Raw genomic sequence first — 107,590 nt, 5'->3', positions numbered from 1 at the left:
TCGTGCACCCGGAGATCCGCGACCTCGAACCGGCGGCCGGGCCCGTCGTCGACGCGCGGATCGGCGAGGAGCATCGGGCCAAGGCCCTGCTGACGAACCTGCAGAAGCTGGGCCCGGAGGCCGAGGGGTTCGACACGCTGCTTGTGCAGCTGCGCGACGATGTGCTCGCGCACGCCGAACACGAGGAGCGGGAGGAGTTCCCGCTGCTGCGGGCACACCGCCCGCCCGAGCGGCTGCGGGCGATGGCCGCGACCGCCAAGCTGGCCGAGGCGGTGGGGCCGACCCGCCCGCACCCCGGCGTCGAAAGCGCGAAGGCCAACCTGCTGCTGGGTCCGCCCGCGGCGATCGTGGACCGGGCGCGCGACCTCATCCGCGGCGCGCTGGGCGGCTGAGGCGTGACCGAGCCGGACGAAGCCACCGACCCCGAGGAGTTCGCCGAGGAGGCGGGCACCGACCCGACCCCGCAGCAGGTCGCCGAATACGAGGAGCTGGCGCGGCGCAACCCGCCCTGGTCGGCGCCGGACTGACTGGGTACCCCGCCGGCATGGCAGGAGCCCCGGCCCGCAAACTGCGGCGCTACCAGGAGATGCGCGACTTCGGCCGCACCGCGGAACCGGCCGGCGGGGCCGCGGCCGGCCCGGACCGCCACCGGTTCGTGGTGCAGCGGCACCGGGCGCGCCGGCTGCACTACGACTTCCGCCTCGAACTCGGTGGCGTGCTGGTCAGCTGGGCGGTGCCGAAGGGACCCACGCTGGACCCGAAGGCCCGCCGGCTGGCCGTGCACGTCGAAGATCACCCGATCGAGTACGCCGGCTTCGAGGGCGTCATCCCGCGCGGCGAGTACGGCGGCGGGGACGTCATCGTCTGGGACCGCGGCGTGTGGCGGCCGGTCGAGGCGGACCCGGCCCGGGCGATCGAGGCCGGGACGCTGCACTTCGACCTCGACGGCGAGAAGCTGGCCGGGCGGTTCGTCCTCGTCCGCACCAGCCGCGGCGAGAAGGACCAGTGGTTCCTGCTGCACAAGCAGGACGAGCACGCCCGGGCCGGCTGGGACGCCGAGGACCACCCGCGGTCGGTGAAGAGCGGCCGCACCAACGACGAGGTCGCGGCCGCCCCGGACGCGCTCTGGCACGGCGACCGGCCCGCCGCCGAAGCGGAGGAAGCCGTCGGCGGGTGGCAGGCGCCGACCGAGGACGAACTCGCCGCGCTCGACGCCTTGGGCGCCAAGGGCCGCTGGTCGGTCGGGGGCCGCGAGCTGGCCCTGACCAACCTGGACAAGGTGCTGTTCCCGGCCGACGGCGAACCCGTCACCAAGCGGGACCTCATCCGCTACTACGTCACCGCCGGGCCGGCGATGCTGCCGTACCTGGCGGGCCGTCCGCTCACCACGCACCGGTTCCCGCAGGGCGTCACCGAGCCGGGCTTCTGGCAGAAGGAGGTCCCGCGGCACGCCCCGGACTGGCTCACCACCTGGCGCAACGAGCGCGCCCGCCCGGGGGAGAGCCGGCGGTACGTTGTCGCCGACAGCGTGGCGACGCTCGCGTGGCTGGCGAACTACGGCGCACTGGAGCTGCACGCCTGGACGTCCCGCGCCGCCGACGTCGACCACCCGACGTGGGTGCTGTTCGACATCGACCCGGGCCCGGAGACGACGTTCGAGCAGGTCCTGGAGCTCGCGCGGCTGCACCGCACCGCCCTGGAGCACTTCGGCCTGACCGGCCGGCCCAAGGTGACCGGGCAGCGCGGGATCCAGGTGTGGGTGCCGATCGCGCCGCACTGCACGTTCGAGCAGACCCGCGCCTGGGCGGAGACGGTGTCCCGGACCATCGGGCGGGTGCTGCCCGACCTGGTCAGCTGGGCCTGGACGAAGGACAAGCGCCGCGGCCGCGCCCGGCTCGACTACACGCAGAACGTGCTCAACAAGACCCTGGTCGCGCCCTACAGCGTCCGTCCCCGGCCCGGCGCCCCGGTTTCGGTGCCGCTGGAATGGGACGAGCTCGACGACCCGGGCCTCACGCCGGACCGCTGGACCGTCCGGGACGTCCCGGACCGCTTGGCCGGCCGCGGCGACCCGTTCGCGGTCTTGCTGGGCCTGGAGCAGAAGCTGCCGGGCCTGTAGCACTCAGGCGCGGACGGATTCGAACTGCCGGGGCTGCAGCCGGTCGAGTTCCGCGGGGGTCAGGTGCGGACGCCCGCCCGCGTGCTCGGTCGTCGCCGCGGCCGCCGCCACCGCCAGGCTCGCCGCCGTCTCCAGCGGGCGCCGCCGGGTCAGCGCCGCGGTGAGGGTCGCGACGAGCGCGTCCCCGGCGCCGGTGGGGTCGACCACCTCGGTCCGGACGTGCGGCACGAACCAGCTGCCCTCCGGCCCGGCGAACAGGGTGCCCTGCCCGCCCACCTCCAGCACGACCAGCGAAGGCCCGCGTCGCCGGAGGTCCGCGGCGGCGCGGACGGCCGAAGCGACGTCCTCGACCGGCTGCCCGGTGAGGAGCTCGGCTTCCCGGCCGTCGGCGCGCACGACGTCGGCCAGGGCGAGCAGGTCCGCGGCCGGCGTGCCGGACGGCGGTGCCCCGTCCAGCACGACCCGGGTGCCCGCGGTGTGCGCCAGCCGGGCGGCCAGCAGAGCGACCGGCGCGGGCTGCTGCAGCTGCACGATCAGCGAGGCGGCGGCCGAAATCGGGGCGGCCGCGGCGAAGACGTCGCCTTCGGTGAGCAGCGTTTCCTCCGGGACGTGCTCGAGGTACCGGCGGCGGCCGTGGTCGTCGACCACGTCGACGAGCAGCGCCGTCTCGGTGCCCGGCCGGCGGACCACGTGCGAGGTGCCGATCCGGTCGGCCCTGGCCTGGGCGAGCAGCGCGTCGCCGGTGCGGTCGCGGCCGACGACGCCGACCAGCGACACCGACACCCCGAGCTGGCCCAGCGCCACGGCCTGGTTGGCGCCCTTCCCGCCGAGCAGCTCCTGCCGGTGCCGGACCGGAGCCGACGAGTCCGCATCGGGTGCGTCGGGGACTTCGATCACCAGGTCGCGGGCGATCTGCCCGGCGACGACGACTTCGCTGAAGGTCATCGGGTCCACCGGCGGGTCATGGCGCCTCCTCGGGTCACCGTTCGGCTACCCGGCCCGCGGCGGCGGGTAAACCGCTCGTTCGGGTCGAGTGGTCGCCGGGCGCCGTCGTGGGGCGGGCGGCCGAACTCGTCCGCTCGCGGGTGCAGATGATCCGCGCCTACGCGGAAACCACCGGCTGCCGCCGCCGGTACCTGCTCGGGTACTTCGGCGAGGAACTCGTGCGGCCACTGCGACACCTGCGATGCCGGTCGTACGGGAGCAGGACCGGCTCGGCCGCTGCCGACCCCGGCCGGGTGAGCCGGTTGCGCCGGACGGCGGACCCGCCGTGGCCGGTGCGTGGCCGGACCCACAAAGCGGCCCGCCGAGGGAGGCGAAGCACCGCGTCTTGCGGTAAATCAAGAGGACCAAGCAAGACCGGTGGAGGAGCGGTGACCGAATCACTGATGAACGCGGCGGATCGTTGGAGACCGCTGACCGAACTGCTGCAGGCCCTGCTCGAGCGGGTCGCCGGCGAGCTGCCCGGATGCCTCGGCGCGGGCCTGACCGTGAGCCACGGCGGCCCGCCGCTGCAGGTGCTGGCCACCGCCGGCGTCGGCGAGCACCTGGTGCCCGCCCAGCTGCGCGACGGCGGCCCGGTCGCCGTCGCGGACGCCACCGGTGAACCGGTGACGACGGACGAGCTCTTCGGCGACGAGCGCTGGCCGCGGTTGTCCCGCGACGACGTCCCCGGCGGCGAAGCGATCCGCGGGGCCGTCGCACTGCCCGGGTTCTGGGACGAGCACGGCACTTTCGTTCTCTCGGCGACGCTGGACCGGCCGCCCGGCTCCACCACCCTGCCCGTCCTGCAGCGGTACGCGAAGCTCACCGAAACGACCCTGGTGGTCGCCGAGACCGCCACCGCGGGCGACCCCGACCAGATGCTCGACCTGCTGGCCTCCCGCGCCGCCATCGAGCAGGCGAAGGGCGTGATCATGGCCCTCCGGCGGTGCCCGCCGGAGGAGGCGTGGCAGACGCTGCGCCGCACCAGCCAGGAGTTCAACGTCAAGGTCCGCGAGCTGGCCATCGCCCTCGTCGAGCACCTCGGGGGCCACACGGCGACCCAGCCGGCCGGCACGCGGGCCATCCACCCCGGTGACCAGGCCCGCCACGCCGCCGAGCGCCTCTGGTCGGCTTTCACGGCGGTCCCGTCCTGAAGGAGGGCGTTTCCGGTCCGGGCGTTTGGGTACCAAGATCCCGTCCGTGATCACGTCACTGCGTCGCCGGCCCCCGGCCGGCGCGGAAGGCCAACCGAACCCGTGTCCCCCACGTTCCCGGTCCCCACCCGGTCCGCGCCGCTCACGGCGCGCCGGACGGAGTACCGCCCCGGTCTCTTCGTGCTGACCTTCGCCGGCGAGATCGACGCCTTGACCCTGCCGATCCTCGAGCGTGAGCTGCGGGTGGCCCCACCGGGGACGACGGTGGTGGTGAACCTGACCCCGGTGGCGTTCGTCGGCCTGGCCGGCGCCCGCGCCCTGGCGGCCGCCGCCGAGCGGGCCGCCGCCGACGGCGGGTGCTTCGGGGTCGTGGCGAACAGCCGGACTCTGGCACGGCTGTTCCGCATCACCGGGCTGGCCGCGGTGGTCCCGATGTTCGCGTCGCTGTCGGACGCGCTGCGGGAGCTGCTGGCGGCCGGAATGCACGACCGCGCCGGCTGAGGCCGCTCAGCGCGGGACCCAGCGGGCGATCAGCACGCCCGCGTCGTGCCGGGACCCGCCCTCGCCGTGGTCCAGCACGGCGCGGGTGAGCCGGCGGGCGATCTCCGGCGGCAGCTCACCGGCGTCGTGGCCGAGGTGGCGGGCGATCCGGGCGCGGCCGAACGGCTCCCCGGCCCGGTTCGCCGTCTCCGCGACGCCGCGGGAGTACAGCGTCAGCAGGTCGCCGGGTTCGAGCTGCACCTCCGTGGCCGGGCAAAGCCCGCCGCCGGCGGCGAACCGCGTCGCGGCGGGGGCCGCGGTGAGGCACGCCTCGCCGTCGCGGACGACCAGGGGCGCGGGACACCCGGCGCCGAGCAGCCGCAGGACGCCGGTGTGCAGGTCCAGCTCGGCCACCACCCCGTGCACGGCCGGCGCGCCGGGCAGGGCTTCGAGCTCGGCGGCGACCGCTGCGAACTGCTCGCCGAGGGCCGCGCCGCCGTGGCGGGCGGCGCGGTAGGCGGACAGCGCGGTCACGACCGCGATGTCCGCGCCGCCGCCGCGCACGCCGGCGTCGAACAGCGCCAGCTGCGCGCGCCCCTCCGAGAGGGCGTAGTCGAACACGGTCGCGCAGAGGTCGTACACCGGTTGGACGCTCGCGCCGACGATGACGCTTTCCGTGGCCGCGGTGAGCGGCGGCAGGCTCTGCCACAGCAGTTCGGCGGGGGAGCCGCGGGGCCGGTGGCGGCGCCGGCGGTCCAGGCCGTCGCCGTACTGGGTCGTGGCGGTCACGAGGTGCCCGAGCAGCGTCGCCAGCCAGCGGCACTGCTCCCGCAGCGCCGGGTCGTCCGGGTCGGCGTCGTCCGGGACGATCTCCAGCACGCCGAGCCGCTCGACGCCGTCGAGCAGGATGGTCCACAGCGTGCCGTCCCGGGCGACGGTGGTGCCGGCCCGGCGGAACACGGCTCCGCCGACGGTGGTTTCGATGTCGAGCTCCGCGCCGCCGGGACGCAGCGGCACGAGCGTGCGCTGGTCGTGATCGGCCAGGTAGACGCCGATGGTCAGGTCGAGCGCGCGGCCCGCCTCGGCGACGACGGCCGGCAGCCGTTCGGGCGGCGCGCGGTGGGCCCCTTCGAGCAGGTCGACCAGGGCCTTCAGCGGGCCGTGCAACGGTTTCGCGTCGCGGACCGAGTGGCTGTAGGGCGCACGGGCGGGCCCGGTTTCGTCGAGCCGTTCGTTGACGGCGTGGGCGAGCATGTCGCGGTCGACGCGGGGCAGCGTGGTCAGCCCGTTGAGGTAGGCGTCCAGTTCGAGCAGGTTCAGGCTGCCGCCGAGCGCGAAGTACCGCATCCACAGCTGTTCCGGCGTGAGGTCGCTCCGGGCGAAGCAGGCGGCGATCCGGCGCTGCTGTTCGTCCTCGGGCAGGAAACGCATCCGCTCACCCTTCCCGCACCGGGGTGACGAGCCGCGCGGCGGCCTCGGCCGGGCTGCCCCCGCAGGCGCGGGCCAGCGCAAGCAGGCGGTCGAAGGCGGCGTCCTCGTCGAGGCCGTCGCGGCCCATGAGGAAGCCCTTCGCCAGCGTGATCAGGTCGCGGTCGCGCAGGGTGTCCTTGAACCGCGCGCTGAACCGGCCGGCGCGCTCGCCGGCCCGTGCGTTGGCGACCAGCACGGCGGCGCGGTCGGCGAACCGCACGAGCGTCCGCTCGTCGGCGGCTCCGAAGGCACGGGGAATGGTCGCGTAGAGCTTGATGGCGCCGTGACAGCCGTCCCCGGTGACCATCGGCGCGGTGACGACCGACCGCAACCCCGACCGGGCCACGGCGGAACACCACCGCACCCACCGCCGTTCGGCGGCGACATCGTCGACCCGCTGCGGCGAACGCTCCCGCAGGGCGGCCAGGCAGGGGCCTTCCCCGAGCTCGTACTGCAGGGTGTCGGCTTCGCGCACGAGCGGACCCGACGCACTGGTGGTGACGAAGGCCCCTTCGCCGTCGACCAGGGTCACCCCGACCCCGTCCGCGGCGGCAATGGTCGTCCCGGCGAGCGTCACGATCAGCTCCAGCACCGAATCGACGCTTTCCCGCGACAGCAGCAACCCCGACATCCGAGCGGCAACGGCGGCCAGCTCCCCCTCGAGCGGCAACCCACCCGGCGCAGCCTCATCCGACGACATGCGTGCTGATTACCTACCCGGCGCGCCCGGCAAACCTGCCGGCGATCGCGGCGAGAACCGGGACGCGCGGGGGACCGCGGACATGGATCCACCCCGGACTGGGTACCCGGAATCACTGTGTGCCGAGCGGGAGGAGCAGACATGGAACGGCCCGACCCCACCGCGACGGCTCCGCCGTTGTTCGACGAGGTGACCGGGGCCCTGGAAGCCCTCTCCGTCGTCCTGCGGGAGGAGGAGGACTTCCGGATCCTGCTCCAGCACGTCTGCCTGCAGGTGCGCCACGCCGTGCCCGGGGTCGGCGAGGCCTCCGTCACCCTGGTCACCGGGGACGCGCCGCACACCGCGACCGCCACCAGCAGCATCGTCGGCGAGCTCGACGGTGACCAGTACCGGATCGGGGACGGGCCCTGCCTCGAGGCGATGCGGGACGGCAAGATCGTCCGCACCACGGTGGCCGACGCGCTCGAGCGGTGGCCCGAGTTCTCGCGCGGGGCGCGGGAGGCCGGCTTCGGGAGCTTCCTCGCCGCGCCGCTGGTCGCCGACGCGGAGTTCTCCGGGGCCGTCAACTGCTACGGGCGACAGGACGACGGCTTCGAGGAGGTCGAGGGGCAGCTGCTCGAGCTCTACACCGCCGCCGTCGAGGCGATCCTCCGCGTCTACCACCGGTACCTGCGGGCGCGGGACACCGCCGACCACCTGCGGACGGCGCTGACTTCGCGCGCGGTCATCGACCAGGCCAAGGGGATGCTGATGGCCATCCGCCAGGTCGACGCCGAGGACGCCTTCGCGCTGCTCGTCGAGCAGTCGCAGCGGGAGAACACGAAGCTGCGGGAGGTCGCCGAGCGGTTCGTCGAAGGAGTGGTCTCGGGGCTCCTCCCGCCGCGGTAGCGTGGGGACCGTGGCGGGAAGCCGGATCACGGTGCGGGTCGGCGAGCGGCAGCTGACGCTCTCGAACCTCGAAAAGGTGCTCTACCCGCGCCACGGCTTCACCAAGGGCGAGGTCCTCGACTACTACACGCGGATCGCGCCAGTGCTGCTGCCGCACCTGCGCGACCGGGCGGTGACGTTCGTGCGCTTCCCGGACGGCGTCGGCGGTGGCTCGTTCTTCGAGAAGGACGTCTCGCGCCACGCCCCGGACTGGGTGCGCACCGCGCGGCTGGCCGTCGGCGGCCGGGGCCAGGAGCCCGAACTCGTCGCCTACCCGTTGCTCGACGACCTGCCCGGGCTCGTGTGGGCGGCCAACCTCGCCGCGCTCGAGCTGCACGTCCACCAGTGGACCGTCGGCCCCGGCGACGAGCGCCGCACCCCGGACCGGCTGGTGTTCGACCTCGATCCGGGGCCCGGCGCGACGGTGGTCGACTGCTGCCGGGTCGCCGAGCGGCTCCACGACGTCCTCGTCCAGGACGGCTTCACGCCGATCGCGAAGACGAGCGGCTCCAAGGGCATGCAGCTGTACGTGGGCGTGGTGACCGCGGACGGCGGTGAGCCGTCGCGGTACGCGAAGGCCCTGGCCGAGCGGCTCGCCGCGCAGACGCCGGAGCTCGTCGTGGCGCGGATGACGAAGAACCTGCGCCCGGGCAAGGTCTTCATCGACTGGAGCCAGAACAACCCGCACAAGACCACGGTGGCGCCGTACTCGCTGCGCGGCCGTGACGAGCCGACCGTGTCGGCTCCCGTCACGTGGGACGAGGTCCGCGCGTGCCGGCACGTGACGCACCTGCGGTTCACCGCCGGCGAGGTTTTGCGGCGCGTCGAGGACCACGGAGATCTGTTCGCCGATCTCGAACACACCCGGGTGCCGATTCCGGCGATCGGCTGAACTTCGGAAACTGCCATTCCGCCCGGCGCGCGCACGGTTTCGGCGGAAATGCCCGGAAAACGGCGTCACCTGCGGATTTGATCGTCCACATCGGACTGTTGCACGTGCAGACGGCCGTGTCACTGCACGAAGGCGCCGAGTGGGTCATCCGGCGGTGGGCCGGCGTCGGCGAAGTCGGTACGGTCTACGGACGAACCGCGGCGTCCGCCGTGGTGGCGAAAGACAATGGCGCGGCGGCCGTCGCCGTTCTTGTCGAATGTGGCGAAAGGAAACAGGTGTCCGCCCTGATCGACACCGATCTCGAATTCTGGTTCCAGCGTGGCCTGCGCGCGTATCTGGGCGAAGTGGCGCGTGCGCTCGGCTTCGGCTTCGAGTCGTGCACCGTGGACGTCGACGTCCCGGTGTCGGCCTACGTGGCGGTGGACTGGCGGTTGCGGCGGTTCCCCGAGCGTGACGTGGCCCTGCTCTGGGACGAGGTGCACGGCTGGGCGGTCGCGGTCGAGGCGGCGTGCGGCGAGGAGATGATCGTGCTCGCCTACCTCGGCGGCGCGGACATCCTGCCGCCGGCCCAGGAGGTCGTGCGGTTCCTGACCGCGTTGCGGGCCGGTGCCGTGGATCCGCGCGAGCCGGGTTCGCCGGTGCTGCGCCGTCCCGGCCGCCACCAGGAACTCCTGCCGCTGCTGCCGGCCCGCTGATCCACAGTGGACGAAGCGGTGCCGCGCCGGGCCGGCGCGGCACCGCGGTCACCCGGCGAAGGTCACCAGCGTGATCGACGGACGCAGGTCGCGCAGGCCGGGCAGGTCCGCGATCCGGCGCAGCACACCCGGCCCCCAGGCCCCGCGCCCGGCCGGCGGCTGCCGGTCTTCGACGGCGGCGACCCCGGGAACGCGCCCGAGCAGCCGCGCGGCCTCGGAAGCGCTCAGGCCGAACGGCATCGGCGGAACGGTGTAGCGCGCGGACAGCCGCAGCCCGGAACTGTCGGTGCCTTCCGGTAGCGTGGAAAACGGGGGGCGCCCCCGCGGCCCGCTCCGCAGCGTCCGCCGGCTGAGCCACGGCGGGATCGAGTCGAAGAACAGCTGCCCGCCGGGGAACCGCGCCGCGCAGTCGGCGATCAGCGCGAGCACGGCGGCGCGTTCGAGGTACATGAACAGTCCCTCGGCCGAGACGAACACGCCCCGAGCCGGATCGGGCACGTCCAGCCAGGCGCGGTCCAGCGCCGACGCCGGCATCGACGTCATCCGCGGCTCCGGCGGCAGCAGCCGCCGGCGCAGGTCGATCACCGGCGGCAGGTCGACCGAAAGCCAGTCGACCGCGGGCCGGCCCAGCCGCCAGTAGGTGGTCTGCAGGCCCTCGCCGAGGGCGACGACGGTCGCGGCCGGGTGCCGCTCCAGGTAGGCGCGCAGGGCGAGGTCCAGGGCGGCGGCGCGCAGCGGGTGGATCTGGTCCGGCTTGCCGAACCGCGCGTAGTCGTACGAAATCCGGCGCTGCAGCTGCTCGGCGAGCGGGTCCGCGAACGCCGAGCCGGGGTGCCGCGACTCCTCGGCGCGGTTGCGCAGCGTCCAGAGGCAGGTGGCCGCCACGCCGTCCAGGGCGGCGCCGTCGATGATCGGCCCGGTCATGCGGCGAAGGCGGTCCGCAGGAACGCGAGGATGTCCGCCCGCGCGGTTTCGGCCTGCGGCACCAGGCCCGGCAGGCTGAGGAACGCGTGCCCCGCGCCCGGGTACTCGGCGAGCCGGGCCGGGGTGCCCGCCGCGTCGAGCCGCTCGGCGTAGCGGCGGCCGTGGTCGGCCAGCGGATCGTGGGTCGGCACCACCACCAGGGCCGGCGCCAGTCCGCTCAGGTCGCCGGCGTGCAGCGGCGAAAGCGCGCGGGCGTCGCCCGCCGGTGCGGCCAGGCGCCGGATCAAGCGCAGCACCGGCAGGCTCAGCGTGGGCGTCCCGGCGTACTCGGCGACCGAGTCGTGGTCGAACATCGACCCGGTCACGTCGGTCGCCGGGTTGACCAGCACCTGCGCCCGCAGCGGCACCCCGGCGGCCCGGGCCCGGATCGCGGCGAGCGCGCCGATCAGCCCGCCGCAGCTTTCGCCGAAGACCGCGGCCCGCGCCGGGTCGATGCCCCACGCCCCGGCGTGGCGCAGGAGGTGCCGCAGCGCGTCCCAGCCGTCGTCGACGGCGTCCGCGAGCGGCTGGTCCGGCGCGACGAGCCGGTGCTCCACCGAAACGACGACCGCGGGCAGCCGCGCGGCGAGGTGGCTGGTGACCCAGTCGCTCTGCACCGCCGTGCCGACGAACCCGCCGCCGTGCACGTGGACCACGAGTGGCAGCGTGCCGTCCCGGTCCGCCGGCCGGTGCGCCCGGACCGGCAGGTCGCGGCCGGGCAGCGCCAGGTCCCGCCACTCGATTCGTGCGTCCGGATCCGGTTGCCCGGTCAGCGCCCGGGCGGCGGCGGAGGCCCGGAAGCGGTTTTCCGCCTCCCGGTAGGCGAACAGCTCTTCGGTCGTCATCGCGAGCCAGTCCGGCTCCGGCGGACGCGTTTCCTGGATCATGGTCGGCTCCCTGGTTTCGAAACCTGAGGTATCGAAACCTACGGTAGCGAAAACCGGTAGGGTGGCGCCATGCCTTCCGCGTCCGCCCGGCCACCGGGCCGTCCCCGCGCCGGCGTCGACGCCGCGGTGTTCGCCGCGACGCTGCGGACGGTCCACGAGCTCGGCTACGCGCGGGCCACCGTCGAGCGCATCGCCGCGGCGGCCGGCATCGCCAAGACGACGATCTACCGGCGCTGGCCGTCCAAGGGCGAGCTGATCGTGGACGTCCTGCTGGACGCGTTCGGCCCGGCGCCGCTCGCGGGCGGGACCCGGGCCGACGTCCTGACGTCGGTCATCCGCTGGGGCGCGGCGAAGATCGCCGAACCCGGCGTGGGCGACGCGTTCGCCGGCGTCTTCAGCGACGCCGTCAGCGATCCGGCCCTGCGCGTGGTGCTGTCCTCGCGGCTGCAGGACCCGTACCGGCTCGCGCTCCAGGACGCGCTCGGCGAGCCGGAGCACCGGGTCCTGTTCTTCGTCGACGTCGTCGTCGGCACCCTGCTGCACCGGATGGGCATGACCGGCGAGCCGATGGCCGACGCCGACGTCGACGCCCTGGTCGAGATGGTCGTGGCGCACTTCGCGGCCGGGTGACGGCCGTCATGGGCCGGGCTGTCACATCGCCGACGGCCGCGGAGTCGTGGGGGTGACGGACCCCGACGGGGTTCGCGAAGCCCCGAGGAGTCCCGATGTCCACCGCTCACCTGATCGTCACCATCGCCGCCGCGGCCTGGGTCGGCTTCTCGGCCGTCTCGATGCTGACCCGCGCGAAGTGGGTCGTCGAGCCGATCAGCGAGTACGGCGTGCCCGAGCGGTGGTGGGCGTGGCTCGGCACGGCGAAGGCGGCCGGCGCGCTGGGCCTGCTGGCCGGGCTGGCCTGGCCGCCGATCGGCATCGCGGCGGCGATCGGCCTGGTGCTGTACTTCACCGGCGCGCTCGTCACCGTGGCCCGGGCGCGGTCGTACGGGCACCTGGTGTTCCCGGCGCTCTACCTGGCGCCGGTGGTCGCCTCGCTGCTCCTGCTGCCCTGATCGGCGAGCCAGGTGAGCGCGTCGGCGGTGTGGCGCAGCACGGACAGGTGCCCGTCGCCGGGCGAGGGCCGGTACTCGGCGTGCGGGCACCGCCCGGCGAGCCACGCGCTGTGCGAGGCGGGGATCATCCGGTCCTCCTCGCCGTGCACCAGCAGCACGGGCGCGCTGATCGACGCGGGGTCGCCGCCCCACGGCGTGACGTAGGCGAGGTCGTCGTCGATCAGCCCGCCGGGCCCGTCCGCGAGCGCGGCGCGGACGACCTCGTCCAGCCACGACCACGACCCGTTCAGCGCGGCGAAATCGGCGGCGGTGAAGACGGCGGGATCGAATTCCGCGCCGGCCTCGTACTTTTCCTTGGCGGTCCGCCCTTCCGTGGCGGCGCGCAGCGAGGCGACACTCGCCGCGGCCATGCCGCCGAACCAGTCGAGGCCGGCCGCGTCGAACGGCGCCACCGCGGCCAGGCCCGCGGCGGCGAACACCCGATCCGGCAGCAGCGCGGCACAGGCCAGGGCGTGCGAACTCCCACCGGAGTGCCCGAGCACGGCGAACCGCCCGACCCCGAGCGCGTCGGCCACGGCGGCCACCCACCCGGCGACGTCCCCGACCCGCCGCCCCGGCACCGGCGTGGAGGAGCGGTAGCCGGGCCGGTCGAAGGACACGAACCGCACGCCGAGCTCCCGGGCGAGGGGCAGCAGCGGCCCGGGCGGCGCGCCGGTGTTGGGCGTGCCGTGGTGCCAGAAGACGGTGAGCCGGGCGGGGCCGCCGGTGTCGTGCACGTGCAGGACGCGGCCGCCGGGCAGGGTCAGATCGGTCTCGGTGACCATCAGCGGGCCAGCCGCTCCGCCAGCCACGCCAGCGAAAGCGGGTAGCGGTAGTCGATCCCGCCGTGGCCGGCGTCGAACAGCTCGTAGTGGACGCGGTCGGCCGGCAGGCCCGCCGCCACCACCTCGGCCCGGAACGCCTCCGCGCCGAGGTCGAGGAACCACTCGTCGCTCGTGCCCGCGTCGATCCACACCGCCCGCAGCGAGCGGACCGCCTCCGCGTGGCGCGCCACCATCCGGACCGGGTCCCAGTCCAGCCAGCGCTGCCACTGCTCCGGCCGCAACGCGCCGGTCAGCGGGTCGAACGGCAGCTCCGGCGTCCCGTCCTCGCGGGCCGAGAAGCACGCCGCGACGCCGAACAGCATCAACAACGTCGAGTCTTCCGGCTTGGTGAACGCCGGGCGGCTCCGGAAGTCCGCCCACCACGCCTGGATGTCCTGGTCGTAGTCGCGCAGCGCGCGGACCGCCTTGCCGAAGTCGGGGACGTAGCACAGCTCGTAGAGCGAGTCGCCCGCGTGCGTCGCCAGCGCGCCGAACAGGTCCGGGCGCAGCATCGGCGTGATCATCGCGCCGAACCCGCCCGAGGACTTGCCGGCGATCGCCCGGGACGCCGGGGCGGGCAGCGTCCGGTAGCGCTCGTCGACCCACGGCACGATCTCGTCGCACAGGTACGAGTGGTAGCGGCCGGTGCCCGGCGAATCGACGAACTGCGAGCCGCCGTACGCGGTCCACGCGTCGACGTACACCACGACACAACCCGGTGCGCCACCGGCGAAGACGGCGTCGGCCGTCTCCACGAACGGTTGCCGGAACGGCATCCGGTTGGCCCACATGGTCAGGTGCCCGGTGTAGCCCTGGATGACGTACACCGCCGGGTACCGCTCGTCGCCGTCGTCGTAGCCCGGCGGCACGTACACCCAGAGCGGCCGCTCGTGCGGATCGCCGAGCGGGTTGCCGCGCAGCAGCGTGGAGGACACCGTGTGCCGGTCGAGCCGGCCGGCGAGTTCGCCGTCCCAGGGCAGCATGCGGCCAGTCAACCACGATCCAACCGGTTGTGGTGGCTAAGCATTACCTCCTTTCCGCGCGTAGCGTTGAGCCGTTTCGGGAGATGCGGGGACGACCATGAAACATCCGGGGCCGTTGTTCACCTTGCTCGCCGGTGTGGTGCTCGCCGGCGGGATCGGGATCGCCGACGTGGCGTCGGGAACCGGCGCGCCGGTCGCCGGGTCCGCGAGCGCGGTGGGGACCGCGAGCACCACGGCGTCCGCGCCGCCCGGGACGACGGCGGAACCGCCGAAGCCCGCGGCGCCCGCACGGGCCGACTACGCCGGGCGGGTGACCGGCGGCGGCGCGTCGATCGCGGTGTCGGCGCGCGACGGCCACGCCATCGCGTACCTCTGCGACGGCAAGAGGATCGAAGCCTGGCTCCAAGGCGTGACCGTCGACGGGAACCTGAACCTCAGGGGCGCCCCGAACGCGAGCCTGACGGGCCGCTTCGACGCGGATTCGGCCACCGGGACCGTCACCGCGGCCGGCAGGACGTACCAGTTCGCCGTGCCGGTGGCCAAGAAACCCGCGGGCCTCTACCGGGCGACGCCGAAGGTGAAGGGCAAGCCGGCGAAGGCCGGCTGGATCGTGCAGTCCGACGGCAGCCAGGTCGGCCTGCTCACGACGGAAGACGGCTCGGCGGCCGCCCCGGCGCTCGACCCGGCCGCCGGCACCGCGACCGTCGACGGCGTCCCGGTGACCGCCGAGCCGATCAGCGGCGTGGCCGGGACGGGGGAGTTCTGATGACCGCCCCGGCCGCAGGGCGCCGCACCGCGGTCGCGCTCGTGGTGCCGCTGGTGGCCGGCGCCGTCGTTTCGGTGGCGCTCGGCGTCTACGGCGGCCTGCACACGCCGACCGGGGTCGCGGTGAACATCGCGGGGTTCTCCGGGCCGCAGGCCGTGAAGGCGTGGCTCGCGACGGTCGTCGTCGTGCTCGCCCTCGTCCAGCTCCTTTCGGCGCTGGCGATGTACGGCAAGCTCGGCCGCGGCGCGCCCGCGTGGGCCGGTCCGGTGCACCGCTGGTCGGGCCGGCTGGCGTTCCTCGCGTCGATCCCGGTCGCGATGCACTGCCTCTACGCGCTCGGGTTCCAGGCGTTCGACCCGCGCGTCCTCGTGCACTCCCTGCTCGGCTGCTTCTTCTACGGCGTGTTCGTGGCGAAGATGCTCCTGCTGCGCAAGGACGGCGCGCCCGGGTGGTCGCTCCCGCTGCTCGGCGGCCTGGTGTTCACCGCGCTGGTCGGGCTGTGGCTGAGCGCGTCGCTGTGGTTCTTCACCCAGTCAGGTCTGACCTTCTAACCGCGGAGGACGAAAGTGCGGAACGACGACGTGGACCCGGCGTTGACGCGCCGGACGGCGCTCGCGGTCCTCGGCGCCGGGCTGGCGGCCGGCTGCAGCACCTACGGCGGCGGCCCGGGCGGGACGCCGGCGGCCGCGGCGCCCGGCGGCACCGAGCTCGGCGCGTCCGGGGACGTGCCGGTGGGCGGCGGAAAGGTGTTCGCGGACAAGCAGGTGGTGGTGACGCAGCCGGTGGCGGGGACCTTCGCGGCCTTCTCGGCGATCTGCACCCACCAGGGCTGCACGGTCGACACCGTGGCCGGCGGCACGATCGACTGCCCGTGCCACGGCAGCAAGTTCAAGATCGCCGACGGCTCGGTGGCGAACGGCCCGGCGTCGAAACCCCTGGAGAAGAAGGCGATCACGGTCACCGGCGGCAAGATCACCCTGGCCTAGCCGTAGGCCTTCGCGATCGTCCGGGCCTCGATCGTCCACAACGGACTCGACGTGTCCGGCTCGCCGTGCAGCACGGTCCGGCCGTCCGCGCACGCGTACCGGAGGTCCGGCGCCGCGACGGCGGTGCACTGCACGCCGTTCTCCAGCACGAGCAGGAAGGGATCGGCCGTCCCGCCGGGCCGCGGTGGCGACGGCAGCGCGCCGGCGTAGGTCAGCACGACGGCCTTGGTCGCCGAGGCCGGGCAGGAGACCTGCGGGCGCGGTCCCGGGGCGGCGAAACACGGGTCGTACGTCGTGCCGCCGGCCGTGCAGCGGTAGGCGTCGTGGCGGCCGGACACCGCGGACACCGTCGCGCAGGCCGCCCGGGCCGTCGCGGTGCCGGCCCGCGGCCGGTACGCGACGACCTGCGTGAACCGCTGTGCCCGGCCCGTGGTCACCGGGACCTCGAAGGCGGGGCTCGCACCGGCGACGCTGCTCGTCACGGGCCCGATCCCGGCGGCGACGAGCCGGCGCACGACCTCGCCGCCGTCCGGGTGGCACGGTCCGAGCGCGGCCCACACGGCCGCCGCGACCTCGGCGAGAGGCCGGTCCGGGGTGTACCGGGCCGCGCCGATGTCCGCGGCGCAGGCGAGCACGCCGGGCGCCGGGTCGCCGCCGGTCAGGCCGAACAGCTCGGCGGCGCGGTGGGCCGCGGTGGCGAGCGACGTCCCGAGGGCGGGCCCCGGATCGGCCTGGCCGTGGATGCTCGCGGGCAGCAGGCCGAACGGGACGGTGTAGGTCACGCCGGCGCCGGGCCAGAGCAGGTCGCGCCGGCGCGGGTGGCCGAGCAGCTGCACGGCGGACGTGCTCGCCGCCGCGGTCCGGGTGACCGGCCCGGGCCAGCTCGGCGGCAGGACGATCCGGTAGGGCACCGCCGAGTTCGAGGTGAGCGTGACGTCCGCGCGGCCGTTCCCGGCCGTCACGCAGGCCCACACCGGCCCCGGCTCGCCTACTTCGACGGTCACCCCGGCGGAACTCGCCGCGCGCCCGGCGCAGTCCGGCCGGGGGGCCGGCTCGGCTTCGCGGCCCAGCGCGGCGAGGTCGAGCAGCCCGCCCCAGAACCCGCCCGGGTGCGTGACCTCGGCGACGAAGCTGCGGGTGGCGCCGTCGTAGGCGGCGGGCACGAGCCGGGCGCCGTCGTCGGCGATGACGACGGGCGCGAACCCGGCGGGCGGCGCGCCGGGCACCGGGATGCGCACCGCCCGAGGCGGGCCGTCCAGGGTGGCGCCGCCGCCGAACCGGCGGGTCATCGGCGGCACGACGCCGGGTTCCGCCGCCACGTCCCTGCCCGGCGGTGGGGTGGTCGCGGCACCCTGGTGCCGGACGAGAACTCCGGTGGCGCCGAGCAGGAGCACGACCACGGCGGCCGTCAGGGCGAGCCGGGCCGGTCGTTCGTTCGTGGCCATCGGCACCTCCTCCGAACACCTGCATCCCGCGAGTCACCGGACCGGCCGTGGTCGTTAGCCGCCGTGGCCCAACCGTGACCGCGTGCCGCCAAACCGGTCGCCCGCGGCCGGGCCGTCTGGCACGATCGGGCGGGTGCGCCCGGTCGAGATCGCCTGCGACGAGTCGGGCTCGGAGGGCGAGAACCTGCTCGGCGGCGAAACGGACGTCTTCGCCCACGCGGGCGTCCGGATGCCGCCCCTCGAGGCGGCCGCCTGCGTGGGGGAGATCCGCGCCCGGATCGGCTCGCCGGCGGAGGAGTACAAGGCCAACCACCTGCTGCGCGCCAAGCACCGCGCGGTGCTCGAGTGGCTGCTCGCCCCGGATGGCCCCCTGTCCGGCCGCGGCCACGTGCACCTGACCGGCAAGACGTTTTTCGCGGTCCGGGCCATGGTGGCGCTCCTGGTGGGGGACGGCACGGAGGAGATGGCCCGAACCCTCCACCGCACGGGCCCGGCCGCGTTCGGCCCGGCCCGCTGGGCGTACTTCCTGACGGCGTTCACCAGCATCCTGCGGCTGAGGCCCCGCCGCGGCGTGACGACGTCACCGGAGGAGTTCTTCATGCTGGCCGACGAGCTGGCGCGGGTCCCGGGCGAAGCCGGCGAGCTCATCGGCCGGCTCCACGGCGGAGCCGGCCGCGTGGCGGCCTACCGCAGCCGCCTGGCGAGCGACCCGGGCCTGGTCCCGGCGCTGGACCCGCTGGTGCCCGCGGTGATCCACACGGTCCGCCACTGGAGCGCGGACGGCACCCCGGTCGAGCTGGTCCACGACGAGCAGCTGGCCCTGACGGCGGAGCGGGTCCTGCAGCTCAAGAGCACTTTGGGACACCGGCTGGCGGGCGTCCGGTTCGTGGATTCCCGCACCGACGCGCGGGTTCAGATGGCGGACTTCCTGGCGGGGGTGGCCCGTCGTATCGCTTCGGACGAGCTGAACGGCCGCGGGGATCCGGGGTTGACCGCGTTGTTGAGGTCCTTCGTGGACGCCGGATCGGTTTGGGACGGGCCGGCGGGGGCACCCGTCGAAACGTGATGCCGCCCGCCGGCCCTGCCGAAACCCGCCGGTGACCCGCGCATCGACCGAGAATCGCCGAAACGGGTGGCGGGACGACGCACCCTCCTTTGGCGCAGTCCCCACCCGGCTCGACGGGCCGATTCGCGCTACCGCGCTTCTGCCCTAGGCGGCGGTTTCCTCGGGATTCCAATAATCGCGGCCGCATTCGGTCGGGGCGGCGAGGTGCGTCGCCTGCGGGGTGTCGGGCCGTTCTTCCACGGAGTTCTTGTGGCCGAGTGCGAGAACTGCGGCTCCGACGGAGAGTGCCAGTCCGAGACCGGCGACCAACAGGGGTTTGGGCATGGGGGAGGGCTTTCCTTTGCTGTAGTGCTGGGTCGGGTGCAGCTTCGGGAGGAAGCGGCACCCTGAGTGATAAGGCGAGAGCCTAAACCTCTTGTGGGTGACGCGCGATAGTGGGGTCGGCAACCCGAAATGGGTACGGCAGTCTCACTTACTGGAGTCTCGCCTCATTCGTCGACATGGCTACATACCGGCGGTGGTTAATTCAGAGTAACTTTCAGGTTTATCGGGCTGGAGGCGGCTCTGTCAGACTCGCGAGATCGTCAACGAGGTGGCGCTCGCGTTCCTGATTGCCCAGGTCGCCGTAGATGGCCGCCGCCGTCAGCCACCCTTCTTCGGCGGCCGCGAGCCGTCCGGTGTTGTGCAGCGCATGGCCGAGAATGTGCAGTGCGTCGGCCTCGACCGGCGCGGTGTGCGTGCGTCTGGCCAGGCGAATGGCTTGACGCGCGTAGCCGATCGCGGCCGCATGGTCGGCCTCGCGGTAATGGATCAAGGCCAGCACACAGCACGCCCGGGGGCCGACTTCAAGATCGTGGATCCGCTCGACGATCGCCAGCGAACGCAGGCCGTGGTGTCGTGCGTCGGCGTATTCCTGCAGGTCGGCCAGGGTTGCCGCCAGCTCTGCCAGTGTCTCTGCCTGACCGTGCTCGTTGCCGATACCCTCCCGCAGGCTCAGTGCCCGGCGGAACAAGGCGAGGACCTCGTCATGACACCCTTCGGCGCTGCGCAGGGTCACCGCCAAGCGGTGGAGGATCGCCGATTCCGCGCCCGGATTGCCGGTTTCGGCCAGCTGGTCCAGTGCGCGCCGGTACAGGTCGGCCGCTGCTTCGAGATTGCCGACCTCGGCTTCGTAGTTGCCCAGGTTCGACAACGAGATCGCAATCCCCATCGCGCTTTGCGTCCGCTGTGCGAGTGCGGCCGCGAGGTGGAACTGCTGCAATGCCGAATCCCGGTCGCCTAATGCGAAAGTGACCTTTCCATAATCACTTCTCGTTGCTCCCTCGGATTCCAGATCCACCACCGACTGAACCGAAGAAACGGCGACGCGATAAGTGTCACAAAGGTCGCTGTAAAAACCGTAACGACGATAGAGGCCGTACAAATTGTGCGGGATTCGCCACGCGTATTCGTGATAACCCCGCTCTGCTGCCCAGGGAACCAGCTGCGAAAAATTAGTACGCTCGTTCAGGAGGAAACTCGCCGCCGCGCTCTCGGATGCGTGCTCCGCCACCGGTGTGCCGCTCTCCGAGGGCAGCATCGGGACCGGCGGACGGAACGGGAACAGCAACCGGTCGGCGTTGTAGCTGGCGTGTAAGAAATAACTCAACAGCCGCCGCTCGGCGTGCTCCCGGTCGCCCCCCTGTTCGGCGAGTTCGCGGGCGAACGCGCGGAGCAGGTCGTGGATGCGGTAGCGGCCGCGGAATCCCGTGTGGTCGAGGAAGTGGGTGCCGGCGAGGACGTCGAGGGCGTGCTGGACCTCCTTGACCGGTGCGCCGGCCAGGGCGGCCGCCGCGGGCAGGGTCAGTTCCCGGGTCGGGGACAGGCCGATCAGCCGGAACAGTTCGCGGGCCTCGGGCGGGAGGGCGTGGTACGTGACCGAAAACGCCGCCCGGACGTTCGCGGGGGGATCGTCGCCGTCGTCGCCGATGTCGAGCAGGCGGCTCTCGTCCTGCAGTTCGTCGGCGAACTCGGTCAGCGCCGCGCCGCGGCGGCTTTCGATGTGGTGCGCGACCAGTTGCAGCGCAAGGGGAAGCCCGCCGCACAGGGCCGTGATCCGGGTGAGGGCCGCCTGTTCCGCAACGCCCCGGCGGCCGATGCGCCCGGCCAGCAGCTGAGCGGCGTGCTCGTCGTCGAGCGGGGTGACCGAACAGTGCCGTGCCCCGTGCCGGCTCGCCAGCGCGGTCAGCGCCTGGCGGCTGGTGACGAGCACCAGTGACGGCGACAGCGTGAACAGCAGCGGCAGCACGTGGGCTGAGTTCGCGGCGTTGTCGAGCACGACCAAAGTCCGCGTCTCCGCGAGGATTTCGCGCAACTTTCCTTCGCGCCGCGCCCGCGTGGCCAGCCGGGCGATCGGCACGTCGACGGAATCGAGCAGCGCGTCGACCACGTCCGCGGCCTCCAGCGGACGGCTGCCGTCGAAGCCGTGCAGGTCGAGGTACAACGCCGTGTCGACCAGGCCGCCGTACTGCCGGTGCGCCCAATGCACGGCCAGCGCTGTCTTGCCGATACCGGCCAACCCGTCCAGGACGACCACGCCGGGCCGGAACCGGCCCTCGGCGGTGCACGCCAGGCGATCGAGGTGCTCCAGCAGGTCCTGGTGCCCGACGAAATCGGGGGGTGCCGGGGGAAGCAGCGACCGGCCCCGCGGCCGGAACGCCGGGAGCAGGGTGCCCGGCGGGCCGGGGACGGGCCGGTCGGCCGGCGGGCGCGGCGGCGGCAGGGCCTCGAGCCGCTCGGCCGCGCTGCGGGCCCCCGGGCCGGTCCGCCGGCCCGGTTCGGGTGACGCGGTCAGGCTGTTGTAGTACCGGAGCAGGTCCTCGGCCGCGGCCGGGTCGCCTTCGGCCTGGAGGAGCCGGCGGGCGGTGAGGTGGTAGGCGCCCATGTCGTCGGTCAGGCCGAGTTCGCGCAGCACCTGCAGGCGGCGGCGAACCAGCCCGATGTCGGTCCGGTGTTCGCGCTGGAGTTCGTCGAGTTTCCCCAGGGCCGCCTCGAACCGGCCGAGGGCGATCAGTTCGCCCAGCAGCAGTCGGTTCGCCGGCAGCCAGGTGGTGTGCACCGCCGCGTAGCGCCAGTCCCGCGCGCGCTGGGACGTCAGGTCCGCGAGCGGCTGGCCCTGCCACAGGCCGAGTGCGGCGGTGACCATTTCGCAGGCGGCTTCGTGGTCCTGCGCCTTGCTGTACCGCCGAGCCGTTTCGATCATTTCTCCGGCGGCGAAATAGTCGATCGCCGTCCGTTCGACGTCGATCAGCAGTGCGCCGTCGACGGTGCGCAGTGTCGCGGGAACCCCGGCTTCGCGCAGGGCTTTGCCGATCCGCCCGGCGTAGGTGCGGAACGTGGCCACCGGGTCCAGCGGCTCGCGCTCGTCGGCCGACCAGACCCATTCGGCCAGGGGGGTCACCCCCATGCGCACCCTGGGTTGCGTCAGCAACGCCGCCAGCACTTTCTGCAGCTTGGGTGACCCCCATCCGGTGGTCAACTGCCCGTGCATGCGCATGGTTGTCTGCCCGAGAATTCCGAACGCGATCTCCATCCGCCAGCTTTCCCCCCTCCTGGGATTGCTGTGTAGCACCTGCTCGCGCAATTCATTCTGGCATTTCCCGTCGGTGCCGCGCAGCGCTCTGACCAGTGCTGACCTCGTTTTGTCACGTTTGACAGCCGGTTGTTGCGCGGTTGACGCCGGCGTCGGCACGTCGTTGTCAGGGCCGGGTTCCACGCTTGCGGTGTCCGATCGGAAATCCGGCCGAGGGAGACCTGAACCCATGATCGAATTCATTGAAGTGGCACGGGAAACGACCTTCAGCAGCCCCACGCAGCAGAGTTAGGGAGGAGTGGCGATGCGGCGTCCCAGGATCAAACCCGAGCACCTCCCGGTCCGCCACGGCGACGACCGCGTCCGGATCGGCGGCGTCGTGCGCGGCATCGCCGCCGACATCACGGACCCGGACGGCTGGGTGTGGGCGCTGCTGGCCGCCCTCGACGGTTCGAGGACCACGGACCAGGTCGTCGCCGGCCTGGTCCGCCGCCACCCTGCGTTGTCCGCGGGCGATGTCAGGACGGCGGTGGACGACCTCGTCCGGGCCGGGTACGTCGAGGACGCCGCGGAACCGCGCGTCGCCGGGCTGACCGCCGGGGAGCGGGAGCGCTACCGCCGGAGCCGGGCCCTCTTCCGGTGGATGGACCGGACGCCGCGCCGCACGAGCTGGGACACACAGCTGCTGCTGCGCGGTGCGCGGGTCGTGGTGGTCGGGATCGGCGGGGTCGGCTGCACCGCGGCCCAGACACTGGTGGTGTCCGGCGTCGGGCACGTCCACTGCGTCGAGCCCGACGTCGTCGAGCTCTCCAACCTCAACCGCCAGATCCTGTTCACCGAGCACGACCTCGGCCGGCCCAAGGTCGACGCGGCCGTCGAGCGGCTCGGCGCCTTCAACTCGGGAGTCCGGGTGACCGGCGAGCGGTTCACCGTCGACGGCCCCGGGGCGCTGCGGAGGCTCGCGACCGGCTTCGACGTGCTGCTGCTGGCCGCGGACCAGCCCGAGCGGATCCGGTCCTGGGCCAACGAAGCGTGTGTGGCGACCGGGACGGCCTGGGTGCACGGCGGCTACCACGGACCGCAGGTCAGCTGCGGGGTGTACCGGCCGGGGAGCGGCCCGTGCCACGAGTGCGCGCACGTCGCCGAGCGCGAGCGGTGTGCCGGGGAGCCGCCGCTGACCGCTTCGCCGTCGGCCGCCGGGCTCGGCCGGGCACACGCCGCGAACGCCGTGACGGCCGGCGTCGCCGGGCAGCTGGCCGCGCACCTGACGCTCAGCCTGGTCACCGGGGTACCCGCCGTGCGCACCAACTGCGAGTTCGGCTACAACCTCGTCACCCTGCAGGACAGTTTCGCGCTCGGCCCGGAAGAACCGCGGCCCGACTGCCCGGTGTGCGGATGACGGTCACCCGGACCCGAGTTCGCGCGCCCGGCGGTGGAGCGTCCCGGCCCGGTCGGCGTCCCGGTTTTCGAGCAGGGCGGCGGCCTCCGTCAGGGCGTGCGCCGCACGCGTCCGGTCCCCGGTGTGCTCGAGTGAGGTCGCCGCCGTCTCGAGGGCCTGCGCGAGGAGGCTCTCGGTGCCGGCGAGCGTCCGGTACCGCGTGACCGCCTGATCGGCGTACTCGATCGCGGTGCCGTGGTCGCCCAGGCCCTGCAGCGCCACGGCGACGTCGCACAGGGCGTACGCCTCGCCGACGTCGTCGGCGGCCTCGCGGCGCAGGGCGAGTTCGCGTTCGGCGTGGTCGCGCGCCTGCTCGAACTCGCCCAGCCGGACGCTGATCCGGCTGAGATTGCACTCGATGACTGCTTCGGGACGGCCGCCGCCCGCCCGTGGCAGCGCCCGCCGGTAGAACTCCCGCGCCTCGGCGTAGCGCTGCTGCAGGAAGCGGAGCTGGCCCAGGCCGGAGAACGCCACCTGCTGCCGGACCGGGTCGCCGAGCCCGGCCGCCAGCTCCAGCTGACGGCGGAAGTCGGCCTCGGCCGCGTCCCAGCGCCCCAGGTCGGCGAGCGTGTCGCCCCGGAACCCGAGCAGCAGTGCCTCGGCGGCCCGGTTCCCGGCCGCTCTCGCGGCGGCGAGCCCCAGCGATTCGGCCTCGAACCGCACGGACCACGAAGCCTGCTCGCGGAGACTCAGGAACCGGGCGGTGCCGGCCAGGACCAGCGCGGCCTCGGGGTGCTCGGTGGCCGCGCGCAGCACCGCGGTCAGGTTCGCCTGCTCGGTGGTCAGCCACGCGAGGGCCGCGGAACGGTCGGCCAGCGGGAGCTCCGGGCCGGACGGCGGCAGCTCGACGGCGGGGGCCTCCAGCCCGGGGAAGACGAGCCGGTCCGCCGCCCGCGCGGTCCGGGCGTACCACGAGAACAGGCGATCCCGGGCGTGGTGGCGCTCATCCGGGTCGTCGTCCAGCTCGGCGCGGTGGGCGGCGTAGGCGTGCAGCAGGTCGTGGAGCCGGTAGCGCCGGCCGCCGGCGGCCTCGACGAGGTGCACCTCGGCCAGGGCGTCGAGCTGCCGGTACGCCGTGCCGACGTCGACCCCGGCGACCGCCGCGGCGGCGGGCACCCCGAACTCGGCCCCGGGGTGCAGGCCCAGCCGGCGGAACAGGCGGGCGTGCTCGCCCGCCAGCCCGGTGTACGACCAGTCGAACACGGTCCGCACGGCACTGCCTCCGTCCCCGCTGCTGCTCAGCACGTCCAGTCCGGTCCGGTCGGCCACGATGTCCGCGACGACCTCGGCGACGCTGGTGTGGCGCCGGGTGGCGATCCGGGTGGCGGCGATCCGCAGCGCCAGCGGCAGCCGCACGCACACCTCGACCAGATCGGCCACGGCTTCGGGCTCTTCCTCGACCCGCGCGCTCCCGAGGATCCGGCGGAGCAGGACGTCGGCTTCCGCCCGGCTGAACAGGTCCACGGTGAGCTGGCTGGCGGCCTCGGCGACGAGCAGCCCGGTCAGGCTGGCCCGGCTGGTGACCAGCACCAGGCAGCCGGGGGCGCCCGGCAACAGCGGGCGGACCTGCTCGGCGGAGCCGGCGTTGTCCAGCAGGACGAGCACGCGGCGGCCGGCGAGCAGTGAGCGGTAGAGGCTCACCTGGGCGTCCAGCCCGGCCGGGACCCGGTCCTCCTCGATGCCCAGGACGCGCAGGAACGACGTGAGCACCGAACCCGGGTGCACCGGCGCGCTCGGGCCGTAGCCCCGCAGGTCGGCGAAGAGCGTGCCGTCGGGGAAGCGGTGTTCCACCCGGTGCGCCCACCGGACGGCCAGGGTCGTCTTGCCGACGCCGGCGGTGCCGTCGACGGCCGCGATCACCGTCGCGGCCGGCCGGTCTTCGCCGGGCAGGAGTTCGTCGAGGCGGCCGAGCTGGTCGTCGCGGCCGGCGAAGTCCCGGACCGCCGGGGGCAGCAGCCGCGGCACCGGCAGCTTCTCCCGGGGCGCGGAAAGCACCAGCTGCCCGATCGAGCCCGCCTGCACCACGGACCCCGCCACGGTGCCGGGCACCTCGTTGCGCACCGATCCCGTGCCGTGCTCGTGCTCCGGTTCGTCGGCCATCGCATCCCAGCCCGCAGCTCGACAGCAGAACTTCCGGTGTACCGCAAAACCGGCGGCCCCGGGAGCTGGATGTGACACGCCCAACACGCAGTGTCACCTAGTTGATCAGGGCTGTCCGTCGCCCAGAACGCCAATCGCTGACTATAGTCAGAGGAATGGACCAGAGCCTGGTGGACGGCGTCCGGCGGTTCAACCGCACCGTCACGCAGCGGATCGGCGCGCTCGACGACGCCTTCCTCGCCCGCGACCGGCCGCTCGGGCCGGCGCGGGTGCTGTGGGAGATCGGCGTGGCCGGCCGGGACGTCCGCGAGCTGCGCGCGCGGCTCGGCCTCGATTCCGGGTACCTCAGCCGGCTGCTGCGCGGCCTCGAAGCGGACGGCCTGGTGCGCGTCGAGGCCGGCCACGACGACGGCCGCGTCCGCACCGCCCGGCTCACCGAGGCGGGGCTGGCCGAACGCGCCACCCTCGACCGCCGGTCCGACGACGCGGCCGCCGCGCTGCTGGCCCCGCTGTCCGACAGCCGGCGCGCCCGGCTCGTCGCCGCCATGGCCGAGGTGGAACGGCTGCTGACCGCTTCGGCGGTCGACGTCGCGCCCTGCCCGCCCGGGCACGCCGACGCCCGGTTCTGCCTGCGTGCCTACTTCGCCGAGCTGGCCGGGCGGTTCGACGACGGCTTCGACCCGGAGCTCAGCATCTCCGCGGCCGACGCCGAAATGACGCCGCCGGCCGGGGTCCTGCTCGTCGCCCGGCTGCACGGGGAGCCGGTGGGGTGCGGCGCGCTGAAGCTCGCCGGTGCCGCGGGCGCCGAGGTCAAGCGGATGTGGGTGGCGTCGTCCGCGCGCGGCCTCGGGCTGGGCCGGCGGCTGCTGGCCGAGCTGGAGGCGTACGCCTTCGACGCCGGCGTCCGCACGCTCCGGCTCGAGACGAACCGCGCGCTCGCGGAAGCGATCGCCCTGTACCGCGCCGCGGGGTACCGGGAGGTCACGCCGTTCAACGACGAGCACTACGCCGATCACTGGTTCGAGAAGGACCTCGCCGGTCCACGTACCCTGACCTAGTGCGAACCCGGCCCACGCTGTCCTGGACGTCGCCGGACGCGCCGCTGCCGCGGACGTCCGGCCTTGACGAGCTGACCGGCGTCGTCGCGCGCGGCGGGGTGGCCGTGCTCAGCGGGGCCGGCCTGTCCACCGAGTCCGGGATCCCCGACTACCGCGGCGAAAGCGGCAGCCTGCGCCGGCACACGCCGATGACCTACGACGAGTTCGTCGGCAGCGCCGAAGGACGGCAGCGGTACTGGGCGCGCAGCCACCTCGGCTGGCGCACGATCGCCCGCGCCGACCCCAACGACGGTCACCGCGCGGTGACCGCCCTGCGCGAGGCCGGGTACGTCGAGGGCGTCATCACGCAGAACGTCGACGGCCTGCACCAGGCGGCGGGCACCGCGGACGCCGTCGAGCTGCACGGCAGCCTGGACCGGGTGATCTGCCTGGACTGCCGCCGCACGAGCCCGCGCGCGGAGCTCGACCGGCGGCTGCGGGCGGCGAACCCCGGCTTCGCGGGCGAGGCCACCCGGATCAACCCGGACGGCGACGTCGAACTGCCCGCCGACGTCGTGCGCCGCTTCGTGCCGGTGCCGTGCGAGGCGTGCGAGGGCGTCCTCAAACCGGACGTGGTGTTCTTCGGCGAGAACGTGCCGAGGCCGCGGGTCGAGCAGTGCTACCGGCTGGTCGACGCCGCCGCGGCGCTGCTCGTGCTGGGCTCGTCCCTGACGGTGATGTCCGGGCTCCGGTTCGTCCGGCACGCGGCGGGCGCGGGCAAGCCGGTGGTGATCGTCAACCGCGGCGAAACCCGCGGGGACCGCTACGCGTCCGTGCGGGTCGACCGGCCGCTGGGGGACGCGCTCACCGAGCTGGTGGGCCGGCTCGGCGGGGGTCGCGGCCGAACCGCGTGAGCAGCCGGTCCTGGCGGGACGCGCCGGGCGGCGCGGCCGGCGGCTCGGCGAAGATCCCCGGGCCCAGGCCCGCGAAAATCGCGTCGTAATCCTCGTCGATCCACGCGACCAGGCCCGGGTCGAGGGTTTCGCCGGCGCCGAGCGCGCGGGCGAGGTCCCAGGTGTGCACGGTGCTGTCCGTCGTGCGCACGGCCAGGGCGCGCCGGCCGGTGAGCTTGCCGAGCGGGTAGTCGACCACGCGGTCCAGCGCCCCTTCCTCGGCGAAGGCGGCCGCACACGCCCGGACCGAGGCGGTGTAGGCGGAAACGGGATCGTCCCCGAGCGCGTCCTCCTCCCGCAGCGCCAGGAACTCCTCCCGGGTGGCCCCGTGCAGCAGGCCGGCGTAGTTGAGGTTGCCGCGGGTCATGTGGTTGACCAGGGCCCGGACATCCCAGTCCGCGCACGGCGTCGGCGCGCCCCAGCCGCCGGGCCGGACCGCGCGCAGGTGGTGCCCGAAACCCCGGGCGGCGAGGAGGTAGCGGTCGAGGAGCACGGCGGCCAGTCTGGCCCGGCCCGCGCCCGCACGCTCGCGGCTTTCGGACCTCGTGGGCGAACCGGTCCGGGCGGGTGGGGGGAACCCGTCCGGACCGGCTCTGGCGACGGACCTCCACAGCCGGTCGTCGCCTGCAAGACGCGGGGACCGCCTTGGTCGTTACAGCGGCTGCAACCCGTTCCACGACCAGCGCGGCACGGCCAGCCCGGCGGGCACCTCGGCGGGCGGGCCCGGGTAGGTCAGGACCTCCGCCACCGCCCACTCCATGTAGGCGCGCAGGGCCGCGCGGAACTCCGGGTCGGCCGGCAGGCCGGCGTCGTCGGCGGCCTGGACGAAGCAGGCGACGAACCGGCGGCCGAGGTCGCTCATGTCGCCGTTGCCGGCGTGCATCCGCAGCATCGCCGAGTGGTCGCTGCACTCGTCGGAGAACCGCGTCGGGCCGCCCAGCACCTCGGCCCAGTACCAGGCGAGCCGCTCGACGTGCTGCGGGTGCTGATCCTGTTTCGAGAACGGGTGGTTCAGCTCCGGATCGGCCAGGCAGCGCGTGTGGTGGGCGGCGGCCAGCGCGCGGATCGCGGGGTCGCCGCCGGCGAATTCGTAGAGCGTCGGGCGCATCCGCCGAGCCTGGCACGCGGGAGCGCCGGGCGCCAGGACGTCAGCGCACCCCGGCGGCCGCGCGTTCCGCGGCGGGGGAGAAGCCGCCGAGCGCGTCGACCGCCCGCTGCGTGTCCTCGGCGACGAGGTCGTGGTTCAGCGCCGCGGCGGCGGCCGCGCCCTGGGCCGCGGCGATGATCACGGTCGCCCGCGCGTCGGCGACGTTCCCGGCGGTCCACACGCCCGGCACGCTCGTCTTCCCGGACGGGTCGGCCTCGCCTTCGACGTAGCCGAGGCCGCGCAGCAGATCGTCGTGCGGGACGGTCCGGGTGCGCAGGAACAGCGCCGTCCGCGGCACGAACCGGGCCCCGAGCTCGATGCCGGTGAGGCGGCCGTCCTCGCGCCGGACCGCGGTCACGATCCCGTCGACGACCCGGATCCCGCGCGCGTCGAGCCGCTCACGGTCCTCTTCGGACACTTGCGTCGTGTGCGCGAAGTACACGGTGTCCGGCGACCACTGGCGGACGAGCAGGGCGTGCTCGACGCTCGCGGGTTCGGTGCCGAGCACGCCGAGCGGCCGGTCGCGCACCTCGTAGCCGTGGCAGTAGGGGCAGGTGACGGCGTCGGTGCCCCAGCTTTCCCGCAGGCCCGGGAGGTCCGGCAGGTCGTCGTGGACGCCGGTGGCGACCAGGACGCGCCGGGCGGTCAGTGCGCGGCCGCTCGCCAGCTCGGCCGTGAAACCCGGCACGAGCCGGGTCACCCGGTCTTCGAGCAGTTCCACGCCGTAGCCGCGGAGTTCGCCGCGGCCGAGCTCCAGGAGTTCGGCCGGCGGCAGGCCGTCGCGGGAGAGGAAGCCGTGCATGTGGGACGCCGGGGCGTTGCGCGGGGCCCGGGCGTCGACGACGGCGACGCGCCGCCGCGCCCGGCCGAGCATCAGGGCGGCGCTGAGTCCCGCGGCGCCGCCACCCACCACCAGTACGTCGAAGCTGTTGTTTTCGGTCATGCCGCCACCCTGACCCCGCCATCGCGAATCCGACAACTAATGTTGCCGTTTCCGGGACGAGCGGGTTTGCTGGGAGCATGACCGACGCGATCACCCAGGCGCTGGCCGAGGTCGGCCCCCGGCTCAAGCGGGTCCGCACCCAGCGGCGGGTCACGCTGGCCGACCTGTCGGCGGCGACGGGCATTTCGAAGAGCACGCTGTCCCGGCTGGAGTCCGGCCAGCGCAAGCCGAGCCTGGAGCTGCTCCTGCCGATCGCCCAGGCCCACCAGGTGCCGCTGGACGAGCTGGTCGGCGCGCCGGAGGTGGGCGACCCGCGGGTCCGGCTGACCGCGCGCCGCATCCCGCGCCACAACGGCGCGGCGATGACCGTGCTGCCACTGACCCGCCAGCCGGGCGCGCCGCAGGCGTTCAAGATGATCCTCGAGCCGGAGACGGGCGAGCCCGACCCGCAGGTGCACGAGGGCTACGAGTGGCTGTACGTCCTGTCGGGCCGCCTGCGGCTGGTCCTCGCCGACCGCGACATGACGCTGGGCCCCGGCGAGGCGGCGGAATTCGACACGCGGCTCCCGCACTGGTTCGGCGCGGTCGGCCGTCCGGCCGAGATCCTCAGCCTGTTCGGCAAGCAGGGCGAACGGCTGCACCTGCGGGCGAAGTCCCGCTAGCCCAGTTCGCGCTGCAGCAGCAGGGTGTCGAGCCAGCGGCCGTGCTTGAACCCGACGCGGCGCAGCACGCCCGCGTCGGCGAACCCGGCCGCGCGGTGGAGGTTTCGCGACGCCGGGTTGCCGGAGTCGACGACGACCGCGATCGCCTGCCGCGCCCCGGCTTCTTCGCACCGCTTCAGCAGTTCGTCGAGCAGCCGGCGTCCGTGCCCGCGGCCGGCGGCCTCGGCGGCGAGGTAGATCGTCGTCTCCACCGAGTACCGGTACGCCGGTTTCGGCCGCCACGGGGTCGCCAGGGCGTAGCCGAGGACCTCGCCTTCTCCGGCGAGGACGAGGAACGGCCACGCGCGGTCGCGGATCTTCGCGCGCCACTGCTCCGCCGTCGGCGGCGTGGTTTCGAACGTGACGACGGATCCGGTCACGTACGGCGCGAAGACGGCAGCGATGCCTTCGGCGTCGGCTTCCGTGGCTTCCGCTATAGTGGACATAGCCGCTATCATAGAGGAATGATCGATCCGGCGTTGCTCGGCCGCCGCCTGCACGAGCTGCGCGCCGACCGCGGCCTCGCGCTGGCCGCCCTGGCCCGCCAGGCGGGTGTCAGCGTGAGCATGCTGTCGGCCATCGAGCGCGGCGAGAAGACGCCGACGATCGTGGTGCTGTCCCGGATCGCCGACGGGCTCGGGCTGTCGGTCTCCCGGCTGCTGGCCGACCTGGAGACCGACCGCGTGATCGTCCGCCGCGCGGCGGAGCAGGACCACGTCGCCGAACCCGGCGGCTGGCACCGGACGGTCCTGACCCCGGTCGTCCCCGGCGTCAACTTCGAGTGGATCCGCACGACCCTGCCACCGGGCTGCGACGCGGGCGGCTTCCCGGCGTACGCGCCGGGGTCGCACGAGTTCGTCGCCGTCGAGGCGGGGGAGCTGTGCCTCGGCGTCGGCGATGCGGAGTACGTCCTGGCGGCCGGCGATTCGGTGTACTTTCCCGCCGACGTCGGGCATTCCTACGCCAACCGCGGCGAGCACCCGTGCGTGTACTTCGTCGCCGCACTGATCATGCGCCCGCGGGTGGCTTGACTCATCCGATCATTTGCCCTTAGCTGAAGACGCATTCCCGATCCGCCGTCGGAGGCACCTTGACGGGCCTTCGCCGTTGCGAAGTAGGGAGCTGGAGTGGGAAGAGCGTTGAGCCGCCGCCGTGTCGTCGCCTGGGGAGCCGCGGGCGCTGCCGGTGCCGCCCTGCCAGTGGTCGGACCTCCGGCCGCCGGTGCCGACGAACTGTCCGGCGCGCCGGGCCGGTTCTTCGACGTCACGAAGTTCGGCGCGAAGGGCGACGGGCGCACCATCGACACCGCCGCGATCAACCGCGCGATCGACGCGGCCGCCGTCCACGGCGGGACCGTGTACTTCCCCGCCGGGACGTACGCGAGCTATTCGATCCACCTCAGGAGCAACATCGCGCTGTACCTCGGCGCGAACGCGACGATCCTGGCCGCCGCCCCGGCCGGCGGGCGCGGCTACGACCCCGCCGAACCCGGCGCGGGCAACCCGTACCAGGACTTCGGGCACAGCCACTGGCACAACAGCCTGATCTGGGGCGAGAACCTGGAGAACGTCACCATCGAGGGTCCCGGCAAAATCGACGGCCAGGGTCTGGTGGCCGGCGGCAGCGCGGAATCCGCGCCGCTCAACGGGAACAAGGCGATCGCGCTCAAGCTGTGCCGCAACGTCGCGATCCGCGACATCACGATCGTCAACGGCGGGCACTTCGGCATCCTGCCCACCGGCGTCGACAACTTCCGCATCGACGGGCTGGTGATCGACACCAACCGCGACGGCATCAACATCGACTGCTGCAAGAACGTCCGGATCGCCAACACGACCGTGAACTCGCCCAACGACGACGCCATCGTGCTGAAGAGCACCTACGCGCTGAACCAGGTGCGCGACACCGAAAACGTCACCATCGACAACTGCTTCGTCAGCGGCTACGACCTCGGCACCCTCGTCGGCGGCACGTATAAGACGTCGGCGTACGGCCGCACCGGCCGCGTCAAGTTCGGCACCGAGTCCAACGGCGGGTTCCGCAACATCGCGATCTCGAACGTGGTCTTCGAACACTGCCGCGGCCTGGCCTTGGAGACGGTCGACGGCGGGTGGCTGGAGGACGTCACGATCAGCAACCTGACCATGCGCAACGTCCAGATGCCGCTGTTCCTCCGGCTGGGCGCGCGGATGCGCGGCCCGGCGGGCATCCCGGTCGGGTTCCTGCGGCGGGTGAGCATCAGCGACGTCACCACGATCGACGCCGACCCGCGGTACCCCTCGTGCCTGGCCGGGATCCCGGGCCACCCCATCGAAGACGTCAAGCTGAGCAACATCCGACACCACCTCGCCGGCGGCCTGACCCCGGGCGACGCGGTGGCGGACCCGCCGGAGCTGGAAACCGCTTACCCGGAGCCGTCGATGTTCGGGACGCTGCCCGCGTACGGCTTCTTCGTCCGCCACGCCCGCGGGATCAGCTGGGACAACGTGGACGTGCGGTTCGGCAAGCCCGACACCCGCCCCGCGTTCGTGCTGCGGGACGTGACCGACGCCGACGTCCACCACAGCCGTGCGGACCAGGTGGCGGGCACGCCGACGTTCGTGCTCGACGGCGTCGACGACTTCCGGGTGAGTGACGGCCGCCCGGTGCCGGAGGCGCGGGTCGACCACGCGGATCACCGGGAACTGTAGGAACTTCCGGCCGGGTCCCGCCGCCGCCGCGGGACCCGGCCGGGGCCGGCTCAGCGGCCGCGCAGCTTCGGCCGGGCCAGGCCGACCACGGAAAGCGCCACCAGCGCCACCGCGGCCACGGCGGCGATCACGGTGAGCACGGGGGCGCGGCCGTCCGTGCCGGTCAGGGTGAGGATGCTGGATACGAGCAGGACCGCGCCCACGCCCAGGTACAACCAGCACAGCGAAGCCGTGTTCGGGATGACGTGCCAACGCCGTTCGGCCATCGGAACCTCCTCGATCGGGTGCTTTTCCCGAACTGCCCCGAACCGGAGTCGATCAAACCGGCGGGAATCCGACGGGACCCCGAGCTGTCGCGAATCCGCCAGCGCCCGCGGTCCGCCACCGGGTTCAGTGGGCACCATGAGCGCACCCCCACCCCGGTGGCCCGCCGTTTTCGCGGTCACCACCGGCATTTTCGTTGTTGTCACCACCGAAATCCTGCCGATCGGGCTGCTGACGCCGATCGCGGCCGGGTTCGGTGTCCCGGCCGGCACCGCCGGCTGGACGATGACCGTGCCCGGCTTCGCCGCCGCGGTGGCCGCGCCGGTGGTCACCGCGGCGACCGGCCGGCTCGACCGGCGCCCGATGCTGGCCGGCCTGCTGGTCCTGCTCGCGGTGGCCGGCGTGCTGGCCGCCGCCGCGCCCGCGTTCTGGGTACTCCTGACCGCCCGTCTCCTCGTCGGCGTCGTCATCGGCGGGTTCTGGTCGATCGGCGCCGGCCTGGCGCCCCGGCTCGTCGGGACGGCGGCCGCCGCGCGGGCGACGGCGGTGATCTTCTCGGCGGTGCCCCTCGGTTCGGTGCTCGGCGTGCCGCTCGGCACCCTCGTCGGGCAGCTCGCGGGCTGGCGGACGGCGTTCCTGCTGCTCGGCCTGCTGAGCCTCGCCACCGCCGTCGCGCTGCTGCTCGTCACGCCGTCCCTGCCGGCCGAGCGGATCACCCGGCTGAGCGTCCTCAGTGGACTGTTGCGGCGGCGCGGTGTCCGAAGTGGACTGGTGGTGACCTTCCTCGTCGTCTTGGCCCACTTCGGCACCTACACCTACGTCACCCCGCTGCTGCGGGACGTCGTCCGGCCGGAGGTGCTCAGCGCCTACCTGCTCGCCTACGGCGTCGCCGGGGTCGCGGGGACCTTCCTGGCCGGGCGGCACCGGGCCGGCTTCGCCGTCGCGGCGGCGCTGATCGCGGTGTCGGTCTTCGCCCTGCCGCACACCGGCCCGGCCGGGGCACTGGTGACCCTCGTGGTCTGGGGCGCGGCCTACGGCGCGGTGCCGGTCGGCGCCCAGGCCTGGTTCGCGCGCGCGGCCCCCGACGCCCCCGAGGCGGCGACCGTCCTGTTCACCGCGTCCTTCCAGGCCACGCTCTCGGCCGGGGCGCTGGCCGGCGGGTTCGTGGTGGACGCCGTGTCGGTGCCGGCCGTCATGACGTGCGGGGGAGTGGCCGCGCTGGGTGCCGCGGCGGTGATTCAGGGCGCGCGCCGCACCGGCGGCCCGGCCCGCAGCGCCCGCGGGATCTCGGCGACGGCGTCGACGACTTCGAGCAGCCGCTCGAGGTCCCCGGCAGCGGCCGCCGAATCGAGCTCGACCGAGTAGGTGATGCCGGTCGACACCCAGGTCGCCGTGTCGAAGCCGCCGGTGGCGCGCACCCGCACCCCGGCGAGCTCGATGCCGAGCCGCCCGGCCTCGCGGTACAGGTCGTTGAGGACGCACCCGGCCGCGGCCAGGTGCAGCAGGTGGCCGCCGGTGAACTCGGTGTCCACGCTGACCCCGGCGGCGGTCCAGCGGTGCGGGAACCGCACGCCGGTGCCGCTGAGCAGCGACCCGGCGCCGGCCACGACGTCGAATGCCATGGGGACAGTGTCGGCGTTCCGTTGGCCGGAACACAAGGCTGTCCCGACCGGACGGCCCGGTGCGACGGTCGGGACATGGCTCCCGTGATGGCGGCGATCGTCGGCCCCGGCAACATCGGCACCGATCTGCTGGCGAAGCTGCGGCGCAGTGACGTGCTCGAAGTCGGTTACGTGGCCGGGGTGGTCGAGTCGGACGGCCTCGACCGCGCCCGGGCGCAGGGGATCGCGGCGTCCGCCGAGGGCGTCGACTGGCTGCTGCGCCAGGATCCCCGGCCGGAGCTGGTCTTCGAGGCCACGTCGGCGAAGGCGCACGCCGCGAACGCCCCGCGGTACGCGGAAGCCGGCATCCAGGCGATCGACCTGACCCCGGCGCACCTCGGCCCGATGGTGTGCCCGCCGGTGAACCTCGGCGCGCACCTCGACGCGCCGAACGTCTCGATGATCACCTGCGGGGGTCAGGCCACGATCCCCATGGTGCACGCGGTTTCCCGGGTGACGCCGGTGCCGTACGCGGAGATCGTCGCGTCGGTGGCGTCACGCGGAGCCGGTCCGGGGACGCGGGCGAACATCGACGAGTTCACGCGCACGACGTCGCAGGCGGTGGCCGAAATCGGCGGCGCCGGGCGCGGCAAGGCGATCATCATCCTCAACCCGGTCGAGCCGCCGATGATCATGCGCGACACGGTGTTCTGCGCGATCGGCCTCGACGCCGACCGCGACGCCGTCACCGCGTCCATCCACGAGATGGTCGAAGAAGTGCAGAAGTACGTGCCCGGCTACCGGCTGCGGGCGGATCCGCAGTTCGACGACGCCCGCGAGGACTGGGACGGCAACGCGCGGGTCGGCATCTTCCTCGAGGTCCGCGGCAACGGCGACTACCTGCCCGAGTACGCCGGCAACCTGGACATCATGACCGCCGCGGCGGCCCGCGTCGGCGAGCTGATGGCGCGCGCGAAGCAGGAGGTTTCAGCATGACCAGGCCGGAGTTGCGCCACGACGTCCGGATCGTCGACACGACACTGCGCGACGGCAGTCACGCGATGGCCCACCGCTTCACCGGGCAGCAGGTGCGGGACACCGTCCGCGCGCTCGACCGCGCGGGGGTCGAGGTGATCGAGGTGACCCACGGCGACGGCCTCGGCGGATCGTCGTTCACCTACGGCTTTTCCGCCGTCGACGAGCTGGAACTGATCGCCGCGGCGCGCGAAGAGGCGAAGCAGGCGAAGATCGCGGTGCTGCTAGTCCCGGGCATCGGCACCGCGGAGGACCTGCAGCGCGCGTTCGACGCGGGTGCGGAGATGGTCCGCGTGGCCACGCACTGCACCGAAGCCGACGTCTCGCCGCAGCACTTCGGCCTGGCGCGCGAACTCGGGATGGAGACGGCCGGGTTCCTGATGATGGCGCACCGGACGCCGCCGGAGGACCTGGCGAAGCAGGCGCGGATCATGGTGGACGCGGGCTGCCAGGCGGCGTACGTGACGGACTCGGCGGGGGCGCTGTTGATGCACGAGGCCCGCGCCCGGTTCGAAGCGCTGGTCGCGGAGGTCGGCGACACGGCGTGGGTCGGCTACCACGGGCACCAGAACCTGTCGCTCGGCGTCGCGAACTCGGTGCTGGCGTACGAGGCCGGCGTCCGGTACGTCGACGGGTCGCTGTGCGCGCTCGGCGCGGGCGCGGGCAATTCCCCGACGGAGGTCCTGGCGGCGGTGTTCGACCGCCTGGGGATCGACACGGGCCTCGACGTCGGCGCGTTGCTGGACGCGGCCGAGGAGGTCGTCCGCCCGTACCTGCAGCGGTGGCCGAAGCTGGACCGCAACGCGATCGTCCAGGGCTGGGCCGGGGTGTATTCGAGCTTCCTGCTGCACGCGGAGCGCGCGGCGGAGCGCTACGGCGTCCCGGCGCAGGCGATCCTGCGCCGCTGCGGCGAACTCGCGCTGGTCGGCGGCCAGGAGGACATGATCATCGATGTCGCGGTACAGCTGGCGGCCGGGGAAAAGGGCTAGATCGGGCGGATGGTGGTCACCGGCAATCGCAGCCAGGGCCGGAACCGGCTCGCGATCGCCTACGTGATCGAACACCGCAGCGGGGTCTGCACCCGGCTCGCGACGAAACTCGCCGCCCGGCTGTAGGGCGCGCCGGGAGCCCGGCGCGCCCGCCGCGTCAGACGGGCTCGCCGAACCACCGGCGCAGCGCGGCGTCCAGGCCGTCCGCCGAACCGTCGTCGCGGGCCCAGGCGATGTGACCGTCCGGGCGCACCAGCACGCCGGTCGGGGCCGCGTCGCCCACGCACTTCGCCGTCAGCACCTTCACCCGGCCGGCCCACCCCGCCGCCGTGTCGGGCAGCTCGGTGTTCTCGGCCAGGTCCAGCAGGAGCGCCTGGCCGTCGTGGAGGTGCTCGCCGAGCCGGGTGCCGTCGGCGAAGGCGAAGTCCGGCGCCGCGCGGCCGGTGAGGTCGTGCTCCCCCTCGATCGGGTACCGGTGCAGCACACCGGAAAGCTTCTTCGCCAGGTACGTGGCGCCGTCGCCGGTGTGCAGCAGGTCGTCGACGACCCGGCGTAGCGCCTTCGTCCGCACGTCGCTGCGCATCAGCGCGACCTGCGCCCGGGTCCACTCGAGCACCCACTCGCCGATCGGGTGACGCTCGGTCGTGTAGCTGTCGAGCAGGCCCGAGGGCGCCCAGCCGTGGATCGTCGCGGCGAGCTTCCAGCCCAGGTTGACCGCGTCGCCGATGCCGAGGTTGAGGCCCTGCCCGCCGAAGGGCGAGTGGACGTGCGCCGCGTCGCCGGCCAGGAGCACGCGGCCCTGGCGGTAGGTGCTCGCCTGCCGCGCGTTGTCGGTGAAGCGCGTCGCGCTGTGGACCTTCGTGACCCGGACGTCCGCACCGGAGACGCGCCGGAAGCTGTCTTCGAGCTCCTGGGCGGTGATCGGCGCGTCGCGGTCCGCGGGCGGCCCGTCGAACTCGACGGTGAGGAACCGGCCGGGCATGGGCCCGTGGACGTAGAGGCCGCCGGAGCCGTGCTGCCAGCCGCCGGGCAGCGCGTCCGCGCCGGTGAGCTCGGCCATCGCCTGGCGCCCGGTGACGGCGGGATCGGTCCCGGGGAAGTCGAAGCCCGCCAGCTTCCGGACCCGGCTCCGCCCGCCGTCGGCCCCGACGAGCCAGCCGGCCCGCACGGACCCGCCGTCCCCGAGGTGCACGGTGACGCCGTCGTCGCCGGCGTCGAACCCGGTCAGCTCGACGCCCCGCCGGATCTCGACCCCCAGGTCGGTGGCGCGCCGGGCCAGGATCGCCTCGACGGCCTGCTGCTGGATCACGACCACCCGGGCGGCGGGCCCGACGTCCCGGAAGTCGGCGTCGCCGAAGTCGACACCGTCGGAGGTGACCATGATCCCGGCGAAGTGCCCCACCGGGATCATCCCCTTCGGTCCGCCCCCGCCCCGGGATTCGAGGAACTTCTTGATCTGCGCGTGGTTCTGCTGCACGACCTCGTCGATGGCGGGCAGCAGCCCCCGCCGGTAGAAGGCTTCGGCCGTGGTCAGGTTCACCGACCCGGCCTTGATCGTCTGGTCCGGCTCGGGCAGCCGTTCGACGACGAGCACGTCCACGCCCGCCAGCCGCAGTTCGCAGGCCAGCATCAAGCCGACCGGTCCGCCCCCGGAGATCACCACATCCCTGTTCATGGCTCCGATGATGCCGCGAAACTTTTACCGAGTCAAACTTTGAGCTCGGTCTATACTCTCGGCTCATGGCGGATCACGGACTGCGCGAGCGGAAGAAGCAGGCCACCCGCCTGCTGATCTCGAACGTCGCCACGGGCCTGTTCATCCAGCGCGGCTTCGAGGAGGTGACGGTGGCGGAGATCGCGGAGGCGGCGGGCGTCTCGAAGATGACGGTGTTCAACTACTTCCCGCGCAAGGAGGACCTGTTCCTGGACCGCCACGCGGACCGCCTGGCCGAGCTGACCGCGGTGATCCGCGACCGCCCGGCGGGGGTTTCGGCGTGCGAGGCGTTGCGCCGCCACCAGCATTCGCTGCTGTCCTCGGGCCACCCCCTGTCCGGAGCCATCGCCGGCGGCCCGGGGTTCTGGTGGGTCCTGACCTCGAGCCCGGCGTTGACGGCACGGTGGTACGAGCAGGAGCGAGAAATCGCGACGGCGTTCGCGGAGGTCCTGGCGGAGGAGTCGGGGGAGGCGTTCCGGTCCCGGATGGTGGCCGGACTGCTGACGACAGCGATCACGACGATCTTCGCGCACGCGATGGGCCGGATCGTGGCGGGAGACGACGCGGAGTTCGTGCGGGAGGAGCAGGGGGAGGTCATCGACCAGGCGTTTGACCTGGTGGAGCACGGGGTGGGCGATTTTCCCGGCTGAGCGGCTGGAACCGGCGTTGGTGCGCCGCTAGGTTTGACCGCATGCCTGCTCCGATCCCCGCGCCCGCCTTCTGAGCGGCCGATGACCGAGTACCGCAACGAAATCAAGGACGGGACGTTCTCCGCGCCGGTGGTGCAGGCGGGAAGCATCGGGCGGCTGAACATCCACGTCGGCGCCGAAACCCCGCTCCCGCCGCCGCTGACGTCGTGGGACGACCGGCCGGAGCTCACTCCGCAGCTCCGGGATGTGCTGGCCGCGCAGCAAAGCGCCACCGAGTCCCTGCCCTACAAGCTCCTCGGCGTCCGGCAACCGGAGCTCACGAAGGTCTACGTGCAGCAGACGATGCGGGCCCAGGCCACCGACCGGCTGGGCGAATCCGAGCGGTGGCCCGGGGATCCCGACCGCCGGACCGGGGACGTGCCGGGCGAGCGCACCCTGACCATGACCGAGGCGCTCAACCGGGGCGGGCACCTCATGATCACCGGCGAGCCCGGGGCGGGGAAGTCGACCGTCGGTTACATGTACGTCCAGCAGATCTCGGAGTACTGGCTCGGGGGTGACGAAGGTCAGCCGCCGGTGGCCGAGCCGGTGCTGCCGTTGCGCGTTCCGGCGCGGGCGCTGGCCGAAAACGCGGCCTGGGGAGAGCTGCTGGCGTCCGGGCTCGAGGCGGTGCTGGGCCGGATGCTCGACGAAAAGCCCCGGCCCGAGCTGCTGGCCCGCCGCGCGCTGGGGGCCCGCTGGCTCGTGTTCGTCGACGGCCTGGACGAGATCGTCGAACCGCAGGCCCGCGCCCACGTCATCGCCGCGCTCGCCCACCGCATCCGGCGGAGCACGGACCACCGGCTCGTGATCACGACCCGCCCGCTGCCGCACAACGAGCTGGTCCCGCTCGAGCGCGCCGGCATCGACACCGTGGAGATCCAGCCGTTCAGCCCCGGCGAGCTGGAGGACTTCGCCCGCGCCTGGTTCCGGGCCCAGAACCCGCTCACCGCGGCCAAGGGCGCCGCGGAGTTCGTGCGTCAGGTGCGGGACAGCAGGCTGCGCGAGCTCGTCCGCAACCCGCTGCAGGCCACCATCGCCGCCATCACGCACACCCTCGAACCCGGCCGGCCGCTGCCCAACAGCCGGATCGATCTCTACGACCGCTTCATGGCCTACCTCCTCGACGAGAAGGCCAGCCGCCGCGACACCTTCGCCGAGCTGCGCCGCGGCGCGCACGACGACCCGCAGCGCCTGGCTCTGCTGGACTGGTTGCGGCAGCACCGCGCCGAGATCGTCGAACACCTCGCCGTGCACCGCCTGGAGAGCGAATCGTCCCTGATCGACGCGGCACGGGACTGGATCACCGGCCGGCACGCCGAGGTCGCGCACGGGTGGCCGGAGGATCTCCGCGCCATCCTGGCCGGCACGGGTGTCTTCGTGTCGTCGGAGGACGACCTGCGGTTCCGGCACCATTCCTTCGCGGAGTTCCTCGCCGCCCGGTCCCGCGCGGGCGAGATCCCGGCCGAGTTCCCGGACCTGGAGGAGTGGATCGAACGCGGGCTCAGCGGCGCGAAGCGCGTCTTCGCGCTGTTCACGTTCGTGCTGTGGGGCCGCGAGAACAACGACGTCGGCCGCATCCTGCGGAAGCTCCTGGAGGGAACGGGCGACCGGGTGCTGCTCGCGGGGCGGCTGATCAGCGAAGGCATCGACGTCGACGAGGACCTCACCGCGGCCGTGGTGAACCGGCTCTTCGACCTGCTGGTCTGCCAGGGAGCGCGAAAGGATCCGTGGGACGACCTGGAGTCGGTCGGCGAGGTGCTGAGGTTGTTCATGCCTCAGACGCTCGGGCCGGTCGCGCTCGATCGCTTGCGTGCGCTGCGCGACCACCCCGACCTGGCGGAGGCCACCCGGATCGAAGCGGCCGCCGTGCTCGGCCGGCTCACCGATGCGGAAGGCGTGGCCTCGTGGCTCGAAGAGTTCCTCCAGCTCGCCACCCTGTCCGGTGTGAAGCGCGGCGCCGAAGTGCTGCAGGACCTCGTCGCCGATGGTGCCGAACGCGTCGAAAACCTGATGATCCTGCTGGCGGCGACGACCGAGCACGATCTTGTGCGCACCATGGCGCTGATTTCCGTCCTGCTCGACGCCGACCGGACCGCGTCGGCGGCCAAGATGGTCCGCGGCCTGGTGGGCAAGCTCCGTCTTGGTCCGGCGGTCCAGGGTGACCCCTTCGGGTACGGCGACGGGGACAGCCGGCTGGCGGATTCGTGGGAAGACGGTGCCGCGAACTGGGGTGTGCTCGCGGAACTCGCCGGGCGAGCGGGGTGCCGTGCGGAGGCGTTGTGGGCCGCTCGCCGGGCGTTCGCCTCGACCTATCTGAGCTCCCGGGAATTCCGGGATGCGGTGGACGCAGTTCTCGAGGTGGGCGGGCCCGACGCCGTCACCGAGGTCGTCGCCGCGACCGCCGGCCGGCCGACGAGCCATCTGGTGCAGGCGGCTTTTGCCTTGCAGGCCAAACTGCACTCGGCTGACGCCTTGGAGCTCGCGCGCCAGGTTCTCGCCAACCCGAACGCGGGAGAACTCGTGGTGAGCCGGGCCGCCCGGATCTTCACCGCCTGCGACGCCACGGACGTCCTGCTGGAGCAGGTGGAGAGTCTGCCGCACTTCGGCGCCCTACGCCTGGTGAAGATCGCTTCGTCGCTTCCCGAGGAGAAACAGTTTCCGACGGTCCGGGAATCGGCGCGTCTTGCCCTTGTCGACGGCGCGGTGGACCAGTGGATCTTTTCGAGCGCTTGCCGAATACTGCTCAGCGGCGGCGCTCAGGATCAGACAGCGGCGCGGGCGGTCTACGAGGCCAGCCTCGACCGCGGTCCCGATTTCTGGGCGGAAGCCGCCGTGGCGCTGTGCGCATCCGGCCACGACGAACTGGGCGAAGACCTGATCACCAAGGTGCGTTCCGAAGGGGAAGTGGACGCTTGGGTGGACGTCGCCGCTGACCTCGTCGAGAAAGAACAGCCGGATCAGGCGATGGACCTGCTCACGGCCGCCGCGGCGGCGATCTCGGACTGTTCGGAGTACCGGCAGTGGCGGCTCATCAAGGCGATGTCCGAATGCGGCCGCAAGGACGAATCGATCGATGCAGCCAAAAGGGCCGTGGTCGAGGGCCTCGACGGCTTCTGGCTGGGGGAATGTGTCGAGGTGTGGATTCAGGCGGGCGGCGCAGCCGCCGCGGAAGGAATCTTGGCGGAGTTGTCGGCCCGCGACGTCCGCGCTGACCAGCGAATGAAGGTCGCGGACCAGTTCGCCGAGGCCGGGCTGCCGGCACCGGCGGTCGAAGCGTGGCTGAACGTGCTCAGGTACCACGGAGATGCCGTGGATCAGGGTGTGCTGGCCGCATCTTGCCTGGTGAAGTGCGGGTACCGCGCCGAGGCCGCCGCGCTGTTGACCGAGTCGCTCGGCGACAGGCGGCTCCCGGCCGCAACCCGCGAACGGCTCCGATCGTTGCACGCGTGGGTCACAACAGGTCCAGAAACGGATAAGAGCCGGTAGGGCTCAGCGCAGGGACTGCTTCGCGCCCTCGGCAACAGCCTCCGCCACCGTGGCCAATGCCGGGCTGTCCAGTTTCCACTGCTGCCAGTACAGCGGTACGTCCATCGGCTTCTCCGGAACCAGGTCCACCAGCGCATCCCCACGCGAAACCGCCTGCAGCTCCGGGATCATCCCCCACCCCAAGCCACCCGCCACCGCGTCCACGAAGGACTCCGATGCCGGTACGTGGTGGCGGATCGACGTGAACGTCCGGCGCCGGGTCAACGCCCTCAGGAACCGGTCCTGGAGGTCGTCCTTCCGGTCGAACACGATCAGGGGTGCCGTGGGAAGAGCGGAAGGCAACGGGGCGTCGGACAGCCAGCGGGTGACGAACGCCGGGGAGGCCATCGCCCGGTAGCGCATGCGTCCCAACCGGACCGATGTGCACCCCTGGACCGGCTGGGGGGCGGCCGTCACCGCGGCCATCACCAGGCCCTCGCGCAGGAGGGCCGCCGTGTGGTCCTGGTCGTCGCGGTGGAGGTCGAAGCAGAGGCCCGGGGTGTCGGGGAGGGCGGGGAGGAACCACGTCGCCAAGGAATCCGCGTTCACCGCTATCGACAGCGTGCGGATCGGTGAGCCCAGGCCCAGCTCGGCCAGCGCGTCCTGCTCCAGCTGCGCCAGCGAACGCGCGAACCGCACCAGGACCTGGCCCGAGGCGGTCAGGCGGATCGGCTTCGTGCGCAGCAGGAGGACCCGGCCGGTGCGTTGCTCCAGGGCCTTGATGCGCTGGCTGACCGCCGACGGCGTCACGTGCAGGACCGCCGCCGCCGCGTCGAAACTTTGCTCGTCCACTACGGCCAGCAGGGTCCTGACCTGGTCGAGGGGGAGATCGGACATCACGAGCGCTAATGGTACGTAAGAATCTTTAGCTGGAGTAATCCACCAGGACGCTCATACCGTGGGGAGCGTGGTCACGCTCCTCCTCGCCGGCTTCGGGACCGGCCTTTCGCTCATCGTCGCCATCGGGTCGCAGAACGCCTTCCTGTTGCAGCAGGGCCTGCGCGGGGGCTCTGTCGCGCCGCTCGTCGTCATCTGCGCCGTCTCCGATCTCGTGCTCATCGGGCTGGGGGTCAGCGGGATCGGGGCCGTGCTGCGGCAGTGGCCCACGGCCATCGGCGTGATCGCCGTCGGGGGTGGGCTGTTCCTGGTCGGGTACGGCGTGCTCGCCGCGCGGCGGGCCTTCCGGCCCTCCGTCATGACCGTCGGCACCGGACGGACGCCGCTGCGGAAGGCCGTTCTCGCCTGTGTCGCCTTCACCTGGCTCAACCCGCACGTCTACCTCGACACCGTCCTGCTGCTCGGCTCGGTCGCCGTCGCCCACGGGGACGGGCGGTGGCTGTTCGGCGTCGGGGCCGGGGTGGCCAGCGCCGTCTGGTTCAGTGCGCTCGGGTTCGGGGCGAAACGGTTGGCCGGGGTGTTCGCCAAGCCGCTCGCCTGGCGGGTGCTGGACGTCGTGATCGCCGTGACCATGACCGCGCTGGGCGCGGGACTGCTGCTCAGCCACGCATGAAGCTCACCAGAGCGTCGACGCCGGCGGGCGTTCCAGGTCCAGCAGGAACTCCTTGCGCTTCAGCCCGCCCGCGTAGCCGGTCAGCTTGCCGTTCTTGCCGACCACGCGGTGGCACGCCACCAGGATGCTCAGCGGGTTGCGGCCCACCGCCGCCCCGACTTCGTGCGGCAGGCCGCCGACAGCGCGCGCCAGATCGCCATAAGTTGCCGTCTCTCCGTACGGGATCCGCTCGATCTCGGCCCACACCGCCCGGTCGAACTCCGGGCCGGTCGCCTGCATCGGGACGTCGAACGTCGTGCGCTCGCCGGCGAAGTACTCCTTCAGCTGCCGGACGGCTTCCGGGAACGCCGTGTCGTCGCGCTCGCCGAACGCGGTGCGGTCCGGGCGGGTCCAGAGGTTCGGGAAGTACACGCCGGTCACGGTGTCCCCGGTGCCGACCAGGGTGAGCGGGCCGATCGGGGAATCGGTGACGAGGTGGTTCATCGGGTCTCCCAGGTGGTGCCGTCCGCGCGGGTGCCGCGCAGGCCGGGGACGGGGAAGTTCGCCAGGGCCGCGGTGAGCAGCGTCCGATCGGGGCGCCACGACGTCGAAAGCTGCAGCCGCCGCGCCATGCCGGTCCAGCCCGCCGGGGTCGCGCAGACGACCCAGACGTCCGGCTCCGGCGCCGCGAACCGCCGCGCCGGGCGCAGCCACGACGCCGCCGTCTCCGGCCACGTCACCGTGGCCAGGACCAGGCCGCCCCACGCCGCGGCGACGCGCTCGCCGTCCGCCCGCGAAGCCGGGGATGCCGCCGTGCCGAGCACGATGTGCCGGGCGCGGCCGATCAGCCGCACCAGCGCTTCCAGTTCGGCGGAGGTCATGCCGCGTCGTGGAAAACGAGGCCGAGGGTGTGCCGCCGGCCCGAGCGGACCACCGAGACGCCGTGGCGCACCGGGGCCGCCGACCAGCCGCGGGCCGAACGGACCGGGCGGTCGCGGGTGGTGAACACCAGGCCGTGGCCCTGCGGGATGAGCGTCGCGGTGCCGCGCGACTGCGCGCGCGGCCGCTGCTCGACCAGGAGGAATTCGCCGCCGGTGTGGTCGGTGCCCGGGTCGTTGAGGTTGATCACGACCTGCAGCGGGAACACCTTGTCGCCGTAGAGGTCCCGGTGCAGCGCGTTCCAGCCGCCCGGCTCGTAGCGCAGCAGGATCGGCGTCGGCCGCTGCTGGCCCGCCGCGTGGCAGACGGCCAGCCATTCGTCCAATGTGGACGGCCACTCCGCCGCCCGGCCCAGCCGCGCCGACCAGTCACGCGCGATCGGCAGCAGCCGCGGGTAGAGCGCCTGCCGCAGCCGCTGCACCGGTTCCGGGAACGGCGCCGCGAAGTAGTGGTAGTCGCCGTTGTCCCCGAAACGGTGCCGGCGCAGGTTCACCGTCGCCCGGAAGTGCGACGGCTCGTCCCAGAGCGCCACCAGCCGCGCGCACTCGGCCGGGGTGAGCAGCTGCGGCAGGAGCGCGCAGCCGTGCTCGTCGACCTCCGCGGCCACCGCGGCCCAGTCCGCCGCGGCGACGCGCTGTTCGAACGTGGTCACGCCGCCTCCATGGTCAGCAGGGTCCGCTTGGCTTCCTCGCCGCCCGCGTACTGGCCGTACGACCCGTCGGAGCGCACGACCCGGTGACACGGCACGACCACCGGCAGCGGGTTGAGCGCGCACGCCGTGCCGACCGCGCGGACCGCCTTCGGGCTGCCCGCGGCCGCGGCCACCTGGGCGTAGCTTTCCGTGTGCCCGTAGGAAATCTCCGGCAGGTGCTCCAGCACCGCCAGGCGGAACCCGCGGGCCAGCCGGAAGTCCAGCGGGACGTCGAAGTCACGCCGCTGCCCGGTGAAGTACTCGTCGAGCTGGCGGGTCACCGCGTCGAGGCGGCTCGGGGCGCGCAGGATCCGCGGGCTGATCTCCGCCGCGAGGGCGAGCAGCACCGCGTCGTGGTCCTGGCGGTCGAAGGCCACCTTGACCAGGCCCCGCCCGGTGGCCGCCAGCAGCAGCGACCCGACCGGCGTGTCCAGCGTCCGGTAGGCGACGTCCAGCAGGCCTTCGCGCTCGGCTTCGGCGACGAGCCGCGCGCGGTGGACGGCCGGGTCGAGTTCGGCCTCGATGGGCACCGGAAAGAAGAAGTCCGTCATGAGTGCGCTCCCTCCACGGGGTAGGTGGCCCGCAGGGCCTTGACACCGTCGGCGGCCGCGCGGCGTGCGGCGTCGGCGGTGCCTCCGGTGATCTCCGCGATTTCGCGGTACGGCAGCCCGGCCAGGTAGTGGTAGGCGACGGCGAGCCGCTGCTTGTCCGGCAGCCGCGCCAGCGCGTCCCACACGTCGCCGGAGAACGGCTCCGCGCGGCCGGGCCGGTCCGGGACCTCGCCGACCGGCAGCGGGCCGCGGGCCCGGGCGCGGGTGACGTCGACGGCCTTGCGGTGCGCGATCGTGACCAGCCACGCCTGGACGTTCGCGTCCGCCGGCAGCTCCGGGTACGCCTTCAACGCCGACAGGAACGTTTCCGACCACGCGTCGTCGGCGTCGGCCGGTCCGAGCACGGCCCGGCACACCCGGAGGACCATCGGCCCGTGCTCGGTCACGATCTGTTCGAACGGTTTCACGATCACACCCTGTAGACGTCCGGGACCGCCGGAACGTGAGATCAGCTTTGCGCGGTGCCGGTGACGACGGTCGCGCCCAGGTCGGCGGACTCGTGGACCGCCGGCGTCAGCCCGGCCGCGGCGAAGATCCCCGCCAGCACCGGCGCCTGCCGTTCGCTCGATTCGACCAGCACGGTTCCGCCCGGCGCGAGCCACCGGGGCGCCTCCCGGGCGACCCGGCGGGCGAGGTCGAGCCCGTCCGCGCCGCCGTCGAGCGCCACGAGCGGCTCGTGCAGGCGGGCCTCCGGCGGCATCGTCGCGACGGCGTCCGAAGGGACGTAAGGCACGTTGGCCAGCAGCACGTCGACCCGGCCGCGCAGCGACTCCGGCAACGCGTCGTAGAGATCGCCCAGGTGGACCTGAGGCAGGTTCAGCCGCGCGCATTCGACGGCGGCCGGTTCGACGTCGGCGGCGTGCAGCTCCCGCGGCGGCCGCGCGGCGGCGAACGCGGCGCCCAGCGCGCCCGAGCCGCAGCACAGGTCGAGCACCACCGGGTCCGGCGGCGCCAGCGAGACGGCGACGTCGACGAGGAACCCGGTGCGCTGGCGCGGCACGAACACCCCGGGCCGCACGGCGATCCGCAGGCCGTGGAACTCCGCCCAGCCGAGCAGGTGCTCCAGCGGCAGCCCGGCGGCCCGGCGGGCCACCAGTGATTCGAGCTCGGCGGACGTCGTGGCGGCGTCGGTCAGCAGCGCCGCTTCCTCCTCGGCGAACACGCAGCCGGCGGCGCGCAGCCGGGAAATGACCGTTGGGGTGTCCACCGGGACGAAGGCTACAGAACCTGCACCGCGTCGCCGACCTGCAGCCCGTCGAAGAACGCCGCCGAGTCGGCGTCGGTGAGGTGGACGCAGCCGTGCGAGGGCGCGTCCAGCGGACCGGCGTGGAAGGCGATGCCGCCGGCGGCGAAGAACACCGAGTTCGGCATGTCGGTGCCGTACTCGCTGCTGCGGTGCTCGCGGTCCTTCCACACGACGTGGAACGACCCGGCGGGCGTCGTCTGGTCCGGCGGCCCGAACCCGGCCGGGACCGGCCCGCGCACGACCCGGCCGTCCCGCACCAGCCACGCCAGCCGCTGCGCCAGGCTCACGCAGGCCCCGGTCGTGACGGCGCACGGCGGCGCGGGCGGCGGGGTGGTCGTCGTCGTGGTGGCCGGAGCCGACGTGCTCGCGGGCACGGGCTCCGCGATGGGGGTCGGCGTCGTCGAGCGAGGGGCCGAACAGGCCGCCACGACCAAGAGCGACCCCAGCAGGGCCGGCGCCCCGGTTCTGCGCATCCGTGTCCCCTTCTCGCAGGTGCACCCGGAAGCAGTACGGGTGAGCGGCCCCGGAGGTTGCGCCGGACGTGCACGCCGGTTGTCCCTGCGTGCAGCGCGGCTGTCGGAGGAGTACCCCACCGGTCAGGGTCGAACCATGACCAAGCTGAGCGCCGGGGAGATCGCCCGGCACGCCTACGCGGCCGGCTTCCGCGGCCCGGGCCTGACCACCGCGGTCGCGGTCGCGCTGGCCGAGTCCGGCGGCCGGACGACCGCGCACAACGCGACCCCGCCGGACGACTCCTACGGCCTCTGGCAGATCAACATGCTGGGCGCGCTCGGTCCCGAACGGCGTCACCAGTACCACCTGAAGTCCGACGACCAGCTGTTCGACCCGGACACCAACGCCCGGGTCGCGAACCGCATCTCGGGCGACGGCCACGACTTCACGCCCTGGTCGACGTACACGAACGGCGCCTACAGGCACCACCTGGCCGCCGCGCGCGAGGCCGCGAAGCACGTCACCGCGCACCACGGCAAGCCGCACGCGCACGGCGGTGGCGAGCCGCTGCGGGTGGACGACACCGTGCTGCACGGTTACGTGCGGCGCACCCGGCAGGTCGCCGACGCCCTCGACGGCGCCACCGGGCCGCTGCGGGACGTCCGGGACATCGCCGAGGACAGCTTCGGCCGGATCGGCCGGGAATCCGGGTTCGCCGCCGCGCTGGCCGGCTTCGGGCTGGCGCTGCAGCGGCAGGTCAAGGGCGTCGGCGCGCACGCCGACGGGCTGGCGTCGGCCGCGCAGAAGGCCGCGAAGTCCTATCGCGACCACGAGACGGCCACCGCCGCCGCGCTGAACGGGCGGAGCTGACGTGGACACCGCCGCCCTCGCACGGTCCTTCGCGCAGGAGCTGATCGCGCACCGCACCAAGCTCGCCGGGAAGGCCGAGGACGCCGTCCGCGCCGAATACGCCCTGCACCGGGTGGCGGCCGCGCTCGACGACCAGCACGACGCCTACCACCAGGAAAGCACCACGGTCCTCGACCACTGGCACGGCCACGGTGCCGGCGGTTTCCGTCACGCCAGCGCGAAACTCACGAAGGAACTGCAGGTCACCGGCACGGCCGGGGCGGCGGCGGAAAAGATCGTCGCGCACGTGGCGTCCACAGTGGACAGCGGGCACACGGCCGTGCAGCGGCTGGTCGACGAATACACGGCGAAAGCCGAGAAGGTCCTCGACGCCGGGGCCGCCGCGGGGACGCAGGCGGCGCTGATGCGGGCCGTCGGGCACGTCGCCGACCTCGTGCCGCAGTACACGCGCCAGTCGGCGTCGACCCTGCGGCACGTCCACGCGGAACTCGAGGCGTCGGCGAAGAAGCTGGACGCGCTGCGGAAGGACCTGACCCACGACCGCGCCGCCGGCGAGCCGACGCACGCTGTTTCCGCCAAGGGACCGGAGATCGTGCACGCCGCGCGCAAGGAACTCGGCACCCGCGAGAACCCGCCGGGCAGCAACCGCAACCCGTACGGCCCGACCGCCGCGTGGTGCTCGTCGTTCGCCACCGCGATGTGGCGCAAGGCCGGGGTGAAGATCCCGGTGCTGCCCTTCAGCGGCGACGTCTTCCACTGGGGACAGCACAACGGCCACGCCTACGGGAAGAACGCGCTGCACGAGGCCCGGCCGGGGGACGTGCTGATCTTCGGCACCGGCCCGCAGAGCACGGCGACCAGCACGCACATCGGCATCGTCGAGAAGGTCGAAGGCAACCGCGTCACGATGATCGAAGGCAACTCCGGGGACGCCGTCCGCCGGAACACGCACCCGCTTTCGGCGTCGACGTTCTACGGAGGGGTGCACCCGTGATCACCGGAAAGGCCGCCGACCGGACGGTCGCCGTGGAGGTCGCGCCCGGCGGGGCGCTGCGGGAGCTGACCCTCGAGGCCGCCGCGCTGCGGCTGGACCCGGACGAGCTCGCCCGCCGGATCCTGCTGCTCACGGCGGCGGCGTCGGCCCGCGCGACCGCGTCGCTGTGGCACATCCTCGACGGCGAGGTCGACGGGCTCGGCCTGCCCGCGCCGGGCGAGGCCGCGGAGGACACGACGCCGGAAAGCTGGCGGGTGCAATGACGGGCTACGGCGCACGGCTGGCCGCGATCCGCGCCCCGGCGGCGGACAGCGGGGTGTCGGTGGTGGTCGACCTGCACGGCGCCCTGGTGGACCTGCGGTTCGAGCGGCGGGCCCTGACCCTGCCCCCGCCCGAGCTGGCGGCGCTGGTCCGGCGGCTGGCGGGGGACGCCGGGGCGGCCGCGCTGCGGCAGGGCCGGGAGGTGCTGGGGGAGCTGCTGCCGGCCGAACTGCGGGACGGGCCGCCGCGGCGCCGCGAGCCGGAGTTCGTCCCCGCCACCTGGGCCACCTGAGCCGGTCAGCGGGCGGCGGCGGCGAGTCCGGCGATGCGGCCGGCGAGCCCGGCCACCGGGGTGACGCTCACCCAGGGTTCGCCGCCCGTGTCCTCCGGGGTCACCGCGTACCGGCCGGCCGCGGTGTCGAACCAGGCCAGCACCGGGGTGCGGCCCGCCGGTCCGGTCGCCGCCAGCTGGCCCGCGGTGTACCGCTGCGCCGTCACCAGGGTGGCCAGCGGCCGGACCGCCCGGCCGGTGATCCCCGCCGCGGCGAGGGCCCGCTCGAAGGCGTCGTAACCGTTGCGCGCGTAGGCGTCCATCGCCGCCGCGTACGCCGCCCGCGGGAGGCGCACCTGCTCGCCGGGGCCCGGTGGCTGGTCGCCGAGCATGCGGGCCACCGACGGCACGAGGTCCGCCGGCCGCAGGGGTTCGAGCACCAGGTCGTGCTCGTCGAGGACGGCGAGCACGCCCGCCCGGTCCCGCACGGCGGCGAGCAGCCGCCACGGTGCTTCCCCCAGCACGAGCGCGTCGACGCTCAGCGACGGCGTGCCCAGCAGCTCGACCAGGTCGACCAGGGCCGGGTCGAGGTCGTCGCCGTCGGTCAGCCCGGCCTCGGCGAGCCCGGCGAACACGCGCGCGCCCAGTTCGTCGCGTTCGGCGTGGGTGCGGCCGTGGGCCGGCACGTCGAGCGGGTACGGCGGTGGCCCGCCCGGCCCCAGGTCCTCCCAGAGGAGGTCGAACTCCGGATGCGACAGGATCACTCCCGCCGCCGTCGCGGTGCGGCGCGCCATGGTCCCCCTTCCCGTCGTGGGCGGCCGGCGTCGGGCACGATGGTGCCGATGGCCGAGCCGTACCCGGTGGACGTACCCGCGAGCGGGTACCTCGTCGTCCGTGCTTCCGGCGCCGCGGCGGCGCGCGCGGCGATCCTCGGCGGCGCGGCGAGCGATCCCGAGGGCATCCAGCTGGTGCTGCGCTGCCCGGTGCCGCGCGCGGTCGCCGGGTCCGGCGCGAAGCTGACGTTCGCCGACGCGACGCTGCACCTGCAGCCCGCCGGTGTCGTGATGCTGACCGTCGCCGCCGCGAAGCTGTCGATCGCGTTCGCCGAGCTGCGGCCGCTGATGTTCCGGCCGGTCGAGGTGGACGCGCCGCTGCGGGCCCTGTTCGCCGGTGCGGTCGCGCACGTCCTGGCGGCCGGGCCGCGGCTCGACCCGCACGGACTGGCCCACCATCTGCTCGGGCTGGCCGAACTGGTGCTGCGCAGTGCCCTGCGCACCGAGCTCGACCGCGTCGACGCGCTCGCGGCCCGGCGGCGCGAGGCGCTGGCGTACATGCGGGCCCACCTGGCCGACCAGTCGCTCACCGCGGACCACGTCGCCGAGGCTCTGTACATCTCGCGCCGTCGGCTGTACCAGCTGTTCGACGACGGCCAAGGCGTCTCGGAACGGCTCAAGGGGCTGCGGATCGAGCGGGCGAAGGCGCTGCTGGCCGACCCGGCGAAGGCGGGCCGGGGCATCGCCGAGATCGCGCGCGACTGCGGGTTCACCAGCGCCCCGCACTTCTCGCGGACGTTCCGCCGGGCGACCGGCCGGACCCCGCGCGAATACCGGGAGCGGGCGCTGCGGGGGTGAGGTCGACGCCGGCGACGAGCGTCCCGGCCAGCCCGGCGACCTCCAGCCAGCCCCGCCCGCCGGGGGAATGCAGGGTGAACACCGCCGCCCGCGGGCGGTCCGGGTCGAGCACGACGGCCTGCAGCTGCGCGCCGGACAGGCCGATCCGCTCGACGATCACCACCGGGTAGCCGCGCCGGGTCTGCGCGTGGCTCACCTCGCGCAGGCCGGGCGTGGTGTCGGCGACGAAGTGCTGCAGGTCCGCGGCGTCGCCGGCCGGGCCGGCGAGCGGGACCACCCCGGCGATGAGCAGGGCCGGGTCGGCGTCGCGGTGCTCGACCAGGGCCAGCAGGCCCGCGCGCTGGTCGTGGGCGATTTCCGCGGACTGCACGGCGGCCGCTTCCAGGCCGACGTCGCGGGCGGCGTCGGGCCCGCGCAGGCGCGCCATGTGGGCGTGCAGCTCCGCCGTGGTGCGCTCGACGGAGGCCAGGCTGACGGGGGTGATCCCCGGGACGGCGGGCAGTTTCACCGGCCACCCAGCGCGGCGGTGAACGCGCCCACAGCTCCCGGCGGCGGGGTCACCGGCGCGGCGGGGGTGCGCGCGACGGTCACGCCCAGCTCGCGTCCGGCGGTGGAGAACGTCTCCAGGGCGGTGACGAGCGGCCGGAACCCGGGCGTGTCCGGCACGGGCTCGCCGTCGCCGAGGGCCCGCAGCCGCCCGGCGACGCGCGCGGCCTCGGCGGTGTGGGCGCGTTCGAGGTCGCGGCCTTCGCGGCGGACCCGGTCGAGGCCGGCCCGCCGGGCGGCGAGCCGCTCGCGGGCCGCGGCGGCTTCGGGGGCGGCGGCGGGGGAGAACTGCGCGGTCGTTTCGGCCTGTTCGACGGCGTCTTCGGCGTCGACGACGGCCCGCTGGGCTTGTGCGGCCCGGCGGTCGAGGTCTTCGGCCTGCCGCCGGTGGGCGAGCAGGGTCCCGGCCCAGTCTTCGAGCACAGCGGCGGCCGCGCGGAGGGAGCCGGGCAGGGCCGCGATACCGGCCGCGGCCTGCCGGGCCCGCTCGGCGAGCGCCCGCGCGGACGGTCCGGCCCACTCGGGGATACCGGCGGGGACCGGGATTTCGCCGAGCCGGACCGCGGCCGCGGAACACCGGCGCGCCGCTTCGGCGACGGAGTCGGGACTGCCTGGGGCGGGATCGAAGCCGAGACCGCGGAAGTCAGCCATCGGCCCGCCCGGACCCGGACGACAGCCGGCGGCTTTCGAGGTCGGGCCGCCGGGGCTTGGTGCTGGTGGCGGCTCGCTCGGGCCCGGACGGCAGCCGGCGGCTTTCGAGGTCGGGCCGCCGGGGCTTGGTGCTGGTGGCGGCTCGCTGGCGCTCGGACGGCAGCGGCCGTCCCCCTCCGTGGTCAGTCATCGGTGCGCCTCAGCTCTTCCCCGGCGTTCGCGTCGCCCGTCCGGTAGACCGTCGCCGCCGCTCGGACGCTTGCCGCCGTGGCGGCCACCTCCGTCTGCGTCGCCCGGATCCGGGCCGCCCACTCGCCCGTGACCGCGCGGAGTGCGTCCGACACCAGCGGTCCGAGATCGCCGGAACCGCCGGTTTCGTCCGCCGCGGTCCCGTACTCCGCCGCGGTGTCCTCCAGGCGGCGGGCCAGCGCCTCCAGGGCCGCCGGGTCGGCGTGGAAGCCCGTCATTCGCCGAACACCGGCGGGTACGCGGGCGGCAGGTCGTCCATCAGGTCGTACCCCGAGGCGTACTTGTCGTGGTGCTCGGTGTCCTCCTCGCGCTGCGCGCCCTGGCCGGGCGGGTACATCCCGTACCCGCCCGCCGGACCGCGGCCGCCGCCTCCCGCGCCGGGACCGAAACCCGGCGACGCGCCGCCGAACCGGCCCGCGCCCGCCCGGCCGCCCTCGCCGAGCGCGTCCGGGCCCGCGACGCCGGCCGCCGGGACGCCCGCCCAGCCGTACCCCGGAGCGCCGGTGCCGCCGGCCGCGCCGATCACCCCGTCCGCCCCGACCGGCAGCCCGCCGGTCAAGGTGCCGGGCAAACCACCGGGCACCGCCGAGGTGGTCGTCGTCGAGTCGTCCCGCGGAGGCTGTGGAGTCTGTGGAGGGCGTGGAAGCCGTGGGACCGGATCGAAACCCGGCCCGGGATCCCGCTCCGGCGGCACCACGACCCCCGCCTCCGACGCGCTCACCGCCGGCGCGGTGTCGAACGCCGGCGGCAACCGGTGCCGGACGTCGTGGCTCGCGCTCTCGTACTGTTCCATGACCCGGACGGCTTCGGCCTTCGCGTCGTCCGCCTGCTTCTTGGTCGGCAGCTTGTCGTCGAGCAGGTCGTCCAGCAGGTACGCGCCTTCGGGCCCGTCGAGCCGCTTGACCGCGTAGCCCTCCCGGAACCACCGCTCGGCCCAGTAGTGCACCGGTTCCGGCATCTTCCGCCGGGCCTCGCCGATCGCCGCGGTGTAGGTGTCGAGGCCGTCGCCGATCTGCCGCGCGTTCTCGCTCGCCGTGCTCGCCCAGGCGGTCAGGTTCCGCACCGAGCCGGCGGCCTGCGCCGCGGACGGGCCGCGCCACGACAGCAGCAGCTTCTGCACCACCGCGTGGACGTCGCCGGTCGCCGTGTCGACGTTCGCGGCGAGTGCGGCCCACCGGTGCGCCTGCTCGCCGAGCTTCGGCGGCTCGGCGGACTGCACCATGTCCCACAGCTCGCGGTGCTCGTAGCTGTCCCAGTGGATCCGGCCGAACGCGGCTTCGCGCGCGTTGGCCGCCTTTTCCCGGCGGACGCGCCGCGCCTTCGCCCGCTCACGCGCGGTCGGGCGGTGGTGCGTCGAGTGGAACTCAGGCACGGGGCTCACCCGCCCGCAGCGCCGCGGCGGCTTCGCCGTCGTTCTGCGCGTGCGTCGTGGCGACCGTCTCGAGCGCCTGCCGCAGCGAAGCGAGTTCTGCCAGGTAGGACGTCAGAGCCGCTTGCACACCACCGGCGTCCGCGCCGCCGCGCAGCCCGAACGAGCGGCGCATCCAGTGCGACACCGGCCCCTTGCCGTCGGCGAGCGGGGCGCCCAGCTCGCGAGCGTTCGCGAGGTGCCCGGAGAGTTCCTGGTAGCGCTCGTCCAAGGCCTTCTTGGCCGCTTCGACCTCGGCGTAGTCCAAGGCGAGGACGTCGGTGTCGGCGACCAGCCCGGCCGAACCGGCGCCCTGCGGCTTCGCGACGTCCGACGCTCCTTCACGCGGTTCGTCGGGTACTTCGCGCCCCCGCTGCGCCTTCAGCTGCTGCCGTGCGTCGGCCTCGTCGCGCACTGTCGCCATCGACGTCCTTCCCTCGCCACCCAGGCGTCCATCCTGGCCAATGCGCGCCGCGATGAGAAGGGACCCCGCCGTGGCTGCACAGGTGGACACGAAGACTGCACGGGCGGATAGGGCAGGATGTCCGGATGATCCCCCGTCGTGCCCCGGGCGCCGTTCTCGCCGCTCTGCTCGGGCTGCTCGTGCTCGCCGGGCCCGCGCCGGCCCACACCGAGCTCCAGTCCAGCTCGCCGGCCGAAGGCGCTTCGCTCGCGACCGCGCCGACGCAGGTCCAGCTGACCTTCGGCGAGCCGGTGACGCTGCCGCCGGACTCGGTCAAGATCACCGGCCGCGACGGCACCGCCTGGCGGATCGGTGCCCCGGCCGTCGACGGCGGGGTCGTGACGGTCCCGGTGACGCCGTCCGGCGGCGCCCAGGCCTACACCCTGACCTGGCAGGTCGTCGCGAAGGACGGCGACAACGTCACCGGCACCGTGCACTTCACCGTCACGGGAGCCACCACGCTCGACTCCGTCGGCGTCCCCACCTGGATCTGGGCGCTGGTCGCGATCGCCGGCCTGCTCGCGGTGATCGTCGTCGGCGTGCGGCAGCTGCGGAGCCGCCGCTAGTCCTGCGGGACCGTGACGACCCAGCGCCCGGGACGGCGGCGCAGGTAGCCCCACCAGTACAGCGCCGAAACCACCAGCACACCGGCGGTGATCCCGAGGTCCAGCGCGCTCTGTTCGACCAGGACGTAAGCCAGCGCCGCGACGGCGAGCACCGGCACGAGCGGCCACGCCGGCATCCGCCACACGTCCGCCCCGCGGTGCGCCGCCCGGCGCGCCCGGAGCGTGGCGGCCGCGACGCTGAGGTAGAGCGCGACGACGGCGACCCCGGTGACGCCGCTGAGCGTGTCGACCGGCACGAAGCAGAGGACGGCCTCGGACAGGCCGGTCACCAGTGTCGCCACCCACGGCGAGCCGAACCGCTTGCCCACCACGCTCATCGCGCGGTTCACCGGCGCCGGCCACGCCTGGTCGCGGGCGGAGGCGAAGAGCACCCGCGAGTTCTGGATGACCATGACGATCACCGCGTTGACGATCGCGGCCGCGATGCAGAGGCTGATCGCCACCCCGACGGCGCTGGTGCTCCAGCCGGTGACCAGGGCGGAGAGGTCGACCCCGGCGAGGGCGGCGGTGTCCGGCACGGCCAGGGTGACGGCCACGACCGGCACGAGGATGACCACGGCGCTGATGCCGAGCGTCCAGAACACCGTGCGGGCGACGGTCCGGCGCGGCTCGCGCATCTCCTCGGCGAGGTAGACGGCGGTGCTGAAGCCCTGCACCACGAACAGCGCGACGGCGAGCCCGGCGACCACGGCGATCAGCCCGATCCCGCTCGTGCCGAGGCTCGGCTTCAGCAGCACGGCCGGGCTCTGCGTGGTGTGCGTGAAGCCGAGCAGGGACACGACGAAGATCGCGACGATCTCGATGACCAGGAAGATCCCGGTGATCCAGGCGTTGGACCGCAGGTTCAGCAGGCCCATCACGGTCGAGGCGAGCATGACCAGCGCGCCCGCGACCGACGGGCTGATGTCGGTGACGACGGCGAGGTAGTCCGCGACGCCGATGGCGATGATCGGCGGCACCACGAGGATGACGACGAACGACAGCATGAACGTCAGCCAGCCGGTGAACCGGTTCGCCACCGTCGTCACCATGGCGTATTCGCCGCCGGCGCTCGGCACCAGCGTGCCGAGTTCGGAGTAGCAGAAGGCGATCCCGACGCAGAGCAGCACCGCGAGCGCGATGGCGAGCGCGGTGCCGGTGCCGAGGTCGGCGAACAGCGGCGGGACGAGAACGAACAGCGACGACGCCGGCGTCACGCAGCTGAGCGTCAGGAGCGTGCCGCCGCCGACGCCGATGGACCGGGTGAGCGTGCGGGGCTGCGCGGCGGCGGCCACGTCGGGCGGGGCGGGAGTGCGGGGCATGGGCGTTCCCTCCGGCCGGGTGCAGGGTGCAGGGTGCGACGGATGGAACAGCACCGATTCGGCCTTGTCAACGGGCCTGAGACGACTAAATCCGTTGTCACCGCGGGCTCGGACGTTCGGATTTAGTTACTTACCGTTACGGCGTGCCGCGGTTGCCTGGCGTCGCCCGCGTCGGGGATGATCCCGGGCGTGAGCAGCCAGGACACCACCGGCCGACCCGCCCCGCCGGTGCTCGACGACATTTCGCGGCAGATCATCGCGCAGCTGCAGGAGGACGGCCGGCGCGCGTACGCGACCATCGGCAAGGCGGTCGGCCTGTCCGAAGCGGCGGTCCGGCAGCGGGTGCAGCGGCTGTCGGACTCCGGGGTCATCCAGATCGTCGCCGTCTCGGATCCGTTGCAGGTCGGGCTGTTCCGGCAGGCGATGATCGCGATCACCGTCGACGGCCCGCTGGAACCGGTCGGCGACGCACTGGCCGAAATGGACGAAATCGCCTACGTGATCCTCTGCGCCGGGCGCTACGACCTGCTGTGCGAGGCCGTCTGCGCCGACGACGAGGCGCTGCTGCAGCTGATCTCGACGCGGATCCGCGCGCTGCCGGGCGTCCGGCACGCGGAGGTGATGGTCTACCTCAAGCTGCGGAAGCAGACCTACCAGTGGGGCACGCGCGGAACGTGACGACTAAATCCGAAGGTTATGGCCGGTAGTTGACCATGAATCAGTCGTGCAAGTTCGTCTGTACGACTGAATCGCTTGCGCTTTACGGCTGGCGCGTGCGATAACCGAGGCATGACCACTACCGCCGACCGCGCCTCCGCCGACGCCTCGAGCCTCGCCCAGGCGGCCCGCAGCAACCTCTGGATGCACTTCACCCGCCATTCGGCCTACGACGACGCCGACGTCCCGGTGATCGTGCGCGGCGAAGGCCCGTACATCTGGGACGCCCGCGGGAAGCGCTACCTGGACGGGCTCGCCGGGCTGTTCGCGGTCCAGGTCGGCCACGGCCGCGAGGAGCTCGCGGAGGCCGCCGCGCGGCAGACGAAGCAGCTCGCGTACTTCCCGCTGTGGGGCCACGCGCACCCGACGGCGATCGAGCTGGCTTCGCGGCTCGCCGCGGCGGCTCCGGGCGACCTGAACCGCGTGTTCTTCACCGTGAGCGGCGGCGAATCCGTCGAGACGGCGTGGAAACTGGCGAAGCAGTACTTCAAGCTGACCGGGAAACCGGGCAAGCACAAGGTGATCAGCCGCGCGCTGGCCTACCACGGGACGTCGCAGGGGGCGCTGTCGATCACCGGCATCCCGGGCGCGAAGGCGGACTTCGAGCCGCTGGTGCCGAGCACGCTGCGCGTCCCGAACACGAACTTCTACCGCGCCCCCGAGCACGCCGACGACTACGAGGCGTACGGCCGCTGGGCCGCGGACCGGATCGAGCAGGCGATCGAGTTCGAGGGCGCGGACACCGTCGCGGCGGTGTTCCTCGAGCCGGTGCAGAACACCGGCGGCTGTTTCGTGCCGCCGCCGGGGTACTTCGCGCGGGTGCGGGAGATCTGCGACCGGCACGACGTGCTGCTGGTGTCCGACGAGGTGATCTGCGCGTTCGGCCGGCTCGGCCACGACTTCGCGGCGAAGCGCTACGGCTACCAGCCGGACATCATCACGACGGCGAAGGGCCTGACGTCGGGGTACGCACCGCTGGGCGCGGTGCTGGCCTCGGAGCGCCTGATGGAACCGTTCACCCACGGCGAAACGACGTTCATGCACGGCTCGACCTACGGGGGGCACCCGGTGTCGTGCGCGGTGGCGCTGGCGAACCTCGACCTGATGGAGCGCGAGGACCTGTACGGGCACGTCCTGCGCCGCGAGACGGCGTTCCGGTCCACTTTGGACAAACTGCTCGACCTGCCGATCGTCGGGGACGTGCGGGGCGCGGGGTTCTTCTACGGCATCGAGCTGGTGAAGGACAAGGCGACCAAGGAGACGTTCACGGCGGCGGAGTCGGAGCGGGTGCTGCGGGGGTTCCTGTCGGAGGCGCTGTTCGAGGCCGGGTTGTACTGCCGGGCCGACGACCGGGCCGAGCCGGTCGTGCAGCTGTCGCCGCCGTTGGTCTGTGACCAGCGGGAGTTCGACGAGATGGAGCAGATCCTGCGGGACACGCTGACGCGGGCCTGGAAACTGCTGTAGATCGGGGAACTGCGGCCGGTTGCGCGGCGGCTCGGTGGTCGCTGCCGTGCGTGGTAGCCGCTTGGCCTCCGGCCCCCGGTATCCACGCTACCGGAGGGCACCGACAGTTCCGCACCGACAGTTCCGCACCACCCGGGCCGCCCCGCTGGCCCGATCGGGCGGGGAATCCGCGTTCCCCGCCCGGTCAGCGGGTTCCCGAGTACCGTGGACGCCGGGGGACCGGGGGGAAACGGCCGGTGACCGGCCCGCCCGTGTTCGCGCCGGCCGTGCCGCGCCTCCGGGAGGGGACCCGATGACCGCCGCCGCTCCGCGTCTTCCGTTCGACCGGCCGAACGTCCTGGAAATCGCTCCGCTCTTCGAGGTCCTCCGGCGGCAGGGGCCGGTCGTCGCGGTCACCACGCCGGCCGGGGATCCCGCCTGGCTCGTCACCGGGTTCGACCAGGTGCGCGCCGTCTTCACCGATCCGCGGTTCGGGCGGTCGCACCCCGCGCCGGAAGAGGCGTCGCTGCTTTCCGACGCCGCCTTCCTCAGCCGGCCGCAGGGGAACCACGACACCGAGCACGCCGAACACGCCTTCCTGCGGCGGCTGCTCGTACCCGCCTTCTCCGCCAACCGGATCCGGCGGCTCGCCGGGCACGTGCAGGAGCTCGCCGACGGCTGCTTCGACGCCATGGACCGCGCCCGGCGCGAGCACGGCGTGGTCGACCTGCACGAACACCTCTCCTTCCCGCTGCCCGTGCTCGTCATCTGCGAACTGCTCGGCGTCCCGTACGACGACCGCGAGACCTTCCGGGTGCTCTCGGACCGGATCGGCCGGATGGACATCGGCGCCGCCTCGGACGAGGCGCTCGAGGAGTTCGCCGGCTACATGGGCCGGCTCGCCGACCGGAAGCGGCGCGAGCCCGGGCAGGACGTCGTCTCGGACCTGGTGCGCGCGCAGGCCGACGATCCCACCTTCGGGGACGACGACCTCGCGCGGCTCGCCGCCGGCCTGCTGTTCGCCGGCCACGAGACCACCTCGAACCGGATCGACCTGGGCGTCCTCTACCTGCTCACCGACCTCGCCCGGCGGGACGAGCTGGCCGCCGACCCCGAAGGCCGCGTGCACGGCGTCGTCGAGGAGATCCTGCGGCTGTCCGCGCCGAGCGGGCTCGGGGTGCTGCGGTACGCCCACGACGACGTCGAGCTCGGCGGGGTGACGATCGCGCGCGGCGACGCGGTCATCCTGTCGATCGCCGCGGCCAACCGGGACGCCACCGTGTTCCCCGACCCGGCGGCGTTCGACCCCGGCCGCAAGCCGAATGCGCACGTCTCGTTCGCCTACGGGGGCTGGTTCTGCATCGGGGCGAGCCTGGCCCGCACCGAACTGCGGGTCGTGTTCGGCTCGCTGTTCCGGCGGTTTCCGGGGCTGCGCCTGGCCGTCGGCGTCGATGAACTCCAGGTCCGGGCCAACCGTGTCACCGGGGGAGTGGACCGCGTGCCGGTCCTCTGGTAGACCAACGGCGGCCGCCTCTGGAGGAAACGACGTGACCCTGTGGGACAAGCTCAAGATGGACGACAAGCTCATCAAGGTGCTGCAGGAGATCCCGCCGGGCCCGGACGCCGGGGAGTTCGGGCGCGCCTACGTCACCATCCACCAGCTGGCCGTCGAACTGGACCAGCGGTTCCCCGAAGTCCGCGCGCAGCTGGACGTGCCGCTGGGCGGCGGTGCGACCCGGCACGCGGGCCTCGTCGAGCTGCTCGGCAAGGAGCTGGTCGACAAGATCCGGCGCTACGGCGACGTCTACCCGATCGAAGCCGCGCAGCTTTCGGCGGTGCGCTTCCGCGAGCTGCGGCTGCGCGGCCCGGGCGGCCGTGACCTGGTCGGCGCGTCGAAGACCGACCTGCCGCTGATCCGCCTGCGGGCCAAGGACTGACCGGGTGCCCGCACCGCCGGTCCGGGTCCTGGTGGCCGAGCGCGATCCGGTGGTGCGCGCCCGCCTGAGCGGGCTCCTCGACGCGGCGGACGGCCTCGAAGTCGTCGGCGCGGTCCCCGACGCGACGGCGGCCCGCGTCACCCTCCGGCGCCGCCTGCCGGACGTGCTGCTGCTGGACCTGCGCCTGACCTGGCCGGACGCGCTGCCGCGGCGGCCGGCGGTGGTGGGGCTGGCCACCTTCGACTCGGACGCGGCCATCCTGCGCGCGCTGCGCGACGGCGCCTCGGGGTTCCTGCTGCGTTCGGCCCGCCGCAACGACCTGATCAAGGTGGTCCGCCTGGCCGCCGACGGTCACCTGGTGCTCTCCCCGGACGCCTCCCGCCGCCTGCTTTCGGCGGCCACGCGCCTGTCCGGGCCTCGCGACGACCGGCTCGCGCAGGTGGACCGGCTGTCGGCCCGCGAGACCGATGTCCTCGCCGGGGTGGGTGCGGCGCTGACGAACGCCGAGATCGCGGACCGGCTGGGGCTGCCGGAGCCGGTCGTGCGCGACTGCGTGGCGCGGGTGGTGCGGAAACTGGGCTGCGCGCACCGGACCGGCGCCGGGCTGCTGGCGTACGAGCGCGGGCTCTGCCGCCCCGGCCTGACTTGAGGTGCCCGGCGGGCCGGGCACCTCAAGCCGTCAGAAGCCGCTCAGGCCGGCCGGCACCCCCACCCCCGTCGGCGCGTCGTAGCCCGGGGCGGCCACGCACAGGTAGTCGCCGCCGCACTTCTTGCCGGCGCCGGAGGGATCGTTGTTGCCCGCGGTGATGTCCACGAACTTCGCCGCGTTGGCGTACACGTCGGCCGGCTGGGCCTCGCCCGCCCGGCCCGAACGGCCGTACAGGCCCGCCACGAACGGCGCCGAGGCGCTCGTGCCGCTCACCGGCAGCCAGCCGCCCACGTCCGCGTTGTACACCGCCAAACCGTCCGCGACCGCCGCCACGTCGGCGACCGTCCGCTTGCCGCAGTGGGTGTCCCGCTGCCACTTCGGCTTGGCGATGTAGGCCGAGCAGCCGCTGCCGCCGTACTGCCACGCCGATTCCGCCCAGCCGCGCGGCGCGTCCGGGTCACGGGCCAGCGACGTCCCGCCGACCGCGACCGTCGAGGCCAGCACCGCCGGGTAGCTCGCCGCCGTGAAGCCGGCGTCGCCCGAGGAGGCCACCACCGTCACGCCCGGGTGCCGGTAGTGGCTCGCGTACGCCAGCGGGGCGCCGCTTTCCCGGGCACCGTAGCTGTTCGACACGACCTTCGCCCCCAGCCGCACCGCGGTGTCCTCGGTCTCCGCGAGGTCGGCGAAGCCCGGGGAATTGCCCTCCACGACGACGATCCGGCAGGACGGGCAGGCCGCCGACACCATCGAGACGTCCAAAGTGGACTCGATGGCCCAGCCGAAGCTCGCCGCCGGCAGTGGCGCCGCCGCGCCCTGCTGGTTCACCTTGCGGAAGCAGCCGTTCGCCGTCGTGCACGGCGGCAGGCCGTACTGCGTCCGGTAGGTGGCCAGGTCGGCCTCCAGGTTCGGCGCGTCGAAGGCGATCGAGATGCCGACGACGGTGTCCGGGCCGGCCTGGTCCGGCAGACCGTACGCCGAGGCCAGGTCGGCGGCGCCCCAGCCCACCGGCCCGTCGGCGAGCGCGCGGACCGCGCGCGGGGTGTAGGTGCTGAGGCACCGAGCCTGGCCCGCGCCCGGCTCGGGGCAGGCCGGGCGCGACACCGGCGCCGCGGCCACGGCCACGGCCGGGGTGACCAGGCCGGCCGTCGCCACCACGGCGGCCAGGGCCGCCAGCCATCTTCTGTTCACAGTGGACACTCCCTTCAGGACAGGTAGACGTGGTAGGCAGCCGTGACACTCTCGGTGATCGTCGCCCCGGCGGCGTCGGACGCGGTGACCCGCAACGAGACGTCCGTGCCCCGGAACGCCTCCGTGGTCGCCGGGAAGGCCGCGTGGAAGACGCCGTCGCCGCGCGCGGTGACGGTCGCGTCCAGCCAGGTCGTGCCGTCGGTCGAGTACTGCACGGTCGCGCCGGTGACGGCCGACGGGGTGCTCTGCTGCAGGTGCCCGACCGTGAGGTCCAGGCTCTGCGGGCCGCTCGGGGTGGACCCGTCCGGCCGCAGCCCGCCGACGGCGTACTGCAGCGTCAGCAGCGGCTCGACCGCACAGGCGCGGTCCGGGCCGTCGTCGCCGCGGGCGCAGTACAACGCGGGCGGCAGCCGGCCGCCTTCGACGTGCTGCGACTTCCACGTCCACTCGGTGTGGCTCGCGGTGCTCTGGTGGTACATCGGCCCGGTGCGCCCGGCGTCGACGGTGAGCCCGAGCGTCGCGGGCCCCGGGCCGGCCTCCTGCTGGAAGGCGGCTTCGAAGCCGCCGCCCGTCGGCGTGCCCTCGGTGAGGGTGGTGCCGTCCTGGGTGAGGCGGTAGTGCCCGGTGACGGTGTCCCGCGACTCGCCGTAGTAGCCGAACCCGGTGTGGCCCGGCTGGTTGTCGCTGAACGGCGTGATCGAGAACCGCAGCAGGTCACCGGCCCGCGTCGCGGCCGGCAGGGTGTAGACGGTGGGGTCGGCCTGCAGCGCCACCGCGCCCGCGGGGTGCAGCGGGAAGCGGTTCCAGCCTTCGGTCACCGACGAGCCGCCCCGGTAGCCGTGGAAGGCCTCGTACTGGCCGCCGGCCCAGCCGGGGAAGGGGCCGGGCAGCACGTACTTCGCGACACCGCCGAACCACACCAGGTCCGGCGCCGCCGAGACGTACTCGGTCTGCTTCCGCGGCAGGTCGATCGGGTGCGACGGCCGGCCGCCGCCGTCCTCGAAGGTGAACATGCCGCTGCGCTGCCGCAGGCCTGCGGAGCTGTATTCGCTGTAGTAGGTGGCGTCCACCGCGGCGACGTCCTTCGCCGTGATCACGTACCGCTGCTGCGGAATCGTGCCGGTGCTGGCCTTCTGCAGCACGTATTCGTACGGCGTGCCGGGCCCCGGCGGGGACACGAGCCTGCTGTACGGGTACGTCTGCAGCGCCCCGGTGCGGACCGGGACGGCGGTCGGCGACACCGCAATCGGCACGCCCGGCCCGGCGTCGAAGTCGACGACCAGCGCCGGGCCGGTCTTCGCGGCCCGGCGGAAGAGGAACCCGGTGTCGTCGAGCAGCGCCGGCCGCGGGGTCACCCAGGCCAGCTTGCTCGACGCGCGTTTCGCGTCGACGCGGACGGCCGCGTCCGCCCGCACCGCGAACTCCGGCTGCGCGCTGAACCGCAGCTCGGTCGGGTTGCCGTCGGCGTCGGTCGTCCAGAACACGCCCAGCGCGCTGTAGTTGCCGTCCGGCACGCTGAACTTGGCCGTGCCACCGGAAAAGTAGTTGAAGTTCTCGTCGGCGGCGAGGGTGGTGCCGTCGTCGGTGTTGTAGAGGAACGCGATGCCGGTGTCGGCGGGTTTGCCCGCGATGTCGGTGGCGTCGACGGACACCGTCCGCATCACCGACCGCGACCCGACGGCCTGCCGCTGCGGCGCGCCGGCGAGCGCGTACCGCGTCCCGTTCGCGAAGAGCCCTTGCCCGCCGAAGCGCCCCCGTGCGTTGTCCTCTTTGAACTGTTTCGCCAGCGCGGCACCGAAGGTCGCGGTGCCGGCCGGGTTCTTCGCGCCCGCCAGCAGCGCCTTGACGTCGAACAGGCTCAGGTCGAGCCCGCGCCCGAGGTAGGGGAGCGCGGTGCCGGGGACCTCGTAGTCCCGGCCGCCGAGCCGCAGGTGCACCAGCGCCCGCGCCATGCCCTTGGCCGCGGCCGGCTGGATTTCGAACGTGTCCCGGCCGTCCGCGGCGGTCCGGACGGTGACCCGGTCGCCGGTGATCAGGGTGGCGGTCCCCGGGGCCGGCCCGGCGGCGAGCGCGGCCGGCGGGGCGAGCCCGGCCAGGCCGGCCGAACCGGCGAGCAGCACCGCGAAAACCGTGAGACTTCTTCGCACTGGCACCTCCGTGTGGTGGTTGATCACCACTTCCGACGGGCCGGCGGTCCGAACCGTTGAGGCCGGTCCGCGATCTCCCGCGAATTGCCCTGATCGGACCAGCGACGGAGAGTCAGAGCGTCCGGCAGGTGACGGCCGGGCGGGCGTCGCCGCTTCCGTTCTGCGTCAGGGCGATCAGCCCGAACGTCGTCGTCCCGTCCGCGTCGAGCTTCGCGTTCCAGGCGGCGTTGTCGACCGTCACCGTGGACCCGTCGACCGTGAAGGTCCCGTTCCACAGGCCCGTGATGCGGTGGCCGGCGGGCAGCGTCCAGCGGACGCGCCAGCCCGACAGGCCGGCTTCGCGGTCGTTGCGGACCGTCACCAGCACCTGGTAGCCGCCGGGCCAGGAGTTCGTCACCTCGTACCGCGCCGCGCAGCCCAGGTCGGCCGGGGTCGTGGGGGCGGGCACCGGCGGCGTCGAGGACGGGGCGGCCGACGGCACCGGCGCGGCCACGGGCGTGCCGTCCGGGACGATCACCGTGCCGATCACCACGCCAAGCGCCAGCAGCACTGCGCCCGCGACGCCCGCCAGGACCAGCCGGCGCCGGGGACGGCGGACGCGCAGCAGCCGCGTTCCGGCGCGCGGCCGCGGGCGCGGCGGGGGCAGCGGACGGCCGCCGGTGACCGCTTCGAACAGCTCCTGGACCTCCGCCATCGCCGGGCGCGCTTCGGGATCGCGCTGCAACATCCGGGTGAGGACCTCGGCGAGCGGGCCGCCGTGGCGCGGCGGGGCGACGTCCTCCTTCGCGATGCGCAGGAGCAGCGTGATCGCGTTGTCGTCGTTGCCGAAGGGCGGCGTGCCTTCCAGGGCCCGGTAGAGCGTGGCGCCCAGGGAAAAGACGTCCGCCGGGAACCCGGCTTCGTGGCCGCCGGCGACTTCGGGCGCCAGGTAGGCCGGTGTGCCCGCGATGAAGCCGCCGCCGGTCACCGTGCCTTCGCCGGTCGCCCGCGAGATGCCGAAGTCGGCGATCTTGGCGACGCCGGACTCCCCGAGCAGGACGTTGGCGGGGGTGACGTCGCGGTGCACGACACCCTCCGCGTGCGCGGCGGCGAGCGCCGACGCCACCTGCAGGCCGATGCGCGCCAGCTCCTCGGCCGGCAGCGTCTCCCGGTCGAGCAGCAGCTCCGCCAGGCTGCGCGACGGCAGGTACTCCATGACCAGGTAGGGCCCGCCGGGCGCCTCGACGACGTCGTGCACCGTGATCGCGTGCGGGTGCCGCAGCCGCGCGGTCAGCCGGGCTTCGCGCAGCGCGCGCTGGGCCGCCTGCGCACCGGCGGCCGGCCCGATGGCCGCGTCGTAGTCCAGCTGCTTGACCGCGACGACCCGGTCGAGGCGCTCGTCGCGGGCGCGCCAGACGACGCCCATCGACCCCTGGCCGATCTTCGCCGCCAGCCGGTAGCGCCCGGCGACCAGCTCTCCTGCGTCGGTCACGACGACCTCCCGGCTTCCCCCGGAACACACGGATGCGGGCGACGTTCGGTTCGAGCCTAACGGCCTGCCCGCCGGTGTGCCGACGGACAGGCCGCGCTCACGCGCCGGGCCGGTGCAGCTGGTCCCACGCCGGGACGTACGGGGTGAAGCGCAGCTTCATCCCCGCCTCCGCCGGCAGCTTGTCCGCCTTGCGGGCGTTGCAGCTGCGGGCGGTGCCGCCGCAGGCGGCGACCGTGTTGAGCCAGTCGGTCCGGGCGCCGCCGCGGCTCAGCGGCGTCACGTGGTCGATGGTCGTCGCCTTCGCGCCGCAGTACGCGCAGCGGTGGCCGTCCCGGGTCAGCACGCCGCGCCGGGACCAGCGCGGCGGCTGCGTATATCGCCACTTCATGACGACGTAACGCAGTAACCGCACGATCTTCGGGCGCGGGAACAGCCCGTAGGCGAGGCCCTCCTCGGCCTCGTGGATCTCGGCGACGTGCCGCACGAGCATGCGGATCGCGTGCGGCACCGAAACGGTCTGCAGCGGCTCGTAGCCGGCGTTCAGGACGAGCACCTTCACAGCGCACTCCTCTGCGACGATGGGGAGACGGGGGTCTCCCGCGGGGGAAATCATCGTCGCCGAGCGGCTTGACCTGCGTCAATCGTGTTTCACCGCAGGGGATGCGCGCGGAAGAACCGCCAGATGACCGGCGTCGCGTCGATCACCGCCGGCGTCGCGGAGTCGTTGTTGGGCCGGGTGCTGGGCCAGACGTGCCCGGCGCCTTCGACGCGGTAGTGCTCGAGGGCGCCCCGGCGGTCGCAGCCGAGCCACTTCTCGGCGACCACCCCGGCGACCGGCGTCCACGACACCGGTGCCGCCCGGCAACCGTCCCTTTCGGACCATCCGGCGAGCCAGTCCGGGATCGCGGGCAGGCCCTTCGCCGGGTTGCCGGTGTACGGGATGGTCGTGTCGGCCGTGCCGTGGAAGTCGAGGACCGGCACCGGGCGGCGGGGCGTGCAGGCGCCGCCCTGCGGGTAGAACGCGCCCGAAACCGGGGCGAACGCGGCGATCCGGCCGCCGAGGCGGCAGGCCAGCACGCCGACGAACCCGCCGCCGTTGGACTTGCCGGCGGCGTAGATCCGGCCGGCGTCGACGCACAGCGTGCGCTGCAGGGCATTCAGCAGGTCGCTGGTGAACAGGACGTCGTCCGCCGCGGCCGAATACGGCGCCCCGGTCCACGCGGACTCGCCGTCGGTGCCGATCAGGCCCTGCGGGTAGACGGCGATCGCGTCCAGTGCCGAGAACCCCGACAGCTCCTCCTGGTACTGGGACGTCCGCTTGTGCCCGTGGAACGACAGCAGCAGCGGGTACGGCCGGTGCGGGTCGTAGCGCGCGGGCAGGTGGACGGTGTACTCGCGGTCGAGGCCGCCCGAGGTGACGTGCCGGGTGGTCGTCACCCCGGCCGGGAAGCCCGCGGGACGCCCGCAGCCGGTGGTGCGGACGGGGTGGTCGGCGACGCCCGCCGCGGCGGCGGGCGCGGCGAAGGCGGTGGTCAGGGCACAGGCCGCGGCGAACGTGGCCGCCCAGCGGGGCAAGCGTCCGGGCACTCGATCCTCCTTGATCGGCAGCGGGGCGTGGCCAGCATCACACCGGGAGCGCGGCGGTCCGAGATTGCGTTCATAAAGTGCGCGGTCGGAACGGTCGGACCCGCTCGGTAGGATCGACCCAACGACGGCCACCGGACACGCGGAAGGGAATGGAAGTGACTGCCCCGATCGAGACGCTGGAGTTCCAGTCGGAAGCGCGTCAGCTGCTCCAGCTGATGATCCATTCGATCTATTCGAACAAGGACACGTTCCTGCGGGAGCTGGTGTCCAACGCCTCCGACGCCCTCGACAAGCTGCGGCTGGAGTCGTACCGCGACAAGGACCTCGAGGCGGACACGGCCGACCTGCACATCGCGCTCGAGACCGACGCCGAAGCGCGGACCCTGACGGTCCGGGACAACGGCATCGGCATGACCCGCGAGGAGGTCGTCGCCCTGATCGGGACGATCGCCAAGTCCGGCACCGCCGACTTCCTGACCAAGCTGAAGGAGGCGAAGGACGCGGCGGCCTCGCAGGACCTGATCGGGCAGTTCGGCGTCGGGTTCTACGCGAGCTTCATGGTCGCGGACAAGGTCACCCTCGTGACGCGCCGCGCGGGCACGGCCGAAGGCGTGCGCTGGGAGTCGAGCGGCGAAGGCACGTACACGATCCAGCCGGTCGAAGACGCGCCCCAGGGCACCGCGGTCACGCTGCACCTCAAGCCCGAGGACACCGAGGACCACCTCTACGACTACACGTCCGCGGCGAAGATCCGCGAGATCGTCAAGAAGTACTCCGACTTCATCACCTGGCCCATCCGGATGGCGGGCGAGGGCGAGGAGGCCGAGACGGTCAACTCGATGAAGGCGCTGTGGGCGCGCTCGTCGAGCGAGGTCACCGAGGACGAGTACCACGAGTTCTACAAGCACGTCAGCCACGACTGGCAGGACCCCCTCGAGACGATCCGGCTGCAGGCCGAGGGGACGTTCGAGTACCAGGCGCTGCTGTTCCTGCCCTCGCACGCGCCGATGGACCTGTTCCTGCGCGAGCGCAAGCGGGGCGTGCAGCTCTACGTCAAGCGCGTCTTCATCATGGACGACTGCGAATCGCTGGTCCCCGAATACCTGCGGTTCGTCAAGGGCGTGGTCGACGCGCAGGACCTCTCGCTCAACGTGTCGCGGGAGATCCTCCAGCAGGACAGGCAGATCCAGCTGATCCGCCGCCGCCTGGTGAAGAAGGTCCTGTCGACGGTCAAGACGATGATGACCGCCGACGCCGAGAAGTACGCGACGTTCTGGCGCGAGTTCGGCCGCGCGGTCAAGGAGGGCCTGCTCGACGACTTCGAGAACCGCGAAGCCATCCTCGAGATCTCCTCGTTCGCGACGACGCACGACAGCGAGAAGCCGACGTCGCTGCGGGACTACGTCTCGCGGATGAAGGACGGCCAGGAACACATCTACTTCATGACCGGCGAGTCGCGCTCGGCGATCGAGAACTCGCCGCACATGGAGGCGTTCCGCGCCAAGGGCTTCGAGGTGCTGGTGCTGACCGACCCGATCGACGAGATGTGGGTCGACTCGGTGCCGGGCTTCGACGGCAAGCAGTTCCAGTCGATCGCGAAGGGCCAGGTCGACCTCGAATCGGAAGAGGACAAGAAGGCCACCGAGGTCGCCCGTGAACAGCAGAACAAGGACTTCGAAGGCCTGCTGACCTGGATGGGCACAGCCCTGGGCGAGACGGTCAAGGAGGTGCGCCTGTCGTCGCGGCTGACGACGTCGCCCGCCTGCATCGTCGGCGACACCCACGACCTGACCCCGACGCTGGAGAAGATGTACCGGGCGATGGGGCAGGAGCTGCCGCCGATCAAGCGCATCCTGGAGCTCAACCCGGAACACGCGCTGGTGACGGGCCTGCGCGAGGCCCACACCGCCCGCCCGGACGACGAAGGCCTGGCCGAGACGGCCGAGCTGTTGTACGGCATGGCGTTGCTGGCCGAGGGCGGCGAACTCGCCGACCCGTCCCGGTTCATCAAGCTCCTGGCCGGCCGCCTGGAGAAAACGCTCTGACGCTCGTGAGTGGTAAGGCGCGTTCTAACGCGCCTTACCACTCACGAGGGGCCGGTCACGGGGCTGCGTTCATCAGGTCCAGGGCGCTCTGCTGGCGGGCCGCGTCGGCCTGGTCGAACGGGCCGGCCCACAGCAGGCCGTAGGCGTCCGCGCTGGTGCGGTCGGTGGCGTACGCCGAGTTCGCCTGGCGCTGCAGGTAGGCCGTGTACGGGCGGTCCGGGAGGGCCGCGTTCAGCACGGCCAGGTCGCGGGCGTACACGCCCTTGAACGTCGGGCCGTCCGCACCGCCGCCGCCCGCCGCCTCGCCCGGGTCGCGGAGGATGCCGCCCGGGTTGAGGGCCCCGTTCGCCGTCGACGCGTTCGCCATCGCGCGGGCCTTCGTCAGCAGGGCCGCGTCGCCGGTCGCGCGGTGCAGCTCCGCCAGCGCCGCCAGCGGCACGCCCTGGTTGTACGACCAGACCGCCTGCCCGTTGTTCGCGCAGGTCGACGTGGTCAGCCCGTCGTTGACCAGGTTCGAGCCGTTGATCATGCCGCTGCCCGAGAACCAGCTCCACCCGGCCCGGGCCCGCGCCAGGTACGCCGTGTCACCCGGGATGCGGTTGTGCAGGGCCGCGTTCAGCTGGACGTACAGCGAGTTCGGGATCGCGTTCTTGTAGGTGCGGCTCGTGCTCCACCAGACCCCGCCGCCGCAGACGCCGTCCCAGTAGGCGTACATGTGGTCGGCGTCGGCGCGGGCGGTGGTCAGGTACCGGCTGTCGCCGGTGAGGTCGTACGCGTCCACCCACGCCAGGCCCCACCACCCGGTGTCGTCCAGGTAGTCGTTGCGGAAACTGCCGCCCTGCGCCGAAAGGTTCTTCGTGTACGTCGTGTCGATCGCGTAGCGGTAGCTGCCCATGCCGCTGATCCGGACGTTGTCGATGAGCGCGGTCAGCGCGTTGGCCGAATTCCACCACCCGGTCGTGTCGAAGAGGCCGGTGCCGAGGTTGTAGCGCTCCATCAGCGCCGTGGCGGCCGCGGTACGGCGGTCCCAGGCGTTCCACGTCGGGCGCGCCCAGCCGGTGCAGGCGATGCTCCCCGAACCCGCGGGCTGCCCGCACGCGCGCAGCAGGCCGACGCCCCGGTTCGCCCAGTCGTCGGCGTTGTACATCAGGGTCCGCCAGCCGGTCGCGCCCGCCGGGGTGGCGGTGTCGCCGAGCTTGCTGCCCGACGCCCACGTGCGCCCGGCGTCGAACGAGCGGTCCAGCCAGACGTGGTCGCCGGCCGCCCCGCCGGTGATCGCCGCCCAGCCCATGGCGTCACCGTCGTCGAGGTGCAGGGAAATCCGCCGGCCGCCGACGCCGGCCGAGGCGCCTTCGCGGTCGCCGGGCGACGACGCGGGATCCCGCGCGTCGCAGTACTTGTTGCAGATCGTCGCGAGCGGTGCGGCCGACGGCGTGGGTGTCGGCGTGGGTGTCGGCGCCGGGGTGGCGGCCAGGACGAAGGTCAGCAGAGGAACGAGGATGTGCATCGGTCACCTTCCGCGCTGAAGGGCGATGCTCCCCATTGTGATCGACTGATATTAGTGGTCCAGTCCTTTGCTGGGACAGGTTCCGGACAGATTTCCGTGTGGCGGCGCGGTCGGGCGGGTATTCCGGGCGCATGACGAATCTCGACGACACCACGACCGCGAAGCTCGACGAATTCGTGCTGGCCCGGCTCGCGGAGGACGAAGAGCGCGTCCGGGCGGGGGAGCTGCCGCTGATCGACGAGGCCGAACGGCGCGGACGGCTGCGGATCATGTACGCCGACGACGAGGACGGGCTGCTGCTGGCCGGCGGGCCGGTCGAGGCGATGGAGGACCGGCACCCGGTGCCGTTCGCCGAGAAGGCCGAGTTCCTGCGCCGGGAGATCCGCGACGTCCACGACGACGCCTCCGTCAAGCTGATCGCGTCCGTGTACGAGGCGCACCCCGACTGGCGCGACGAGTGGCGCCCGTGACCTGATGCCCGCGCGTCCGCGGATTTTCGCCGACCGGGCCGACGGCGGCCGCTGCCTCGCGGACGAGCTGTTCCGCACCTGGGTCGACCCGCTCGTGCTCGGGCTGGCCCGGGGCGGGGTGCCGGTGGCCGCGGTCGTCGCCCGGCGGCTCGGCGCCGGCCTGGACGTCGCGGTCGCGCGCAAGATCGGCGCCCCGCGCCGCCGCGAGTACGGCGTCGGTGCGGTGACCGCGGACGGCCCGGCGATCTACGACGAGGCCGCCCTGCACGCGCTCGAACTGACCGCCGCGCGAATGGTGCGGACCGAAGCCCGGGAGCGGGCGGAGGCGCGCCGCCGGCTCGCGCGTTACCGCATCGGCCGCCCGCCCGCCGTCCTCGCCGGCCGTGACGTCATCCTCGTCGACGACGGGCTGGCGACCGGCGTGACGGCGACGGCGGCGCTGCGTGACGTCCGGGCGGCCGGCCCGCGCACCCTGGTCTTCGCCACGCCGGTCGCGGCCCCGGGCGTGGCCGACCGGATCCGCGCCGAAGCCGACGACGTCGTCTGCGTGGCCGAGCCGCCGGGTTTTCGCGCGGTCGGCCAGTGGTACGCCGATTTCCGCCAGACGAGTGACGCCGACGTCCTGGCCCTGCTCACCGCCGCCCGGGGCACCCCGGATTGACCGGGTGGGTGACGGGGTATCACCCGTCAGGGGCACGACCGGAGAAGCGGGTGAGGGATGATCGAACGGGACGGGCTCGGCTCGGCGGCGCGCGGCCTGCGGCAGTACCTGCTGGCCGTGGCGGCCAAGCTGGACGCGCCCGCCTGGTTCTGCGAAGTGGACGTCCCGGCCGGCGCGTACGTCGCCTTGGAGCGGCGGCTCACCCGGTTCCCGGACCACGAGACGGCGCTGCTGTGGGACGAGCAGGACGGCTGGGCCGCAGCCGTCGAGTCGGCGACCGGCGACGAGGTGATCGTGCTGGCCTACCTCGGCCAGGACGTCCTGCCGTCACCGGAGGCCGTCGAAGCGTTCGTGAAGGACCTGTACCGCGAGGAGTACCCAGGACGGCCGGATCCACCGGACTTCCGCAGACCCGGCGCCACGGACGGCTTCGACGACCGCCTGGCCTCCTACGCCGGCGACCCCGTAGGCCACCCCTGACTCACCGCGGCGGCAGGTGCAGGCGGTTCTTGGCCACCTTTTCTTCCGGCACCGGCTGGAGGAGCAGCGCCGGACCCGCCTCGAAGTCGACTTGTCGGTACTCCGTGCCGTGGGAGTCGGTCCACGTGCGGGTCTTCCCGTTGCCGAGCGCCGCCGCCCAGAACCCGGCCAGCAGGTCCGGCTTGTGGCAGTCGACCGCCACCGCCAGCATGCGGGCCGCGGTCACGACGCCGCCACGATTTTGTTGATCGCTTCCGCCACGAGTTCCGGTTCGGAAACCGTCACGGTGAGCCCCGGGTGGCGGATGCGGCCCCACGGGTCGATCCCCGCGACGGGTTCCCGGAACCGCAGGCACACGCCGCCGCGGGTCGTCGTGCCGAACGTGAGGCCGCGGTCGGCGAGCGAAAGGCGGACGCCGAGGCTTCGGAAGGCGCTGTACGGGCCGGTCGCTTCCGCGCCGGTGAGGTTGTCCAGCGGCGTCTCGACGAGCCACGGCCCGAACCGGACCCGCAGGCCGCCGGTGTCGAGCTCCAGGCCGCTGCCCGGGCCCAGCAGGCGGTGCAGCCACGGGAACGGCACGGCGAAGTCCGCGTGGAGGCGGTGGTGCACGACCACTGTGCGCCGCTCCACGCCCGCGGTCATGCGCCGCCGCCCGGGGGTGGGACGTCGGTCTCGTCGTCGGCCGGGAGTTCGGGGTCGCGCCAGTCTTCGGCGTGGGCCGGGCCGTTGCCCTGCAGGACCCCGCGCAGCTCGGCCTTCTGCGCGTCGTCCTCCCGCGGTGAGTGCTGGTCGCTTTCGCGGTGCATGAGTACCTCCTTCACGCGGTGTTCCTCCCCGGCTACCCGGTGCCCGGCCGGCGAAACGAGCTAGCGCGCGGCGCCCGGTTGACGGACCGGGCGGCGACGATCCCGAGCACCAGCCCGGCGATCGCGGTCAGCCCGTGCAGCGCGTTGCCGGCCCAGTTCAGGTTGATCGGGTCTTCGGGGTTGACGACCGTGGTCGCCAGGATCCCGTAGGCGGTCATCCCGGTGAACCCGACGAACAGCACCCAGCAGTAGATGATCGCCCCGGTGCGCCGGGTCGCGGCGAGCAGGCCGAGCACGCCGACCGCCGCGTGGACCAGGTTGAGCACCGGCGTCACGCTGAAGATCCACACGGCCCGGCTCGGTTCGTGCCCGACCGCGGCGGTTTCCGGGGTCAGGAAGCCGGCGATCCCCAGCGCGAGGTAGAGCAGCCCGAGCACGGCGACGACCGGGCGCAGCCAGGCCGCCGCGGTCCGGGGGCGGGTCTCGGCGGACGTCATGGGTGCCTCCTTCTCCTCGGCCGCGCGGATACCCGCCGTAGCGGGCCGGAAACGGGGGAAGGGCCGGACGGCGGGCTGGGGGAGCCGCCGTCCGGCCCGTGGCCGGGACCCGCGCCGGTCCCTGCAGCCAGGACGCGGGCCCCTGGTCTCAGGGGAACGCCACACGGGCATCTCCCCGTCGGCTACCACCGCTCCCGGGGCCTAAACAAGAAGATCGGCGGCAGCGGCGCGCCTAGCGCGGCGAGCTCACGACGGCGTCCCCGGGTGCCACCGCGCCGGGCTGGGCGAGGGCCGTCACCGCGCGGCAGACGTCGGCGGGGTCGATCGTGTCGAGGCACGGGTGGCCGGGAACCGGGCAGACCCTCGCGCGGCTGGCGCGGCAGGGCGCCTGCTGGTCGCCGAGAACGATCGTGGGGACGCCGTAGGGTGCCCACCGCTCGGCCGGGACCACCGGGGCGAACAGCGACACCACCGGCGTGCCCGCCGCCGCCGCGAGGTGGGCGGGCCCCGTGTTGGGCGCCACCACGACCTGCGCGCCGGTCAGCACCGCCGCCAGTTCCGCCAGGGACGTCCGGCCGCCGAGGTTGACCGCGGCCGTGCCGGCGACCTCCTGCGTCAGCAGGCGTTCCGACGGCGAACCCGTCACGAGGACCCGGTGCCCGTCGGCGGCCAGGGCGCGCACGGTCTCGCGGCTCCACGACGGCGAAGGCTGGCGGGCGGGGACCGACGCCGCCGGGTGCACCACGACGTACCGGCCGCCGCCGGTGAGCTGGGCGGTGTCCGGCAGCGGCCGCCGCAGCGCCAGGGCGCCGTGGTCGTCCGGCCGCAGCGCGTACCCGGCCGCTTCGGCGAGCGACAGCATGCGGAGCGGCTCCGGCGGATCGCCGTCGACGCGGTGGCGCAGGTCGAGCAGGCTGCCCGGGTAGTCCTCGGAAATCGCGCCGATCCACGGCACCCCGGCCTGCCGCAGCAGCAGCGCGAGCGGCAGCGGTGACTGGTGGAACGACGTCAGGACCAGCGCCCGGTCGAACGACCGCGCCCGGATCGAGGCGACGAACGCGCCGGTGTCCTCGGCGGTCACCGGCGGCGGCTCGGGGTCGATCCACGGCGCCGTCCAGGTGAGCACGTCGCCGACCCCCGGCAGGAGTTCGCCGGCGGCCTGGCCGTGCGGTCCGGTCAGCAGGGTCACCTGCGCCCCGGACGCGGCGACCGCGCGGACGCAGGGCCCGGCGAGCAGGACGTCACCCAGGTTGTCCTGGCGGGCGACGAGCACCCGGGTCATCCGGCGACCCCGGCGACGCGCAGCGCCTCGGCCAGGTCGCCGGCGACGGCCGCGTGCTGCCGGGCGCGGGCGATCTCCGGCTCCAGCGTGCGGGCGGTCGGCACCAGCACCGCGCGGGCGCCCGCGGCGAGGGCGGCGTCGACGTCGGCGCCGGTGTCGCCGATGACCACACAGGACGCAGGATCGACGCCGAGCTCCCCGGCGGCCCGCAACACCATGCCCGGCGCGGGTTTGCGGCACGCGCAGCCGTCGCCGTCGTCGTGGACGCAGACCTGCCAGGTGCCGAACGGCCCGAAGAGCTCCTGGACGCGCGCGTTCACCGCGTCGAGCTGCTCCGGCGAGATCAGTCCTTTCGCGACACCGGACTGGTTGCTCACCACGCCGACCGGAATCCCGCGCTCCCGCAGGCCCCGCACGAGTTCGACGGCGCCGGGCACCGGGCGGACGCCGTCCGGGTCGTTCAGGTAGGGGACGTCGACGATGAGCGTGTCGTCCCGGTCGAACAGCACCGCGACCGGGGGCCGGGGCCGCCGGGCCGCGACTTCCCCGCGCAGCCGGTGGTAGCACGCGGCCGGCGGGATCAGGGCGCTGGTGACGACCATGCGCGCCACTTCGCGGGGCGTCCGCGGGCCCGGCAGGATCCGGCGGCCGGCGAACTCCGCCGTCAGCCCGGCCCAGACACCGGCCGCGAGCAGGGCCTTGCCGCGCTGGTTGAGCAGCGGCAGGGTGAGCGCGGCCAGACCGGCCACTGTGGACAGTGCGTGCAGCCCGAGCCGGCCGGGCCCGGCGCCGGTGCGCTGCCGCCAGAGCACGCCGTGCTTGGCCCGCATCAACGCGTTGTCGGCGTTGCCGCGCTGGGCTTTCAGGCTGTGGAAGAACCCGGCCCGCCGGGCCGGGTGGGTGGTCAGCCGCTCGCCCTGGTCGATCCGGTGGCCGGCTTCGGCGACGCGCAGCGCGAGGTCGGAGTCTTCGCGGAACGCGCGCGGGAACCGTTCGTCGAACCCGCCCGCCTCGGCGAGCGCGGCCCGGCGGTACGCCATGTCCGCGGTGATCCACCGCGCCCGCTCGAGGCCCGCGGTGCTGCGTTCGTCGTCGGCCGGCCGCCGGTCCGCGGGCAGCGGAACGGTGATGCGGCCCTGAGATGCGGCGACGTCCGAGGGCAGGCCGGCGAGGTCATCGGCGAGCTGGCGCGGCCAGTCGGCGGCGAGCACGACGTCGTCGTCGACGAAGGCGATCCACTCGCTCTTCGCCGTGCGCCAGCCGAGGTTCCGGGCCGCCGCCGGGCCGCGGCCGCCGGAGCGGAGCACGCGCACCCCGGCAGGGACGGCCAGTTCGGCGCCACCGGGGCGGTCGTCGACGACGAGGATTTCCGCCGGCCGCGGGCCGGATCCGCCGAGCAGCGTGTCGAGCAGTGGCCGAAGCGTCTCCCGGCCCGTCGTGGGGATCACCACGGTGTAGTCGAGCGAAGCAGTCACCCGGCGCGGATACCCCCGGCCGAGGTGATCAAACGGCGTGTCGAAGCCCCCGGACCCGGGTAACCGCCGGGCGACTAAGGAGGTGCGGATGACCGCGGGGACGATCGAAATCCGGAACCCGGCCGACGGCAGCGTGGTGGGCAGTGTGCCGGCCGCGGGCGAAGACGAGATCGCCGCCGCGCTCGCGCTGGCGAACCGGACGAAGGCGCGGTGGGCGCGGACGCCGGCCGCCGAGCGCGGCGCGCTGCTGCACACCGCCGCCGAACGGCTGCGCGCCCACGCCGACGAGCTGGCGAAGGCGAACGAAGCGGAGACAGGGCGCCCACGGGACGAAGCGCGCGAAGGAGTGCTCGCCGGTGCGGGCACGTTGGACCAGTACGCCGAACTCGGCCCGGTCCACCGTGGCCGCAGCTTGCTCGGCGACGTCGGCGCGACGGACCTGATGGTGCCCGAGCCGCGGGGCGTCGTCGTGGCGCTCACGCCGTGGAACGACCCGGTCGCGGTGGCCTGCGGGCTGCTCGGCGCGGCGCTGGCCACCGGCAACACGGTGGTGCACAAGCCGAGCGAGCGCGCGCCGCATACGGGACAGCTGCTCGGCGAGGTCCTCGGTGGCGTGGTTCCGGGCGGGGTGCTGCAGACCCTCCACGGTGACGGTGGCGTCGGCGCGATCCTGGCGATGCGCGACGACGTCGACGTGGTGGCGCACGTGGGCAGCACGGCGACCGGCCGGTCGATCGCGGCGAGCGCGGCCGCGACGGGCGCGAAGACGCTGCTGGAGAACGGCGGCAACGATCCGCTGGTGATCGACGGGGACGTCGACCCGGCGTGGGCGGCCGGCCAGGCGGCGCTGGGCGCGTTCGCCAACTCGGGCCAGATCTGCGTGGCGGTGGAGCGGATCTACGTGTGCTCGGCGGTCGCGGAGCCGTTCCTGGCGGCGCTGGTGAAGGAGGCCGAGTCGCGCACGATGGCCCCGCTGGTGGACCGGCGCCACCGGGACCACGTGCACTCGCACGTGTCCGACGCGGTCTCACGCGGGGCCCGGCTCCTGGCGGGCGGTTCGGTCCCGGACGGCCCGGGGGCGCACTACCCGGCGACGGTGCTGACGGGGTGCACGCCGGAGTTGCGGGTGATGGCCGAGGAGACGTTCGGCCCGGTGGCACCGGTGCAGGTGGTCCCGAACTTCGACGCGGGGCTGGAGGAGGCGGCGAAGGGCTCGTACGGGCTGGCGGCGACGGTGCTGACGGCCTCGATGGCGAACGCCCAGCGGGCGTGGCGCGAGCTCCCGGCGGGAACGGTGAAGGTGAACAACGTGTTCGGCGGCGCGCCCGGCGGGGCGGCGCACCCGCGCGGCCGCAGCGGCAACGGCTACGGGTACGGGCCGGAGCTGCTGGACGAGATGACCCAGACGAAGCTCGTGCACCTCGCCCCGCCCGCATGATCGGGCAGCATCACGGAGGCGGCGGCCCCGGGCCGGCGAGGGACGCGAGCCGCGGGGAACGGCGCAAGTCGGCCGTCCTCACCCGGGCCGTCCGGGCGCTCGAGCCGAACCACGCCCACTCCGCCCCGGACTCCGAGCGGCACGACCGCTCACCGTTCGGCTGGCTCGCGCGGGCCGTCCGGATTCCCGGGCGGGAACGGCGGGTTCTCGTCCAGAGCGCCAAAGCCACCCTCGCCGCCTCGGCCGCCTGGCTGCTCGCCACCCTCGTCCTGCACCTGCCGCAACCCTTCCTCGCCCCCTACGCCGCCGTCTTCCTCGTCGAAGCCACCGTCTACCGGTCGCTTCGGGGCTGGCTGCAGCAGGTCGGCTCGGTGGCCACCGGGGTCGTCCTCGCCGCCGTGGCCGCCCGGCTCATCCCGTGGCAGGCCGTCGCGCTCGCCGCCGTCGTTTTCGTCGGGTTGCTGGCCGGGAGCTGGCGGCGGTTCGGGAGTTCCGGGGTCTGGGTCGGGGTCACCGGGATGCTGCTGATCTCCTACGGCACCGCCCGCGAACCCGTCCTGCTCGGCGACCGGCTCCTCGAAACCGCATTGGGCGCGGCCATCGGCGTCGCCGTCAACACGCTGATCTTCCCGCCGCTCTACGGCGAACGGCTGGCCGCCGCGGCCGGGCGGCTCGCCACCGCGCTGGCCGGGCTGCTCGAGTCGCTCTCCGACCTCGTCCGGCGCGACGAGCCGCCCGAAGACCTCAGTGCGCTGCTGTCGCAGGCGCAGGACGCGCGCAGCCAGGTGCTGGCCGCCGAAGAGGCCGTCGGGCTCACCCGGGAAGGGCGGCGGCTGAACCTCCGCCGGGGCCGGCCGACCGCCGGGGTGCACCACGAACGGCCGCTGCGGACGCTGCTGGGGCTGTGGCCCGCCGTGTCGCAGCTGATCGCTGCCGTGCGCACCACCGCGGGCCGCCGGAAGCACCCCTTCGAGTACCCCTGGCCCGATGCGCGGGACCTTCTCGCCGACCTGATGCACCACCTGGCCGGAGCCGTGCAGGCCGTCGCTCTCGTCGGGGAGCCGGTCGAGCTTGACGAGTGCCGGGCGCTGCTCGACAAGCTGGAGAAGCGGCTGCTGACGGCCGAGGAGGACGGCGTGCCCGCCCGGCTCGGTCTCGGCACCCTGACGCTGCCCGCGCGGCTGCTGCTGGAACAGCTGGAACAGCGCTGAACCGGGCGGCTACCGGATCGCGACCGCGTCGGCCTCCGAGCGGTGCCGTCGGCAGGCCGTGCAGACCATCGTCCGGCCCAGCAGCGTGCCGTCGCCCGCCACCAGGCGGGCGACGTGCAACGCGGGCAGCCCGCACTCCTCGCACGGGATCGGCTTGCTGTCGCGGTTGATCAGGACTCGGTTCGGCATGCCATCCGGTTACCCAGTGGCCTGGGCCACACTCGTCCGGAGCAGTGACGTCACTCGAACGAACTAATCACTCGGCCGGATATTGCCGCTCGCGGAGCAGATCCGCCAGGTGGACGGCGTTGCGGACGAGCGTCGCGTTCGTCGACGCCACGGCCTTCGGCGTCTCGTCGAGGTCCTGGTAGTCGCCGCCCTGCATGGCTTCGCCGTTCCAGTAGGTGGCGCCCTGCGCCGGCACCGTGAACCCGGTGTCGTTCAGCGCCTGGAACAGGTCGGCGATGATCTTGTGGGCGCCGTCCTCGTTGCCGACGACCGCGGCCACCCCGACCTTGCCGAACATCGCCGGCCGGTCCTGGTCGTCGGTCTCCGACAGCTCCGCGTCGAGGCGCTCCAGCACCCGCTGGGCCACGCTGGACATGTGCCCCACCCACGTCGGGGTGGCGACCAGCAGGATGTCCGCGGCGGCGAGCTTCCGCCGGATGTCCGGCCAGGCGTCGCCGTCGCCCATGTCCGCCTCGACGCCCGGCCGGACGTCGTGGTCGACGACGCGGACCAGCTCGCCGGTCGCGCCGCGTTCGGCGAACAGGTCGAGCAGCTGCCGCGCGATGAGGTCGCTGCTCGACTTCGCCGGCGACGGCTTGAGTGTGCAGGTCAGCGCGAGGACGCGCAGGGTCATGAGTGCCTCCTGGGATGGGTGCCGACGCCGATGTGGGTGAACCCCGCTCCGGCGAGGGCGTCGGGATCGAGCAGGTTGCGCGTGTCGACGACGACCGTCCGGTCGGCCGACGCGGCCAGCCGGGCCCAGTCGAGGTCCCGGAACTCGGGCCACTCGGTGAGCACGACGAGCGCCGCGGCGTCCTTGGCCACCAGGTACGGGTCGTCGACGACCTGGACCGCGTGCAGGCCCGGCACGCACGCGACGGCCGGGTCGTGCGCGGTCAGTTCGGCGCCCGCGCGGGCCAGGTCGTCGGCCACCGCCAGGGCCGGCGAGTCGCGCAGGTCGCCGGTGCCCGCCTTGAACGCCAGGCCCAGCAGGCCGATCCGGGCCCCGGCGAGGGAACCCGCCGCCGAGCCGGTCACCGCCTGCCGCACCGCGCGGACCACCCGGGCGCGCTGCCGGGCGTTGACGCGGACCGCGTCGCGCAGGATGCCGAAGTCGACCCCCGCCGACTCGGCCGCGTGCAGCAGGGCCGAGGTGTCCTTCGGCAGGCACGACCCACCCCAGCCGGGGCCCGGCGCGAGGAACTCCGGGCCGATCCGCGCGTCCAGGCCCATGGTGCGCGAGACCTCGCGGACGTCCGCGCCGAACCGCTCGCACAGTTCGGCGAGGACGTTCACATAGGACAGTTTCACCGCGAGGAACGCGTTGCTGGCGTACTTCGCGAGCTCGGCGCTGGCCGAGCCGGTCGCCACGACCGGCGCGCCGGTCGGCTCGTACAGCCGCGCGACCCGTCGGGCCGCCGGCGAATCCGCCGGGTCGGTGCCGACCAGCACCCGGTCCGGGTGCAGGAAGTCCTCGACGGCGTGCCCTTCGCGGAGGAACTCCGGGTTGGCCACCACCGGCAGGTCGTCCCGGCCCAGCAGGCGCGGCAGCCGGGCCGCGGTGCCGACCGGCACCGTCGACTTGGTGACGAGCACGCAGCCGGGCCGCAGCAGCCGGCCGAGCTGCGGCACGACGGTTTCGAGCACGCCGAGGTCGGGGCGCCCGTCCTCGGCCGGCGGCGTCGGCAGGCAGAGGAAGACGAGGCCGGCGCCGTGGAGTTCGGCCTGGGCGGTGGTGAAGGTCAGGGTCCGGTCGCCGAGTCCTTGCGCGACCAGGTCGGCCAGGCCGGGCTCGGCGATGGACACCACGCCCCGGCGCAGTTCGTCCACTTTGGACTCGTCGGCGTCCACGCAGGTGACGCGGTGCCCGAGCCGGGCGAAGCAGGCGGCACTGGTCAGGCCGACGTAGCCCGCGCCGACGATCCCGATGTGCTCAGCCATGCGCCACCCTCGCTTCGAGGGCCGACCGCGCGGCGGCGAGCACGCGTTCCTCGCGCAGCAGGAGCAGCCCGCCGTCGGGCTCGTCGCCGTGCGGGTCGCCGACGTTCCCGGCCCACAGCACCACGTGCTGCCGCGCGGACGGCGGCGGGCCCCACAGCCGGGGCGGGGTCGGGCCGAACAGCAGCACCGACGGCGTGCCGAACGCCGTGGCGAGGTGTCCGACGCCGGTGTCGCCGCAGACGACGAGGGCCGCTCCGGCCACCAGCGCGGCCAGGTCCGCCAGCCCGGTGCCTCCGGCCAGCACGGCGTCCTCGCCGAGCCCGGCCGCCTCGGCGATCGAAACCGCCAGGTCGCGCTCGCCGGCGCTGCCGGTGAGCACGACGCGGTGCCCGGCCGTGGCCAGTTCGCGGACCACGGCCGCGAACCGCGCGGGCGGCCAGCGCCGGGCCGGGAACGCCGCGCCCGGGTGCACCACGACGGCGTCCGGGACCGGGTTCGGCCCCGGCGGCACGGGCAGGCCGAGTGCCGACCGGTCGGCAGGCAGGTGGTGGTACTCGGCGAGCCGGCACCAGCGGTCGACCTCGTGCACGTCGTCGCGCCACTCGAGCCCGGCCACCTCGGGGAAGTCGGGGTGGCGGTGGGTCAGCAACTCGGCGGGGTCGGTGTCCAGGAGGTCGTGGATGCTCTCCGGGCCGCTGCCGTGCAGGTTGACCGCCAGCCGCGGCGGTTCGCCCGGCCAGGCGAGCTCCCCGAGCCCGGACGTCGGCAGCAGCTCGTCGACGGCGTCGATCAGCTCGACCAGATCGCGCAGCTGCTCCGGCGCGGCCAGCACCAGCCGGTCGCCGGGATACGCCGCACGCAGCGCGCGCAGCGCGGGGACCGCCGTCAGCAGGTCCCCGACGCCGAGCGCGCGCAGCACGAGGACCGTGGCACTCACGGCCACGACCCCTCCTCGGACGCGCACACGACCATTTCGCGCACTTCGGCGCCCGGCGGCTGCTGCAGCGCGAACACCACCGTGCTCGCCACGTGCTCCGGCTGGTTGAGCTTCGCGTCCGGCGGCGGCTTGTACTGGTCGGTGCGGTCGTCGAAGAAGTGCGTCCACATCCCGCCCGGGACGAGCAGGGTGACGCCGACGCGCCCGGCCAGCTCGGCGGCGAGCGCGCGGGTGAAGCCGACGACGCCGAACTTCGAGGCGCAGTAGGCGGTCGCGTCGCTCACCGCCTTGATGCCCAAAGTGGACGCCACGGTGACGATCGTGCCGTGCGAACGTTCCAGGTAGGGGAGCGCGGCGCGGATCACCGCGGCCGTGCCGAACAGGTTCACCCTGACCACCCGTTCCCAGTCCGCTGTGGACACTTCGCCGAGCGGCCCGCAGGCGTCGGTGCCGGCCGCGGTGAAGACGCCGTCCAGGCCACCGGCGCGCTCGGCGAGCTCGCGCACCGCGGCCTCGGTGGCGGCGGTGTCGGTCAGATCGGCTACGACGTGTTCGGCCGGGTCGTCGGGGCGGACGCGGTCGAGGACGTACGGGGTGCCGCCGGCCTTGCGGACGGCGTCGACGGTGGCGGCGCCGAGGCCGGAGGCGCCACCGGTGATCAGGACGGTGCCGAGGGGTCGCATCGCACTCCTTCGGGGTTGACGGGTGTCAGGCACCGGCCGCCGCGGCGACCAGCCGGGACGTCGAGTAGCCGGGGACGGTCGGGACGAGCACGACTTCGCCGCCGTGCCGTTCGACGACCGCGCGTTCGGGCAGGTCGGCGGCCGCGTAGTCGCCGCCCTTCACCCACACGTGCGGGCGCAGCCGCTCGAGCACGGCGGCGGGGGAGTCTTCGTCGAAGACCGCGACGGCGTCCACAAAGGACAACGCGGTCAGCAGCCGGGCCCGGTCGCGGTCGCGGACCAGCGGCCGGCCGGGTCCCTTGAGGGCCCGCACGGACGTGTCGGAATTGAGGCAGACGACGAGCGCGTCGCCGAGGGCGCGGGCCTGCCGCAGCAGGCTGACGTGCCCGGGGTGCAGCAGGTCGAAGCAGCCGCCGGTGGCGATCAGGCGGCCACCGCCGTCCCGGACCCGCTCGGCGAGGCCGAAGGCGTCGGTCGCCGGCTGCGGGTCGGGGACCGGGCCGTCGTTCGTGGACAGCGCGGTGGCGCCGCCGGCCGCGACGAACCGGGCGGCCGCCTCGACCGCCGTCACCACGGCTTCGGTCGTGTCCGCGCCGCCGAGCAGGGCGGCGGTCGCCGCGGCGGCGAACCGGTCGCCCGCACCGCAGGTGTCGGGCGCGGCGTGGCCCGGGGCGCGCGCCGCGGCGGGGATCGGGACGCTCGTCTCGCCGAGGCCGTCGGCCAGCACCGCGCCGCGGGACCCGACGGTGACCGCGACCGCGTCGGCGTGCCAGTGGCCGCGCAGCAGCTTGGCCAGCTCGGCCGGCTCTTCGTGCCCGGCCAGCACCGCGCGGGCCTCGGCGAGGTTCGGGGTGACCAGGCCGGTGCCGGGCACCGGCTGGGCCCCGCGCGGGTGCGGGTCCCAGACCACCGGGATCCGCTCGGCCAGGTCCCGCAGGATCCGGCGGACGTCGGGATTGCGCGTCAGGCCGCGGCCGTAGTCGGCCACGAGGATCGCGCCGGCGTCTTCCAGGACCTCGTGGACCCGGGCGGGCAGCGGGTCGGCGGTCGCCGTGCCGTCGCCGGAATCCAGGCGCAGCAACGACTGCCCGCCCGCGCGGACGCGGGTCTTGCACACCGTCGTGCCGCGCAGCGGCAGCGGCAGCACGGTGACGTCCGGGTCCAGCAGCCCGGTGAGCGCGTGGCCGCCTTCGTCGCCGCCGAGCGGCGTGACCAGCACGACTTCGGCCGCGGACCGCGCGGCCAGCAGGGCCGCCAAACCGGCGCCGCCGGGGCGGCGGCGCCGGGCCGTCAGGTCGACCACCGGCACCGGCGCCTCCGGGCACAGCCGCTCGGCGGTGCCTTCGGCGTCGACGTCCAGCAGCGTGTCGCCCAGGACGACCAGCGGCTTCACGCGGTCACCCCGAGCGCGTCGTCCAGCGCCGCGCAGAGGCCGTGCACCAGCACCAGGTGCATTTCCTGGACGGTCGCGACGGTGGGTGCCTCGACCGTCACGGCGTCGTCGCACAGGGCGGCGAGGGGGTTCGGGGCGGGCCCGGTCAGCGCCCACGTCGTCACGCCGAGCTCGTGCGCGGCCTTCGCCGCGGCGACGACGTTCTGGCTGGTGCCGCTGGTGGACAGGCAGACCAGCACGTCACCCGCCCGCCCGTGGGCACGCACCTGGCGGGCGAAGACCTCGTGGTCGCCGTAGTCGTTGACGATGGCCGTGGTCGCGGAGGTGTCCGCGTGCAGCGCGATGGCCGACAACGGCTGCCGTTCGTGGCGGAACCGGCCGACCAGCTCGCCGGTGAGGTGCTGGGCCTCGGCCGCGCTGCCGCCGTTGCCGCAGGCGAGCAGCCGGCCGCCGGCCTCGAACACCCCGGCGAGGTGCCGTCCCCACGCGGCTATCTTGGGGGCGGATCCGCGGGCCCGGCCGGCGGCTTCGGCCAGCGCGGCGAGATGGTCTTCCATCACGGCACCTCCTTCTTCTCCGGCGACGCCGCGCCGGTCCGGGTGGGTCGGGGCCGCCGGAGCACGAACGGCCCCAGCGCGAGCAGGTCGATCGGCGCGGAGCCGAAGCATTCGAGGGCGTCCCGCGGCGAGTCGACCATCGGGCGGCCCGCGGTGTTGAGACTGGTGTTGATCACCACGGGCAGTCCGGTCCGCCGCTCGAAAGCGGCCAGCATCCTTGCCAGCAAAGGGTTTTCCCGCTCCTCGACGGTCTGCACGCGGGCCGTGCCGTCAACGTGCGTGACGGCGGGGATGCGGTCGCGCCAGCCTGCGGCGACGTCGTGCACGAACAGCATGTACGGGCTGGGCAGCGGCCCGCGGGTGAAGATCTCCGCGGCGCGTTCGGCCCGCACCATCGGTGCCACCGGGCGGAACTGCTCCCGGCCCTTGACGTCGTTGAGCCGCTCGAGGTTCGCCTTGCGGCCCGGGTGGGCCAGCAGCGACCGGTGGCCCAGCGCGCGCGGCCCGAACTCGGCGCGGCCCTGGAACCAGGCGATCACGTCGTCGTTCGCCAGCGCTTCGGCGACGGTCTCGGCGAGGTCGCCGGGACGCTCGTAGGGCAGCTTCGCCTTGATGAGGATTTCTTCGAGCTCGTCGTCGGTCCAGCCGCGGCCGAGGCCGGCGTCGCCCAGGGGCGCGCCGCGTTCCCCCGCGTCCGCGGCCAGCTGCAACGCCGCGCCGAGCGCGGTGCCCGCGTCCCCGGCGGCGGGCTGCACCCAGATCCGGTCGAACGGGCCTTCGGCGTGCAGCCGGGTGTTGGCCACGCAGTTGAGCGCGATCCCGCCCGCCAGCGCCAGATCGCGCCGGCCGGTCATGCCGTGCAGCCAGCCGGCCAGCTCCAGCAGGATGTCTTCGAGGGCTTTCTGGACGCTCGCGGCGAGATCGGCGTGCCGCCGGGTGAGTTCCCGGCCCGCTTCGCGGCGCGGGGCCAGCGACGCCAGGTCGACGCCGGCGGCGTGGAAGCCGCCGTCGCCGGTGACGTGGACGTGCTCGCGGAGTTCGCCGAGGAATTCGGGCGTGCCGTAGGAGGCGAGCGCCATCACCTTGTACTCGTCGCTGGACCGCGCGAATCCGCAGTGCTCGGTGAGGTCTTCGTAGAGCAGGCCCAGGGAATGCGGCAGCTTCTGGGCCGCCAGTTCCTTGAACCGCCCGTCGCGGTACTCACCGGCCAGATAGGACGTGCTTTCGCCACGACCGTCCGCGACGAGCACGGCGCAGTCGCCGAAAGGCGCAGCGAGCGCGGCCGACGCGGCGTGCGCGACGTGGTGACGGACGAACTTGACGATGCCCGGGTCGAGGCCCGGCAACGCGGACTTCAGGAACAGGGGCGCCCGCTCGGCGAACTGCGTCCGCAGTTCCTCGCCGCTCGGGTCGTGGCCGGACAGGCCCGGTTCGACCAGCGCGGGGTCGTAGGAGTACCCGACGGCGTCGAGGTCCTTCGCGGACAGTCCGGCCTGCGCCAGGCACCAGGCGGCGGCCTGGGCGGGCTGCTCCCAGGTGGAGAACGGCACCGCCTGCTTGCCGTGCTTGCGGCGGCTGAAGCGTTCCTCCTCCGCGGCGGCCACGATCTCCCCGTCCACCACCAGCGCCGCGGCCGGGTCGTGGAAAACGGCGTTGATCCCGAGGATGCGCATCGACCTGCCTCTGGCGTTTCGGTGCGGACTCGCGGGGCCCGCGCTCGCCTATAGCGCTACCCGGCGAAGTCGCTCATAAACGATGGCGCGCAAAAGCCCTGGGCGTCGCTACTCAGCGCGACGGCGCCCGGCGGAACCACGCCGCGGTGCGACGGAGGCCGTCGTCGGCGTCGATCTTCGGTTCCCAGCCGAGGGCGTCGCGGGCGAGGGTGATGTCGGGACACCGCCGCTGCGGGTCGTCGACGACGGCGTCGACGTGCTCGATCGGGGACCCCGACCCGGTGATGTCCTTGATCCGCTCCGCGACCTGGTGGACCGTCAGCTCGTCCGGGTTGCCGATGTTCACCGGCCCGGGGTGCCCGGACCGGGCGAGGGCCAGCAGCCCGCGGACGGTGTCCTCGACGTAGCAGAGGGAGCGCGTCTGCTCGCCGGTGCCGGTGACCGTGAGGGGCTCGCCGTGGAGCGCCTGGTCGAGGAACGCGGGGATCATCCGGCCGTCGTGGGCGCGCATGCCGGGCCCGTAGGTGTTGAAGATGCGTGCGATGCCCGTGTCGACGCCGTATTCGCGGCGGTAGGCCGACGTCAGCGCTTCGGCGTAGCGCTTCGCTTCGTCGTACACGCTGCGGGGCCCGATCGGGTTGACGTTGCCCCAGTACCGTTCGTGCTGCGGGTGTTCCAGCGGGTCGCCGTAGACCTCGCTGGTCGAGGCGAGCACGAACCGGGCGCCGTCGCGGCGGGCCAGGTCGAGCGCGTTTTCGGTGCCGTGCGAACCGGCGCGCAGCGTTTCGATCGGCAGGGCCAGGTAGTCACGCGGCGAGGCGGCGGACGCCAGGTGGAACACGACGTCGGTGCGGCAGTTCAGCGGCATCGGCTGGGTGACGTCGTGGCGCACGAACCGGAACCGCTCGTGGCGGCGCAGGTGCTCCAGGGTGTCCGCCGAGGACGTCGCGAGGTTGTCCACGGCGACCACTTCGACGCCCTCTTCGAGCAGCAATTCGCACAGGTGCGCGCCGACGAAACCGGCACCCCCGGTCACCACCGCACGCTCCCACCGCCTGGTCACTCCCGGATTCGTCATGCCGTGGCGGCTACCCGGCCCCGGTGGGCGCAAACCCGTGTAAGGGGGTGGCGAGCGGGTACGTGCCAGACCATGCGAGTTCTGCTCACGGGTTGGGCCGGTTTCCTGCACGGCGAAGCGACGGCGGGTGACGTCCTGAGCCTCGACGCGGCCGCGGCCGCCCTGGCCGAGGCGGGAACGACCACGACATCGCGCGGAGCCCCGGTTGCGGTTCCGGCCACGCCGGTGCTCGGCGTCGTCCTGGCGCCGCACCAGCCGGAGTACGGCGGCGCGCTGGTCGACGAGCTGGTGGGGACGCGGTGACCGCGCGCACGACCGTCGTCATCGCCACCCGCAACCGCGCCGCCGAACTGGGCCGCACCCTCGGCCAGCTGTCCTCTTTGGACCCGAAGCCGCCGGTCGTGGTGCTGGACAACGCGTCCGGGGACGACACGGTCGCGGTCGCCGGGCGGCACCCGAACGTGCGGGTGATCCGCCTGCCGCACAACCTCGGCGCCGCCGCCCGCACCCTCGGCGTCGTCGCCGCCGAAACCCCGTACATCGCCTTCTGCGACGACGATTCGTGGTGGGCACCGGACGCGCTGGCCGAGGCCGAACGGATCTTCGACGAGCACCCGCGCACCGGCCTGCTCGCCGCCCGCACCCTGGTCGGCCCGGAGTGCCGCGACGACCCGGTGACACCCGACATGGAACGCAGCCCGCTCGGCCACCCCGACGGTGCGCCCGGCCCGCTGGTGCTCGGCTTCCTGGCCTGCTCCGCGATCGTGCGGCGCACGGCGTACCTGCAGGCCGGCGGCTTCAGCCCGTTGCTCCACTTCGGTGCGGAGGAACAGCTGCTGGCCTACGACCTGGCCGCGCGCGGCTGGGAAGTCTGCTACGTCGGCCGCCTGCGCGCCCACCACCACCCGTCCCGGTCGCGGCCGCCGTCGTCGTGGCGCCGCCGGGCCGAACTGCGCAACCGGCTGCTGATCGCCGTGCTGCGCCGCCCGCCGCGCGTCTGCCGGCGGGAAGTGGCCCGGACACTGGTGCGGGCCCCCGGGGCGGTCCTCGGCGCGGTCCCGCGCCTGCCGCGCGCGCTGAGCTCGCGGCGCGTCCTGCCCGCCCACGTCGAACACCAGGCCCGGACACTGGAAAGGACCGCCGAATGGCGCGCATCTCGGTCGTGATCATCACCCGCAACCGCCGCGAGCAGCTGCGGGAGACCCTGGACCACATGACGTCCCTGCCGGACGCCGCACCGATCTTCGTCGCCGACAACGGGTCCGGGGACGGTACGGCCGACGTGATCGCCCGCGAGTTCCCGGGTGTCCGCCTGGTCCGGCTCGCGGAGAACCTCGGCGCGGTGGCGCGCAACGTCGTCGTCGAAGAGGTGACGACGCCGTACGTCGCCTTCTGCGACGACGACACGACGTGGCAGCCGGGCGCCCTCACCCGGGCCGCCGACCTGCTCGACGAGTTCCCCGCGCTCGGCTCGGTGACCGGTCGCTGCCTGGTCGAGCCGGGCCTGGCCGAGGACCCGATCACGCCGGAGCTGCGCGGGTCGCCGGTGCCCGGGCCGGACTGGCTGCCGGGGCCGGCGCTGCTCGGCGTCATGGCGGGCCTGACGGCCGTGCGGGTCAGCGCGTTCCGCGAGGTCGGCGGGTTCTCGACCCGGATGTGGCTCGGGGGCGAAGAGGAGCTGTTCGCGTTGGACCTCGCCGCGCGCGGCTGGTGGATGTGCTGGGCGGAGGACGTGGTGATCCACCACGCGCCGTCGAAGCTGCGCGACCCGCGCCACCGCCGCCGCCTGGGCATCCGCAACACGGTGTGGACGCTCCTGCTGCGCCGCCCCTGGCCGGCGGTCTTCCGCCGCGGCCGCGACGTCCTGCGCACCGCCCCGCGCGACGCGGCCACCGCGGCCGCCCTCCTGGACGTGGCCCGCGGCCTCCCGGGGGTCCTGCGCGACCGCCGGGTCGTCCCGCCCCACGTCGAGCACGGCCTCCGCCTCCTGGAAGCCCCGCAACGAGCCTCCCAGGCCCGCCGCTACGTGGGCTGAAGTTGTCGTGAGTGGTAAGGCGGGTTAGAACCCGCCTTACCACTCACGAGCCGGTCAGCGGGCCTCGGCGGTTGCGGCGGTCTCGGGGACCAGTTTGTGGTACGCGCGCAGCGTGTCGGCGGCGACGCGGTCCCAGGAGTAGCGGGCCACCGCGCGGTCGTGGCCCGCGGTGCCGTAGGCGTGGCAGAGGGCGGCGTCGTCGATCAGCAGGCGGGCCCGGGACGCGAGTTCCTTCGGCTGGTGCGGCCGGACCAGCAGCCCGGTGACGCCGTCGACGACCGTGTCGGTCAGGCCGCCGACCGCGGCCGCGACCACCGGGACGCCGCAGGCCATCGCCTCCAGCGGCACGATCCCGAACGGCTCGTACCACGGCGTGCACACCACGGCGTCGGCCGAGCGCAGCAGCGCCGGCATGTCCTCCCGCGACACCTGGCCGGGCCAGCGCACGCGGTTCCCCACGCCGAGCCGCTCCGCCAGCTGCCGCAGCCGCTGGGCCTCCGGGTCCTGGGACAGCTTGCCCCGCTCCGGGCCGCCGGCGATGACGAGCTCGGTGTCCGGCAGCTGGGCGAGCGCGGTGATCGCGATGTCGAACCCCTTGCGCGGCACCAGCCGCCCGACGGCGACCAGCCGGTGGGCCAGCCGGCGGCGGGCGGCCGGCCCGTCGGGGGAGAACCGGCCGAGGTCGACGCCGCACGGGACGATCGAGATCCGGGACCGCGGCACGCCGAGGCGGGACAGCTCGAAGACCTCGTCGGAACAGGTCGCGATCACGCGCCCGGCGCGGCGGCCGATGATCCGCTCCAGCCGGATCCGGTCGGCCGGGCTGGTGTCCTGGTCGCCCTGGTAGCGCTTCTTGACCACCCCGAGGGCGTGGAACGTCTGCGCCACCGGGGTGTCCGTCGCGCTCGCGGCGAGCGACGCCGCCAGGCCCGACATCCAGAAGTGCGCGTGCGCCAGGTCCGGGCGGTCGAGCGCCCACCGGTCGCGCAGGAAGCTGCCGAACTCGCCCATGTAGGGCAGGAGGTGGTCCTTCGGCTCCTTGCGCGGCGGTCCCGCCGGCACGTGCACGACGCGGAACCCTTGTGGGGTCAGGACCTCGGGCGGTTCGTCGCGGCTCTCCCGTCGCGTGTAGACGGTGACCTCGTGGCCGGCGCGCGTCAGCGCGGCCGACAGCTCCGCGACGTGCACGTTCTGGCCGCCGGCGTCGGCTTCGCCGAGGGCGGCGAGGGGATTGGCGTGCTCGGACACCATCGCGATCTTCATCGGTGAGGCGTTCCCTTCACAGTTCGACGGGCCGTCTCGGCGAGGAGGTGGTCCCAAGCGGTCAAGAAGGCGTCCAGCCCGTAGTGCTTCAGGGCGTGCTCGCGGGCGTTCTTGCCGGCGAGCACGGCGAAATCGGGCTCGTGCAGCAGTCCGCGGAAGCCGCGAGCCAGCACCGAGACGTCGGTGGAGAGCACGCCCGCGTCGGCCGGCACGGCGTCGACCGCTTCGGTGGCAGCGAAGACGACGACCGGCATCGCCAGGTGCATCGCCTCCAAAAGGGACAGTCCCAGCGACGTCCACCGGGCGGTGTGCAGGTAGACGCGGCGGCGGGCGATTTCGTCGTGCAGCTTCGGCGCCGGGACGTCGCCCAGCCCGCGCAGCGGCGCGCCGAGGTCCTCGGTTCCCATGCCGAACACGTCGACCGGAGCGGCCTCGGCGAGCGTGCCGAGCAGGTCGGCGCCGGTGACGCGCTGCCGCCGCACCGGCTCGTTGATCATCGACACGCCGGCCGCGAGCTCACCAGTGTAGCGCGGGCCCGGATCCGGGATGCCGTGCGGCACGACGGTCGTGGGCGCGCGGCCGCAGTCCCACATGGCCGCGTTGAAGGGGGTCACGTGCGCGACGGTGATGTCGGAGCGGCCGGCGAGCGGGTGCTCGCTCGACGCCGCGTACGGCCGCGGCGCGTTGTGTTCCACGTAGACGGACGGCACGCCCAAGCGCGCGGCGAAGCCGAGTTCCTCCGGGCGCTGCAGGACGACGACGTCCGGTTCGGCTTCGGCGAGGCGGTCGAGCGGTACCTCGGTCGCCGACGGCCAGTCGCGCCCCGCCTTGCCGAGACCCCAGGGCGCACCCTCGTCCGACACCGGCAGCAGGTAGTCGTGGCGGCCGCGGACGAAGGCGTCGGTCCACGAGCCGTGCACGTGCCAGAGCAGTACTCTCAGGCGCCGGGATCCGCGATCGGTCATGACTCCTGGTTTCCCGGAGATCGGCCGTTAAACGTGGGGCCGGACGGGGTACCCGGCCCCCGACCGCCGTGCAGTGAGGAAGGGACGTCCATCCATGCGGTTCACCCCACGGGGCACCCGGTTCTTCGACCTGCTCGCCGACGCGGCGAAGAACCTGGTCACGGCGACCGCGCTGCTGGGAGACCTGGTGGCCGCCGAACCGGCCGAACGGGAACCGATCGCCAAGCGCCTGCACGAGGTCGAGCACCAGGGCGACGAGCTGACGCACACGATCATGGTGGAGCTCAACAGCTCCTTCGTGACGCCGTTCGACCGCGAGGACATCCAGGCCCTCGCCGCCAAGATCGACGACGTGCTGGACTTCACGGACACCGCGGCGGACCTGGCCGTGCTGTACCGCATCGGCGCGTTCCCGCCCGGAACGGACGTCCTGGTCCGGGTGCTCCGCCGGGCCGCCGAGCTGACCGCCGCGGCGATGCCCGGCCTGGCCAAGGTGGGCGAGCTCGAGCCGTTCTGGATCGAGATCAACGAGCTGGAGAACGAGGCCGACCGCGTCTACCGGCGGATCCTGGCCCACCTGTTCGAGCCGGGCGGTGACGCCCTCGAAGTGCTCAAGACCAAGGAGGTCGTCGAGCAGTTCGAGCTGGCCGCCGACGCCTTCGAGCACGTCGCCGACGTGGTGCAGACCATCGCGGTCAAGGAGTCGTGAGTGACGGGGACCGCCGCCCTGGTCACCGTGATCGTGCTGACGCTCGTCTTCGACTACACCAACGGGTTCCACGACGCGGCCAACGCCATCGCCAGCGCGGTGTCGACCCGGGCCCTGACCCTGCGGGCCGCCCTCGTGCTGGCCGCGGTGATGAACCTGGCCGGCGCGCTGCTGTCCACCGGGATCGCCGCCACGGTGGCCAAGGGGATCATCGACGTCCCGGCCGGCCCGGACGCGCTCACCGTGGTCTTCGCGGCGTTGCTCGGGGCGATCACCTGGAACTTGATCACCTGGTACTTCGGGCTCCCGTCCTCGTCTTCGCACTCGCTGATCGGCGGCATGGTCGGCGCGGCGCTGGCCGCCGCCAGCACCGTGCACTGGGCCGGCATCGCCGAGAAGGTACTGCTCCCGATGGTGGCGTCGCCGCTGCTCGGGCTGGTGCTCGGGTACGCCGCGATGGTCGGCGCGCTGCGGCTGCTGCGCCGGGCGAACCCGCACCGCAGCGGCCGCGTGTTCCGCCGGTTCCAGATCCTCTCGGCGTCGGCGCTCGCGCTCGGCCACGGCCTGCAGGACGCCCAGAAGGGCATGGGCGTGATCGTCCTCGCGTTGGTGGCGGCGGGCGAGCAATCGACGTTCGCGGTGCCGTTGTGGGTGACGCTCCTGTGCGCCGCGGCCTTGTCGCTGGGCACCTATTCGGGTGGTCTGCGGATCATGCGGACCCTCGGCCGCCGCGTGTTCCCGCTCGACCCGCCGCACGGCTTCGTCGCCGAATCGGTGGCGTCCTCGGTGTTGTACGTGACGGCGTTCGCGGTGAAGGCGCCGATTTCGACGACGCACGTGATCACCGCGGCGATCATGGGCGTCGGCGCGACCAAGCGGCTTTCGGCGGTCCGCTGGGGCATCGCCCGCGACATCGTCATGGGCTGGGTGCTGACCTTCCCGGCCGCCGCCGCGGTGGCCGCGGCCGTGTACCTGGTGGCCGACCTGCTCACCTGACCGCCGGCGCGTTTGTCCGCCGCGATCCGCGGGAAGCCGGGGCGGAGACAACGCCCGCGGAAAGGGAGAGCCATGAAGGCAGTGACCTGGCACGGCAAACGCGACGTCCGCGTGGACGAGGTGCCGGACCCGAAGATCGAGGAGGCGACCGACGCCGTCATCCGCGTCACGTCCACCGGAATCTGCGGCTCCGACCTGCACCTTTCCGAGGTGCTGGGTGCGTTCATGACCGAGGGCGACATCCTCGGCCACGAGCCGATGGGGGTCGTCGAGGAGGTCGGCCCCGGTGTCACGGACCTGAAACCGGGCGACCGCGTCGTGATCCCGTTCAACATCTCCTGCGGCCACTGCTGGATGTGCGAACGCGGCCTGCAGTCGCAGTGCGAAACCACCCAGGTCCGCGAGCAGGGCAAGGGCGCGGCGCTGCTGGGCTACACCAAGCTCTACGGCCAGGTCCCCGGCGGCCAGGCCGAGTACCTGCGCGTGCCGCAGGCCCACTACGGCCCGATCAAGGTCCCGGACGGCCCGCCGGACGAGCGGTTCGTCTACCTCTCCGACGTCGTCCCGACCGCCTGGCAGGCCGTCGAATACGCGAACGTCCCGAAGGACGGCACGATCGCCGTCTTCGGCCTCGGCCCGATCGGGCAGATGTGCTGCCGCATCGCACGGCACCGCGGGGCCGCGCAGGTGATCGGCATCGACCTGGTGCCCGAGCGCCTCGCCCGCGCCCGCGAACACGGCGCCACCGCGCTGGACACGCGTGACCACAAGGAAATCGGCGACGCCATCCGGCAGCTGACGAACGGCCGCGGCGCGGACTCGGTGATCGACGCAGTCGGCATGGAGGCGCACGGCGCCCCGGTCGGCAAGCTGGCGCACACCCTCGTCGGGCTGCTGCCGCAGCCGCTCGGGGAGAAGATCACCGAGAAGGCCGGGATCGACCGGCTGAGCGTGCTCTACGCCGCCATCGACAGCGTCCGCCGCGGCGGCACGATCTCGCTGTCCGGCGTCTACGGCGGGATGGTCGACCCGATGCCGATGATGGAGCTGTTCGACAAGCAGGTGCAGCTGCGGATGGGCCAGGCCAACGTCCGGCACTGGCTCGACGACATCATGCCGGTGCTCACCGGCGACGGCGACCCGCTGGGCGTCGAGGGCTTCGCCACGCACAAGCTGCCGCTGGCGGACGCGCCCCGCGCGTACGACATCTTCCAGAAGAAGCTGGACGGCGCCCAGAAGGTCCTGCTGCAGCCGTAACCCCGGGGAGGGAACCGACCTTTGCGAGCCGTCACCTCGCTGCCGCACGAAATCACCGAGGAGAACCACGTCCGGATCCCGGTGTCCGACGGGATCGTGCTGTCCGCCCGCATCTGGCGGCCGGTCTCGTCGGACACCGAGCCGGTGCCGGCGATCCTCGAATACATCCCGTACCGCAAGCGGGACCTGACCGCGCCCCGCGATTCCGTCCACCACCCGTACCTCGCCGGGCACGGGTACGCCTGCGTGCGCGTGGACATCCGCGGCACCGGCGAATCCGAGGGCGTCCTGGTGGACGAGTACCTCGAACGCGAGCAGCTCGACGCCGAGGACGTCCTGGCGTGGATCGCCGCGCAGCCGTGGTGCACCGGCGACACCGGGATGATGGGGATCTCCTGGGGCGCGTTCGCCGCGCTGCAGGTCGCGGCGCGGAAACCGCCGAGCCTGCGGGCGATCGTGATCTCGTCGTTCACCGACGACCGGTTCGCCGACGACATGCACTACATGGGCGGCTGCCTGCTGTCGGACAACGTCGCCGAGTCGGGCACGATGTTCTCCTACGCCACGCTGCCGCCGGACCCGGCCGTCGTCGGCGAGCGCTGGCGCGAAATGTGGCGGGAGCGCCTGGACGACTGCAGCCTGTGGATCGGCAACTGGCTCGGCCACCAGCGCCGCGACGACTACTGGCGGCACGCCTCGGTTTCCGAGAACTACAGCGACGTCCAGGTCCCGGTGCTCGCTTCGAGCGGCTGGGCGGACGGCTACTCCAACGCCGTCATCCGGCTGCTGGCCCACCTCGACGTCCCGCGGCGCGGGCTGATCGGCCCGTGGTCGCACCGGTACCCGCACCTCGGCGAGCCCGGTCCGGCCATCGGCTACCTGCAGGAAGTCGTGAAGTGGTGGGACCACTGGCTGCGCGGCGAGGAAAACGGCGCCATGGACGGGCCGATGCTGTGCACGTGGATGCAGGAGAGCGTGCCGCCCTCGACGTCCTACGAGGACCGGCCCGGGCGGTGGGTCGGCGAGGCGACCTGGCCCTCGCCGCACGTCGAGCCCGCGGTCCTGCCGCTGGCCCGGCACCGCCTCGGCCGGCCGGGGGAGACCTTCGAGGACGAGGCGCTGACGCTGTCGTCGCCGTTGTCGGTCGGGCAGTTCGCCGGGAAGTGGGCGTCCTACAGCGCCCCGCCCGACCTGCCCTACGACCAGCGCGAGGAGGACGGCGGGTCGCTCGTGTTCGACACCGGTGTGCTCACCGAGCGCTGCGAAATCCTCGGCGCGCCGAAGGTGCGGCTCGAAGTGTCGGCCGACCGGCCGGTCGCGATGGTCGCGGTGCGGCTGTCCGACGTCGCACCGGACGGGCGGGCCACCCGTGTCACCTACGGGCTGCTCAACCTGACCCACCGCGACGGGCACGACGAACCGGCACCGATGGTGCCCGGGCAGCGGTACGCCGTCGAGGTCGAAATGAACGCTGTCGCCCAGGCTTTCCCGGCCGGGCACCGGATCCGGCTTTCGGTGTCCACTTCGTACTGGCCGCTGGCCTGGCCGCCGCCCGAGCCCGTGCTGCTGAGTGTCCACACCGGACGGAGCGGGCTGGAGTTGCCGGTGCGCCCGGTCGCCGAGCCGGACGAGCTGCCGTCGCGGCCGTTCGGCGAACCCGAAGGGGCGCCGCCGATCCCGGTCACCCGGGTGACGCCGGGGGAGCAGCGTTGGACCGTCTCGCGCGACCTCGTCGGCTACGAGTCCGCGCTGGAGATCGTGAAGAACGAGGGCACCCGGCGCTTCGACGACCTCGACCTGGAGATCACGCGGGACGTCCGGGAGCGCTACCGCTGGGTCGCCGACGAATTCTGCTCGCCGGTCGCGGAAACCGAATGGGTGGTGACGTTCGCGCGCGGCGAGTGGCGGGCGCGCAGCGAAACCCGGACGAGGGTGTCCTGTACGGAGACCGAGTTCGTCGTCGACGCGCAGCTCGACGGCTACGAAGGCGCCCGGCGGATCGTCTCGCGGAACTGGCACGAACGGATCCCGCGCGACCTCGTCTGACGTTTCGCGACGGCCACGCGGGGTACGCCATCGGAGTGCGGATCGTGATCACCGGGGCCACCGGCAACGTCGGGACGGCGTTGCTGGCCGCCCTCGACCCCGTCCACGACGTCGTCGGCCTGGCGCGCCGGCTGCCCGACACGACGGCCGAGCCGTACCGCCGGGCCGGCTGGCGAGCCGCCGACGTCGGCGCCCCGGGCGCCGAGGAGGAGCTGGCCGCGCTGTTCGCCGGCGCGGACGCCGTCGTCCACCTCGCGTGGGCGATCTCGCCCCTGCGCGGCGACCCGCCGATGGGGCGCACCAACGACGACGGCACCCGGCACGTGCTCGCCGCGGTGGCGGCCGCCGGAGTCCCGCACCTGGTCGTCGCGTCTTCCGTGGCCGCCTACGGCTCCGCGCCCCGCTGGGAGAAGGTCACCGAAGACCGGCCGTGCGACGGCATCGCGGGCAGCGCCTACAGCCGCGGCAAGGCCGCCCTGGAGACCCTGCTCGACCGGTTCGGGGAGCAGTATCCGGACGTCGGGGTGGCCCGGCTCCGGCCGTGCGCGATCCTGCACCGGCGCGCGGCCGGGGAGTTCGCGCGCTGGCTGCTCGACCCGGCGGTGCCCGCCGGCCTCGTCGGCTGCCGCCGGCTGCCGCTTCCGCTGTGGACCGATCTGCGCGCGCAGGCCGTGCACGCCTCCGACGTCGCCGACGCGATCGGGCGCATCCTCGACCGGCGCTTCGCCGGACCGGTCAACCTGGCCGCGCCGGAGGTGCTGGACGCCGACGCGCTGGCCGGTGTCCTCGGTGGGCCGCGCGTGCCGGTCCCGAAGCCGCTGGTGCAGGTCGCGGCCCGGGCGGCGTGGCTCGGTGGCGCCCTGCCGGCCCATCCGGGCTGGCTCGAACTCGCCGACCGCGCGGCTCTGGTGGACACGACGCTGGCGGAGACCGCGCTGGGCTGGCAACCTCGGTATGACGCCGCGGCCGCGGTCGCCGACCTGGTCGCCGGGCTCCGGTCGGGCGCGGGGGCGGCGAGCGCGCCGCTGGCCCCGCCGCGCCGCGACGGGGTCCTGGGCCGGCTCCGCTCGCTCACCCGGGTCGGGCCGAGCCACCAGTCGCAAGCCTGACCCACCGGGAGGCCGGAGTGAGTACGGAAGCCGTCGACGCGGTGGTGATCGGCGCCGGGCACAACGGCCTGGTGGCGGCGAACCTCCTGGCCGACGCGGGCTGGTCGGTGCTGGTGCTGGAGGCGACGGACCACCCCGGTGGCTCGGTCCGGACCGCGGAGGTCACCGAGCCGGGCTTCCGCAACGACCTGTTCAGCGCGTTCTACCCGCTCTCGGCGGTGTCGCCGGTGATCCGCGGCCTGCGTCTGGACGAACACGGCCTCCGCTGGCGGCACGCGCCCGAGGTGCTGGCGCACGTCCTGCCCGACGACCGCTGCGCGGTGCTGTCCCGCGACCTCGACCGCACGGCGGCGTCGGCCGACGAGTTCGCCCCCGGCGACGGCGACGCGTGGCGGCGGCTGTTCGAGCAGTGGCGGGAGATCCGCGAGCCGCTGCTGAACGCGTTGTTCACGCCGTTCCCGCCGGTCCGTCCGGCGCTGAAGCTGCTGCGCCGCACCGGAACCGGGGACGCCCTGCGGCTGGCGCGCACGCTGACGCTGCCCGCGCGCCGCTTCGGCGACGAGCTGTTCGCCGGTGAAGGCGCGAAGCTGCTGCTGGCCGGGAATTCCGCGCACAGCGACCTTTCCGTGGACAACGCGGGCAGCGCGGTGTTCGGCTGGCTGCTCGCGATGATCGGGCAGGACGAGGGTTTCCCGGTGCCCGAAGGCGGCGCGGGCGAGCTGGTCTCGGCGTTGGTCCGCCGGCTCGAGGCGCGCGGCGGCCGTGTCCACTGTGGACGTCCGGTGCGTTCGGTGCTGATCGGGGACGGGCGGGCGCTGGGCGTGCGGGACGCGGCCGGCGACCCGGTGCGGGCCCGCAAGGCCGTGCTGGCCGACGTCCCGGCGCCGGTGTTGTACCGCGAGCTGGTGGGGGAGGAGTGGCTGCCGTCGCGGCTGGTCTCCGACCTGCGCAACTTCGAGTGGGACAGTGCGACGGTGAAGGTGGACTGGGCGCTGTCCGGCCCGATCCCGTGGACGGCGGAAGCGGCCCGCGGGGCGGGCACGGTCCACCTCGGAACGGACCTCGACGGCCTCTCGGCGTTCGGTGGCGAGCTCGCTCGCGGCCGCACGCCGCGTCGCCCGTTCCTGCTGCTCGGCCAGATGACCACGACCGACCCGTCCCGCTCGCCCGCGGGCACGGAGGCGGCGTGGGCGTACACGCACGTACCCCGCGGCACGATGGAGAACCGGGCGGCCCTGGACCGGCGGGTCAAGCGGATCGAGGAGACGGTCGAGGCGAACGCACCGGGGTTCACGGGGCTGATCAAGGCCCGCTACGCGCAGGGCCCGGCGGAGCTTTCGGGCCACAACCCGGGTCTGATCGGCGGCGCGATCAACGCGGGCACGACGGCGATCCACCAGCAGCTGTTCTTCCGCCCGGTCCCGGGAACGGGCCGCGCGGACACCCCGGTGGACCGGTTGTACCTGGCGGGAGCCTCGGCCCACCCGGGTGGCGCGGTCCACGGCGGCCCGGGAGCGAACGCGGCCCGCGCGGCACTGGCCAGGGCGGGCCTGCTGGGCGGCGGGTACGCGGCGGTGATCCGCGCGGCCCACCGCGCGATCTACAGCTGATTCGCGCGCGCGGCGGCCGGCCGCGGTCGGCGTCAGGCCGCGCCGATGTCCTTGCGCAGCAGGCAGAACTCGTTGCCCTCCGGGTCCTGCAGTACCACCCACGACTCTTCGCCGGTCTGGCCCACGTCCGCCGGGCGGGCGCCGAGGGCCGTCAAGCGGGCCAGTTCCGTCTCCTGGCCGGTGCCCGCCGGGTTCAAGTCGATGTGCAGCGGCAGCTTGCCCCGGCGCGGGTTTTCGCTCCGGGCCAGGATGAGCGTCGGCGGCCCGTCGCCCGGGCGGGCGCCCGGTACGCCCAGCTCGAGGCCGTCGGGCTCGTGGCCGATCACCTCGTAGCCCAGGACCGCGCACCAGAACTCGGCCAGGCGGTCCAGGTCGTGGCAGTCCAGCACCAGGCCGGTGATGCGGCAGGCCATCCGCTCACTCCCGTTCCGACTCCGCCACCGCCGCGGCCTCGTCTGCGTCCATCGCCTTCGTGTCCCGCGGCGGCAGGAACGGTTCTTCCTGGTCCTCTTCGCGGCCGGCTTCGATCGAACGGCCGCGGGCGAGCTCCGCGTCCAGTTCGGCCCCCAGCAGGATCGCGAGATTGGAGATCCACAACCATACAAGGAACACGATCACCCCGGCCAGGGAACCGTAGGTCTTGTTGTAGGACCCGAAATTGGCGACGTACAGCGCGAACCCCGCCGACGCCAGCACCCACAGCACGACCGCCAGCAGCCCGCCCGGCGTCAGCCACCGGAACCCCGGCTGCCGGACGTTCGGCCCCACCCAGTACAGCAGCGCGAAAGCCACGCTCACCAGCACGGCGATCACCGGCCACTTCGCGATCTCCCACACCAGGATCCCGGTCGACCCGAGCCCGATCAGGTCCCCGATCCGCCGCGCGACCGAGCCCGTGGCGACGACCCCCACCGCGCAGAGGGCGAGCAGCGCGACGATGCCGACGGTCAGCGCGACCCGCAGCGGGACGACCTTCCAGATCGGCCGGCCTTCCGGCATGCCGTAGATGGAGTTCGAGGCCCGCATGAAGGCGCCGACGTAGCCGGACGCCGACCACAGCGCGCCGAGCAGGCCGATGACGGCCAGCGGGCCGGCCAGGCTGCGCGAGCCGGTGAGTTCCTTGATCGCGCCGACGAGGATGTCCTTGCCCTGGCCGGGGACGATCTGGTTGATGTTGTCGATCACCGTCTGGATCTTGTCCGGGCCGAGCAGGCCCAGGATCGCGGTGAGCACGATGATGCCGGGAAAGAGCGACAGGACGCCGTAGTAGGTGAGGGCGGCGGCCCAGTCGGTCAGGTTGTCGCGGCCGAACTGCTTGAACGTCCGTTTCAGCACCGCGACCCACGAACGCTTCGACAGCTCACCGGGGCCTTCGGGTGCTTTTTGTCTGTCCGTCATCGCCACCTCCGTTCGGTATGAGCGGGCATACCCCGTCCGTGAGTGGGTATGCCTGGTTCGTCACCCGAAGCAGGAGGAAGCCGTGCCCGAAGTGAGCCGCGTGATCGACGTACCGCCCGAGGCCGTGTTCGACGTGCTTTCCGACGGCTGGCTGTACGCGGGCTGGGTGGTGGGCAGCTCCCACATCCGCGACGTCGACGGCGACTGGCCGGCGGTGGGGTCCCGGATCCACCACAGCGTGGGCCCGTGGCCCCTGCACATCCAGGACGTGACGGTGGTCCGCGCGGTCGAGCCGGGTCTGTCGATGTCCTTGGAGGCCCACGGCTGGCCCCTGGGGGCGGCGGCGGTGGGGCTGACCCTGGTCCCGCACGAAGAGGGGAAGACGCTGGTCCGCATGACGGAACACATCATCCGCGGACCGGGAAAGGTGCTGCCGGAGGCGGTGCAGGCGCTGATCGCCAAGCCGCGGAACAGCGAGTCGTTGGCCCGGTTGGCGGACCTCGCGACGGGCAAGCACGCCCGGGCGAAGAACGGCCGCCCACGCCCTTAGCGACGGGGACCCGAGGTCGGTGGCCGGGGTGGCCGGCCTCGGCCCGACCGGGTTCTCGCTGCGGGTTCGAACCCCACGGGCTTGACCGGGCTCTTGCTGCGGGTCCGAACCCGGGCCTGACCGAACCCTCGACTTACCTACCGCTCCTCAACCCCGCACCGCCGCCACTGAACCTGGTCCCCGGCCCGGTCGGCGTGCCAAACCGGCGTCGCCTCGCCCTCCCAGACGGGCACCAGCCGGTCCGGCGCCACCCGCCCCCGGGCCACCCTGCCGAAGAGCGCCGCCCCGTCCGCCCGGCGCGCTGCCGGGATCCACGCCGGGAACCTCGTCCGGGGCAGTTTCCGTTCGATCCACTCGCGGGCCGACCCCTCGCTCCCGTGGTCTGACTCCACGATGCTCGACACCGGACCACCGCCGCCGACGGTCAAGCCGATCGACGCGCGCCAGCGGACGGGAGAGGCCTCGGGTGTCATCTCCTCCAGGTTCCCCGACGACCGCGGTCCCCGGCCAGTACACGTTAGGATGGATCGACGCTCACTCACCGTGCCTCCTTGAGAACCACCGTCATGACGCGTTGAGCAGCCTCGCGCACGCCCGCTCCAGCACCGCCCGGGCCTCGTCGCCGTCCAGCCGTGCTGCGCGCTTGAGGGCCGGGGCGATCGTGCGTTCCGCCCGGTACGCCTCGACCAGCCGGGGGTCCACATAGGACGACCGGCAGACCGCCGGGGTGTTGCCCAGCGCGGTCGAGACCTCCTTCATCACCTTGGCCTCGGCGCGCTTGCGGGCGGTCTCGGACGTCGGCGGGTCCGCCGCGGCGAACGCGGCCGCCGCCAGCACCGTCGCGTTCCACGTGCGCATGTCCTTGGCCGTGCAGTCTTCGCCCGCCAGCTCCTTGAACCGCTCGTTGACGTCGGCCGCGTGCACCTCGTGCCACGTGCCGCCTTCGCGGTAGACGAGCAGTCGGTCGCTGCCGGACCGGCTGCGCAGCAGCGACTTCAGCACCGAAGCCAGCTCCGGGTCGCGGATCGCCACCTCGCGGTCGAGACCACCCTTGGCGACGTAGCAGAACCGGCATTCGTCGCCCCGCACGGCCGCGTGCGAACGCAGCAGCGTCGCCACCCCGTGGGTGCCGTTCTCCTCCGCGTACTCTTCGCCGCCGGTGCGGAAGATCCCCCGATCGAGCATCCGCAACGCCGCCGCGAGGACCCTCTTCCGGGTGAGGCCGGACCCGGTCAGGTCGGCCGCCACCGAAGCGCGCCACGTCGGCAGCCGGCGGGCCATCTGCAGGACGCGGTCGTGTTTCTCCTCGTCGCGGTCGCGCCGCCACTGCTCGTGGTAGAGGTACTGGCGCCGCCCGGCGTCGTCGGTGCCGACCGCCTGGACGTGCCCGTTCGGGTGCGGGCTGATCCACACGTTCCGCCAGGCCGGCGGGATGACGAGGTCCTTGATCCGCGTCAGGAGCTCGTCGTCGGTCACCGGCGCGCCGTCGGGCATGGCGTAGGAGAACCCGCGGCCGCGGCGGATGCGTTTGATGCCCGGGCCGCGCAGGTCACTGCGCCGGAGTCTGGTTCGTCCCACCGCCGCGAAATACCCGCCCGGCGTACCGGGAAACCATGATTGCCGTCGGACGTGGTCACCGGCGCCCGGGTGATCCGGCGGGGGACGTCTTCCGCCGGCTCACTCCGGGCCGCGGCGCAGCGGCCGGACCGCCGGGCCCTGCACCACCTCGCCGTCCACGCCGAACCGGGAGCCGTGGCACGGGCAGTCCCAGGTCCTTTCGGCGTCGTTGAACGAAACCAGGCACCCCAGGTGCGTGCAGTGCGCGCCGACCGTGTGCAGCTTGCCCGCTTCGTCGCGGTGGGCGGCGACGAGCTCGCCGCCCACCCGCACGACCTCGGCTGCACCGGGCTGGAGGTCGTCGAGCTTCTCGGACCGCCACAGCGCGGCGACGTGGTCGCCGACCAGGTACTTCGCCACGGTCAGGTTGTCCTGGGCCACCTCGAGCACCGAGCGGGCGTCGAAGCGGTTGGGGTCGAACAGGTCCGCGGCCGGGTGCGGCTCGCCGAGGATCCGCGCCGCCAGCACGTGTCCCGCGGCCGTGCCGCCGGTCATGCCCCACTGGCCGAACCCGGTGGCCACCCACAGGTTCTTCGTGCCCGGCAGGTACCGGCCGACGTAGGGCAACAGGTCGGGCGTGGACATGTCGTGGGCGGACCAGCGGTGGGTCACGCGGTGCAGGCCCGCGTGCGCGTCCGCCCACGCCGCGAGCCGCCCGTACCGGCGTTCGACGTCGACGTGCGCGCCGACGCGGTAGTGCTCGCCGCCGGCGATCACCATCGGCGTGCCCCGCTCGGTGTACCCGCGCACGGAGTGGTGCGTGTCGGCGTCGAGGAACATGCCCGCGGGCGGGGTGTTCCCGGCGGCCGGGCCGGCGACGACGAGGTCGCGCACCGGGTCGAGCCGGGCGAAGTACAGGCCGCGGTCGAGCACCGGGTAGTGGGTCGCGACGACGACCTCGTCCGCCACGACGTCGCCGCGCGAAGTGCGGACGGTCCGGCCGTGGACCGCGGTCGCCCGGGCGTGCTCGACGACGGTGCCGCCGAGCCGTTCGACCTCGGCGGCCAGGCCGAGCAGCCACCGGCGCGGGTGGAAGTGCGCCTGGCCGGTGGTCCGCACCGCCCCGAGCGCGGGCACGTCGAGCTCGACGTCTTCGGTGAAGGACGCGGGCAGACCGGCCGCGGCGGCCGCGTCCGCCTCCTGCCTGAGCGAGTCGACGGTCCTTTCGCGGGTCGTGTAGACGTAGCTGTCCGCCCGGGTGAATCCGCAGTCGATGCCGAGTTCGGCCGCCGTGGCGGCGATCCATTCGCCGGCCGCGGCTTGCGTCCCGGCGTAGATCTTCGCGGCGCCTTCGCCGTGGCGGGAGGTCAGGTCCGCGTACTTCGCCCCGTGCTGGGCGCTCACCTTCGCGGTGGTGTGGCCGGACACCCCGGCCGCCACCCGCTCGGCCTCCAGCACGACGACCGAACGGCCGCCGCGGGCGAGCAGCAGGGCGGTGGTGAGCCCCGCGATGCCCGCGCCGAGCACCGCGACCTCGGCGGACTCGGGCACCGGCACGCCGGTGCGGTCCGGGGCGGGCGCGGTCTCGACCCACAGGGAAAGCGGTTCGGGCAGGGCTGTCATGCCTGCGAATGCCCGCCACGGGCCCGGTCAAACGGGCCATCCGGCCCCGTTTGGCCTGTTCGAAGCCCCGGGTAGCCCTTCGGCATGAGTACGAACATCTTCGTGATCGGCCTGGACGAGGAGAACCGGCGGGTCCTGGAACGCCTCCCGTGGGCCGGGACCTACTCGTTCCACGGCCTGCTGACCCCCGAAGAGCTGCAGCACGGCGAGATCGACTTCGAGGCCCTGCTGAAGACGGCCCAGCATGAGCTGGACGCGTTCGACGGCGACGTCGCCGCCATCGTCAGCTACTGGGACTTCCCGGCCGCGTCGCTGGTGCCCATCCTGTGCGCCCGGTACGGCCTGCCCAGCGTGTCGCTGGAGGCCGTGCTCAAGTGCGAGCACAAGTACTGGAGCCGGCTGGAACAGAGAACGGCGATCGACGAGCTGCCGCGCTTCGGCCTCGTCGACCTCGACAGCCGCCGGCCGGCCCCGCCGGAGGGCGTCGGCTACCCGATGTGGCTCAAGCCGGTCAAGTCGTTCTCGTCGGAGCTGGCCTTCAAGGCGGAGAACGACGCCGAGTTCGCCGGCGCGGTGGCCGAGATCCGGGCCGGCGTCGGCCGCGTGGGGGAGCCGTTCGGCTACGTGCTCGAACAGGTCCCGCTCCCGCCGGAGATCGCCCGCGTCGGCGGCGCGGCCTGCCTGGCCGAAGAGGCGCTGCACGGCGTCCAAGCGGCCATCGAAGGGTACGTCTACCGGGGCGAGGTCACCGTCTACGGTGCCCTCGACTCGATCAACTACCCGGACAGCTCGTCCTTCCTGCGCCACCAGTACCCGTCGCAGCTGGGCGAGGAGCCGGTCCAGCGGATGCGGGACGTCGCCGAACGGGTGATGAAACAGATCGGCTTCGACAACGGCACCTTCAGCATCGAGTTCTTCTGCGACCCCGAATCCGGCCAGGTGTGCCTGCTGGAGATCAACCCGCGGCACTCGCAGTCGCACGCCGAGCTGTTCGAGTTCGTCGACGGCGTGGCCAACCACGAGATCATGGTGCGCCTCGGCCTGGGCCAGGATCCCGGCCGCCGGCCGCGCAAGGGCACCTACCAGATCGCCGGCAAGTGGTACCTGCGCCGCTTCGAAGACGGCGTCGTGACGCGCGTGCCGACCCGCGAAGAGATCGAGGCCGTGCAGGAGCGCGTCGACGGCACGCGGATCGAGATCGTCCCGCAGGTCGGGCAGCGGCTTTCGGAGCTGCCGGAGCAGGACAGCTACAGCTTCGAGCTGGCGCAGCTGTTCGTGGCCGGGCACACCGAACACGAGATGGTGCAGAAGTACCAGGCGTGCGTGGACGCCCTGCCCTTCGAGTTCCAGGCGTGAAAAACGGGGGTGGGGGGGGGCGGGTGGGCGAGGCGCGCCCCGCGTGGTGAACCCCCCCCGGCGGACCC

115 protein-coding genes and 2 pseudogenes (1 of these 117 cut by a window edge) are annotated in these 107,590 nt (G+C 73.6%); 55 read left to right on the top strand and 62 right to left on the bottom strand.

Annotated features, from left to right (window positions below; translation table 11 throughout):
- The 3 genes in view from ABZW17_RS21490 to ligD (ABZW17_RS21480) are tightly spaced (at most 17 nt apart) and all read left to right on the top strand, a layout consistent with a single transcriptional unit that may run on beyond the window.
- Positions 1-392 carry the 3' portion of a hemerythrin domain-containing protein gene (locus ABZW17_RS21490; RefSeq protein ID WP_354816680.1) on the top strand. 163 nt of this gene lie to the left of the window's left edge, so 392 of the gene's 555 nt are visible here — the last part of the coding sequence; its start codon lies off the left edge, out of view; it ends in the stop codon at positions 390-392.
- A 3-nt stretch (positions 393-395) separates the two neighbouring features.
- A complete protein-coding gene (locus ABZW17_RS21485) occupies positions 396-527 on the top strand; it encodes a hypothetical protein (protein WP_354816677.1) in 132 nt (43 codons plus the stop codon).
- 17 nt (positions 528-544) lie between these two features.
- Complete coding sequence (gene ligD, locus ABZW17_RS21480) at positions 545-2,119, top strand: non-homologous end-joining DNA ligase (RefSeq protein ID WP_354816674.1); 1,575 nt, start codon at positions 545-547, stop codon at positions 2,117-2,119.
- 3 nt (positions 2,120-2,122) lie between these two features.
- Here the strand turns inward: ligD (ABZW17_RS21480) and ABZW17_RS21475 are convergent, their stop codons facing one another.
- Positions 2,123-3,064 (bottom strand): PfkB family carbohydrate kinase, encoded by a 942-nt coding sequence (locus ABZW17_RS21475; RefSeq protein ID WP_354816671.1) that lies wholly within the window; start codon positions 3,062-3,064, stop codon positions 2,123-2,125.
- A gap of 113 nt (positions 3,065-3,177) precedes the next feature.
- Here ABZW17_RS21475 and ABZW17_RS21470 point away from each other — a divergent pair.
- The 3 genes and pseudogenes from ABZW17_RS21470 to ABZW17_RS21460 form a co-directional block, all read left to right on the top strand.
- Positions 3,178-3,313: pseudogene (locus ABZW17_RS21470) on the top strand (RecQ family zinc-binding domain-containing protein); the annotation flags it as partial.
- A gap of 179 nt (positions 3,314-3,492) precedes the next feature.
- Positions 3,493-4,257: an ANTAR domain-containing protein gene (locus ABZW17_RS21465; protein ID WP_354816668.1), complete on the top strand. Its 765-nt coding sequence runs from the start codon at positions 3,493-3,495 to the stop codon at positions 4,255-4,257.
- A 102-nt stretch (positions 4,258-4,359) separates the two neighbouring features.
- The gene (locus ABZW17_RS21460; RefSeq protein ID WP_354816665.1) at positions 4,360-4,758 is read left to right on the top strand and encodes an STAS domain-containing protein; all 399 of its coding nucleotides are present in this window, start codon (positions 4,360-4,362) and stop codon (positions 4,756-4,758) included.
- Positions 4,759-4,764: 6 nt separating this feature from the next.
- On the opposite strand, the gene ABZW17_RS21455 is transcribed toward ABZW17_RS21460, so the two are convergent.
- Together ABZW17_RS21455 and ABZW17_RS21450 are read right to left on the bottom strand one after the other, a co-directional pair.
- Complete coding sequence (locus ABZW17_RS21455; RefSeq protein WP_354816662.1) at positions 4,765-6,168, bottom strand: PP2C family protein-serine/threonine phosphatase; 1,404 nt, start codon at positions 6,166-6,168, stop codon at positions 4,765-4,767.
- A gap of 4 nt (positions 6,169-6,172) precedes the next feature.
- Positions 6,173-6,907 (bottom strand): GAF and ANTAR domain-containing protein, encoded by a 735-nt coding sequence (locus ABZW17_RS21450; protein WP_354816659.1) that lies wholly within the window; start codon positions 6,905-6,907, stop codon positions 6,173-6,175.
- 141 nt (positions 6,908-7,048) lie between these two features.
- Between ABZW17_RS21450 and ABZW17_RS21445 the strand changes: the two genes are divergently transcribed.
- The 3 genes from ABZW17_RS21445 to ABZW17_RS21435 all read left to right on the top strand — a co-directional run bounded on the left by ABZW17_RS21445 (position 7,049) and on the right by ABZW17_RS21435 (position 9,421).
- Positions 7,049-7,795, top strand: coding sequence for a GAF and ANTAR domain-containing protein (locus tag ABZW17_RS21445; RefSeq protein WP_354816656.1), 747 nt, complete (start codon positions 7,049-7,051; stop codon positions 7,793-7,795).
- A 10-nt stretch (positions 7,796-7,805) separates the two neighbouring features.
- The gene (gene ligD, locus ABZW17_RS21440) at positions 7,806-8,726 is read left to right on the top strand and encodes a non-homologous end-joining DNA ligase (RefSeq protein ID WP_354816653.1); all 921 of its coding nucleotides are present in this window, start codon (positions 7,806-7,808) and stop codon (positions 8,724-8,726) included.
- A gap of 275 nt (positions 8,727-9,001) precedes the next feature.
- Positions 9,002-9,421 (top strand): DUF6292 family protein, encoded by a 420-nt coding sequence (locus tag ABZW17_RS21435; RefSeq protein WP_354816650.1) that lies wholly within the window; start codon positions 9,002-9,004, stop codon positions 9,419-9,421.
- A 48-nt stretch (positions 9,422-9,469) separates the two neighbouring features.
- Here ABZW17_RS21435 and ABZW17_RS21430 read toward each other — a convergent pair whose 3' ends face one another.
- Together ABZW17_RS21430 and ABZW17_RS21425 are read right to left on the bottom strand one after the other, a co-directional pair.
- Positions 9,470-10,345: a class I SAM-dependent methyltransferase gene (locus ABZW17_RS21430; protein ID WP_354816647.1), complete on the bottom strand. Its 876-nt coding sequence runs from the start codon at positions 10,343-10,345 to the stop codon at positions 9,470-9,472.
- A complete protein-coding gene (locus ABZW17_RS21425) occupies positions 10,342-11,271 on the bottom strand; it encodes an alpha/beta hydrolase (protein ID WP_354816644.1) in 930 nt (309 codons plus the stop codon). The genes ABZW17_RS21430 and ABZW17_RS21425 overlap by 4 nt, the downstream gene beginning before the upstream one ends.
- 69 nt (positions 11,272-11,340) lie before the next feature.
- On the opposite strand from ABZW17_RS21425, the gene ABZW17_RS21420 reads away from it, so the two are divergent.
- Both ABZW17_RS21420 and ABZW17_RS21415 read left to right on the top strand, forming a co-directional pair.
- Positions 11,341-11,901, top strand: a complete 561-nt coding sequence (locus ABZW17_RS21420; RefSeq protein ID WP_354816641.1) for a TetR/AcrR family transcriptional regulator — start codon at positions 11,341-11,343, stop codon at positions 11,899-11,901.
- 95 nt (positions 11,902-11,996) lie between these two features.
- The gene (locus ABZW17_RS21415) at positions 11,997-12,338 is read left to right on the top strand and encodes a DoxX family protein (protein WP_354816638.1); all 342 of its coding nucleotides are present in this window, start codon (positions 11,997-11,999) and stop codon (positions 12,336-12,338) included.
- Here the strand turns inward: ABZW17_RS21415 and ABZW17_RS21410 are convergent.
- Positions 12,296-13,162: an alpha/beta hydrolase gene (locus ABZW17_RS21410; protein ID WP_354816635.1), complete on the bottom strand. Its 867-nt coding sequence runs from the start codon at positions 13,160-13,162 to the stop codon at positions 12,296-12,298. The two genes, ABZW17_RS21415 and ABZW17_RS21410, sit on opposite strands and share 43 nt — an antisense overlap.
- A complete protein-coding gene (locus ABZW17_RS21405; protein WP_354816632.1) occupies positions 13,162-14,184 on the bottom strand; it encodes an alpha/beta hydrolase-fold protein in 1,023 nt (340 codons plus the stop codon). Before ABZW17_RS21405 ends, ABZW17_RS21410 begins: the two co-directional genes overlap by 1 nt.
- A 97-nt stretch (positions 14,185-14,281) precedes the next feature.
- On the opposite strand from ABZW17_RS21405, the gene ABZW17_RS21400 reads away from it, so the two are divergent.
- The 3 genes from ABZW17_RS21400 to ABZW17_RS21390 are packed head-to-tail and all read left to right on the top strand — an operon-like array spanning position 14,282 to position 15,936.
- On the top strand, positions 14,282-14,950 hold the full coding sequence (locus tag ABZW17_RS21400; RefSeq protein ID WP_354816629.1) for a hypothetical protein: 669 nt from the start codon (positions 14,282-14,284) through the stop codon (positions 14,948-14,950).
- Positions 14,950-15,501, top strand: a complete 552-nt coding sequence (locus ABZW17_RS21395; protein ID WP_354816626.1) for a DUF6529 family protein — start codon at positions 14,950-14,952, stop codon at positions 15,499-15,501. Before ABZW17_RS21400 ends, ABZW17_RS21395 begins: the two co-directional genes overlap by 1 nt.
- A gap of 15 nt (positions 15,502-15,516) precedes the next feature.
- Positions 15,517-15,936: a Rieske (2Fe-2S) protein gene (locus ABZW17_RS21390; protein ID WP_354816623.1), complete on the top strand. Its 420-nt coding sequence runs from the start codon at positions 15,517-15,519 to the stop codon at positions 15,934-15,936.
- Here ABZW17_RS21390 and ABZW17_RS21385 read toward each other — a convergent pair.
- Complete coding sequence (locus tag ABZW17_RS21385; RefSeq protein ID WP_354816620.1) at positions 15,933-17,381, bottom strand: hypothetical protein; 1,449 nt, start codon at positions 17,379-17,381, stop codon at positions 15,933-15,935. The two genes, ABZW17_RS21390 and ABZW17_RS21385, sit on opposite strands and share 4 nt — an antisense overlap.
- A 133-nt stretch (positions 17,382-17,514) precedes the next feature.
- On the opposite strand from ABZW17_RS21385, the gene ABZW17_RS21380 reads away from it, so the two are divergent.
- A complete protein-coding gene (locus ABZW17_RS21380; protein ID WP_354816617.1) occupies positions 17,515-18,447 on the top strand; it encodes a DUF3800 domain-containing protein in 933 nt (310 codons plus the stop codon).
- A 144-nt stretch (positions 18,448-18,591) separates the two neighbouring features.
- Here ABZW17_RS21380 and ABZW17_RS21375 read toward each other — a convergent pair whose 3' ends face one another.
- Positions 18,592-18,771 carry a hypothetical protein gene (locus ABZW17_RS21375; RefSeq protein ID WP_354816614.1) on the bottom strand — a complete coding sequence of 60 codons (180 nt, stop codon included), beginning with the start codon at positions 18,769-18,771 and terminating at the stop codon, positions 18,592-18,594.
- Between the two features lie 220 nt (positions 18,772-18,991).
- Positions 18,992-22,297 (bottom strand): BTAD domain-containing putative transcriptional regulator, encoded by a 3,306-nt coding sequence (locus tag ABZW17_RS21370; RefSeq protein WP_354816611.1) that lies wholly within the window; start codon positions 22,295-22,297, stop codon positions 18,992-18,994.
- Positions 22,298-22,322: 25 nt separating this feature from the next.
- Here ABZW17_RS21370 and ABZW17_RS21365 point away from each other — a divergent pair, with 25 nt between their 5' ends.
- A complete protein-coding gene (locus ABZW17_RS21365; RefSeq protein ID WP_354816608.1) occupies positions 22,323-23,417 on the top strand; it encodes a ThiF family adenylyltransferase in 1,095 nt (364 codons plus the stop codon).
- Positions 23,418-23,420: 3 nt separating this feature from the next.
- Here the strand turns inward: ABZW17_RS21365 and ABZW17_RS21360 are convergent, their stop codons facing one another.
- Positions 23,421-25,556, bottom strand: coding sequence for a tetratricopeptide repeat protein (locus ABZW17_RS21360; protein WP_354816605.1), 2,136 nt, complete (start codon positions 25,554-25,556; stop codon positions 23,421-23,423).
- A gap of 155 nt (positions 25,557-25,711) precedes the next feature.
- Here ABZW17_RS21360 and ABZW17_RS21355 point away from each other — a divergent pair, with 155 nt between their 5' ends.
- Both ABZW17_RS21355 and ABZW17_RS21350 read left to right on the top strand, forming a co-directional pair.
- Positions 25,712-26,614, top strand: a complete 903-nt coding sequence (locus tag ABZW17_RS21355) for a MarR family winged helix-turn-helix transcriptional regulator (protein WP_354816602.1) — start codon at positions 25,712-25,714, stop codon at positions 26,612-26,614.
- Positions 26,614-27,507, top strand: coding sequence for an NAD-dependent protein deacetylase (locus ABZW17_RS21350; protein ID WP_354816599.1), 894 nt, complete (start codon positions 26,614-26,616; stop codon positions 27,505-27,507). Before ABZW17_RS21355 ends, ABZW17_RS21350 begins: the two co-directional genes overlap by 1 nt.
- Here the strand turns inward: ABZW17_RS21350 and ABZW17_RS21345 are convergent.
- The 3 genes from ABZW17_RS21345 to ABZW17_RS21335 form a co-directional block, all read right to left on the bottom strand.
- Positions 27,458-28,039: a TIGR03086 family metal-binding protein gene (locus tag ABZW17_RS21345; RefSeq protein WP_354816597.1), complete on the bottom strand. Its 582-nt coding sequence runs from the start codon at positions 28,037-28,039 to the stop codon at positions 27,458-27,460. The two genes, ABZW17_RS21350 and ABZW17_RS21345, sit on opposite strands and share 50 nt — an antisense overlap.
- Before the next feature lie 159 nt (positions 28,040-28,198).
- Entirely contained in the window at positions 28,199-28,654 is a 456-nt protein-coding gene (locus ABZW17_RS21340; protein ID WP_354816595.1) for a group II truncated hemoglobin, read from the bottom strand.
- 40 nt (positions 28,655-28,694) lie between these two features.
- On the bottom strand, positions 28,695-29,636 hold the full coding sequence (locus tag ABZW17_RS21335) for an NAD(P)/FAD-dependent oxidoreductase (protein WP_354816592.1): 942 nt from the start codon (positions 29,634-29,636) through the stop codon (positions 28,695-28,697).
- 77 nt (positions 29,637-29,713) lie between these two features.
- Between ABZW17_RS21335 and ABZW17_RS21330 the strand changes: the two genes are divergently transcribed.
- Entirely contained in the window at positions 29,714-30,298 is a 585-nt protein-coding gene (locus ABZW17_RS21330; protein ID WP_354816589.1) for an XRE family transcriptional regulator, read from the top strand.
- Here the strand turns inward: ABZW17_RS21330 and ABZW17_RS21325 are convergent.
- A complete protein-coding gene (locus tag ABZW17_RS21325) occupies positions 30,295-30,783 on the bottom strand; it encodes an N-acetyltransferase family protein (protein WP_354816586.1) in 489 nt (162 codons plus the stop codon). The two genes, ABZW17_RS21330 and ABZW17_RS21325, sit on opposite strands and share 4 nt — an antisense overlap.
- An 18-nt stretch (positions 30,784-30,801) precedes the next feature.
- Between ABZW17_RS21325 and ABZW17_RS21320 the strand changes: the two genes are divergently transcribed.
- On the top strand, positions 30,802-31,368 hold the full coding sequence (locus ABZW17_RS21320; protein ID WP_354816583.1) for an XRE family transcriptional regulator: 567 nt from the start codon (positions 30,802-30,804) through the stop codon (positions 31,366-31,368).
- 168 nt (positions 31,369-31,536) lie between these two features.
- Positions 31,537-33,027, top strand: a complete 1,491-nt coding sequence (locus tag ABZW17_RS21315; RefSeq protein WP_354816878.1) for a glycoside hydrolase family 28 protein — start codon at positions 31,537-31,539, stop codon at positions 33,025-33,027.
- Between the two features lie 50 nt (positions 33,028-33,077).
- On the opposite strand, the gene ABZW17_RS21310 is transcribed toward ABZW17_RS21315, so the two are convergent.
- Complete coding sequence (locus ABZW17_RS21310) at positions 33,078-33,293, bottom strand: hypothetical protein (RefSeq protein WP_354816580.1); 216 nt, start codon at positions 33,291-33,293, stop codon at positions 33,078-33,080.
- A 136-nt stretch (positions 33,294-33,429) separates the two neighbouring features.
- Here ABZW17_RS21310 and ABZW17_RS21305 point away from each other — a divergent pair, with 136 nt between their 5' ends.
- Complete coding sequence (locus tag ABZW17_RS21305; RefSeq protein ID WP_354816577.1) at positions 33,430-34,656, top strand: MFS transporter; 1,227 nt, start codon at positions 33,430-33,432, stop codon at positions 34,654-34,656.
- On the opposite strand, the pseudogene ABZW17_RS21300 reads toward ABZW17_RS21305, so the two are convergent.
- Positions 34,605-34,913: pseudogene (locus ABZW17_RS21300) on the bottom strand (hypothetical protein); the annotation flags it as partial. The gene ABZW17_RS21305 and the pseudogene ABZW17_RS21300 overlap by 52 nt on opposite strands.
- A gap of 75 nt (positions 34,914-34,988) precedes the next feature.
- Between ABZW17_RS21300 and ABZW17_RS21295 the strand changes: the two are divergent.
- Together ABZW17_RS21295 and dmpG are read left to right on the top strand one after the other, a co-directional pair.
- The gene (locus ABZW17_RS21295) at positions 34,989-35,888 is read left to right on the top strand and encodes an acetaldehyde dehydrogenase (acetylating) (protein WP_354816574.1); all 900 of its coding nucleotides are present in this window, start codon (positions 34,989-34,991) and stop codon (positions 35,886-35,888) included.
- Positions 35,885-36,916: a 4-hydroxy-2-oxovalerate aldolase gene (gene dmpG, locus ABZW17_RS21290; RefSeq protein WP_354816571.1), complete on the top strand. Its 1,032-nt coding sequence runs from the start codon at positions 35,885-35,887 to the stop codon at positions 36,914-36,916. Before ABZW17_RS21295 ends, dmpG begins: the two co-directional genes overlap by 4 nt.
- Before the next feature lie 157 nt (positions 36,917-37,073).
- On the opposite strand, the gene ABZW17_RS21285 is transcribed toward dmpG, so the two are convergent.
- A complete protein-coding gene (locus ABZW17_RS21285; protein ID WP_354816568.1) occupies positions 37,074-38,591 on the bottom strand; it encodes an FAD-dependent monooxygenase in 1,518 nt (505 codons plus the stop codon).
- A 65-nt stretch (positions 38,592-38,656) separates the two neighbouring features.
- On the opposite strand from ABZW17_RS21285, the gene ABZW17_RS21280 reads away from it, so the two are divergent.
- Both ABZW17_RS21280 and ABZW17_RS21275 read left to right on the top strand, forming a co-directional pair.
- Positions 38,657-39,280: a TetR family transcriptional regulator gene (locus ABZW17_RS21280; RefSeq protein ID WP_354816565.1), complete on the top strand. Its 624-nt coding sequence runs from the start codon at positions 38,657-38,659 to the stop codon at positions 39,278-39,280.
- 81 nt (positions 39,281-39,361) lie between these two features.
- Positions 39,362-42,808, top strand: coding sequence for an NACHT domain-containing protein (locus tag ABZW17_RS21275; RefSeq protein WP_354816562.1), 3,447 nt, complete (start codon positions 39,362-39,364; stop codon positions 42,806-42,808).
- 3 nt (positions 42,809-42,811) lie between these two features.
- On the opposite strand, the gene ABZW17_RS21270 is transcribed toward ABZW17_RS21275, so the two are convergent.
- The gene (locus ABZW17_RS21270) at positions 42,812-43,687 is read right to left on the bottom strand and encodes a LysR family transcriptional regulator ArgP (protein ID WP_354816559.1); all 876 of its coding nucleotides are present in this window, start codon (positions 43,685-43,687) and stop codon (positions 42,812-42,814) included.
- 67 nt (positions 43,688-43,754) lie between these two features.
- On the opposite strand from ABZW17_RS21270, the gene ABZW17_RS21265 reads away from it, so the two are divergent.
- Positions 43,755-44,357, top strand: a complete 603-nt coding sequence (locus ABZW17_RS21265; RefSeq protein ID WP_354816556.1) for a LysE family transporter — start codon at positions 43,755-43,757, stop codon at positions 44,355-44,357.
- A gap of 3 nt (positions 44,358-44,360) precedes the next feature.
- Here the strand turns inward: ABZW17_RS21265 and ABZW17_RS21260 are convergent, their stop codons facing one another.
- From ABZW17_RS21260 to ABZW17_RS21230, 7 genes are read right to left on the bottom strand one after another with little or no spacing between them, the layout of a single operon-like run.
- Entirely contained in the window at positions 44,361-44,840 is a 480-nt protein-coding gene (locus ABZW17_RS21260) for a methylated-DNA--[protein]-cysteine S-methyltransferase (RefSeq protein WP_354816553.1), read from the bottom strand.
- On the bottom strand, positions 44,837-45,217 hold the full coding sequence (locus tag ABZW17_RS21255) for a hypothetical protein (RefSeq protein WP_354816550.1): 381 nt from the start codon (positions 45,215-45,217) through the stop codon (positions 44,837-44,839). Before ABZW17_RS21255 ends, ABZW17_RS21260 begins: the two co-directional genes overlap by 4 nt.
- Positions 45,214-45,927 carry a 2OG-Fe(II) oxygenase gene (locus ABZW17_RS21250; protein ID WP_354816547.1) on the bottom strand — a complete coding sequence of 238 codons (714 nt, stop codon included), beginning with the start codon at positions 45,925-45,927 and terminating at the stop codon, positions 45,214-45,216. The genes ABZW17_RS21255 and ABZW17_RS21250 overlap by 4 nt, the downstream gene beginning before the upstream one ends.
- Complete coding sequence (locus ABZW17_RS21245; protein WP_354816544.1) at positions 45,924-46,517, bottom strand: methylated-DNA--[protein]-cysteine S-methyltransferase; 594 nt, start codon at positions 46,515-46,517, stop codon at positions 45,924-45,926. The genes ABZW17_RS21250 and ABZW17_RS21245 overlap by 4 nt, the downstream gene beginning before the upstream one ends.
- Positions 46,514-46,990, bottom strand: a complete 477-nt coding sequence (locus tag ABZW17_RS21240; RefSeq protein WP_354816541.1) for a sigma-70 family RNA polymerase sigma factor — start codon at positions 46,988-46,990, stop codon at positions 46,514-46,516. The genes ABZW17_RS21245 and ABZW17_RS21240 overlap by 4 nt, the downstream gene beginning before the upstream one ends.
- A gap of 35 nt (positions 46,991-47,025) precedes the next feature.
- Positions 47,026-47,784 carry a putative protein N(5)-glutamine methyltransferase gene (locus tag ABZW17_RS21235; protein WP_354816538.1) on the bottom strand — a complete coding sequence of 253 codons (759 nt, stop codon included), beginning with the start codon at positions 47,782-47,784 and terminating at the stop codon, positions 47,026-47,028.
- An 11-nt stretch (positions 47,785-47,795) separates the two neighbouring features.
- Complete coding sequence (locus ABZW17_RS21230; protein WP_354816535.1) at positions 47,796-48,296, bottom strand: L,D-transpeptidase; 501 nt, start codon at positions 48,294-48,296, stop codon at positions 47,796-47,798.
- Positions 48,297-48,432: 136 nt separating this feature from the next.
- Here ABZW17_RS21230 and ABZW17_RS21225 point away from each other — a divergent pair, with 136 nt between their 5' ends.
- From ABZW17_RS21225 to ABZW17_RS21210, 4 genes are read left to right on the top strand one after another with little or no spacing between them, the layout of a single operon-like run.
- Positions 48,433-49,146 (top strand): transglycosylase SLT domain-containing protein, encoded by a 714-nt coding sequence (locus ABZW17_RS21225; RefSeq protein WP_354816532.1) that lies wholly within the window; start codon positions 48,433-48,435, stop codon positions 49,144-49,146.
- A 1-nt stretch (position 49,147) separates the two neighbouring features.
- Complete coding sequence (locus ABZW17_RS21220; protein WP_354816529.1) at positions 49,148-50,140, top strand: CHAP domain-containing protein; 993 nt, start codon at positions 49,148-49,150, stop codon at positions 50,138-50,140.
- Positions 50,137-50,403: a YbaB/EbfC family DNA-binding protein gene (locus ABZW17_RS21215; RefSeq protein ID WP_354816526.1), complete on the top strand. Its 267-nt coding sequence runs from the start codon at positions 50,137-50,139 to the stop codon at positions 50,401-50,403. The genes ABZW17_RS21220 and ABZW17_RS21215 overlap by 4 nt, the downstream gene beginning before the upstream one ends.
- Positions 50,400-50,693, top strand: coding sequence for a hypothetical protein (locus ABZW17_RS21210; protein WP_354816523.1), 294 nt, complete (start codon positions 50,400-50,402; stop codon positions 50,691-50,693). Before ABZW17_RS21215 ends, ABZW17_RS21210 begins: the two co-directional genes overlap by 4 nt.
- 5 nt (positions 50,694-50,698) lie before the next feature.
- Here the strand turns inward: ABZW17_RS21210 and ABZW17_RS21205 are convergent, their stop codons facing one another.
- A complete protein-coding gene (locus tag ABZW17_RS21205) occupies positions 50,699-51,466 on the bottom strand; it encodes an ESX secretion-associated protein EspG (protein ID WP_354816520.1) in 768 nt (255 codons plus the stop codon).
- 48 nt (positions 51,467-51,514) lie between these two features.
- Here ABZW17_RS21205 and ABZW17_RS21200 point away from each other — a divergent pair, with 48 nt between their 5' ends.
- Complete coding sequence (locus ABZW17_RS21200; protein ID WP_354816517.1) at positions 51,515-52,303, top strand: helix-turn-helix transcriptional regulator; 789 nt, start codon at positions 51,515-51,517, stop codon at positions 52,301-52,303.
- Here the strand turns inward: ABZW17_RS21200 and ABZW17_RS21195 are convergent.
- From ABZW17_RS21195 to ABZW17_RS21170, 6 genes are read right to left on the bottom strand one after another with little or no spacing between them, the layout of a single operon-like run.
- Positions 52,215-52,811 carry a hypothetical protein gene (locus ABZW17_RS21195; protein WP_354816514.1) on the bottom strand — a complete coding sequence of 199 codons (597 nt, stop codon included), beginning with the start codon at positions 52,809-52,811 and terminating at the stop codon, positions 52,215-52,217. The two genes, ABZW17_RS21200 and ABZW17_RS21195, sit on opposite strands and share 89 nt — an antisense overlap.
- Entirely contained in the window at positions 52,808-53,500 is a 693-nt protein-coding gene (locus ABZW17_RS21190) for a hypothetical protein (protein WP_354816511.1), read from the bottom strand. Before ABZW17_RS21190 ends, ABZW17_RS21195 begins: the two co-directional genes overlap by 4 nt.
- Positions 53,493-53,690 (bottom strand): hypothetical protein, encoded by a 198-nt coding sequence (locus ABZW17_RS21185; protein ID WP_354816508.1) that lies wholly within the window; start codon positions 53,688-53,690, stop codon positions 53,493-53,495. The genes ABZW17_RS21190 and ABZW17_RS21185 overlap by 8 nt, the downstream gene beginning before the upstream one ends.
- Positions 53,683-53,967, bottom strand: a complete 285-nt coding sequence (locus tag ABZW17_RS21180) for a type VII secretion target (protein ID WP_354816505.1) — start codon at positions 53,965-53,967, stop codon at positions 53,683-53,685. Before ABZW17_RS21180 ends, ABZW17_RS21185 begins: the two co-directional genes overlap by 8 nt.
- On the bottom strand, positions 53,964-55,121 hold the full coding sequence (locus ABZW17_RS21175; RefSeq protein WP_354816502.1) for a PPE domain-containing protein: 1,158 nt from the start codon (positions 55,119-55,121) through the stop codon (positions 53,964-53,966). Before ABZW17_RS21175 ends, ABZW17_RS21180 begins: the two co-directional genes overlap by 4 nt.
- On the bottom strand, positions 55,114-55,581 hold the full coding sequence (locus ABZW17_RS21170) for a hypothetical protein (RefSeq protein WP_354816499.1): 468 nt from the start codon (positions 55,579-55,581) through the stop codon (positions 55,114-55,116). Before ABZW17_RS21170 ends, ABZW17_RS21175 begins: the two co-directional genes overlap by 8 nt.
- Positions 55,582-55,706: 125 nt before the next feature.
- Between ABZW17_RS21170 and ABZW17_RS21165 the strand changes: the two genes are divergently transcribed.
- On the top strand, positions 55,707-56,186 hold the full coding sequence (locus tag ABZW17_RS21165; protein ID WP_354816496.1) for a copper resistance CopC family protein: 480 nt from the start codon (positions 55,707-55,709) through the stop codon (positions 56,184-56,186).
- Here ABZW17_RS21165 and ABZW17_RS21160 read toward each other — a convergent pair.
- Positions 56,183-57,547, bottom strand: coding sequence for an APC family permease (locus ABZW17_RS21160; RefSeq protein ID WP_354816493.1), 1,365 nt, complete (start codon positions 57,545-57,547; stop codon positions 56,183-56,185). The two genes, ABZW17_RS21165 and ABZW17_RS21160, sit on opposite strands and share 4 nt — an antisense overlap.
- Before the next feature lie 177 nt (positions 57,548-57,724).
- On the opposite strand from ABZW17_RS21160, the gene ABZW17_RS21155 reads away from it, so the two are divergent.
- The 5 genes from ABZW17_RS21155 to ABZW17_RS21135 all read left to right on the top strand — a co-directional run bounded on the left by ABZW17_RS21155 (position 57,725) and on the right by ABZW17_RS21135 (position 62,293).
- Positions 57,725-58,225 carry an Lrp/AsnC family transcriptional regulator gene (locus ABZW17_RS21155; RefSeq protein ID WP_354816490.1) on the top strand — a complete coding sequence of 167 codons (501 nt, stop codon included), beginning with the start codon at positions 57,725-57,727 and terminating at the stop codon, positions 58,223-58,225.
- Positions 58,226-58,336: 111 nt separating this feature from the next.
- Positions 58,337-59,728, top strand: coding sequence for an aspartate aminotransferase family protein (locus tag ABZW17_RS21150; protein ID WP_354816487.1), 1,392 nt, complete (start codon positions 58,337-58,339; stop codon positions 59,726-59,728).
- Positions 59,729-60,020: 292 nt separating this feature from the next.
- The gene (locus tag ABZW17_RS21145; protein ID WP_354816484.1) at positions 60,021-61,223 is read left to right on the top strand and encodes a cytochrome P450; all 1,203 of its coding nucleotides are present in this window, start codon (positions 60,021-60,023) and stop codon (positions 61,221-61,223) included.
- Between the two features lie 31 nt (positions 61,224-61,254).
- On the top strand, positions 61,255-61,644 hold the full coding sequence (locus ABZW17_RS21140; RefSeq protein WP_354816481.1) for a hypothetical protein: 390 nt from the start codon (positions 61,255-61,257) through the stop codon (positions 61,642-61,644).
- A 4-nt stretch (positions 61,645-61,648) separates the two neighbouring features.
- Complete coding sequence (locus tag ABZW17_RS21135) at positions 61,649-62,293, top strand: response regulator transcription factor (protein ID WP_354816478.1); 645 nt, start codon at positions 61,649-61,651, stop codon at positions 62,291-62,293.
- Between the two features lie 30 nt (positions 62,294-62,323).
- On the opposite strand, the gene ABZW17_RS21130 is transcribed toward ABZW17_RS21135, so the two are convergent.
- The 5 genes from ABZW17_RS21130 to ABZW17_RS21110 all read right to left on the bottom strand — a co-directional run bounded on the left by ABZW17_RS21130 (position 62,324) and on the right by ABZW17_RS21110 (position 68,686).
- Entirely contained in the window at positions 62,324-63,481 is a 1,158-nt protein-coding gene (locus tag ABZW17_RS21130) for a S8 family serine peptidase (protein WP_354816475.1), read from the bottom strand.
- A gap of 14 nt (positions 63,482-63,495) precedes the next feature.
- Complete coding sequence (locus tag ABZW17_RS21125) at positions 63,496-65,628, bottom strand: hypothetical protein (protein WP_354816472.1); 2,133 nt, start codon at positions 65,626-65,628, stop codon at positions 63,496-63,498.
- A gap of 112 nt (positions 65,629-65,740) precedes the next feature.
- On the bottom strand, positions 65,741-67,099 hold the full coding sequence (locus ABZW17_RS21120) for a protein kinase (RefSeq protein ID WP_354816469.1): 1,359 nt from the start codon (positions 67,097-67,099) through the stop codon (positions 65,741-65,743).
- Positions 67,100-67,196: 97 nt separating this feature from the next.
- Complete coding sequence (locus ABZW17_RS21115; protein ID WP_354816466.1) at positions 67,197-67,658, bottom strand: HNH endonuclease; 462 nt, start codon at positions 67,656-67,658, stop codon at positions 67,197-67,199.
- Positions 67,659-67,747: 89 nt separating this feature from the next.
- Positions 67,748-68,686 (bottom strand): ferulic acid esterase, encoded by a 939-nt coding sequence (locus ABZW17_RS21110; protein ID WP_354816463.1) that lies wholly within the window; start codon positions 68,684-68,686, stop codon positions 67,748-67,750.
- Between the two features lie 155 nt (positions 68,687-68,841).
- On the opposite strand from ABZW17_RS21110, the gene htpG reads away from it, so the two are divergent.
- Positions 68,842-70,731, top strand: a complete 1,890-nt coding sequence (gene htpG, locus ABZW17_RS21105) for a molecular chaperone HtpG (RefSeq protein ID WP_354816460.1) — start codon at positions 68,842-68,844, stop codon at positions 70,729-70,731.
- Between the two features lie 55 nt (positions 70,732-70,786).
- On the opposite strand, the gene ABZW17_RS21100 is transcribed toward htpG, so the two are convergent.
- Positions 70,787-72,238, bottom strand: coding sequence for a glycoside hydrolase family 76 protein (locus tag ABZW17_RS21100; protein ID WP_354816457.1), 1,452 nt, complete (start codon positions 72,236-72,238; stop codon positions 70,787-70,789).
- Between the two features lie 131 nt (positions 72,239-72,369).
- Between ABZW17_RS21100 and ABZW17_RS21095 the strand changes: the two genes are divergently transcribed.
- The 3 genes from ABZW17_RS21095 to ABZW17_RS21085 are packed head-to-tail and all read left to right on the top strand — an operon-like array spanning position 72,370 to position 73,849.
- Entirely contained in the window at positions 72,370-72,708 is a 339-nt protein-coding gene (locus ABZW17_RS21095) for a hypothetical protein (RefSeq protein WP_354816454.1), read from the top strand.
- A gap of 4 nt (positions 72,709-72,712) precedes the next feature.
- Positions 72,713-73,369, top strand: coding sequence for a phosphoribosyltransferase family protein (locus ABZW17_RS21090; protein WP_354816451.1), 657 nt, complete (start codon positions 72,713-72,715; stop codon positions 73,367-73,369).
- A 57-nt stretch (positions 73,370-73,426) separates the two neighbouring features.
- Positions 73,427-73,849, top strand: coding sequence for a DUF6292 family protein (locus tag ABZW17_RS21085; RefSeq protein ID WP_354816448.1), 423 nt, complete (start codon positions 73,427-73,429; stop codon positions 73,847-73,849).
- A gap of 1 nt (position 73,850) precedes the next feature.
- Here ABZW17_RS21085 and ABZW17_RS21080 read toward each other — a convergent pair whose 3' ends face one another.
- The 6 genes from ABZW17_RS21080 to ABZW17_RS21055 all read right to left on the bottom strand — a co-directional run bounded on the left by ABZW17_RS21080 (position 73,851) and on the right by ABZW17_RS21055 (position 77,909).
- The gene (locus tag ABZW17_RS21080; protein WP_354816445.1) at positions 73,851-74,075 is read right to left on the bottom strand and encodes a VOC family protein; all 225 of its coding nucleotides are present in this window, start codon (positions 74,073-74,075) and stop codon (positions 73,851-73,853) included.
- The gene (locus tag ABZW17_RS21075) at positions 74,072-74,491 is read right to left on the bottom strand and encodes a hypothetical protein (RefSeq protein ID WP_354816442.1); all 420 of its coding nucleotides are present in this window, start codon (positions 74,489-74,491) and stop codon (positions 74,072-74,074) included. The genes ABZW17_RS21080 and ABZW17_RS21075 overlap by 4 nt, the downstream gene beginning before the upstream one ends.
- The gene (locus tag ABZW17_RS21070) at positions 74,488-74,655 is read right to left on the bottom strand and encodes a hypothetical protein (protein ID WP_354816439.1); all 168 of its coding nucleotides are present in this window, start codon (positions 74,653-74,655) and stop codon (positions 74,488-74,490) included. The genes ABZW17_RS21075 and ABZW17_RS21070 overlap by 4 nt, the downstream gene beginning before the upstream one ends.
- A gap of 32 nt (positions 74,656-74,687) precedes the next feature.
- A complete protein-coding gene (locus tag ABZW17_RS21065) occupies positions 74,688-75,152 on the bottom strand; it encodes a DUF4383 domain-containing protein (protein ID WP_354816436.1) in 465 nt (154 codons plus the stop codon).
- Between the two features lie 232 nt (positions 75,153-75,384).
- A complete protein-coding gene (locus ABZW17_RS21060; RefSeq protein ID WP_354816433.1) occupies positions 75,385-76,434 on the bottom strand; it encodes a glycosyltransferase family 9 protein in 1,050 nt (349 codons plus the stop codon).
- The gene (locus ABZW17_RS21055) at positions 76,431-77,909 is read right to left on the bottom strand and encodes an HAD-IIIA family hydrolase (RefSeq protein ID WP_354816430.1); all 1,479 of its coding nucleotides are present in this window, start codon (positions 77,907-77,909) and stop codon (positions 76,431-76,433) included. The genes ABZW17_RS21060 and ABZW17_RS21055 overlap by 4 nt, the downstream gene beginning before the upstream one ends.
- Before the next feature lie 88 nt (positions 77,910-77,997).
- Between ABZW17_RS21055 and ABZW17_RS21050 the strand changes: the two genes are divergently transcribed.
- Together ABZW17_RS21050 and ABZW17_RS21045 are read left to right on the top strand one after the other, a co-directional pair.
- Positions 77,998-79,347 carry an aldehyde dehydrogenase family protein gene (locus ABZW17_RS21050; protein WP_354816427.1) on the top strand — a complete coding sequence of 450 codons (1,350 nt, stop codon included), beginning with the start codon at positions 77,998-78,000 and terminating at the stop codon, positions 79,345-79,347.
- On the top strand, positions 79,344-80,558 hold the full coding sequence (locus tag ABZW17_RS21045) for an FUSC family protein (RefSeq protein ID WP_354816424.1): 1,215 nt from the start codon (positions 79,344-79,346) through the stop codon (positions 80,556-80,558). The genes ABZW17_RS21050 and ABZW17_RS21045 overlap by 4 nt, the downstream gene beginning before the upstream one ends.
- Positions 80,559-80,567: 9 nt before the next feature.
- Here ABZW17_RS21045 and ABZW17_RS21040 read toward each other — a convergent pair whose 3' ends face one another.
- The 9 genes from ABZW17_RS21040 to ABZW17_RS21000 all read right to left on the bottom strand — a co-directional run bounded on the left by ABZW17_RS21040 (position 80,568) and on the right by ABZW17_RS21000 (position 89,048).
- The gene (locus ABZW17_RS21040; protein ID WP_354816421.1) at positions 80,568-80,747 is read right to left on the bottom strand and encodes a hypothetical protein; all 180 of its coding nucleotides are present in this window, start codon (positions 80,745-80,747) and stop codon (positions 80,568-80,570) included.
- A 67-nt stretch (positions 80,748-80,814) separates the two neighbouring features.
- Positions 80,815-81,420 carry an NAD(P)H-dependent oxidoreductase gene (locus tag ABZW17_RS21035; protein WP_354816418.1) on the bottom strand — a complete coding sequence of 202 codons (606 nt, stop codon included), beginning with the start codon at positions 81,418-81,420 and terminating at the stop codon, positions 80,815-80,817.
- Complete coding sequence (locus ABZW17_RS21030; RefSeq protein ID WP_354816415.1) at positions 81,417-82,727, bottom strand: UDP-glucose/GDP-mannose dehydrogenase family protein; 1,311 nt, start codon at positions 82,725-82,727, stop codon at positions 81,417-81,419. The genes ABZW17_RS21035 and ABZW17_RS21030 overlap by 4 nt, the downstream gene beginning before the upstream one ends.
- The gene (locus tag ABZW17_RS21025) at positions 82,720-83,670 is read right to left on the bottom strand and encodes a glycosyltransferase family 9 protein (protein WP_354816412.1); all 951 of its coding nucleotides are present in this window, start codon (positions 83,668-83,670) and stop codon (positions 82,720-82,722) included. Before ABZW17_RS21025 ends, ABZW17_RS21030 begins: the two co-directional genes overlap by 8 nt.
- Positions 83,661-84,347, bottom strand: coding sequence for an SDR family oxidoreductase (locus tag ABZW17_RS21020; protein ID WP_354816409.1), 687 nt, complete (start codon positions 84,345-84,347; stop codon positions 83,661-83,663). The genes ABZW17_RS21025 and ABZW17_RS21020 overlap by 10 nt, the downstream gene beginning before the upstream one ends.
- A gap of 25 nt (positions 84,348-84,372) precedes the next feature.
- Positions 84,373-85,740, bottom strand: a complete 1,368-nt coding sequence (locus tag ABZW17_RS21015; protein ID WP_354816406.1) for a PfkB family carbohydrate kinase — start codon at positions 85,738-85,740, stop codon at positions 84,373-84,375.
- The gene (locus tag ABZW17_RS21010; protein WP_354816875.1) at positions 85,737-86,297 is read right to left on the bottom strand and encodes an SIS domain-containing protein; all 561 of its coding nucleotides are present in this window, start codon (positions 86,295-86,297) and stop codon (positions 85,737-85,739) included. Before ABZW17_RS21010 ends, ABZW17_RS21015 begins: the two co-directional genes overlap by 4 nt.
- Positions 86,297-87,970 (bottom strand): carbamoyltransferase C-terminal domain-containing protein, encoded by a 1,674-nt coding sequence (locus tag ABZW17_RS21005; RefSeq protein WP_354816403.1) that lies wholly within the window; start codon positions 87,968-87,970, stop codon positions 86,297-86,299. The genes ABZW17_RS21010 and ABZW17_RS21005 overlap by 1 nt, the downstream gene beginning before the upstream one ends.
- A 112-nt stretch (positions 87,971-88,082) precedes the next feature.
- Positions 88,083-89,048 carry a UDP-glucuronic acid decarboxylase family protein gene (locus ABZW17_RS21000; RefSeq protein WP_354816400.1) on the bottom strand — a complete coding sequence of 322 codons (966 nt, stop codon included), beginning with the start codon at positions 89,046-89,048 and terminating at the stop codon, positions 88,083-88,085.
- 72 nt (positions 89,049-89,120) lie between these two features.
- Here ABZW17_RS21000 and ABZW17_RS20995 point away from each other — a divergent pair, with 72 nt between their 5' ends.
- The 3 genes from ABZW17_RS20995 to ABZW17_RS20985 are packed head-to-tail and all read left to right on the top strand — an operon-like array spanning position 89,121 to position 91,083.
- Complete coding sequence (locus ABZW17_RS20995) at positions 89,121-89,351, top strand: hypothetical protein (RefSeq protein WP_354816397.1); 231 nt, start codon at positions 89,121-89,123, stop codon at positions 89,349-89,351.
- On the top strand, positions 89,348-90,214 hold the full coding sequence (locus ABZW17_RS20990; RefSeq protein ID WP_354816394.1) for a glycosyltransferase: 867 nt from the start codon (positions 89,348-89,350) through the stop codon (positions 90,212-90,214). Before ABZW17_RS20995 ends, ABZW17_RS20990 begins: the two co-directional genes overlap by 4 nt.
- Positions 90,193-91,083, top strand: coding sequence for a glycosyltransferase (locus ABZW17_RS20985; RefSeq protein ID WP_354816391.1), 891 nt, complete (start codon positions 90,193-90,195; stop codon positions 91,081-91,083). The genes ABZW17_RS20990 and ABZW17_RS20985 overlap by 22 nt, the downstream gene beginning before the upstream one ends.
- 54 nt (positions 91,084-91,137) lie before the next feature.
- On the opposite strand, the gene ABZW17_RS20980 is transcribed toward ABZW17_RS20985, so the two are convergent.
- Positions 91,138-92,346, bottom strand: coding sequence for a glycosyltransferase (locus tag ABZW17_RS20980; protein ID WP_354816388.1), 1,209 nt, complete (start codon positions 92,344-92,346; stop codon positions 91,138-91,140).
- Positions 92,343-93,311, bottom strand: a complete 969-nt coding sequence (locus ABZW17_RS20975) for a glycosyltransferase (protein ID WP_354816385.1) — start codon at positions 93,309-93,311, stop codon at positions 92,343-92,345. Before ABZW17_RS20975 ends, ABZW17_RS20980 begins: the two co-directional genes overlap by 4 nt.
- A 94-nt stretch (positions 93,312-93,405) precedes the next feature.
- On the opposite strand from ABZW17_RS20975, the gene ABZW17_RS20970 reads away from it, so the two are divergent.
- From ABZW17_RS20970 to ABZW17_RS20945, 6 genes are all read left to right on the top strand, one after another.
- Entirely contained in the window at positions 93,406-94,020 is a 615-nt protein-coding gene (locus tag ABZW17_RS20970; RefSeq protein WP_354816382.1) for a DUF47 family protein, read from the top strand.
- Positions 94,021-95,016 (top strand): inorganic phosphate transporter, encoded by a 996-nt coding sequence (locus ABZW17_RS20965; protein WP_354816379.1) that lies wholly within the window; start codon positions 94,021-94,023, stop codon positions 95,014-95,016. It begins immediately after the preceding gene.
- Between the two features lie 72 nt (positions 95,017-95,088).
- Positions 95,089-96,273 carry a zinc-dependent alcohol dehydrogenase gene (locus tag ABZW17_RS20960; RefSeq protein ID WP_354816376.1) on the top strand — a complete coding sequence of 395 codons (1,185 nt, stop codon included), beginning with the start codon at positions 95,089-95,091 and terminating at the stop codon, positions 96,271-96,273.
- Between the two features lie 21 nt (positions 96,274-96,294).
- Positions 96,295-98,319: a CocE/NonD family hydrolase gene (locus ABZW17_RS20955; RefSeq protein WP_354816373.1), complete on the top strand. Its 2,025-nt coding sequence runs from the start codon at positions 96,295-96,297 to the stop codon at positions 98,317-98,319.
- 35 nt (positions 98,320-98,354) lie between these two features.
- Positions 98,355-99,428 carry an NAD-dependent epimerase/dehydratase family protein gene (locus ABZW17_RS20950; protein ID WP_354816370.1) on the top strand — a complete coding sequence of 358 codons (1,074 nt, stop codon included), beginning with the start codon at positions 98,355-98,357 and terminating at the stop codon, positions 99,426-99,428.
- Positions 99,429-99,445: 17 nt separating this feature from the next.
- Positions 99,446-101,038 (top strand): NAD(P)/FAD-dependent oxidoreductase, encoded by a 1,593-nt coding sequence (locus ABZW17_RS20945; protein WP_354816367.1) that lies wholly within the window; start codon positions 99,446-99,448, stop codon positions 101,036-101,038.
- 32 nt (positions 101,039-101,070) lie between these two features.
- On the opposite strand, the gene ABZW17_RS20940 is transcribed toward ABZW17_RS20945, so the two are convergent.
- Complete coding sequence (locus tag ABZW17_RS20940) at positions 101,071-101,451, bottom strand: VOC family protein (protein WP_354816364.1); 381 nt, start codon at positions 101,449-101,451, stop codon at positions 101,071-101,073.
- A gap of 4 nt (positions 101,452-101,455) precedes the next feature.
- Positions 101,456-102,436 (bottom strand): YihY/virulence factor BrkB family protein, encoded by a 981-nt coding sequence (locus ABZW17_RS20935; RefSeq protein WP_354816361.1) that lies wholly within the window; start codon positions 102,434-102,436, stop codon positions 101,456-101,458.
- 82 nt (positions 102,437-102,518) lie between these two features.
- Between ABZW17_RS20935 and ABZW17_RS20930 the strand changes: the two genes are divergently transcribed.
- Positions 102,519-102,986, top strand: coding sequence for an SRPBCC family protein (locus tag ABZW17_RS20930; protein WP_354816358.1), 468 nt, complete (start codon positions 102,519-102,521; stop codon positions 102,984-102,986).
- A 137-nt stretch (positions 102,987-103,123) separates the two neighbouring features.
- Here ABZW17_RS20930 and ABZW17_RS20925 read toward each other — a convergent pair whose 3' ends face one another.
- The 3 genes from ABZW17_RS20925 to ABZW17_RS20915 all read right to left on the bottom strand — a co-directional run bounded on the left by ABZW17_RS20925 (position 103,124) and on the right by ABZW17_RS20915 (position 106,166).
- Positions 103,124-103,459 (bottom strand): hypothetical protein, encoded by a 336-nt coding sequence (locus tag ABZW17_RS20925; RefSeq protein ID WP_354816355.1) that lies wholly within the window; start codon positions 103,457-103,459, stop codon positions 103,124-103,126.
- A gap of 91 nt (positions 103,460-103,550) precedes the next feature.
- Positions 103,551-104,564, bottom strand: a complete 1,014-nt coding sequence (locus tag ABZW17_RS20920) for a DNA topoisomerase IB (RefSeq protein ID WP_354816352.1) — start codon at positions 104,562-104,564, stop codon at positions 103,551-103,553.
- Positions 104,565-104,663: 99 nt separating this feature from the next.
- Positions 104,664-106,166, bottom strand: a complete 1,503-nt coding sequence (locus ABZW17_RS20915) for an FAD-dependent oxidoreductase (RefSeq protein ID WP_354816349.1) — start codon at positions 106,164-106,166, stop codon at positions 104,664-104,666.
- 84 nt (positions 106,167-106,250) lie between these two features.
- Here ABZW17_RS20915 and ABZW17_RS20910 point away from each other — a divergent pair, with 84 nt between their 5' ends.
- The gene (locus ABZW17_RS20910; RefSeq protein ID WP_354816346.1) at positions 106,251-107,522 is read left to right on the top strand and encodes an ATP-grasp domain-containing protein; all 1,272 of its coding nucleotides are present in this window, start codon (positions 106,251-106,253) and stop codon (positions 107,520-107,522) included.
- Positions 107,523-107,590: the final 68 nt, after the last annotated feature.

This window comes from Amycolatopsis sp. NPDC004625 (assembly GCF_040609695.1).
In the GTDB taxonomy this organism is placed as follows: Bacteria; Actinomycetota; Actinomycetes; order Mycobacteriales; family Pseudonocardiaceae; genus Amycolatopsis.
This window is presented reverse-complemented; position numbering and strand designations above follow the sequence as displayed.

Bases quoted from the DNA above. Each gene is read 5' to 3' on its own strand.
- ligD (WP_354816674.1), top strand. From the start codon at position 545: ATGGCAGGAGCCCCGGCCCGCAAACTGCGGCGCTACCAGGAGATGCGC.
- ABZW17_RS21475 (WP_354816671.1), bottom strand. From the start codon at position 3,064: ATGACCTTCAGCGAAGTCGTCGTCGCCGGGCAGATCGCCCGCGACCTG.
- ABZW17_RS21455 (WP_354816662.1), bottom strand. From the start codon at position 6,168: ATGCGTTTCCTGCCCGAGGACGAACAGCAGCGCCGGATCGCCGCCTGC.
- ABZW17_RS21450 (WP_354816659.1), bottom strand. From the start codon at position 6,907: ATGTCGTCGGATGAGGCTGCGCCGGGTGGGTTGCCGCTCGAGGGGGAG.
- ABZW17_RS21445 (WP_354816656.1), top strand. From the start codon at position 7,049: ATGGAACGGCCCGACCCCACCGCGACGGCTCCGCCGTTGTTCGACGAG.
- ABZW17_RS21430 (WP_354816647.1), bottom strand. From the start codon at position 10,345: ATGACCGGGCCGATCATCGACGGCGCCGCCCTGGACGGCGTGGCGGCC.
- ABZW17_RS21425 (WP_354816644.1), bottom strand. From the start codon at position 11,271: ATGATCCAGGAAACGCGTCCGCCGGAGCCGGACTGGCTCGCGATGACG.
- ABZW17_RS21420 (WP_354816641.1), top strand. From the start codon at position 11,341: ATGCCTTCCGCGTCCGCCCGGCCACCGGGCCGTCCCCGCGCCGGCGTC.
- ABZW17_RS21415 (WP_354816638.1), top strand. From the start codon at position 11,997: ATGTCCACCGCTCACCTGATCGTCACCATCGCCGCCGCGGCCTGGGTC.
- ABZW17_RS21410 (WP_354816635.1), bottom strand. From the start codon at position 13,162: ATGGTCACCGAGACCGATCTGACCCTGCCCGGCGGCCGCGTCCTGCAC.
- ABZW17_RS21405 (WP_354816632.1), bottom strand. From the start codon at position 14,184: ATGCTGCCCTGGGACGGCGAACTCGCCGGCCGGCTCGACCGGCACACG.
- ABZW17_RS21400 (WP_354816629.1), top strand. From the start codon at position 14,282: ATGAAACATCCGGGGCCGTTGTTCACCTTGCTCGCCGGTGTGGTGCTC.
- ABZW17_RS21395 (WP_354816626.1), top strand. From the start codon at position 14,950: ATGACCGCCCCGGCCGCAGGGCGCCGCACCGCGGTCGCGCTCGTGGTG.
- ABZW17_RS21385 (WP_354816620.1), bottom strand. From the start codon at position 17,381: ATGGCCACGAACGAACGACCGGCCCGGCTCGCCCTGACGGCCGCCGTG.
- ABZW17_RS21375 (WP_354816614.1), bottom strand. From the start codon at position 18,771: ATGCCCAAACCCCTGTTGGTCGCCGGTCTCGGACTGGCACTCTCCGTC.
- ABZW17_RS21365 (WP_354816608.1), top strand. From the start codon at position 22,323: ATGCGGCGTCCCAGGATCAAACCCGAGCACCTCCCGGTCCGCCACGGC.
- ABZW17_RS21360 (WP_354816605.1), bottom strand. From the start codon at position 25,556: ATGGCCGACGAACCGGAGCACGAGCACGGCACGGGATCGGTGCGCAAC.
- ABZW17_RS21355 (WP_354816602.1), top strand. From the start codon at position 25,712: ATGGACCAGAGCCTGGTGGACGGCGTCCGGCGGTTCAACCGCACCGTC.
- ABZW17_RS21340 (WP_354816595.1), bottom strand. From the start codon at position 28,654: ATGCGCCCGACGCTCTACGAATTCGCCGGCGGCGACCCCGCGATCCGC.
- ABZW17_RS21335 (WP_354816592.1), bottom strand. From the start codon at position 29,636: ATGACCGAAAACAACAGCTTCGACGTACTGGTGGTGGGTGGCGGCGCC.
- ABZW17_RS21330 (WP_354816589.1), top strand. From the start codon at position 29,714: ATGACCGACGCGATCACCCAGGCGCTGGCCGAGGTCGGCCCCCGGCTC.
- ABZW17_RS21325 (WP_354816586.1), bottom strand. From the start codon at position 30,783: ATGTCCACTATAGCGGAAGCCACGGAAGCCGACGCCGAAGGCATCGCT.
- ABZW17_RS21320 (WP_354816583.1), top strand. From the start codon at position 30,802: ATGATCGATCCGGCGTTGCTCGGCCGCCGCCTGCACGAGCTGCGCGCC.
- ABZW17_RS21310 (WP_354816580.1), bottom strand. From the start codon at position 33,293: ATGGCCGAACGGCGTTGGCACGTCATCCCGAACACGGCTTCGCTGTGC.
- ABZW17_RS21305 (WP_354816577.1), top strand. From the start codon at position 33,430: ATGAGCGCACCCCCACCCCGGTGGCCCGCCGTTTTCGCGGTCACCACC.
- ABZW17_RS21295 (WP_354816574.1), top strand. From the start codon at position 34,989: ATGGCTCCCGTGATGGCGGCGATCGTCGGCCCCGGCAACATCGGCACC.
- dmpG (WP_354816571.1), top strand. From the start codon at position 35,885: ATGACCAGGCCGGAGTTGCGCCACGACGTCCGGATCGTCGACACGACA.
- ABZW17_RS21285 (WP_354816568.1), bottom strand. From the start codon at position 38,591: ATGAACAGGGATGTGGTGATCTCCGGGGGCGGACCGGTCGGCTTGATG.
- ABZW17_RS21280 (WP_354816565.1), top strand. From the start codon at position 38,657: ATGGCGGATCACGGACTGCGCGAGCGGAAGAAGCAGGCCACCCGCCTG.
- ABZW17_RS21275 (WP_354816562.1), top strand. From the start codon at position 39,362: ATGACCGAGTACCGCAACGAAATCAAGGACGGGACGTTCTCCGCGCCG.
- ABZW17_RS21260 (WP_354816553.1), bottom strand. From the start codon at position 44,840: ATGAACCACCTCGTCACCGATTCCCCGATCGGCCCGCTCACCCTGGTC.
- ABZW17_RS21255 (WP_354816550.1), bottom strand. From the start codon at position 45,217: ATGACCTCCGCCGAACTGGAAGCGCTGGTGCGGCTGATCGGCCGCGCC.
- ABZW17_RS21245 (WP_354816544.1), bottom strand. From the start codon at position 46,517: ATGACGGACTTCTTCTTTCCGGTGCCCATCGAGGCCGAACTCGACCCG.
- ABZW17_RS21230 (WP_354816535.1), bottom strand. From the start codon at position 48,296: ATGCGCAGAACCGGGGCGCCGGCCCTGCTGGGGTCGCTCTTGGTCGTG.
- ABZW17_RS21225 (WP_354816532.1), top strand. From the start codon at position 48,433: ATGACCAAGCTGAGCGCCGGGGAGATCGCCCGGCACGCCTACGCGGCC.
- ABZW17_RS21210 (WP_354816523.1), top strand. From the start codon at position 50,400: ATGACGGGCTACGGCGCACGGCTGGCCGCGATCCGCGCCCCGGCGGCG.
- ABZW17_RS21205 (WP_354816520.1), bottom strand. From the start codon at position 51,466: ATGGCGCGCCGCACCGCGACGGCGGCGGGAGTGATCCTGTCGCATCCG.
- ABZW17_RS21200 (WP_354816517.1), top strand. From the start codon at position 51,515: ATGGCCGAGCCGTACCCGGTGGACGTACCCGCGAGCGGGTACCTCGTC.
- ABZW17_RS21190 (WP_354816511.1), bottom strand. From the start codon at position 53,500: ATGGCTGACTTCCGCGGTCTCGGCTTCGATCCCGCCCCAGGCAGTCCC.
- ABZW17_RS21185 (WP_354816508.1), bottom strand. From the start codon at position 53,690: ATGACTGACCACGGAGGGGGACGGCCGCTGCCGTCCGAGCGCCAGCGA.
- ABZW17_RS21180 (WP_354816505.1), bottom strand. From the start codon at position 53,967: ATGACGGGCTTCCACGCCGACCCGGCGGCCCTGGAGGCGCTGGCCCGC.
- ABZW17_RS21170 (WP_354816499.1), bottom strand. From the start codon at position 55,581: ATGGCGACAGTGCGCGACGAGGCCGACGCACGGCAGCAGCTGAAGGCG.
- ABZW17_RS21165 (WP_354816496.1), top strand. From the start codon at position 55,707: ATGATCCCCCGTCGTGCCCCGGGCGCCGTTCTCGCCGCTCTGCTCGGG.
- ABZW17_RS21160 (WP_354816493.1), bottom strand. From the start codon at position 57,547: ATGCCCCGCACTCCCGCCCCGCCCGACGTGGCCGCCGCCGCGCAGCCC.
- ABZW17_RS21155 (WP_354816490.1), top strand. From the start codon at position 57,725: ATGATCCCGGGCGTGAGCAGCCAGGACACCACCGGCCGACCCGCCCCG.
- ABZW17_RS21150 (WP_354816487.1), top strand. From the start codon at position 58,337: ATGACCACTACCGCCGACCGCGCCTCCGCCGACGCCTCGAGCCTCGCC.
- ABZW17_RS21145 (WP_354816484.1), top strand. From the start codon at position 60,021: ATGACCGCCGCCGCTCCGCGTCTTCCGTTCGACCGGCCGAACGTCCTG.
- ABZW17_RS21100 (WP_354816457.1), bottom strand. From the start codon at position 72,238: ATGCACATCCTCGTTCCTCTGCTGACCTTCGTCCTGGCCGCCACCCCG.
- ABZW17_RS21095 (WP_354816454.1), top strand. From the start codon at position 72,370: ATGACGAATCTCGACGACACCACGACCGCGAAGCTCGACGAATTCGTG.
- ABZW17_RS21090 (WP_354816451.1), top strand. From the start codon at position 72,713: ATGCCCGCGCGTCCGCGGATTTTCGCCGACCGGGCCGACGGCGGCCGC.
- ABZW17_RS21085 (WP_354816448.1), top strand. From the start codon at position 73,427: ATGATCGAACGGGACGGGCTCGGCTCGGCGGCGCGCGGCCTGCGGCAG.
- ABZW17_RS21075 (WP_354816442.1), bottom strand. From the start codon at position 74,491: ATGACCGCGGGCGTGGAGCGGCGCACAGTGGTCGTGCACCACCGCCTC.
- ABZW17_RS21070 (WP_354816439.1), bottom strand. From the start codon at position 74,655: ATGCACCGCGAAAGCGACCAGCACTCACCGCGGGAGGACGACGCGCAG.
- ABZW17_RS21065 (WP_354816436.1), bottom strand. From the start codon at position 75,152: ATGACGTCCGCCGAGACCCGCCCCCGGACCGCGGCGGCCTGGCTGCGC.
- ABZW17_RS21060 (WP_354816433.1), bottom strand. From the start codon at position 76,434: ATGACCCGGGTGCTCGTCGCCCGCCAGGACAACCTGGGTGACGTCCTG.
- ABZW17_RS21050 (WP_354816427.1), top strand. From the start codon at position 77,998: ATGACCGCGGGGACGATCGAAATCCGGAACCCGGCCGACGGCAGCGTG.
- ABZW17_RS21045 (WP_354816424.1), top strand. From the start codon at position 79,344: ATGATCGGGCAGCATCACGGAGGCGGCGGCCCCGGGCCGGCGAGGGAC.
- ABZW17_RS21040 (WP_354816421.1), bottom strand. From the start codon at position 80,747: ATGCCGAACCGAGTCCTGATCAACCGCGACAGCAAGCCGATCCCGTGC.
- ABZW17_RS21035 (WP_354816418.1), bottom strand. From the start codon at position 81,420: ATGACCCTGCGCGTCCTCGCGCTGACCTGCACACTCAAGCCGTCGCCG.
- ABZW17_RS21030 (WP_354816415.1), bottom strand. From the start codon at position 82,727: ATGGCTGAGCACATCGGGATCGTCGGCGCGGGCTACGTCGGCCTGACC.
- ABZW17_RS21020 (WP_354816409.1), bottom strand. From the start codon at position 84,347: ATGCGACCCCTCGGCACCGTCCTGATCACCGGTGGCGCCTCCGGCCTC.
- ABZW17_RS21010 (WP_354816875.1), bottom strand. From the start codon at position 86,297: ATGGAAGACCATCTCGCCGCGCTGGCCGAAGCCGCCGGCCGGGCCCGC.
- ABZW17_RS21005 (WP_354816403.1), bottom strand. From the start codon at position 87,970: ATGCGCATCCTCGGGATCAACGCCGTTTTCCACGACCCGGCCGCGGCG.
- ABZW17_RS21000 (WP_354816400.1), bottom strand. From the start codon at position 89,048: ATGACGAATCCGGGAGTGACCAGGCGGTGGGAGCGTGCGGTGGTGACC.
- ABZW17_RS20995 (WP_354816397.1), top strand. From the start codon at position 89,121: ATGCGAGTTCTGCTCACGGGTTGGGCCGGTTTCCTGCACGGCGAAGCG.
- ABZW17_RS20985 (WP_354816391.1), top strand. From the start codon at position 90,193: ATGGCGCGCATCTCGGTCGTGATCATCACCCGCAACCGCCGCGAGCAG.
- ABZW17_RS20980 (WP_354816388.1), bottom strand. From the start codon at position 92,346: ATGAAGATCGCGATGGTGTCCGAGCACGCCAATCCCCTCGCCGCCCTC.
- ABZW17_RS20975 (WP_354816385.1), bottom strand. From the start codon at position 93,311: ATGACCGATCGCGGATCCCGGCGCCTGAGAGTACTGCTCTGGCACGTG.
- ABZW17_RS20970 (WP_354816382.1), top strand. From the start codon at position 93,406: ATGCGGTTCACCCCACGGGGCACCCGGTTCTTCGACCTGCTCGCCGAC.
- ABZW17_RS20960 (WP_354816376.1), top strand. From the start codon at position 95,089: ATGAAGGCAGTGACCTGGCACGGCAAACGCGACGTCCGCGTGGACGAG.
- ABZW17_RS20940 (WP_354816364.1), bottom strand. From the start codon at position 101,451: ATGGCCTGCCGCATCACCGGCCTGGTGCTGGACTGCCACGACCTGGAC.
- ABZW17_RS20935 (WP_354816361.1), bottom strand. From the start codon at position 102,436: ATGACGGACAGACAAAAAGCACCCGAAGGCCCCGGTGAGCTGTCGAAG.
- ABZW17_RS20925 (WP_354816355.1), bottom strand. From the start codon at position 103,459: ATGACACCCGAGGCCTCTCCCGTCCGCTGGCGCGCGTCGATCGGCTTG.
- ABZW17_RS20915 (WP_354816349.1), bottom strand. From the start codon at position 106,166: ATGACAGCCCTGCCCGAACCGCTTTCCCTGTGGGTCGAGACCGCGCCC.
- ABZW17_RS20910 (WP_354816346.1), top strand. From the start codon at position 106,251: ATGAGTACGAACATCTTCGTGATCGGCCTGGACGAGGAGAACCGGCGG.